Below are 115343 nucleotides of genomic sequence, written 5' to 3' on the forward strand. Positions count from 1 at the left end.
TTTTTCAGTGTTGGAATATAAGGTATCGCCCAGTGACACACTGTGACCCGTTGGGGCTTTGGTATCCACCGTAATAGGTAACTGCGTAGCTGCGGTGTTGTTATTGCCTGCTGCATCGCTAAAGGTATCTGCCGCGATGTCTAACGTGGCATTGGCCTCCGAATCCGCCGTTGGCGTAAAGAGCACACTATATTGCGTACTTGAAGTCGCACTGAAGTTACTCAGTGACCCACCTGATACGGTGATGTCTGATGAAGTGAAGGTCGTACTGGCTTCACTCAACACAATAGAAATCGTCGCCGTTTCACCGGCTTTGAGGTTGGTGTCTGAGGCACTAAAAGTGGTTACCGTTGGCTTGGTTTTATCAAGACTTGCCGTATCAGTTACAGCAGTCGCTGCGTTGCCCGCCGCATCAGAGACAGTCACTGACAGCGTGAGTGTGCCATCATTTAACCCGCTGATATCTGCAATGTTCACCGTTTGTGAGGCGCTGGTGATATTGCCATTGCCTGTCACTTCTGTGCCGCCATTGCTGCTATTTAATGTATAGGTGTAACTCGCACCCACTTCTGCGCTGCTAAAACTAAAGCTCGCACTGCCCGTTTCTGTGCTGTTATAGCTGGTATCACTGAGTGCCACACTGTGACCACTTGGCGCGCTAGTATCCAGAGTACTCGTCGCAGTCACTGCTGTGGCCGCGTTTCCTGCGGTATCTGTCAGTGTCACTGACAGCGTGAGTGTACCGTCATTCAGTGCACTTAAATCTATATTAGAAATGGTTTGGCTTGCAGAGGTTACCGTGCCATTGCCCGTTGCTGACGTGCCACCATTACTACTCGAAATAGTATAGCTGTAAGTTACCCCTACTTCGGCACTGCTAAAGCTAAACGAGGCAGCTGTTTTTTCGGTATTGGAATATAAAGTATCACCAAAGGCTACACTTTGCCCACTGGGTGCTTGCGTGTCTAAGGTGAGCGATAAATTACTCGCTGAGTTCGCCGTATTACCTGCATTATCAACAGACTGCGCTGAAATAGTGTGACTGCCCGCTTGTAACGTAGACGATGTGATGCTCCAAGTACCACCAGAGACAGTAGTACTACCGATATTACCGTCCAAATTGGATGACAAGTTGATGGTGTCACCTGTGGTGCCTGTGCCCGTAATTGTGGGCGTTGTGTCATTTGTAATATTGTCTGTGTTGGAGGTACCTGAATCACTACTGGCAGACAGGTCTGGCGTGCTCGGTGCATTAGGTGCGGTTGTATCTATGGTCACACTCAAACCGCTAGAGGCGCTACTTTCATTATTGCTAGCATCTGTTGCCTTCGCTGTAATCGCATGGGTCGTTGCTGATAATGTACTAGTGGTTATCTGCCAATTACCACCGGTTGCAGTGCCACTACCAATCACAGTGCTACCTGACTGATCGCTATACAAACGAACTGTACTGCCAGACTCCGCTGTACCACTGAATGTTGGCGTAGTATCTGATGTGACATTATCGGTATTTGAGCCACCGGTGTCCGAACCCGCATCAAGGTCTGGCGTAGAGGGGGCGTTTGGCGCGACATTATCTACAACGGTAATAGTAAATGATTCTTGGAAAGTGGTTGTGCCATCATTTGTCTGAACACAGACAATATAATTTCCTGCACTTAATGCCGACTGAGTTTGTAAACTCGAACCGCTAATTTGGAAGCTGCTGTTTCCGGCATTACTTGTACAAGTACCGCTGGCACTGCTGCCACTATTTACTAGGCTATATGCATGCACATTGGCGCTATCGAGATCCGTGGTCGACAGCGTGCCCACATTTACACTTGTCCCCGTTGCCGATTGATTGATACTCGTTGCAGATAATGCGATATCTGTTGGCGCATCGTTTTGTGCTGTAATATTCACAACCGCCTGGTTTGTGCCTGTACTATTCGCCGTGCCATCGTTAAATGTGTAGTCAAGCGTTACACTTGAAGGCGGATCGTCAGATGTATTGCCATAGGAAATAGATTGGATCACTCCATCGACAATAGCTGATGTTGCACTGGTATTAAATGTCAGAACAAGCGTACCAGCCGAGTTTGTCGTCACAGTACCAACACTGGTGCCATTGTAAGTAAAGGTATTCCCCTGTGTTAACGTGCCAAGCAAACTTAAGTTTGCAAACACATCTTGTGCATTGGCGCCGCCATTTCGCGTGATGGTTAAAGACGCACCATTGTAATTACCCGCTCCCCCATTTAAGGCATCCAATTCTGTATCAGCTACAGTCGCATCACTATCAATGGCAACCGCCGAGCCATTTTCTGTAAACGTAGACAATCCATTCAGTGAGCTAAACACAGGCACATCGTTGGCAGCAATAAAAGTGATCACTGTATTCGCACCGCTATCCGCGACTGTAAAATCTAAACTTGCGCCTGGTGAATTTGTTAGTGTCAGCGCAATCTCTACTGCCGCAAAGTCTGTCGCATCGGTATCCACTTGTAAGGTACTATTACCGTTAAATCTGACGTTGCTTGTGGTTAATCCAGTGACCCCCGTCACCGTGATCATATCCCCCACAGCAAGGTCCGCGATGGTATCACCATTCAAATCGCTGGCACTACCGACAAAGTTATCATTACCACCATTACCCGTTATTGAATCTGTACCCGAGCCAGGTCTTATCGTATCGGCGCTGTCACCCCCTGTTAAAGTGTCATTACCTGTTAAATCGGTTGCGGAAATCACCAAGCTATCGCCTACTAATGCAGATGCGTTGATGGTAACCCCAGCATTAATGGCTGAACCTGATGAGTTACTGACGGTGACGGTCCCGCCATTTGCAGAAAAGTTATCTGAAATAGTCACTGAAGTGACACTGTTAGAACCTAGCGAAATATTTTCAATACTTGAGACACTGGTCGAGCTGAAGTCGAACGTGCCACCACTGACCAAATTCAATGTTTCAGTACCCGCAGCACCATTTATTGCTGTTGAAAAGTCACTGACATTTTGAGCATCAATCGTTACTGTTGCACCACTTACCAATGACAGTGTGCCCACATTACTAAAACTTGCTCCAGTTGTATTTGCACCATCACTGGCAGACACAACATCTGCAGCAGTAGCTTGACCTGTTAACGTACCCGAAAAGCTTTGCCCTGCAATATTAAAGGTAATTACATCAGTCACCGATGTTGCCGTAACACTTGTCGTTGCGCCCACATTGATTGTGCGCGTATTACTAGAGTCATCGCCTATTGTATAATTTTCTATGCCTGAGCGCGTTGTTATATCGCCATCACCTGAGATCACGATGGTTTCTGTACCACCAGCGGTGACTGAGCCACTAAAGCTCTCATTTTGCGCCGCGGTCATCGTCACTGACGCACCAGTAGCTAGAGCAAGATTGGTAATATTTGAAATGGTCGCGCCGCTAATATCTGCGCCATTGGATAAGCTCAATGTATCAGCGGACGTATTCTCCCCTGTAAGCGTACCTGTATATGTTAATGTCCCCACGTCAAAAGTCACTGCATCAGTCGCACTGGTCGCGGTTACTGAGTGACCAGCAGCAGCGACCGTTATCGTACGAGTATTTGTACTGTCATCGCCAATGGTATAGTTTTCGATGCCAGCAACCGTCGACACACTCCCATCACCAGACACTGAAATTGTTTCTGTGCCAGCAGCCGTGACTGTGCCTGAAAACTGAGACAGTTGTGCAGCACTAAACGTCGCCGATGCGCCGCTTGATAAAGTGAGATTTTCAAAGCCAGAAACTGTTGCGCCTGCTATGCTGCCGCCATTTCCGACACTAAGCGTATCTGTACCAATACCGCCCGCTAATGTGCCTGTCGCGGTCAGAGCCCCCACATTGACAGTATCGTTGTTACCACTCCCTGTTAAGTTTTGCCCAGCGCTGCCCAGTGTAAATGTATTGCCGACGGATAGAACGTATGACTCTATTGCAGCATTGCCTGTTAATCCATCTGTGGCTGCTGAAATGGTAATCGTATCTGTACCGGTTGCCGTCATGGAGCTAAAGCTATCATGCTGTGCTTCAGTCATGGTCACCGAAGCCCCCGAGTTTAATTCCAGTATTTCTGTATTTGAGACAGTTGCACCCGCGATATTCGCGCCATTTGATAGACGCAATGTATCGCCTGTCCCGCCACTAGCATCAAGCGTGCCTGTTGGTGTAAGCGCTGCGACATTAATGACATCATTTGAGCTACTACCCGAGACATTTTGCGACGCACCGCCCAAAGTGAATGTCATGGCAGCACCTAACACATAGGTTTCAATGTCTGCATCCCCCGTCACAGCCGCATCACCATTAGCGCTTGAGATAGTAAACTGATTCGTACCCACACCATTTATGGTGCTGAATGACTCATGCTGAGTCTCGCTTAAGGTCAAGTTACCGTTGTTTGCCGCCTCTAATGTCTCAAAGTTTGTTAGTGATGTTAGTCCACTGATATCAACACCATCTGATACATTCAAGGTATCCGTACCACCACCACCATCTGCTGTAGACCCTGTAGCATGTGATGTTTGCGCTATGGTTAGGGATTCATTTTCACTGGTAAATAAAATCGCGGGGTTTAAATTAGCACCCGTTGTGGTATTAAACGATGCCCCCGATGAGGTGGTTGAAGTGACATTCGCGACACTGACCGTTGAGGTGCGTGACACACTGTCATCAGTACCATCATTGACGACAACCGTTACCGTTCTTGCCGTTGTATTAGGCGTAGACGACGTATTGTTATAGGTTATGGCATCTAAAAACGTCTGCACTTGGGCGAGTGTTGCCGTCGCCCCAGTAATCGAAATGGTATCTTGCAGGGTGATATCTGAGCTGCCCGATACCCCATTTAAAGCATTTTGCGCCGCGCCTGTGACATTTAGCCCTTCCGAGGCCCCGTCTTGATCATTCGTCAGAGACACCGTAATCGTTTTAATGGTATCTGACTCAGCATCTGTGACGCTGGCACTGTTAGTAATGGCAACCCCACCACTGCCCTCACTGAAAGAGGACGACCTGTTATTACCACCGGCAGCCGTATCTAAATCTACCACAGGTGCGGTATTGGCCGCAGTGACTGTGGCACCGACTTTAAAAGTATAAGTGCCTTCATTGGGATCATTACTGGTTATGGTCACCGTCGCATTTGGTGAGCCAACCGTGGTCGGGTCTAGCTGAACAACAAATGTCGTGCTGGTTACGCCATTTAAAGAACTAGCGCCAGGTTGGCTGGATATTGAAAAGTCACTGGAAGCTGAAATGCTCACCAATGGAGAGCCACTCAAATTAAGCGTAGACGCTGCGATTACATTTTCTATGGTAAACGTACGAGTAAAATTGCTGCCACCTGTTTGGTGAGAACCAAAATCGGTATGGTTACTCGCACTTAATGTCGTCGTGCCAGATGTAATTGATTGACCATTACCTTTTAAGTTGATGTCCGGATCAGGGGCTGCCGCGGTACAATCATCAGTATCAGGGTACCAAACACCGGGTCCTGGGCCTGCTTCACAACTGGCTTGGCTACCATAGGCGGTAGTACAACCAAAAGTTACTTGGCATGACGCTGCAAGCTCTTTGGCAATACTCACTTCACCATTAACTTGGGTCGTTCCCACCCCTTGGCTGTCAAGTAAGCCTTGCGCTGCCAAAAAAGCCAGCGTGGCTGATGTGGCATTATCTTGATTGCTGGACTGCTCCTTTGAATCCTCAGCAATACCAAACACCTCATTCTGTTGATGGCTTTGCTGGTTGTTAAAATGAATACTGTCTGCAACTTGTATAGAGCTAAGCGACGGCACGTCATGATTGGGCAAGAAGTAACTGTCCGCAATATGTGAAGAAGAATTTGCAGCAACCAGTGATGGGATCATCACCCCTAATATCGAGGTCGTCATATCAAGCTTTTTCATTTCAATTCCTCCTTGGTAAACTCATATAAATGCGCAGAAATAGCGTCATCACCGCTGATCATTTCTGGGAACGTAGAGTTGGGAATAATGCAAAGATCGTAAAGTTGGCTGACATCGCCTTTAAACTGCAATTTGGATAGGATCTCACCGTTGTGCTTATTGATAATCCAAATGCCACAGACAGTATCTCCTTGGGTATGCGCTTTGGTTAAAGGTATATCATTAACCACGGTAGACGAACGCACATGACTAGTCGCAACCAACATCAAATCACCATAAAATGTCAGTCCACGTGTAAAGCCAGGTAATGTGCATAAAACTGATTTTTCGCAAGTTTTCGGGTCGTAACACAGTATTTCACCTTCACCTGAGTTACATAAGTAGACTTTCCCATCATGGCATCTTGGTGAATGCGGCATCGATAGCCCACTGATGAGTATTTCATTTTTTTCTACATCCATTAACGTCCCATTTAGCTCGGTTCGCCATGAATCTTGATAATCTTGAGTATTAAACGTAGTAACATATTTAGGTTGCCCATCTAACATGGCCATACCATTTAAATGACAACGGTCTTGCGGTTTTAACTCGCTGATAAAATGCGGCTTCCAACGAGGTGTAAAACCGGATTCTGAAGAAAGGGTCGCAAGGCATGAAAAGCTAGAGTTAACAACCCATAATCCATCATCGCCCCAGGCGATATCGTGCGTATTGAGCGTCCCCGTCGTTAACGAAGAACGCTCAGTAAATAAGACATCACATTGTTTTATTGCACTGATCTGCTCAGTTCTAAGCGCTTTAAATACATCGGTATCGCGTTGCTCGTCTCGTAATTTACTAGCCAAAGTGTCAATATTGTCCACTTCACCGCTAAGTACACTTTTTCGAGACAAACTACTTGCTTTAAAGTTCACAATTCGATTCACGGTACTGACTAAAAGTCTATCTTCACTGACACAGACGCCCATTGGCCTGACAAACTTTTTTACACTGCAATTCAGTGCCGTTCCTCGGCTTCTAAGTAACATCACAGCATGTGATTGATAGCTAGAAACAACCAGTGAAACCCCTAATGCTTGCAAAATCTTAGGAAAGTTCTCACTATATTCACTCGCAAAGTCAATGTTGACGAGATCAGCCTCATCACCCGTACTTCCGTAACCCTGTTCACGATACCCTTGCATGCCTTTACTCCTTAGTTAACAGCGCGCAGTCTCTGTTTAAAAATCAAACGAGCTTAATAATTGTTATTGAGTTTAATTTCATTGTTTGTCAGGCCACACCCCAACAGGTGCGACACTTCTCCGGTGACCCAAGCTGCAGCCGAAGACGTCCCATGTATAGTGAAATTTGAACCTTGTTCTTTTTTGGAAAATACGCCAGGCGCATACACATCTACACACCTACCATAATTTGAAAACGGTGCAATTGTTCCATCAAAAGACAATGCACCAACTGTTGTTACGCCTTTTATCAACGACAGCTTATTGCTCACACAAGCATCCTGTGCATGGTTGCCTGCCGATACAATAATGTAAGAGATACCGCCCTCCGTTAAGCCATCACGGATAACATTAGCCAGTAGTTCTGAAACAAAAGGCAGTGTCCAACTACTATTAATGACGTCTACCTGCATTTTTTGAGACACACTGAATGCCAAAATCATGGCCGAATTTAAGGTGCTTGCTTGTTGAATAGTCACTAGCTCTGCTGCGGGGACACCCTGCTCAATTGTGTGAGACTGTAAGTTGCTCGCGATGACATTGGCAACCATGCTGCCATGACCTCGTGTGACCTCTGTTTTTGATAATAGTTGTTGACGGTCTGCATCATATTCCAGCAATACATTAAACGTTGAAAGCGCAGGCTCAGATAAACTCATACCATGATCAATAATTGCTATGCGCTTTGGGCGATAAGACGAAATACATTGAGGGCTGTGAAGCAGCGCAACCTTTTGCGCTTTCAATATATTTTTAGATGTGTGTTCCGTCTGTACATACTGGTGAACAATGGCAAAGTCAGGCTGTACATTTACCACTGAGCTCAATTGCTTAAGCTGTTCATAAACAGATAAAAAATGTGTCTTTTCAGGTGATACTAGGACTGTTGTGCTGTGTGCATTCTCTGCCAGTATTTGGCTTGCAGCAATCGGCTCGACGTTATGTGCTTTACGTTTATCAATTTGGGCAATTAGTTTGTAATTGAGATAAAAATCTAATTCAAGATTGCTGCTATAAATATCCGTTTGAGTTGATGGGTATAACTTAATTTCTTGTAGATTATTTTTAAAAGTAATAAAGGGTTTATTGGGGGTGCCAGCGACAACCCCAAATGCGAATAGAATTAAAAAACAGCCTAAAACTTTCACTGCTAACTGCTCACTTAGCTCCTAGGAGGAAATATACCATCAATACAAATACAAAATTGTATTGCCAGATATGGTTGCCTGTTTTCATGTGCTTGATTCTGCCCATTACTTAATACCGCTTGTGGGTTAAGGTAAATGTTTGCCCCCCCCAAATCATCAGATGAATAAACACGAGCAACACCACCCGTTGTACCCCTAGCTGCGGAGAGTAAACCGATGCCATTTGATCTATCAACCAAACCATCTTTAATCGTTTTACCTGCGTATAACTCGTGAGTATGCGAAGGTAACTGGCTCTCCATCAGAACCACATCAGGTAAGCCAACACGGTCTCCTAAATCTCCCGGAGACAAACCCGGTCCAGTGCCAAACATGGTTGGGCTTCTGCCTTGTAGATCCGGCATTTGCATGTTGGTTTGACCATTGCCACCATAAGTAGTACCTATAACCGCAAACAATGCCTGATTTTGTGATATATCAATAAACTGCCCATCACAGAACGTATAACCCACTGGCGCGAAGGTATAAGGCAACATATCGACCTGACCAATAAATGGATCCATTTTATTACTCCTTTAGTTACGAGATGGGTATAGACCGTTCATGCAAATGATAAAACCGAGATACAACATCGGCATTCTATTTTCGTGCGGTTCATCACCACCCGTTGTGCCTATGGCTCGACTGGTGAATGGGTTCGTCTCTAACCCCGCGGTAGAGTCAGGTAAAAAGTGTAATTCACTGCCAATATAAGACTGCCCCTCTGCTGGTGCCTGTAACTCTGACGTCGCAGTGGTGACTTGAACTGTATGGCTGTGCACTGGTAATTGTTCCGTTGACAATACAACTTGCTCAACGCCAAAACGCTGCCCTAAAACACGATTTGTCAGGCCTGGTCCTTGACCGTCGCCTACGGGGATCCGCCCACGCATGTCAGGCAATCCATAGGTGCTTCGGCCATCACCACCGTAATTAGTACCCAATAGACTAAACAAAGATTGATTATCAGTTATCGCTTGTAACTGGCCAGCACAGTATGACCAGTGGTACGGTGAATACACGCCTGCAAACATGCGAATTTCACCCAAATATGCATCACTCATATTATGCTCCTTTGCTTAGTTTCTAGGCGGGTATGCACCATTAAGTGCAATAATAAAACCAATTACCGTTGTCGGCTGCATATTCGTGTGTGGCGCATTCCCCCCTACAGTGCCCATGCTTTGAGAGGATAAGGTATCTAATCCACCTGAATTGTCCGCGTAAAACTGCTTAACCCCAGTTGGAAACTGAGTATTGGCTGTCGATATCGTATATCGAGCAGTTGGATTTGAATTGCTAAAAGGCAAAAAGCTATCACCTTCTAGCGAATCGACTTGAAAATCGTGATTGTGACCTGTTTGTGCATTAGTCAGCGTAACGTCTTCAAAACCGCTTCTCTGTCCTTGCTGGACGATGCCATACTTGCCTTGATAGACAGGTGCGCGCCCGCGCATGTCTGGCAACCCAAAATTGGTACGAGCATCACCGCCGAATGTATCGCCGAGCAATGAGAATAGCGCTGGGTTGTCGTTGACAGCAATCAATGCGCCATTACACGCAGCCCAGTGTACAGGTGGAAAGTTAAAGGCAATCATCTGCATCATGCCTAAATACGGATTAACCATAAAAACCACTCCTTACTTTTGACTTGGGTTTCCCCACTTCTTAATTGCGTTTGCGAGAAATAACAATCTGATATTTATCAATATCGTGAATACTCATAAACATTGGATATTCACCAAACGCGTTGTGTTTAAACAAGTAATTATCTTGAGGTAGTTGGTTTTTAGGATCGCCTAGCAATGAGATACTAAAAGAAGAAAACTCTTCAGTGTCGATTCGACCTTGCTCAACTTTACTGATTGCTAACTTACCTACTTGTTGTTCATCTTGTAACGAAAATACATCGATCTCTTGACCAACCAACGAGTTCATCAGCTCTTGTGTGACTTTTTCCATTTATTGCTACTCTTTATGCATTGATTAACAGAGGCATTGCCTTCAAGACAAAACCAAATTAAACGCCGACGATGCGCTTCATCGCAGGGGGATACCAAATCATCAATTCATAGGGAGACTGAACCTCAGATGCTTGAAACCCGAGCTCCAAATACAAACGTTTAACGCTCACATTGTGACTCAAAACAGATAAGGTAAGTGGCACAGCTGATTGTGCAGCGCAGTGTTGAAAAGACTGAATAATGGCCCGCCCAAAACCATGACCTCGCGCAGCGATTAAAAAACCGATATCAATCAAGCGAATTTCGTTGTGACCAAAATCAAGCGTGGCCTTACCAATGGGTTCACCGTGTTTTTCAATAATGAAGTACATTGCATTGGGGTACTGAGCACCATACCCTTGAGTTTGCGCTTTTAGCTGCATCTCAACGATGGACTCAATAAAGTCTTGCTCACCATCAATACACTGCAAATCCTGTCTTACTTCTCTGTGCAGCTTTTCGATAAATGGCTTATCACTTGCTGTTGAGGGACGAATATGAAGTCCCTCTGGTATGGTAAATTGCACCATAATCCTTATCCTCTTATGTGCATTTATTGAGTATATGCAGCTTTAAAATTTTTGCTCGGAACATTCAATGATATTTTTCAACCAATCATTTACCGTGCAGTCAATCACTAAATTTATCCTTGCTTTGAAGCCTCTGTTCAAAACGCTGTGCTCTAAATCTGCATTGACATACCAGGCTTCCCCATTGCGCATAGGCACTTTTTGTCCACCAACAACAAACTCAATTTCCTCAGAGCCTGTAATGGGAATATGGATCCGTGCCTCACCGTACTCCAAAGACAAGTGATGATCTTTATGCGGATAGATCTGACTGCCCGCCCCCAAACGCATTAGCCTCACTGACTTCAAAGGACATTTGAACTGACTCAGAAACTCTTGAATTGCAGGTAGGTTGTCCATGATAGGTAAAGGCGAAAATTGTCCGTCACATTCTTCTATTGAAAAGCACTGTAAAATCGGATGAGCATCCAAATGCACTTGATCAGCATAAAGCGCAAGCACATCCCACTTCCCAGCAAAGCAAGCTGTATTTACATGCCTACACCAGTGTGAATTATTTACAGAAATAACATCATCAAGTAACGCAGAGTCTCGGCATGGTAAATCGAGCTTTGCGCTTGTTATCACCACTGTTGGTTCTGCACAGCTGATAGTCATAAAACTACCCTAAAGGTCGCCCTGAAATATCAAATTTATAGACCGTATCAGCAAACTTGCCACCGAGAACCGTGATAGAGTGATAACCGTCTATGATAGATAAACGGGTTTTTGTATATAAATTTCTAGGCCCATAGCTTTTCACATATACGCCTTGGCTGTCGTATAATTTGATATTATTTGAGTCAGAATTTAAAACATGGACATATCCGGATGCATCACAAGTAATCGATTTAACTCCATTTAACTGATGTTCTAGTTCAGTACCAAATTCGCCAAAAGAGCCTAGAACCTCACCTTTAAAGTTTAAAGCATAAATAGAATAGCTCGTTTCTCCTGTGACAAATAAACGCTGACGCTTTTCATCAATCGCAAAATCTTTAACATGCATATTCAATGGAACAGCGCCTACTTCTTGCCCCTTATCATCATATATTGCGATTTGGTTTGTGGACTCAAACAAAATATATACTTTGCTACCATAACGTCTAGCCACTCTCGATTTGAGGCTTATTTCAACGATAGTTTGTTGTGGGTTTTCAATTAAAAGTGCAGGAGAATTTATGTTACTAGACAGAAGATCAGAGTCATTTAATCTGTGTGTATATGAAGTTGTAAGCTTGGGTTGATTCGCCCAAATAGGCAACGAGATCCCTGCACCACCCAGTGCACTCATTATTAATGTTGATTTAACGAAACCCCGGCGCTTCATAAACTATTCCTTCTGTAAGCAATTGAATTCATTATTACAGCAAAGGAAACAATAAAATATTACACCTTATTACATCAACAAGTAAAAAACTACTAAAAGGAAAGGATAAGCCAACACTTAATGGTTAGACTGAGTTTTGAATGCCTTGATTATGTAATATTCTGCTCGCACAGACGTTTAAGTTAAAGAATAACTATTTCTATTTAACCATGTCTAAGCATTAGAATACCAAAATCAAAAAGCAGGAAAACACAACAGTCATAAGGTAAAACCATTGATAAACCTATATTCGAGACAAAGCGCGGGGCAATTAATCCTTATATTTGGAATAATAAAAATAAAACAAGCGTTTCTTACTAGGTAAAAAATCGTATGTATTATATATGTGAAATTAATTATAACTTGTAATCGTCAACCACTAAAAAACGATGTACTATCTACATTCGATTGCATCAAATGTTTCTTGGCAACAATAATTAACTCGTAGAATAAGCATAATGTCATTAACTCATTTTTCTGATCCATATATAGAGAATAACTTTAATTCTTCCCAATATGAGCTTCTTCATAAGATTGGTGAGGGTGGTTTCGGTAAAGTATATAAAGCACGTAATAAAAACACAGAGCAAACTGTTGCTATCAAGTTTCTAGCACTAGAGCCACATTTAGAAGAATCTAAAAAGAAACGATATGTTGAGCGATTCAAACGAGAAACCGCATTAAGTGGGCAATTAGAGCACCCGCATATCGTTCGATTATTAGACAAAGGGCAAGTTAATGAGCACCTGTTATATGGTGTTTTTGAGTACATCGAAGGCCAGTCATTGCGTGAATACCTTATGCAAGAAGGTGCCCTGGACGCAGTGGAAGCCACGGACATTATGCTGCAGGTGCTCGATGCACTGATCCACGCCCATAAAAAAGGCATTATTCACCGAGATATTAAGCCCGCAAATATTATGCTTAGCCAAGCGGGGGCGAAAACACATGCAAAAATCCTTGATTTTGGTATCGGTACTCTCACGCAAGAAAGCCGCCACCAAGACTTCGCAACCATAACGCTGACGCAAGAAACGATCGGTACTCCGTCTTATAGTGCCCCGGAGCAATTGAGAGGTGAGCCTGCGTCAGAAAAAACTGACTTATACGTATGGGGCTTAGTATTACTGGAATGCTTAACAGGTATGCCCGCAGTCACAGGGTCAAGTATTGCCTCAATATATCACAAGCAACTCAGTGATGTGCATATCCCGATCCCCAGCGCCCTGCTCGGTCACCCGCTTTCAGGACTGCTGCGTCGAGTATTGCAAAAAAATGCTGCCGAGCGAGTCATTTCAGGTAAAGAAGCATTTTCTGAATTAAATACCATGAATGTTTCAAACCTCGTAGGTATTTTAGCTGACGTGCAAGCTCAACACGGGTTTGATGACAATACAGTTGTCCTTCGTAATGACGACCCAAACAACATTGCAGTTCAAGATTATACGACCCTCACTGAGCGTAAACAAATCACCGTACTGGCACTACGTTTAAGTGCCAAGAGGCTCACAGAAAGTGCCAAAGACTTTGACATCATAGATACGCTTTTTAAATCGCAACGCAATCACTGTATTGATATTGCGACCCGATTTGGCGCTTATCACGTCGGCAACTTAGCCGATACCATGTTATTTTATTTTGGCTATCCCGTTGCCAGTGACAATGACACGCGTTTGAGCGCTCGCACGGCTTTAGATGTCATCAGTGAACTCTCTAAACGCAATGCTTTAATGCAAGAAGCCCATAGTATTCAACTCAATGCCCATATTGGGATCCACTCAGGTATTTTTGTCACGTATGCCAACTCAGTACCTGAGGGCAACATCGCCAATACCGCCATGGAGCTGGCAAGACTCGCTGGCGAGCGTCAAATTCTGTGCTCTGCTGAGTCCCGTGCAATTTTAGAGCCCTATAGTGACTTTGATTACTTTGACAATATTCAAATCGGATTGTCATTTGAACAGTTATCCATCTATAACCTCAAAGGCGAAAAACGTGTTGAAGCATTTGGCTTCATGCGCGGCACTAAAAGTCACCATAAACTCATCGGTAGGCAGACTGAATTAGATAAAACCCTTTCTGTGATAAACGGCGAAAATAGCACCCGCATTGCACATATTTATGGTGAAGCTGGTATCGGAAAGTCAAGACTGTTACAGGAGGTCAGAGACAACGCCAGTCAATATCAGCACTTAGTGGCTCAATGTCTACCAGAGCATCAGAATAACGCTCTATATCCAATCTTAAATTTAGTTAGGTACCTCCTGAATATAGACGCGCTAGAAAACGAGGAGGCTGCTCAAGTTATTACAAGGCTTTTAGAGTCACAAGTGAGCTCTGCAGAAACCGAGACAATATTACCAATCATCCTCGTTTGGTTAAATTTGGGACTGCCAAAAGGCGTAGAGCCTTCCTCTTTATCTCCTGATGTCCAGAAACAATTTCTATTTCACGGTTTATCAGCCTTGTTGATGACAAGGTTAAATTGTATTTTTGTTAATAAGTTATATATATTCGAAGATATTCACTGGGCGGATCTTACCACGCTTGAGTTTATTCACTTTTTTGCCAGTCAGTTAAAAGACGGCAGTGTCATGATCAATACATCTCGACAAAAAGTACCTGTTACACTAGCTCCACTCTCTTTACTTGAAATTGAGCTCAATAAATTAACAGCACAAGCTACAGCAGATTTCATAGAGCAACTGTTCGACTGTCAAAAAGTTTCTAGTCGAGTCAGTGATGTGCTTGTCAATCGTACTGACGGTATACCTTTATTCATTGAAGAGCTCGTTGCCATGCTGAAGGAGAAGAATCTCGTTCAGGATTTTCAAGGAGCCATTAACTTTGTAAGCCCTGATAAGATAGACCAAATACCCAATAGCTTGAGAGAGTCATTACAACACAAGCTAGACAACCTCTTGCATGCTAAGGAGTCTGCCCAACTTGCAGCTACCATAGGTAGAGAGTTTGATTACGATTTACTTAGAGCCGTTTCACCACTTAGCGATGATCAACTTCAAAGCGATTTGCAGGAATTGCTTCAAAAAGGGCTAATCATTCATCAGAGAAGGGTAATAACAGACAGCTACATCTTTAAACATGCACTGGTACAAAATGCTGTTTTAGACTCTCTACAGCCAGAATCTAAAGTTCATTTATTTACATCATTGGTGACAGTACTAGAGGAAAAAGCGTACGCAGATATTGCTAACAAAGTACCAAATGTAATAAAAGCTAAGTATTATATCGGCGCCAACCAATTTGAAACTGGTCTAACTCTGATGACCGCAAGTGGTATAGAGCATAATCAACGAGGTGCTCATTTAGAGGCACTGAATATCTTTTCACAAGCTCAAAATATTTTGAACCACACTGAGCTGAGCGATGTTAATTTACACGCTCAAGTTATCTTGGGATTAGCAAACTCGCTGTCTTCCACGAAGGGCTTTTCTGATCCAGATGTCGCTCATCACTACAATCAACTTTCGAAACTCAATTTAGAAGAAGCAAATACTGAGCTGCAAGTTGCATCTTATTTCGTCAGTGTGGTTTTTGGCATTGTAACCTGCCAACACCAGCTAGCCGCTGCCCCCTTAGAAAACCTCACAAAAATTGCCTTTTCAGAGCCTGACAAAGCGTATTTACAAGCGCCAGCTTTGTTTATGCAAGGTCAAATGGCTACAGTCAAAGGAGATCCAAAACAGGGCTTAATAAAACTGAAGCAAAGTTTAGAGTGTTTGGATATCGAGTATAAAACTTACTATCAATCTCTCATTTCGTATAACTTAGAAACAGCAATTTTAATCTATGGTGCGTTAAACGCGTTACAAACTGGAGAAACAGCACTGTGCGATGAATGGCTTCAAAGGTCTTTAGAATTAGCGATAGAGAGTAAGCATCCTCACTCTCTTGCTCACAGCTTGACAAGAGCAGCTCAAGTAGCTGTTTTGCGGGGTTGTCCCAATGAAGCTTTAAACTATTCAGAGCGAGCATTAGCTATCTCTGAACAACATGGTTATCAACTTTGGATTGCATTCGCTAAATGCTTTAAAGGTTGGGCGGTTGCCAAAGTTCAACAATGCCTTGATAGTGTGGAGTTATTTAATCAGGGCATTAGTTTTTTAAATGCTGCTGGCCTCAAATCTCATCAAGCTTGGTTATCAGCTTTATTGGCGGATATTCATCACACATGTGGCCATTCAGACCTTGCACAAAGAAATCTACATCAAGCTGAAGCTCAATTTAAAATGCTCGACGAGACGCTTTACTTTGAAGAGTTTACGAAACTACATAGTCAAATATTTAAGTAGAGATTACATGAACAACTTAATAAGAAGCGCCTTTGTTGCGTGTGCCTTTTTGTCTTTAAATGTTGTGGCTTTTGTCCAAAACAATACCGTTACTGAGTTGAAAAATGAAATATCCAGCTTAAAACATAGCAGCCAAAGTAGATTTACTCACTATGAAAATACCAACGCACTTTCTGTATTCCCAGAAGATGTAAGCCGACAATTTATTTGCTCTTACAACGATGGGCAAAAGCTATATGACCTAATCAATACTTATAATCAAAAGCTAAATGATGCCTCAGATCTAGCTACACAAACTCAAATTATTAACGAATTACGTCAATTTGAGCGCGAAATCATGGAAATTTCCGCTTGGGACTTATTTCTTGCTGCAAATAGAAATATCAATGCTTCAACGGCTAACCTAGCTGGTGTTTTAAAACACGATAAAAACTATGTGCCGCAATGGGGTGCTTGGCTACATGATCACAGCAATAATGAACAACTAATTGATAAAACTACGCTACAGCTTACAAAGCAAGCAATCACTGATAGCAAATGGATATGTGAAGGTGATTGTCTTTCTAATGAGCTGGACCTTGAGTTGTTCTCAAAAGAGTCAAAAATACTGGGCGGAGGCGTCTTGGTAGATCAGGCAGGTAACCCCGTATTTTATGAAAGCCGCGCAAATGGATTATTATACCAAAATCTACAAGAGGGCGACCAATACAGCGTACCTATGTTCTTTCCTTTAGGTCAATGCACAGAGTTTATTGATATTGGCTTACAAGTAGATGGTGTAGTTGGAAAAAAGCAAAACATTGATCCCGTATTAACCGTCAAACTCGCTTGGAAAATATTGACAAATGAAGATGATGAAGACAGATATTTCACCATCAGTAATGTGTCTGTCAATATGGCGAACAAAACGCAAAAAGTGACACTGGGCATGGTGGGAATGCATGTGGCAATTAAAGAGCAACGACAAGTACAGTGGCGCTGGACGACTTTCGAACATATAGATAATCTCTACGAGCCAGAGCAAGGTAGTACCGAAACACCTAGTTTCTACAATCCCAAATGTGCTGACTGCTGTGAAAATATGCTGCCAGCCGACTCAACAAAACCGGCCCAATTAACACGAATCGAGCCGCTGCAGCCTTCGACCATATCTCTAAATGAACGAGTGCAAAAATTACTTAGAAAATATGACTCTAAATTACAATATTACAAGCTGGTCGAGACTCAATATACCAGCTTAGTCGCACCATCAATTACTAAGTTTTATTTAGAGCGCACTCCAGATGACGCAAGAAACGCGGTGTTGGAACCATTTGTTTTGCCTTCCAAGCCTTCATGTAAAAACATGAACAAATATATCGTCCCTATTCATTATCCAACAACAGGCTGTATGGGATGTCATAAATATGCGGAATATAAATCTAAAAGTGGGAAGCTGTTAAACGCTGATTTCACTTTCATTCAACCATTAAACCTAACAAAGGAAACAAAAAATGAGCAACAATAATGTCGACTTCGCTTATGCGGTTATTCACAATATTGATAATGCAACCGAAGATTTCAAAGCTAAGCCTGAAATTTTGATGGCTAAGTTTGAGCTAGAAGACGATGCTAAAGCTAAACTACGTGAAATCGGTCTAGCTTGGAGCAACGGACAGACTGAAGCTGTTGCACAGGGTTGGCAAGAGTTTGCTTCTGAGTTCATTGGCCCAGAATTAACGGCTTCTATGCGTTGGTAACAATTAGGTGGTAAGTAAAGTGTCAAATATCTCGAACAGTATCACTCTTGTTTTAGAAAGCTTAGGGTACTCATCTTCTGCAATATCCAGCGTGCTGAAAACTACTAAGAGCAGTAGACCGGAGCCAACAAGTGTATATTTAGAAACAAGACTAGATGGTTCTGAAGTTATTGACGTGACTACCTGCCACCATTTTAGCCAAAACTGGTCAGAGTCGAATCTAGACTCTGATCTTCTTGATAGCTTAAGTACACTGCCAAAGGAGTACCGCCCGACCCATATATGGCGTGAATACGATAACGCACACATGCAAATACAATGCCCTGGAATTCATTTAACACCTTACAATGACACATTGGATGCTCTATTAGCTCTGTATAAACTGCTATTCAATAACCATGAATCGCCACCATTATGTGATCTAGAACTTATTAACTCAACAGCCAAAGTAAGACATCTATCAAAGTTAGTTAGATCTGAAAAAGCACACCTTAAAATGCATGTAAAAACGACTACCGCACAACTTAATCAGATCTTATTTTCTCTTGGTTGGCCTGGTGATTATGCCCAGTTAGAAAGTGTATTAAGTAGATTAGAAGACCTAGAGCCGGCTATCTTACAGCACTGTGTATATGTTGATCTTGCATTTTTAGGAGATGAATTGAGCCCAAGATTAGGGTTATACTTATCAAACAAAGAGTACCCACAATTAAGTAATCGACAAATGTACGCGGCATTCATTGAACTTGCAGCCAAGTTCCCTCACGACGAAAATTCACATACCACATTTGTGAATTTGCTCAAAGACAAGAAAAATACTAAATTTGTTTGTGATTATAAAATAATGCTGGACAACAACCTTGAACAAAAAGCCTATTTTTGTTTTCAAAAAGACAAACAGGCAGAGGTCGCAGCGTTTGCTGATTTATTAAAGAGTGCGCTTTAATTTAACATTATTACTTGCTGGTGATTGGGAGGCGTTCGCCAAAACTACGGCTCACTCCCTTGACTAGAGTTTCTAGCACTCCACTATATAGATTAAGCTCTATGTTTGTCCAACTTATACTTAGCCCTTGTTTAAAGTTACATAAGCTTGTTCGCTTTTTATCAATTGAGTTAATTTTTACATAATAGTCAATACATATTAAGACAACTATCACATCATTTAAAATAATAATGGTCTGTCCATTAAGGGACTGTATTATTAGTCTGTATATTTTTCCTCTAAACTTAACGCTAAATTACTATCTATTAAAATTTTCTACCCTCAGACACTTAAATCAGTTCAATCTTGCTAGCTTTTGATAGGTAAGCACCTAATAAATATAAAATATTTAATACTAGTACATGGTATCATAAAAAAGAATGTACACTATTTGCTAGGAGCAACAACATGGATAAAAGAAGATTCTTAAAGGTATCAGCAGCATCTTTGGTAGCCACTACGGCTTTGCCTATTATGGCGAGTACTGATCGCGCAAAAATGCCTACTGGCTTACTTTCATTTACCTACCACGTTACTTACAACGAAGAGTTTAAAGCACTCGCGCAAGCAGACTTAGATAACGTAATGAAAATGTTTGAACTAACACCTGCACAACAACAAGTTGTCCTATCGGCAGCGAGAGAATCAAACTTGACAGACAAACTTTGGGAAGACTTTTCTGCAGAGTTAAGACCTGAAATTGATCAAGACTTAAGTTCTGTTTGGTAATAGGAGGGGGAAATATCTCCCCAATCACAATGCGCTTATCTTCATCTCAATTACACGAACGCCTAAGCAGTACACATAGCTCTTTAACCAATAGACGCTCTACAGCAATTGTCGACGAGCTATTATCTACAGCACCACAAAATACCAAAGGAATATGCTACGAATTCCGTCCCATGGAAAACTATCGCCCATGTGATGTATTACTAGCCTATGAATGCACAAATTACAGTTTGAGCGAAATAGAGTCATTTTTAGAGCTCATACCAAACAGTATTAGCCAAGGAAAAATTCTTAATTTTATATCTGAGCGCAAAAGTAACCCCTTATTCCAAAATTTGAACTTAGTTTGGTTTAGCTTTGATTGGAATTCAGACCATTTTCCAAGTATCCCTACATTTTATATCAGCACACAACATTACAAATATGATAACGATGACTTATTACACCAAGTGAGTTTAGAGCTCGTTAATAACATGGCCGAAAGTCATGTGACTCAGGCACAAAGTGTATTGGATGCTTTGAAAAGTTGTAGATTAAACCATATAGGTTTTACCTATGCTAGAGAGGCAATTAAGACTAAATTTGTTCTATCGGTGCACGTAAATGCAATTAACTCACTACTTGACACGCTCAATTGGCAAGGCGACTACACAAAGCTAAGCGCAATCTTACATATAGCTAAATCACTATCAGAAGACATTCAAATAAGTTTATCCTTTGATACCGTGCTTTCAAAAAAGATAGAAATAGAACTCCCTTGGGTTGCCAATGCTCAACAAAATTATTTAAAGAGTGAATTTATTCAGCAAGTTGCTGAAGTATGTGACACTCCAGATGGGTATCAGAACTTAACTGAGATAACCTCTTGGCTTCACCATACAAACTTAGATTGCGCCTTTTATACTAAATTTTCTCTTTTTGAGGACAGTTCGGTGAACTTTAAAGCCTATTTGCACTGCGCTCCAATTCAAATCAATAGGTTTGTATCATGATGAAGTACCTACAGGTTATATTATTAACCTGCTTTACAGCCTCAGTGCATGCAAAATATATTGAATATGATGACGCTGCTTATTACCCCTCATGGCTAATAAGCGAAGAGTGTAATATATTCAATGAATACCATTACCCTAAAAACATCACCAAGTTATTAAATTACCCATTAGACGCTTACAATAAAAATGTCTGTACACATTTAAAGCCGTTGGCAGACAATGACCCACATAAAACACAAAAAATTGACTATCTCACACATCGGTATAATCTTTTTTCATGGCTAAAGTTCATCGCTTTAAACAGGGAAATAACCGAAACTTACGAGGTCACGCAGAATAACCTTAAAACCTGTCAAAAAGAAGATTGCCCGACACCAGTGTGGTTGCATTGGCGTGATAGCGAGAGTGTGTTTTTACAAAATGGAGAGAAACCGCAGGCTTGGGACTTTACCAAAAATTTTGATATGTTAGTCCCATTGTCAAAAGTTGAGCAGGTATCTCCTCGCAATGGCAACAATGAAAAAGCAATTTTAATAGATCAGGCTAATAACCCAATATATTACCAATCAATTATCAGCCCCTATTTATTTCACTTTATTGTTAACAAAAACCTTTACAACCTTGATGGGCAAATCGATTTTGCACAGGGTAAAAAGTGGGCTTGCCACAACAACAACATCGACTGTTTGAATACCAATACAATCGGTTATTTGAGGTGCGGTACAGGTCAGTTCAAAAACTGTAATAAACAACAAGATTTAACACAGTATACGCCATTGAAGTCTCCTGGTTTAGCTGTTGAAATTAAAGTCGCATGGAAAATCCTAACATCCGACGATGACAAATCGCGTTATATCCACACTCAATTACCGGTAGCAAAAATGCCTATTGGGTCTAAGAGAAATGTTGAAACCACTGAGCTACTCAATGTGGGTGTAGTGGGTTTTCATATCAACCAAAAAACTGCAAGCTCAGGTAATTGGGTTTACTCTACATTCTCACATAAAGATAACGTATGGGGACAAACACCGTCGTTTTATGATAGGTACTGTCCGACTTGCCCCATTAATACTGCAACAAGTGGCGCAACAAAAACCCAAGTTGTCCGCTTGGAAAAAATAGATCCAATTACAGAGGCCGTTAACCAGTTTGTACAACACCAATTGGCACAAGAAAACTCTGTCTTACAAAACTATAAGCTCATTGGCACCCAATTTACCACAGACAGCAGCGAACCATTGACGGATAAAAACCAAAATTACCAGCAAACCTCTCGTGCGAAGCTAACCAACTTTGCTGGAGGCTCGCCACACCCTCTGTTTTTAACAAATGAAACCATAGAGACGTTTTTACAGCAGGGTAACACCTTCAACACTTCGACCAAAAAGCTCACCTACAAGAGTTCTTCTTGCATGAACTGTCATGCCAACGCGGGGATTGCAATTGAATGCAACCAAAAAACTGGGAAACCGAAATTCGCAAAATATACCGGGGACTTTATGTTTATCTTTAGCGAAGCTAAATGGCAAAATAAAGATAAATATTGTGAGCCTGACACCCAAACGGATTAGTCCCTCTTTGTAGATATTGGAGGTTTTGACTTGTAGTTATGTAAACTTAAGTCAAACCTCGTCGCAACTTGACCAGATGCTATAGCCCCTGAGTATTCCTAATAACGAAACACAATTAGAAAGTGCCTCATATACAATGGAAGACTTAAAAAACCGTTGTGAGTAGTTATTAACTAATTCATTAAGCCAATTGATACCATCGCAAAATAGCTAAAACCAATAATTTCAACCTGTTATATATAGAAACACCATCCTACGGAAAATATAAAGTTGAGGATATAAACATGAAATTCAAACACATAGCGTTTTGCCTTTCTACTCTGCTGGCCAGCCATATGGCTATTTCACACGAAGAAGCAACCATCTCTGAAAGTAACAAGCTGGGCCTTATGCAGTTGCTTTACAACCAGTCAGCGATTCCAGAATTAAGAAAGTCTACAAATGAGTTGTACAGTAAGCTAAGTACTGATGAAGACGTGGCAAATCACTTGCTTGTTGACTATTACATGCCTTACTCACAGTATTCAATACATAATCAAACGGTAGGATTCGATGAAAACTACGGAAAATTTCTAGTAAAAATCAGTGGCGATAAAGACGCTGAGCATTACGTAGGTGAACACCTAGGTAAGATGGCTTATTCTGTAGCATTGTCGTCAAAAACAACTTCAAGTGCGATAAACAATATGGAAATTGTTGATTATGGACCTGATCTAGATAACGAACAAAGGAAAGCTCTCGTATTTACACTGTGGGAATTATCATTTAACGAAAAGTTGCGTACTGAGTTGCAAGAAGCTGAAGGCACCTCAAATAAAGCCTCTTTGCTATCGGCGATAAAAGTGAATGGTTACTCTTTAGATCCAGACTCTTCATCTTGGATAGCACAACAATTACATACAGGCTCTCAGAGCCAACTAGAAAACTTTCTAGGTTATAATCTCTATGCTGCGACTTGGTAGTTTCATACTGTTATTAACAATAGGTATTAGCTGCTCAGCAGCTAATACCTTACCAAACCATCAGTTGCCCACTATTGATTGCAAAGGTTATGCTACGATCACTAAGGAACCTAGCCCTTGCTTTCCTGCTGCCATAGGCGGAGGTCAAGTAGGCAATGATCAAGGTTTCCTAACATATTCACTAAAGCAATTTTATGCTATCAATTGGCCAACTAAAGAAAGTAAAATAGTTACCGCGCCTAATTACTCTAGCAAAAACTATCAACCTTTTTGGTTCAATTGGCCGAGCTATGACGCAAACAATGGTAATTTTTACCTGCCGTCCAATAAGAAACAAATTCAAAAGATTATCAATGAGCGATGCATTCGCGCTGACCTACCATCTCAATTTCATAAGCTAGACGACAAAGCGCCACTGCTAATTGTATCACCTGCTAAAAACCCTCAAGGTGAAGCCCTCTATGATAGTCAAAACAAACCCGTTTATTATAAGACTCATTTAAATTCAGCTGCGAACCACTCTTTTTCGCAGTCATCAATAAATACTCCTCTGAAGCTGCCAGCAGGCTCAGATAATGGTTCTTTACAAAAACGCGGAGCCATCATACTAAAGTCAGCGTGGAAATTGGTAGATGAAAAAGACCCTCATAATTACATAACTACACCTGCTTTAATTATTTCTGAACAATCAGAACACAAGTGTAATGTGGAAGAGTTAGCACTTATTGGCCTTCACGTCGCGAGCAAAATGGCTCCATTAAGGTATAGCGAACACTTTTATCAATATACAACCCCTAACAAGCGCTCATTTTTAAACGCATCATCTTGGTCTTGGGCAACGTATGAACACAAGTTTAATGCACCAACAATAAATAACTTAGCAGACTTGGACTCAAGTAAACGTAACTATTGGTCGCTCTTTAATGCAAAAAACGTGAACTTCAGCACGGCAGAAAAAACGTGCTTTGGTAGTGATGGAAACTTCGACCTGAGCTTAAAAGCGCAAGCTAAATGCATATTAAATAAGCCTTTATCATCTGGCACCGCGATAACCAGACTAAAGCAGCAAAATCGCGCAATAAAAATGGAAGACGTGTCATTAGAGTCTTGTAAAAAATGTGTTGAGCTAGACCAGAATGGTAATTATGTTAAGCAATGTGATTACCTAGACAATACGGCGTGTAAGCCAGTATTTGACGCTAAAAATAGTTCGTATAAACACCTTAAGATACTAAGCAACTACATTTTAGGCGACGTACAATGGGTCGACTCTAGAGGCGTGCCAAGACCTATTGTCACCAAACAGGGGGAAGCATTATTGAGAAACACAGCGTTGGAGCCATTCACACTAGATTCTAATTGTGTTTCATGCCACGTGAATGCACAAATCGGTGACTTTATGTTTACTTTAATGGTCCGTTAAATCCTTTACAGCACGTTTGTGACGTTTTACAACTGGTTTTTCTCATTTTCAAAGATATACAGTGGTTAAATTGCCAAACATGTCAATAAATCCAGTAGGGCTATTTTTAATAGTCCTACAAAACACCTCCGGATATAACGGTGAATATTTAATAGTACAATTTTTCTAAACCAATTATGGTGCCACTACCACGATAGGCTTTATTCTTTTTATACCTGAAGCTAATCAGCAATCATGTGCGAAGGTAAACGCCAAAGCAGTTTTTACTCCTATATTTTATCTTACGCTCACATCCATCAAACCACAAGTGCTTATCACCCTTACAGACATATGCAGTAACTAAGCGTTTCGATGTAGACAATTTAAAATTACACTATAAAATATAAATTAGCATACCAACTTAATTTATATTGACTTTTAAACAACAAAAACCCTAACATTCACACAGAAAGAAAACCCCAGATTAAATGTTAACTTTTAACTCACCATTAAATTAAAAAACCATCAATAAAAAAATCAAAATTAATAATTTCATACCTTTTATTGATAAAATAAAACTATTATTGCAATTTACACCACAACCATAATGCAACACATCATTACCATTGAAAATAAACAAACAATGAAAAGCAAACTAACACACCATAAATACATAAAAAATATATCTACTGCATTTTCAATGCATAAAGATTAAAAGCTAAGCTAAAAAACATTAAATAAAAATTATCTATAGTGAGGAATTAATGATTTATAGCATGCTTATATATTTTGCATCGGCGGTAAGTTCATCACAGAATGTTGATTATAACTATCTAAACCAGCTTCCATCACAATGTGACACCTATGCTCAACTAGCTAACCAAGGGTATAACATGCTCCCTTGTTTTTCTGCAACCCTTGGTAGAAATAGGACAAACCAGTCTGTCATTCGCGATGCTTACAGGCAATTTCATGCTTTAAACTGGGATGTACTCAGCAATCAAGCTGGTGTTGTTGATTACAGTTCAAATTATCTATTGAAAAGAGACACCTTTCCCGTGTGGCAATCATGGCCAAATTTGAACTCGTTCTCTAAGATAACTGATGATTCTTGGCAAGGCTCTAAGACAGCGATACCTAAAAAGTGCCTCGATTTTATATCAGAAAGAGAACTAACCCTATTTGAAAAAAACAACCAAAGCATAACAAATATAAATAACCCTTTATTACTGGAAACAACTTTTAATCCACAAGGGCAAATTTTAATAGACAACAATAATAATCCAGTTTACTACTCTATCCATTTAAATAAAGTTGCATTTGACTACTTAAAGAACAACGAAAAAACATCGCCAAAAATTTTTCCTGTCGCTGATGATTACACTAATAAAAGAGGCGCAATTTTTATTAAAGCAGCATGGTTAATTGATGACTATTCCAGTACTCAAAACTACCATCAAGCGGCGGCTTTTATCGTTGAGAAAAAACATCAAACAGTCACGAATTGTAAGCTAGAGATTGTCGGTTTGTCAGCTTTACACATTGTTAATAAAAACAACCCAACACCACTTGCTTTTATGCCAGAAGATACGAGCCATACATTAAATATGTGGAGCTGGGCTACATATATTCACTCTGATGTAGTTCCGACTATACCACAAGACTCGAATTCAGATATTAAACTCAACTCGAATTACCCGCTTTTTAATGCAAGCTATAAAGCAATTAAAGAAAACTGTTATGACAAACAAGGGAATTTAAATACCAACCTACCGAGTTGTAAAATTAATAAACCAACTTGCTATACAAATACGACAAGTTGTGAACCTAGTACCATTTTAGGCCTACTTTCAAACGAAGATAAAGATATCTTAGCAATTTACAACTCAAAAACGGCCGAATTATTGAGCAACTCAGTATGGGGAAACTACCGTATTTTAAATAGTCAATGGTCAGATATGGGGGTTATAAAACCAAAGTACTTAGCCAACCCTATTTTAGAGCCATTCGAAGGGCTAAATTCAAGCTGCAGCGGATGTCATTCCGATGCAAATACAGTGAAATTTAATGATTTTATATTTTCAACAAACCTAAAACTCAACTAGGACAAGGAACTTAACATGAATAAAACTTTATTGATTTCCAGTTTATTACTGGCATCTTCTACAGCCTCTTTTGAAGCATTTAGCTCCCCCTCTTACCAACAGGGTGACAAAGGTGCAATTTCACAGTTAACGAGTCAGCAACTGTATAAATACAAAGACAGTCTATGTGCACTTCAAATCGTCAACACTATGGTACTTGATGGTGACTTACAATCCGTAACAAGTACTATGTATCCGCTTCTCAACAGTACAGCCGAACATTCTCAGTTACAAAAAGAAAAGCTGAAAAACTTATACTACGTCCCTTACTCTGAAGTAAGTGCTCAGAAAGGTACATCAATTCACTATTTGATCGAAAAAGCTTACGGGCCCATTACTAAACTTACGAACGTTTACCTAAGCAACTCTATGGCAGATCAGCTTGTCGCTCAAACAGCCAGCTATGATGCTCAAGCTAAACTCACTTTAACGCTAGGTAACGCAGCTGTCAGAACAGCCCTTACACCTGATCACGGAATTGCATATGAGGATGAAACCAAACTTCACAATTTTTCAGGTGACAACAGCTTTATATTAAACTCCCAAGAGCAAAAGAACCTAGCATTACTGATGTTCTCTATCGCAAACAATAAAACGCATTATGATAGGTTTCAAGCGCTTCTGAAAGACAAAGATATCGAAGAAATTAGTAATAACTTAACCGCGATTACGCTTCCAAATCAGCAATCAATCTCTAAATCAGCAGCTGACAAATTAGCATCTTTAACTGTGAAACAAGACCATACAGAGCTAGTGTCATTTATAGGCACAAATATTTATAAACCTTCTTGGTAAAGCCATAGTTTAACAACCAGAAAGAAATTCTATAGACAAATAAGAGCCTGCGCGACACATTTGCAGCTAAGGCTCTTTCATTTTTGAGAGAAAACGCAGCAAAAGCGTATTTTTTCTCAGCTTGTTACCCAACAAAAAACAAAACCTAACCTATATAAACTACGAAATTGACGAGTATTGCTAATAAAGCAAATTTTTAGTTTATTCTTTAACACCTTCCATTTGTATAAATTTCTATGCCAAAATAGCCCTAACAAAGCATAAAAGGATTATGTATGAACAAAATATTTGGCCTCGTGACCACGGTTTGCTTATTAAGCTCAACGCAATTTGTACAAGCTCAGGAGCAAGACTACTCTGTGTCTGCATTCGGTGGATACTCAACTAACCACGATTTGACAACGAGTAAAGAATATAAGATTGATTTAGAGGACAACAGTCATTTCGGTGTGTCTGTCGACAAATTGGTAAACAACACACGGTATGGACTCTTCTATAGCTTTAATGAAACCGAATTGGCAGGTAATGACATCGCGAAAGTAGACATGGAGTACCTACTCTTTCAAAGTGCTATTGAGATTCCTATCAATGATGACATTTCCAGTTATGTAGGTGCTCAAATAGGTGTTAACCGTATAACACCTAACTTTGCAGAAGCCGATGACTTTTTTGCTTCTGGTTTATTCACGGGGTTAGATTATCACATTGGCGCAGGGTTCCACGCATTCACCGAATTACGTTGGATGGCCACCATCGTGAAAAACTCGTCATCTGTTGTATGCGATGATGACCCTCAAACGACTGACAACTGTATCTGGCATTTTGATGGTGACGTACTAAATCAATTCCAGCTAAGCGCAGGGTTAAACTATCGCTTTTAACCCGCTTAGGCTGCGTTTTAGCTCATCAATGAAAAGCTTGGTTTTATATGGCGTGAAGCGCGTATTGGGATAATAAGCCCAAAGCTGCTTCACTTCAGACTTTAGATTCGGTAATACAGGAATTAACACTCCCTGCTTGAGTTCTCGGGCAACATACTGAGGTGAAATAAAAATCAATCCCATACCTTGAATAGCGGCTTTCATCAAAGCATCCAAATGGTCAGAAACAAAATTATAATGGCTAAAGTCAAACAAGGTGCCATCCTCTAAGATGATCCCCCCTTTCTTTTGATAATAATTACTCAATAGCATTTTATGAGAGGCGAGATCTTCAATAGAGTTAATTTGCGCACATTGAGACAGGTAACTCGGCGCGCCAAATAACGTCATTTGATAGTCGGCGAGGCGAATGCCTTTGTGTGCCATTGAGTCAAACTCCTCATAGTAACTCGTGATCACAAGGTCATGTTCGAGATCTGGCGGTGCGCCTGGCGTCAATATATTTAAATGAATGGTTAAATCTTTATACTTGTGTAAAAACGACTCAATGATTGGCATCAACAAACTACTACCAATCGCTTGAGTGGCCGCTATTTTTAAAGTGCCCTGAGGCTCAAGTTCACTCCCTTGCGCTTGTTCAAGCATGTCATCAAACTGACCAACCCAATTTCTTGCGTATGATAAAAAGCGTACTCCATTTTCATTTAAGCTCACTCTTCGAGTTGTACGCACGAATAAAGTTTGACCTAACTGCTTTTCTAGCCAGTCAATGCGCTTACTCATCGCAGACGCTGATACCCCAATGACATCTGCCGCTTTAGTAAAACTGCCCATGTCAGACAGCACAACAAAACTTCGCACAGCACTCAGCCAATCCATATTAATTCCTACTAAGAAAAAGTCTTTTAATTATTACCTTATTTTTAGGACATTAAAAGCAGGATATAGTGCACATGATTGCCTTACCCGGAAGAACTCTTATTGTGAATCGATATATCGCATTGGCCGCTTTTTTATTATCTTGCTCTCAGCTTGCCAGCCAGATATTTATGCCTGTTTTACCGGATATCACTCAATACTTATCCCTGACAGAGGGGGCCAGCCAAGCGATTATTATTAGCTTTTTCCTTTCGTTGGGCGCTGCACAATTAGTCGCTGGACCGCTATGTGATAAGTTTGGTAGCAGACCTATTTTTATCGGTGGGCAAATTATTTTGATCATCGGTACATTGCTCTGTGCGTTAGCCCCAGATGCTGAAGTATTTTTAATCGGCCGTATACTACAAGGCATAGGCAGTGCATCGCCAGTATTAGTTAGCCGCGCGATTCTCTACGCAACTTTCAATGGCAATAAACTCAATAGCTCGATGGGCAACTTAGCGATTTCAGCAAGTGTGGTGGCGCTCATTACGCCATTGTTTGCCGGTACGCTGGCTGAGATGTTTTCATGGCAAGGCATGTCTTATGCGCTGATTGCATACTATGGCTTCGTGATGATGTTTGGGCTGGTCGTATTCCCATCGCAACAATCGACCAATATGTCATTGCGCCCTTCAGCGCTCGTTAAACAGTATCAAGATATTTTGACAAGTCGCTATTTTGTTTCGATGGCAATCATAAAGTGGGCTCCAACATTCCTATATTTAACGATTCAGCTCTATTTTCCTTTTTTGTTACGCAATCAATTTAGTTTTACCACCGAGCAAATCGGTCAAGCAATGACTGTTTGCATGGGGGGGTTACTGATTGGCTCTTCCCTCGCAAAGTTGATGCAAAAACACGTTAGCCACCTCAAGGTGGTCGCTTATCTTTGGCCAGCCCTGCCATTGAGTGCGCTGACTTTCTTATTACTTCACGATTCTGTATATGCCGTGATATTGGCCTACTGCGCGATATTGTTTATTTTTGGTGGATACTTCCCAAGCTATATGTATTACGTTGGCCATTTTCACAAATCGCGTTCCAGTACAGCTAATGCGCTCGTTGGTGCGACGGAGTTATTGATATTTTCTGTCGTCGCTTGGCTTGCAAATCAATTTTTGATCAGTGGACCAGATTCAATATCGCTCATAATTTTATTCACTTCTATCATTATACTATTCGCAGTGAAGAACCTGTCTCATGTCCATAAAAACCATGACCATATTCAAGGAAAACAGAATGCAATTCGAGACCCAAAGACTCATAATCAGGCCACTAAATAAGCGAGATTTAAAGGCGGTTTACCATTCCCGTAAAGACGTAGAAACCTCAAAATTTATAGGCCGGCCCGCCACGTTGGCCGATGTAAAAAAACGCATTGAAGAGGCCGAGCTGCCCTGGAGAAAAGTTGAGGGTCAAAAAATGCTAATGGCCATAGAACATAGAGTGTCTGGTGAATTTATTGGTGAGATGCTCTTCAAATTTACCCATGTAGATCATCACATCGGTGAAATTGGCTATCGACTCAGCCCAAACCAGCAAAAGAAGGGATATGCTTTTGAGGCCACTCATGCTTTTGTCTCTCACCTTTTTAAGCATTTTAACTTAAATAAAATAACGGCGATATGTGCCACTGAAAATAAACCATCTTGGCAGTTAATGGAAAAGCTGGGGATGCAAAAAGAGGGGCACTTACGTGAGCATATGCAGCTCGATTCAGGCTATTGTGACAGTTATCTGTATTCAATTTTAAAAAGAGAGCATGTAACAACTTAGCCCCCAATACAAGTGCCGCTCATACCACCGAGATATTATTTCCATAAATAAGATAATCAACTCCTGAATTTATTAATTTAGCTAACTAACGAAGATTAAATTCAACAACTATACTCATTCAAAGCATTGATGTAGGAGTGAGTTATGAGAATGCGCCAAAAACTCATCGTAAGCTTTGTACTTACTGTGATTATACCGATACTAGCAATATCAATTATGAGTATTACGCGCACCAAACAAGAGTCCCTAACTCGATTTACCGCTTCATCTGACAGTGAAATACGGCAAGTTGAAAATACCTTTGTGTTGTTTTTCGAACAAATGAAAAACAATGCGCGTTTTTTAGCTCAGAGCCAATCAGTAACAAACGTCGGTGACGATACAACCACCTATTTTGGCGCAGAAAAAATGATGACGCCAGAATCTTCTGGCAGAAACGAAGCCGCGATTTTTGAGCTTTTTAAGAGTTTTGGCGTGACACACCCTGAGTTACTGTTTGTTTATTTAGGCACAGCGCAAGGTGGCTTTATACAATATCCCGCAGAGCCACTCGGCGGCTACGACCCACGCAAACGACCTTGGTATCAAGAAGTCACTAAATCCTCTGATGACGTCATCATCACGGATCCTTATCAGGGCGTCACAGGCCAAGCTATGGTGTCCATTGCCACGGCAATTAAACGTAATGGCACGTTAGTCGGCGTGCAATCTCTTGACGTCACACTCGCCACCTTGACCGACATAGTCAGCAGCATTCAATTGGGAGAAACAGGTTATTTGATGCTGTTAGATGGCAATGGCACCATTTTAGCCGACCCCAAAAACCCAGATAGCAACTTTAAAAATATCGCAGAGTTAACTTCTGCAAAATACCAAGCAATTAAAAGTGGTCCTAAAGATGCGCTCATCGAAATCAATGATAATAACTCAAAATTAATGGCAAAACTGTATCACTCGCAAACCTTAAATTGGACCTTTATTGCTTTAATGAATGAGGAAGAAATTTTAACTTCCGCCTATGCCATGTCGTATAACATCAGTGTTATTGCTGTCATCATGCTAGTGCTATTTATCGTGATTGCCATTGTACTAGCCAATAAAATTGTCTATCCCATCGAAATGGTATCCGAGGGCTTAAAAGAAATCGCGCAGGGAGAAGGCAACTTGTCAAAACGGTTACAGATCATTGGTAACGATGAGATCAGTGAACTGGCTTCTTGGTTTAATCAATTTTTAAACTCTATCAATGCACTAGTTATCGATATTAAAAGCAATGCCAGCAATTTGAACGAGCAAGCTCAGCAATCTCATGGCAGTATCGATGAAATTCGCGGTCAATGTCATCACCAAGCAAGCACATCACAACAAACCGCAGAACACACCCATGCCATGGAAAATATGGCGATGACGGTCAACGACAATTGCACCCAAGCATTGAGCGAAATATCAAATACCGACTCACATGCACAACAAGGTAATGCGCTTATCCAAAGTACTGTGCAACAAGTGGCCACACTAAACGACTCACTGGATAGTTCTGCAAAGGCCATGAGCGAACTCGAAGCTCAAAGTAATAATATTACCAATATACTTGAGGTGATCAGAACCATCGCGGAACAAACAAATTTGCTGGCACTCAATGCGGCTATTGAAGCTGCCCGAGCAGGTGAACAAGGTCGAGGCTTTGCTGTTGTGGCTGACGAAGTACGGACACTCGCGCAGCGCTCACATGATGCAACTAAAGACATCGAAAAAGTACTCACAAAACTCACCGACCAAACTCGCTCAGTATCTAAGCACATGACGTTAAGTGTCGAGGAGTCTAAATCAGCCATTGAACAATCAGAACAAGCTCATCAAGCATTTGAAGAAATTGCCGATTCGATTTCACGGGTAAAGCCCATTATCGCAAATATTTCCGAGCAAGCAGAGCAGCAAGGTGCCTATGCAAGTGACAGTCGCACACAAATTGAAGGCGTGAACCAATCAATCAAGCACGTTAGTCAATCTGCCGACACCTTATATGATGGTGCAAAACAGTTAGTGATATTTGCCAACAATCTCAATGAACTTGTTGGCAGATTTAACACTGACTAGCTGGTATTGATAAGCTCTAGCGGGCACTTTGTTGCTCAGCCATACCTTGCAAAAACTCTAAACTTGCACGCTCTTTCGCATTTGGCGAGTAAGGGTCCCTAGATAACTCCGAAAGGTCTATATCTACGAGAGGGAGCTCAGAGAGCGTACTTTCTCCAAATCGAGTTCGTTCTCCTGGGATTGAAGACATGCGTTCAACAATGAAGGTCATCAGTCTTAAATCTGAACTCGAGGTAGGTAGCACCGTTTGGTGGGCTTTTAGTGTTATTTCTTGTTGGCCGAAAGACAACTTGGCCTTAGCGATTAAATGCGCCAAAGGCTGCGCACCATCATATAGGTTTGCTCTCACCCGATATACCCCAGCATCTTTAACGTCCAAAGCTAAAGTGATTTGTAAATCACTGCCATTGACCTCGGCATGCTTTAAGCCGGTGAGTTTTGCACTGGGCTGTTCATACTTAGCTTGTGCCACAATGGTAATAGGATCGCCTGCGACATCCGCCTCAACTTTTAATTGCAGGTCGCCATAAAACTCTTCTCTACCTGACACTTCGATATACGCGCTGGAATCTGCCACACGCAAAGGTTTTTCGAGTATCACTTTGCTATCATCTACCAAACTAATCACAACTTTTGCTCGCGAAATCTGCTCGCCTGATAAAGTGAGTTGGATCGGCTCTGGATGAATGAAACGGTACTTATTCAACGCTAATGAAATGGTGCCGCTCATATCTGAAGTCGGTACAGTCACAGGCACAAACCGATTGGGCTCTAACCGGTCAGTATCATTGCGAGTTAAAGGCTGAGAATATGGTGCATAACGTAAAGTTTCACGGTAATTATTGGCAATGACTTTAGCTGCTTTTTGCGTGCTAGTGAGCTGAAATGGTGACATATCCACTGCACGTGGTGCTGGTTTTGATTGAGGTTCACTAGAAACTTCAGCATCTTTTTGTTCAATAACCTGCGGAGTCTCTTTTTCTGTTGCTACCACAGGTTGTTGTTGGGGTTCACTGGACGACAATAATCGCCAAATAATAAGTGCCGTTAAGGCACTTATTATGATTATAACCACTTTTTTCATCGTAGTTACTCAGGCATAGCAGCATATAAAAGTGCTGACATACTGGTATTGTCCGATTGTCTTACGTATCTATATTTTTTCTTCCAAATCCAAAAGCCCTTCTCTTCTTCATAAGTAGAGAATGCAACACGCTTATTTGGCGCAAGTTGAGCTGACGCATTGGCGGTTGTTACTTTACCTTTTGACTGGTTAACAATGACTGAGAAGTGATCATAATTATCACTCATCAACATGGGATAGTGATATGGCCAAAAGTTTCTTACACCATCTTGGCTTGTTAGTTTTCCATCCATGCCAACACTGACACTACAACTATCGAACGCACCTGCTTGGTTTGCACCACATGCTGAGTGTGCTGCCACCACGCTATCATCGATACCCGGTAAAAATAGTTTAGTTGCGTTGATGAACAGATCACCATCAGCTACAAATCTTAATCTCGGTGTGCGCTCGCTCGGAAAGCTTGCCAATTGACGCGCATTATTCACTTTTAGGTCGTGCAATACACCAAGAGTCTGACCCACTGAGCGACCTAGCCATGCTCTCACAGCCGCTTCTACTACCGGGTTTGCCAAACCATTTGCCGCATTCACAGCCAAATCAGCCAGCTCACTACCACCTCCAGCACCTGCTACATCAAAAGTCGCAACAATGTTAAGCGGCTCAAGCCCTGCATTTTCTAACCAGTTTGCTTGATTATCAATGATATAACGCGTGACCAAATCACCCGTAGAGTGTGTCAAAAAAATACAACCTGGCTGACATACTCCTTGCTCAGACATTGTACGCAATTTTGGCCACAGATAATCGCTTGCGATTTTACCTTCTATACGCTCATAAGATGGCCAGTCTATGCGTTCATCCGCCAGTGCTCCCCAATAATCAGCCCAATAAGCCTGACCATCACTATCTATTTTCCTTGGATCAATTTCAGATAGTTGCTGTGATTGAAATCCATGAACTAAAACGGTTTTATATGCTTTAGCGCTGACATTGGCACTCACACCCATCAACGTTAACACAAAACTACTAACCAACATTTTCTTGATTAATTTCACTGACGTACACTCCATTTTTATTATATTAATGACGTAAACACACCAACGACTTCGTGTTTAGCTACAAAATAATTGCAAGTAAAAACTCAAAAATCAAATTTATGACGCAAATTTGTTTCAATTATTTAACTTTAAAGATCAAAAAAGGGACTATTTGTCGATCTTTAAGCCACAAATAATAGGGGCTAAAATTGAAACAAACGTGATATTTAAGTTAAAAATGGATTAAATTGTCGATTTGTAAACTTATATAGACGCAGGCTCGCAGCCTGTCGATTTGAAGCACTTGATTAGATAAAGAGGAAAGGAAGTAACTTATCCAGCTACTTCAACACGATTTCGTCCATGTGATTTAGCAAGATATAGGGCTTTATCAGCACACTCCACTAAGCTGTGCCAAGTCATTGTTTTACCATATAGAGCAATGCCAAAACTGGCACTGATGTGCTTTAAAACTTCGCCAGTTTCTTTGTCTTTAATAGACAGTTTTGCAATGTCTTCACGGATGCGATTAGAAAAACCGACTGCTTCACTGATGCTCGAAAAAGAGATCAAAATACAAAACTCTTCACCACCATAACGATACGCTTGACCTTGTGCATTACTGTGAAGCTGAAGCTTTTGTGCAACTTTACGCAGAACATCATCACCACGCTGGTGGCCAAACTCGTCATTAAACTGCTTAAAGTGATCTATATCTACGAAAATAAGCACTTTTTGAAGTGTGCTTGGCTCGTCACAAAATTTAATAATATCGTCATCAAACTTGCCGCGATTGAGAAGACCCGTGAGCTTATCAGTACTTGCTTTGGTTTGTGCGTCGGTCAACGTTTCCTGAAGCTGTTTAATCTCACTGTATGCAACTTCTAACTTCTTTTGAAAACACAGGGCGTTATGTTGCATAACAATAGACTCTTGTGTCAATTTCGACACATAATTGAGTACATCGTTATATATCTCAGGGCCTGATCCTAAATCTTGTTTCTTCAGTTGATGCAAGCCTACGTGGCATTCAGATAGCACAGCTGAAAACTCTTCAGAGCAGTTGAGCGTATTATTTATCTCTTGCTCAACACTAGAGAGCGTACCTTTGACCAGATCAGACATTTCGTGAAAAAGCGCTAAGTCTTGCTCGCTGAGAAACTCATCAAAGAGTGACTTAGCACTGTCAGGTGGACAGGTACCATGTTCAACCAAAATCTCGTCGAGTTTTCGGTTGAGATCAGGTTCTTTACCCAAGACATAACAGTACCAAATCGCATAGTTCATAGGCGATAATGGGATCTGGTATTTAACCATAAAAGGGACTGCTTGCTTTAAACAACTTGCAGACTGCGCAAAAGAGCTATTTTGTTCCATGTAAGACCCATCAAACCACGGCTAAGGCGGTATAATTATTAATTTTTGTTCTGCTTTGAGAGCCAAGAAATACAATACTAAATAATTAGAAAAAATTAATCAATCATGAATTTAACACTCTAATAACAACGGACTCCTGTACAAAAAACGCATACGAATTAAGTATAAATAATCACGCACGAATAATTTATGTAGCCAAACCATTAAACAGTACCTTTACAAGGTATTTGGTAATTGCATTTTAATCAACTCAATCTCGCTCAATCGTTTCTTTTTTGGGGTCAGCATCATCTCTTAGCATACTTTTAAATTGCCCTAACTGCCAAGGCCGCATCGCAAGTAATAAGCCTACCCCCTTACGCTTACTTAAAGGTAATTTAATATCTTGCTCATTAAGCTGCGCAATTTCTTTGGTTAGTTGCTGCAAGCGACGCTTTATCGTCGCTATCGTTGCATCGCTATAACTACCTCTTAAATAGAAACGATAGCTATCTTCTTGATTAAATTCCCCCTGTAAAAACTTACCTAACACCTGCTGCTCGATATATGACTCCAACGGCCCCCCTGGGATCCAGCTAAAGTCTTGTGCAATAAGTAATTTATATCGATTATTGGGTAACAGCTGAATCATTTTCAATCTATCTAGCTGTGCAAGGAGCCGTACACACTCAAGCGCTTCAATCTGATACCTCGCAACGATGTCTTCAAACCCCCAGCCGTCTCTCACACAGACCGCAACTAAAAAAAGCTTTGGATTATCCATCAGCTCTTGCTCTTGTTGGACGCTTAATTGGCTGATCTGTGATTGCTGTGACTGAGTCAATGAAAACAGGTCACACAAAGTTATCTCTAACAGTTCGCACATACTCTCAAGTTTTTGTAACGAAAATAAGTCATTAGAGAACATTCGCTTTATTGTTGCCTCACTTTGTTCAAGGTGTTCAGCGACATCCATGTAAGTGAGCTTTTTTTGCTTAAGTAGAGTCTTAATTGTATTGGAAACCAGTGGGATCTGACTCATGGTATTAAAATATGATACTAAAAGTATCTAATATTAATACATGGTATTAAATAATGTACAACTCCGTCCAGTTTGTTAGTTTAAGAAGTGACACAACGAAATATGGAGTTTTCACATGATTATTCAACATCTCAAACACGCTGCTTTACTGAGTGCTGCACTCTTTATCACACTGCCCAGTTTTGCATCTGACAACGCGTCAAATGCCAGCGCACACAGCAGTCATGCAATCAAATATAGTGCACTGGCAGCAACAGATAGTCTGGCAACCAGCGCGACAATTTCTACTGCGGTTGTAGCCGTACCCGCTGTGATATCTGGTGCGGTCTTACTTAGCGGCGGCGCTGCGAGTATAGCGATTGCAGGCAAAGCATTTGAATCAAAAAAGGCACAACCGCTCCCTATCAGTGATGATGTCATTATTGCAGGTCCACCTCCCTCTAATACACTATAAGGAGAAAGACATGGGTATATTAAAGCGCGTCGCATATTTGATGTTTGCCATGCAAAGCATGCATGCTACCGCGGGCAGTGAGCAATCAATTGAGCACCACTATTCGCCAAAAGACATAGCGCAGTTCGCTAAAAAGGTAGAGCGATATAGCGCAGCACATCATGCCCATGTGTTTATCATTGCAAGAGTCGGGCAACCGAGTAATACACTCCCTAAAGACGTCGAGTTTACGCATGTCGCTTTAGCCGTGTATTCGCAGATAACAATGCAAAATGGCGAGACAAAACTGGGGTATGCAATACATAACCTGTATCAAAAAGCAGATAACCCTGAAGTGAGTGAATTGCTCATTGACTATCCAACTGACTTTTTTTGGTCTGTACAAGACCTTAAAGCTGGGATTGCGATACCCACAGTGAACGTTCAAAAAAAGCTACTTGAAGCAATCAAAAATGATGTGGCGAAGCAGGTTCATAACCCTAAATACTCACTGATTGCTAACCCTTACAATAACAAAAGACAAAACTGTACAGAGCATACGCTCAATGTCATTAATGCCGCTCTTTACAAAACAACAGACATGAAACAGATAAAAGCAAATACGACAGAATATTTTCAGGCACAGCCGTTATCAATTAGTCGATTTAAATTGTTCTTCGGCTCGGTATTTAAAGATGACATTTATAGAAAAGATCACAGTGGTGATGTGCGCATAGCAACCTTTACCAGCATTCGAGATTACCTTAAACAATATGGTTTGCTAGCACATTCGGCGGTAGTAACGCCTGATACACCCATCAACACCCTAAAGGAAAAATAACGATGGAAAAACAGACTTCAACACAACTGTCTAACAAAGCATTTAACTTGGCATCGATGCTGGTTTTAGTAATTGGCGTAGCAACCTACTGCATAGGTTTATTTAACGCCTCTATGCAACTGAATGAAAAAGGGTATTATTTAGTGATCCTTTTATATGGACTGTTTTCAGCCGTTTCATTGCAAAAAAGCATACGAGATAAACAAGAGAATTTAAGTACATCTGCGATTTATCATATGCTGAGTTTAGTGTCGACAGGCAGCGCTATCGTATTCCTACTCATTGGTTTATATAACGCGGATTTGCTACTAAGTGAAAAAGGGTTTTATGGTATCGCCTACATTATGAGCTTGTATGCAGCGGTTGCGGTCCAAAAGAATATTAGAGATCAAGCATGTCACGCAGATGCAGAACACAATACTGAGCGCTTACAAGATGCACAACAAGCGTAGAATTAAAGCAAGCTAAAAATCAGCTGTTAATTTGCAAGACATCAGAAATCTATCATTGTGGGCCTCGACAACCTTAAAGTTATACTTTTGATATAAAGCCATGAGGTGAGGCTCACATTTCAAATTTAAAGATGACCAACCAAGTTCTGTTGCACGCCCCTTGGCAAAATTAACCAGTACTTCAGCCAAGCCTTTGCCACGAAAGCTATCATCCACATAGACGCCATCTAACCAACAACGTCCATTAATGAATTTAATTTCAGCAGCACCTGCAAGCTGCTCATTAAAGTGCACAACGAAACCAACTCGCTGCTCAGTACTGGAAAGCTTTGCAATGACGTCTGACAGGCTGCTATTTGGTCGCTGACTATCCCATTGCTTATAGTACCAATTTGCAACTTGTTGCAGCTCTTTAGAGTCTGCGAGCAATAACGTTACCCTTGTACACATTGCTTAATCTTAATTTAATGAGTTGAGAAGATGTATGTTTATACAAGATTTTATATCAGCAACACAACAACGAAGTGTCAAATTATGACTATATTAATTGCATTGTTTAGAAAAGACTAACGCGCACCGAAGTGCGCGTTATCATGACATGGTGAAGGGGCGACTCCAAGGATGTGTTACACATCAGAAACCCTTCACATGTATAAACGCAGCAGCCATTAAGTTGGATCAAAAAAATTTAATAATTTCTTTAACCGCTTAAATAACAAACAAAACCAAGGCATGTCATGTATTTATTGAGCTAATCTATGTTTTATAAGCCTTAGGTGTACGCCCAAACTTTAATTTAACGTTTTTCGCAAAGTGACCTGCGTGCATGTAACAAACCTCTTGAGCAACTTGCATAACAGGTAACTCAGTCAGCGCCTATAAACTTGCGGCACGATTGAGACGAAACGCTGTCAAACACGCAAACGGCGCGCTGCCAAACACCATTTTAAATTGCTGCTTCAGATCCTCAAAATCATCTCAATACCAAAAAGAAGCAACTATTACTTTTTTTGCGTCAGTGAATGCAGTGTTTGATTTAGAAATAGAATAAACAGCTGAGATGTTCGTTATCGTACACAGGCTACTTGCTCAGCCCATGTGTGATAGGCACTTTCTTTCTGCTTTTCAAGTTCATCCGTTAAGAATGAAAGAAAGACTTGCACTTTAGCAGGTAAATAGGTGCGCTTGGGATAAATTGCAAATACTCCATTCTCTATTTGAGGTGGCCTAAAGTGCGGGTACACAGAGACAAGATTACCTGATTCTAAGCCTGCTTTTGCCAAAAAATGCGGTAATTGTGCAAACCCTAACCCATCCTCACACATAGCAACCATCATTTCACCATCATCCGTAATATGGCTTGGTTCAAGGTCATACAGCGTATAGTCACCATGTTCATCAGGCAAATAAACTGGTTGTAATTGCTGCGTTTCCTTTATGCGAAACCCTATCCAATGATGTGCTTTAAAGTCACCTCGCAGCACAGGCGTGCCATTTTTGGCTAAATAGTCTGGTGAGGCACAGACAAAAAAGTCCATGGGGCTGAGCCTTTTCGCAACTAACCGGCTGTCTTTGACAAAACCTGTTCGAATGGCAATGTCCACCCCTTCGTCAATAACATCAGTATGCAAGTCATTGATTTGTAGTTGAAGTTGAATATCAGGGTAACGCGCACAAAATTCGGCCAATATTGGCCGTAAATACAAGTGTCCATAACATACTGCCGAATTTATTTTTAACACCCCGCTTGGCGAGTCATTCAAGTGCTTAAGTTCTCCTTCACACGCAGAGAGCTCTTGTAACAATTTACGAGCTGTAGACAAGTATTGCTTACCTGCATCAGTTACACTCAATTGCCTCGTTGAACGCTGGATCAACGTGACTTGAAGCTGAGTTTCCAAACGGCTAATTGCTTTACTCACTGCGGATGGATCCGTATTACACGATGCAGAAGCAGCAGCAAAACTCCCCGCTTCACAGGTCGCTACAAATAACTCCAATGCTCTTAACTTATCCATCTGACACTTTCCTTATTTTTTACCCTAATATACCAACTTGACTCGTGAATTATATTCATGGCTGATAAGTATTTTCTGCTATTTTTCCATCTATGACGCCTTCGTACACTAAGCCAACCATTTTAAAGTACTATTTTGGAGGCTAAGTTTTGCGACAATTCAACAAGGATACACCAGACAAACAACCGTTGTGGCTATATTTTGCGGTTGCTTTCATTGCTATGTCAGGGCTCTCTTATATCAATTTTTTACCGGGTTTAATGAATGCCCTGGCAATTGGCTTAGGGTATACAGAAAGCCAAGCTGGTCAAGTAGTTGCACTCAATGGTTATGGCGCTTTACTTGGCACTGCGCTGGCTATTTTAAGTGTGAAATATATACATTGGAAACCGACGATTATCAGTGCCATGTCTGTATTACTGCTTTTGGAGTTGACCACGCCCGCGATTATTAGCTTTGACACCTTGTTGGTGTTGAGGTTTGCCACAGGTTTTGCAGGTGGGCTGGCCGTTGGCGTGTCATTTTCTGTGCTTGCAAAAATGTACAACACAAATCGGGCTTTTGGCTTTTTATTATTTATTCAATTTATCATTGGTGCATTGGTGATGTTCACACTACCACGACTTGAACTTAACTTTGGTGCATATTCTGTATTTTATATCATGGCGACAATTGCGGCCTTAAGTATTTTAATGGCAATAAGTATTCCTGCGGGGCGTTTTACAACTCACATTAAATTACAAGAAAGTCATACAAGAGCAAGAGCACTTGGCCTTTCAATAACGATCATGCTGGTCATTTTTATTTATTTAACCGCAGCCAGCGCACTTTATGCTTATGTCGGTTTAATTGGCATAAAAGCGAGCTTAAATGAAACACAAGTGAGTAGTTATATTGCTTTTACAGGGTTATTAGGTCTGTTGGGCGCGATGATCCCCATGATACAAGCGCCATGTATAAAAAGACGGCCACTGAGCATAATCAGCGTTTTATTATGTCTAATTGCAGTACTTTTGTTACTTCAGCCAACCATCTCCATAACGGCCTATGTTGTCGCACTGGCTCTATTCTTCTTTTCTTGGCCTGCGGTGCAATCCTTTTTGTTTGCGGCGATTGCTGACATCAGCCCCAGTGGGCGCTTATCGACAATAAGTTCACTCGTGTCTTCTATCGCGATGGCATCAGGGCCCATGCTAGCCGCTTTTTTAATAAAACCAAGTGACTATAGCCTGATGCTCATAGTGTGTGCATCGCTATTTGCGCTTTGTGCAGTCATTTTATATATGCCGCTCAAAACAGCGCCTCCCACAAAGGCGCAATCGACCTCCACCCTTACCACACAAGCTAAGTGATAAAAGGAAGTATCATGATCAGGTTTTTGCTTAATAAACAGATACAAGATATGAAATCAAGATACGATTATGATGTGCAATATATGGAAGATATTTTGCAATCTAATTTGGCCGCTTTTATCAAATATTGGGGTTTTACCAACATGTCATCCCATAACATGCAGGTACCTATTGCCCCGTTATTTGCAGCACGCATACGCACACTCGTCAATGAAGACTGCGGGCCTTGCATACAGCTTGCTGTCAATCTGGCATTGGAAGCTGGATTAGACGCGGCGCTTATTGAACAGATTATAAAAAACCAACAAGATAAAGTGCCTAAAGAGGTAGCGCTTACCATGCGTTTTACCGAGTTGGTACTGGCCCATGACCCAGATGCTGATGACCTCAAAACACAAATTGTTTCACTTTGGGGTCAACCTGGGCTAATCACATTAAGCTTTAGCATCAGCACCTACCGCGTATTTCCAACGCTCAAATATGCGCTCGGCTATGGCAAAACCTGCCACAAAATTGAGATAAATAAGGCGGTACATAAACCGAGTTAACTTTAAAAAATACGTCTGTTCTTGCCCACTTTAGCCATTAACAGTGGGCTCAAAAACCCCGTTTGAACCAAGATTAAAATACCCCATTTGCATTGTTAATTTTGCCGCCCATAAACAAGTTATACAGTCGCATAGACATATCTAATGGCTGTATCGCATCCCAATGCTCTACCAACCTACCCTCTCTCACAGTCCACGTATCTATGATGTTCATGCCTTTTGTGTCATCACCACGATGCTTTGCTTTTAATGTCGCATGAGAATGAATGATCACTTGTTCACCATCCACAAACATGCGTTTGACGTCATAGCTAAACTCAGGTGCTAATTTCACAAAGTCTTTCAGTGTTTTTACCACACCACCGATACCATCAGCCATTGTACGGTTGTGCTGCTTGTATTGATCTGCGCCAAAACGCGCGATGACTTCGTCAAAGTTGTGATCGTTCATCAGTAACTGCACAAATTCGGCCACAGCTTGGGCATTACCAAGCTCCTCTGCTTGCCAGTGAGATTGAGTTAGCGCTTGTAAATTGATCTGTGGAGTACTCATTGTTCGCCCTTAAAACTTGATTTAAGCAAGGCTTTAATCGCCTTGCACTTAACTTTTAAAATGCAAGTTAAATTATTTGATTGCAAAATGCAAGTGATTTATTATGTATGGACATCGAACAAAGAGACCTATTATGACCAAACGTTCTGACTGCCCTATCTCTAATGTGCTTGATATAGTTGGAGATAAATGGAGTTTACTGATCATCAGAGATCTGATGTTTTTTGGTAAACATTCTTACTCTGAATTACAAAATTCAGAGGAGAAAATGGCCACCAATATTCTTTCAAGCAGATTGGAAAAACTAGAAACACATGGACTTATTAATAAGCAGCCAGATAAAAAGGACAAACGAAAAAAAGTTTATCAACTGACTGCGTCAGGCATTGATTTGCTGCCTATTCTTTTAGAAATGATTTTATGGAGTGCTAAGCACGCCCCTGAGCTAACTATACCAACCCAGTTAGTCGAGCGTGCCCAAAGCGATAAAGCAGGTTTAATCGATGAGCTCATTGCCAATATTAATCAATAATATACAGCCTTATGTCGCCTTTTATTGCAAAGATAAACGTTCGACGATGGCAGTAGTCCCTGTCGCCCCTGCCTGTGTTGCGCCACCAAGCAGATAAATATGATTGTTTAAGCTTACCGCACCAAGCCCATGGCGTGTTGAAGTCATAGGTACCGATTCTGTACGCCACTGGTCAGTCATCAGGTTGTATCGCCAAACACCATCGAAAGTACGTGTTCTCATTTCACGCTTACCACTGCTATTCGTGATATAGGTATATTCTTCACCACCGAATACATAGATATGACCATTAATGACAGCACTGGCAAGCCCAGCACTTGCTTGTGGCATGGACGCAAGATTGTGCCACTGGTCATGCTCAGGGTCATATCGCCACAAAGTATCTAAATTCTTAAAATCATTCGCGTTAATGCGACCACCCATTACATACCACTGATTATTAATCACCACGGATGTTGCTGAATTACTGGCGATTGGTAAGGGTGCAGCTTGCTGCCATGTATCACCCTTTAACACCCAATGCGCATTGGTATCACTCAACTGACCATCGATCAAAGTTCGACCACCAGCAACATGCACTTGACCATTTATCACGCCGTACACTGACTCACCCATGGGTATCGGCAATTCGGGACCGATTTGCCATGTATTATATATATTGTCTAGTTTAAAGACTGTGCGCTTTACTTGCCACGCATCACCCTTTGTTGCGTCAAATCCGCCAATAGCAAATAACACATCGTCATTCGCTATCAGTCCTAAGTGATGACGAGGTGCAGGCAGTGACGCGCCGAATTCCCACATTTTCTTATTTACATCATACACATAAGTATTTTTAGAGGCCGATAGGTGTGCTAGGACAGCTAAATTTGGAGCAGTTTGCTCAAATGCCCCCGCCACATATACTTTGCCATCAAATACAGCTGGATACACCTCCTGTAAAGGTGTTGGTAAAGTTGCTATCAATTGCCACTTGATGCTGTTAGGAGCTGTAATAGTTCTCTCAATTGAACTTAACGTGCATGCCTGTAGTACGATGACGCAAATAGAAACGATAAGAATCGCATAAGCTGTGTTGTTCATAAATCAATTTAGTCGAGGCTTTGTTCACTGAAGTAAATCATAGTTGACTTTTTATGACTGTGATTTTTTTCTTAAATCCCAGTTTATCTATATAAATTAGTAATATAGAACCTAGACACTCTCTTGCAAGTAAGCAATAATTTGCTGTCTTTGAGCAGATGAAAAAGCATAATAGCCAAAGTGAATTGTATTTTTTGACTTACCAATAACGCTGACTTGCTTACCCAAAAAGCCGTATGTGATTTTAAAGTGCTGAATATCTGAGCGACGCACTGTGCGAGTTTCTTCCAACCTGATCAGCTCAAGATGAGACTGACTGAACTTCATCCCAAGCTCAATTGCTTTATTCTCACCCGTATTTAACATCGTCTACCAAGTAGGATAAATGATAGCAGCTAGTAGGATAATAACGAGCGCCACATACACTTGCGCTAGGTTGATTGACAAATCAAACACGAAATACGCCGTGCTTATGATACAAATCTGAATCATGCAAACCAGTTAATCTTATATATTCTGTCAACCAAGTTTTGCAGATGCGACTGCACTAGCAGTTCGTCCATACGACTCCTTGTCAAAACTAGTTCACCGGCGGCACACACCACTTTCACAACGTGATTTACCCGTCAATAAATAAGAGATCCGATATCGATTTTTGGCAAACATCAAATACAATTTATCTGCCACAGGTTTAATCAGGGGCCAGCGCAAAGGCGCATATAGCCAACCCATACCAACCAACTGCCAAGCTCGATGCGTCACGTCCAAGCCCAGCAATAAAAGACCTTTATCATCCAATGCATGCAGGACCAAATTGGCTTGAGCTGGGTCTATATCTGGATAATTTACAAAGTCATCACTGTAAATGTCCACTGTTTTGATATGACCTGATTTGTCACGCTTTATCAATGCAGACATTTCCTTTACACACAGAGGGCAGGTACCATCGTAAAAAATCGTTAGTTTGTTCATATTTTTCACTCTTGTTTACTACCCGATACGTACTTACACAACAATCAGATCATCATGCTCATTTTGAATAAAAGCTAATTTAGAGAAAGTTATTCTTAGGTCATATGACAATATATTTCCTCTAAGTATTGTATTAAAATACACAGTGCTTGTGCATCAAAAAGAGCCTCTATTTAGTGGCTCTATTACATTCGACTTGGCGTGATGACACTGACTTACGTGTTATCACTATCTGCCACCAAAAACATCTGGTGAGCCACCCTCATTAATACAACGAAAATATGCACTGTTAATAGAACCATCACTATACGCCTCTTCATACCACAAGAAGACGCCATTTTTGTAACATACAACATAAGTGGCTTCTTGTGCAGTTGAGATAGTAGGTAGAGACATAGCCACAATCGCAGCCAATGCTGTAAGTGTCGTTTTAATCATTATGTATCTTTTCTTATGCCAATGACATAAAAGGTAAAAACCACACAAAAAGAACAATAAAACAAAAAGAAATAAAATGTAAAATGTTATTTTTTGTTGGGCATTAAAACTATTTTCGTCTTTTTTAGAACTCTCCCGTCTTATAAGTGTTAACCATTTTGGAGATGTATATGCACTATCTAAAAGCCCATTCATTCGATTTACTATATCCAACCAGCGTACTCAATACACAAAAGCCAAAAGTATTGATTTTATATGGCTCACTCAGACCTAACTCTATCAGTAAAAAAGCAGCCATCGAAGCGGGAAACATACTGACTTATATGGGTGCTAAAGTGAAATATTTTGACCCTCAAGACTTGCCTTTATTTGACCATGGAGCAAACTCAGAACATCCTAAAGTCAAAGAACTTCGAGACTTAGTTACTTGGTCAGAAGCACAAGTTTGGAGCTCTCCAGAGTTACATGGCAACATGTCTGCGGTGCTCAAAAACCAAATAGATTGGATCCCACTTTCCATTGGTGCTGTTAGACCGACGCAAGGTAAAGTACTCGCCGTAATGCAAATAAGCGGAGGCTCTCAAAGTTTTAATGCCGTTAATAATATGCGTATTTTGGGGCGCTGGATGCGTATGCTCACCATTCCTAACCAATCATCAGTGGCAAAAGCGTATAACGAATTTAATGACGATGGCACCATGAAACCTAGCAGTTACAGAGATAGAATTGTCGATGTGATGGAAGAGTTGATGCGATTTACTTATTTGACTCGAGACCATAAAAACTTTCTAGTAGATAGATATAGCGAGCGTAAAGCACCCGTTAAGCAGCAAGCGAAATTAAGCTCTGCAATGGCGGATATCGTCGAATCAAAAACACCAAATGAAAACAAGCAGGTTTCATGCTGCTAAAATATATGAGCAATAGTAGCCACTATTGCTCTTTTGAGAATTAAACATGACCATTGATGAAATCTGGCAAGAATATAGAAGCGGTTTAAAAGCCTTTTTACATAGTAAAGTCTCTAACCCAGATGATGTACAAGACTTACTGCAAGATGTTTTACTTAAAACACACATCGCCATGCACACTATTAACGAAAAAAGCAGTATCAAAGCATGGCTCTTTCAAGTTGCACACCATACTGTGATCGATCATTACCGCAAAAATGGACAAGAAAAACACCTTCAATCTCTTCAGTTATGGTACGAACCTGATGAGAGAAACATCAAAATGGAGCTTGCACAGTGTATCCGACCATTTATTCAAGCGCTGCCAGAGAAAAGCGCATCTTTGCTGGAAGAAGTTGAACTTGAGGGTAAAACTCAAAAACAACTCGCTCAAGAGTTATCTATCAGCTACTCAACGGTTAAATCTCAAGTGCAAAAAGCGAGAACTGAGCTGAATGACGTATTTCATGCCTGTTGTGAATATGAATTGGATAAACATGGTAACCTTATTGAATATCACCCAAAAGCGGACTTTAATATACGCAATTTAAAGTCGGCAAATAAATAAGGGGAATATAAATACGTACCAGGATTTAATTTACTTTTTGAAGTTTTGAATAAGCACCTGCTGATAAAATGCGCTAAATTACAGACTTATCATTTTGGGATCGTCAACTTTTGTCCAACATGGATAATGTTAGATTTCAGTCCATTCTCTTTTTTAAGAGCTGATAAAGAGACATTATACCGCTGTGCAATCAGCGATAACGACTCTCCATTTGCTACCTTGTGCACTGGCACGTTTTTACTCGCTAATAAGGAGCCTTTAGGTGGGTATTGATTAAAATAATTTAAAATTGCATTAGTTATAGCCACCGCCAACTTTTTTTGATGAGTTGGGTTATTTAAGTTTTTTTCATCTTTAGGGTTGGAAATAAAACCCGTTTCAATAAGGACTGATGGAATATCCTGCGCTGTTAATACAGCTAAACTCAACCCTACTGGCTTTTTCTTATGTAACTTAGTGACCTTTTTTAACTCTTTTAAAGCTTTTGTGGCGAAAACATAACTGCTTTGCGTCGTAAACTCTTTGGTCATATCAGCAAGGATCACTGCCAAATTATCATCTTGTGTATTTTTGATTATTTCTCCCGCGCCCCCGAGCAACTGCGATTCCTTTTCACGATTGGCAATAACCTTTGTAAACTCCGAATTCGCTCTTCGTGCAGATTGTACTAATACAGAGGCGCCATTCGGTTGAGAGGAAGTAAAAGCATCTGCATGGATTGAAATCAATAAATCCGCTTTGTGCTTTCTTGCCATTCGAGGTTTTCTTTCATGTCTGACAAAATAATCACCGGTCCTGATCAGCACGGCTTTCATACCTGAATGCGCATTAAGTTGAGCAGCTAACTTTTTAGCAATCGCTAGTGTTACATGCTTTTCATAGCTTCCGTTATATCCGATGGAGCCTGGGTCATCACCGCCGTGTCCAGCGACAATTGCAACGACAACATCTCTATTTTCCTCAACGGTCTTGCTTTTTACCGTTTGTTTCGCTGTGACGGTATCGTGTAACTCAACCACTAATCTATGACCATATTGACCGGTTGGAGCCAAAGGAAAAACAACTAATTTATACGTACTTTCTAACTCCAGAACAATACGTTTGGATGCTTTATTTTTGGGTGTACTTGCACGCACTTTTTTGACCCGATGATCGCGTTGAGTCAAGTTTTTAAAGTTAATTTCAGAGCTACTATTATTAAAATCAATCACTAATCGATTGGGAGACCGTAGACTAAAGAATGAGTAATCTGGCTTGTCTTTTAAATCAAAAACCACCCGAGTGCTTGAAGGGGCAGACCAGAGCCGTACCGATTCTATCCCATTTTGAGCATATACTTGTGTACTATTGATGGCCACTAAAACTAAAGCGAGCGCTATAACTGAACTTGCTAACCATTTTTTGAATTCTAAACTGATTTTCAAAGCGTGCCCTTTATAGCAAACATACTGCATTAATATAGATTATATTAGTAAAATAAATAATGTAAGTGAACTTAATTCGGTGAAGTGCACAAGTCATCATGCTTAGGGCTGAATTTTATCAGAAGCGCTTCTTTAAATGCTAAAATAGATGTACACCTTTCTTAATCATCACTGTGTAAATTTCAACATCTCAGGTAAGTTACTCAGTACTTAGCTTCAGTTTCAGATAAAGGTTATTTCAGGTGACCTAATTGGATACTAAATAAAAATGCAAAGCTTGAAAAGGCCTTGCATAAACTCAGATCAACTTCATTTGATAATTATAATGGAGCGCAATTTTCAACTGGTTTAGAAAGGTCTGTGGAGAATCCTAATTCCAATGTCGTTCTGACTGGTTGGGCGAATTTATTGCTCTCAACGGGCTGCCATTTAAACTGTCTGAGTGCTTTTTTAGCTGCGGAAATGAATCTAGTTCCAGGAATTGACTTAATTGTCTCAATATCTGTTGCTTTTCCTTCACTTGAAATCACAAACTCAAACTCTACACAACCACTTATCTCTTTCATTGCGGCACTAGACGGATAAACGGGCGCTACTTTCCTAGTATTATACCAATATAGCTCGACATCCTTTTTAGAAGAAGTTAAATCAAGAATAGGCTTTTCTTTTGTGCCATCAATCCCCTGCTGTGATGCACAACCAGTTAAAAATGCCGCCATCAACGCGATTGTAATTACCTTCATATGATTTCCTTATATTTAAGTGAATATTTTTTTAAAGCTATTTTTTAAATAAATAAAAGCCATAGCCTAATGTATCTCTTCCCGACTCAAGGTAAGTATCAATCCATGAGTCTAACTGCTGAGCCTTTGATCTCAGTGCTTCATTATTTGGGGATTCCTCTAACAATGTTTGTGTGTGCATCACACGACCCCACTCAAAGTTATCCCAGTCCTCATCACTGCTCGTCGTCGCATATAAAGCCGTAAAACCGACTTTTCGCGCTTCCTTTATATTATCGTGATGCGAGTGATATATATCCTCTGTGACACCAAGTATATCTAAATACCCTTTCTTCGGCGGCTGCTTCCAGTAGCACTCCCCCAGTAGAAGCTTGCCATTGGGTTTTAATAAGTGATACGTCTCAGATAATGCACAAAATAACGCATTCGAACCTTTTCCATACGCATGAGTAGCGCCATTGCAAATTATTAAATCAAAGTGATTTAAAGGTAGTTCTAGCGCTTTAATCTCTTTATTAATAAACTCAAAGCGACTTGACTCAAAGTGTGTCAATGCATAATTATATGCTTGTTCAATAAGCACATTATCAACATCCACTCCTACCACATGGACATCATAGGCTGCCAAAACCCGATGTAAAAACTTACCATTTCCACACCCAACCTCTAACACATTTGATGCTGGGGGTAACTGCAACCTTGCAATTAAACCCTGTGCTTTCGCTTTCCCTAAAGGACTATTATATTCCATTTATTAATTACCCCATACAGATACAGCGAAAAGGTAACACAAATATCTATAAAATGTAAAATCAAGGTGTATTTACAGAATGAAACGACTAATACGCTGACGTACTAGTCATACTGTTATGCAATCGGCATAGATACGCTTCGCCATTGATGGTAATCAAATTATTGCAGTACAGGGGTAGGTAAAATCGATTTACGAGGTGAGATCGGAGAGTTAAATGGCTCAATCTATCCAACAAAAATTAAATAAAATGACACTTTGGCGAAAGATCATATTCGCTTTAATTTTAGGCTTAATGATTGGATTAATACTCTCTCCTAAAGGGCTAGGTGCTCTCAATGAGCAAAACGCACAACAGGTTGCTTTATGGGTTGCTTTGCCAGGGAAATTATTTTTAGCCTTGATCCAAATGGTCGTCATTCCACTGGTCATGTCATCTATTATTTTAGGCATTGCGGGAAATCAAGATACTGAGTTTTTAAAAAAGGTTGGCCTGCGGATCTTTCCTTACTTTGTAATAACAACCATCATCTCGGTCAGTATCGGTGTAGCAATTGCGGCAGTCATCACACCAGGTTACTTTGTCGATGGTAAATTATTAAAAGATCTCGGAGTAAATGCCGTTGCAATATCTACCGAGATTAGCGCCTCGAGCATACCAGAAAGAGTCGCAGCCATGATCCCCGCAAACTTCACTCAGTCTGCGCTCGACAAAGATATGTTTGCTGTTGTCTTATATTCCGGCTTTATTGGCGTAGCCATGACTTCTCTCGTTATAAAGCAAAAAAGTTTACTGCTCGATATTACAGAGTCGGTACAGACACTCTCTCTCAAAGTTGTTAATTGGGCAATGAAACTAGCGCCTTTGGCAGTATTTGGCTTATTGTGTGATATCACAATACGAATTGGCGTTGAAGCATTGATTGGCGTTTCCGCATATGTCATGACCGTTTTATTAGGTTTAGTGGTGCTACTATGTGTTTATTTGCTGCTGGTTTTTATGGTTGGGAAAATTCCACCCTGGCAATTCTTAAGTACAATTAAAGATGCTCAACTTCTTGCTTTTTCTACGTCAAGCTCAGCTGCTGTGATGCCACTATCTATGAAAATTGCAGAACACAAGTTACACGTAAAAAAGCCGATTGCGCAATTTATCATCCCGCTTGGCGCGACCATCAATATGGATGGAACGGCACTATACCAAGTCATTGCAGCCCTATTTTTAGCACAAGTGTTTGGTATAGAATTGTCACACAGTCAAATCATACTGTTAATGCTGACTACGGTTGGTGCATCAATTGGCTCTCCAAGTACACCTGGAGTGGGCATTGTGATACTCGCTTCGGTATTGACCAGCTTTGGTATTCCCCCCTCTGGCATTGCACTGATTTTGGGTGTAGACAGAATTTTAGATATGTGTAGAACAACGCTGAATGTCACAGGAGATCTCACCGCATGCCTATTAATGAATCGATGGCTAAGTAAAGCCGTGTAAAGCACATCTACACTTATTAATTGGTATTAGCAGCCATTGTTTGTTTTCATCTAACAACGCCACCAGCATTGTGCATCTTTGCGCCATGCTATATAACCTGTTGTACTAAATTAAGATATTATCTTTCTTTAATCATCATTTTGTAAAAATCTACACCAGCACCATCGCCTCAACTCAAATGTTAATCACTTAAACCATGTAAATTTATGCAAGTACTTGTATAAATTTACACACATGCTAATGTACAAGTACCTGTATAATTTTAAGATGTATCATGAGTTCATATTTAGAGAGCTTAGACCAAGCATTTTTGGCGCACTTTTGTCGACGTTTATCAGACTTAATCAGCGAGCAAGGCACCGCCGCTATTCAAAGTTATGGCATCACCGTACCTAGCACTGCGATATCCAGCATGTATTTCCTAGAGAAAAACAGCGGCGTGACTGTCGCTGAATTAGCCGAAGCGCTTTGTGTTACCCATCAGATGGCGACACAAAGAATACATACTCTGGTCAAGCTTGATTTAGTTTGTCGACAACCTAACCCAAAAGACAAGCGCGCAAAAACACTGCATTTAACCGAACTTGGTCAGCAAGAAGTGATGCAATTAAAGCCTTTGACGTCAAAAATGACTGAAGTATTCACTGAGCTCACTAAACAAATCGAATGTGACTTATTACAAAAAGTGCGAGAAGCTGAAAAAGCACTCATCGAGACGACGCTTATGCAACGCCTCGAAGCGTTGGATAAATCACAGTATTAAAACAAACATCAAATTATATAAAGGATGGCGATATGAAAGCGTATATTTCTTTATTACTTTTACTCTTAAGTGGCTGTTCAATTCACACAGAGCGCACCCTAAACACGGACTCCACGAACAGCGAGACATCATTGCCAAACACCGTGCTCACTAAACTCAAATGGCACCACGGAGCTCAACATTGTGACGCATCACAAGAGGCTGCCCATGATATTTATCAGCATGATGCAAGCACTTATATTATTAGACAAAGCAAGTGCTTAACATATGAAGCGCCTTTTATTTATGTATTGGTTGGCCAGCAAGCTATTTTGGTTTTAGACACAGGCGCTTTGGGAGAGGACACTTCGTATAACTTGTATCAAACACTAGAGAAACTGTTAGGTAAAAAGCAACTCTCAGACAAAGAACTGCTCGTTATACACTCGCATGGACACAGTGATCACCACCAAGGTGACTGGGCTTTCGACAACCAACCGAATACAACACTTATCCGACCTTCAAAGACTGCGTTACACGCCTACTTTAAATTTCAAAGATGGCCTGATGAACAGGCGCTCATCGACCTTGGCGGTAGAGCCTTAACAATTCTGCCCACACCAGGCCACCAAGAGGAAAGTCTGAGTATTTATGATCCGAAAAATAAATGGCTATTAACAGGCGACACACTTTACCCCGGATATATCTATATAAAAGACTGGAACGCATACAAATACAGTATCAATAAGCTGAGTCAATTCGCAAAAGATAACGCAGTGAGCGCAATATTAGGCGCCCATATAGAAATGAAAAATATACCAAAACAGTATTACCCAATTGGTTCAACGTATCAGCCTCATGAATCATACTTAGATTTAGACGTGACACAACTTCATATGCTCAATGACGCGTTGCATACAAACCAAGCTCCAACCGAGTTAGTATTTGACCGATTCATTATCAAGCCGATGAGCTTATTTCAAAAAACCATAAGTAATCTGGCTAGACGGTTTAAAGACTAGGCATTCATCAATTAAAGTAAACGATACAAATCAACATAGCTTAAAAAGCCAGGTCGTATGGGCTTACCAGCCAGCGTTGTATTGACATCACCCATAGATAGTGAGTGTTAGGTAACTGCCCATATACAGGTATGGCAATGTAAAATCATAATCCCTTCATAGCTATGCGGTTCCAATGTATTTATCTGCTCTGATATAAGTAAATTTGCAACAGCAACCGACTTTTCTTTTCATTTTAAATTCGTTAGACTTTGTTCCGGTACAGGGAATAATCAACCAAATTGGACGGCTTAAAGCAAACACTGTATTACCCATACTCGTTTCATACGTTATCACACACAAGTAATAGATTTTCCCATCTTTCACATCCATAACTAAGAAGAAACAATCAATGGACAAAAATCTGCTACATAGCCTTGAGATAGCGCTATCCCAAAGCCCTGAAAACTTGCACTTAAGGTTTACAATTGTTCAAGCATATTTTGAAAACAACGAACTTGAGCGCGCATATGAACTACTTAAGGATATTGAGCTAGGCACACTAGATCAAATTCAACAGCCCATAGCTGCGAAAGTATTCTTAGCAATGGAGCAACCCGAAACCGCACTACAGACACTTACACTCACGACGCCAGATATCAATATAATCCGATCACAGGCATATAATGCTTTAAACGACTTGGTAAGTGCGAAGGCATATTATGAACAAGCGATTAGTGACAACCCGGCTTTAGAAGATCTTGAATATGCAAAAATATTGCGTTCAGACATCATTCCTTCACCCGCTGACAAAAAAGTGAAATTACGTGTTATTTCAAATGACGATACTGATACGATTGAAGTAACACGTGTCATTCACCCACCAAAAGACACCATTACATTTGATGACGTCGGCGGATTAGACCAAGTTAAAAAACAGATACGCAAGAAAATCATTACACCATTTCAAAAACCTTCTCTGTTTAGCAAGTTCAGGAAAAAAATAGGTGGCGGTATTCTCTTATATGGTCCCCCAGGTTGCGGTAAAACTTTACTCGCTCGAGCAACAGCCGGAGAGTGCAATGCAACGTTTTATAACGTGGTCATTTCAGACATATTAGATATGTATATTGGGGAGTCTGAGCGCAAACTTCATGCTATTTTTGAGCAAGCCCGAGCCAACACGCCAGCAGTCATTTTCTTCGATGAAATAGAAGCCTTAGCAGCCAAGCGTCAGCACACTAGAGAAGCAACGTCATCAAAATTAGTAAGTCAATTTTTATCTGAGTTAGATGGTTTCGCGCAAGATAACCAAGGCGTATTGGTACTTGGGGCAACCAATGTCCCGTGGGCAATTGATCCCGCATTTCGACGTCCAGGTCGATTTGATCGCGTTGTGTTTATTGCACCACCGGATCAAGCAGCACGCGTCGAGATAATAAAAGGGCTATTGAAAGATAGGCCAGGCGGCGAGTCAATCAACGTAGAAAAAATTGCCAATCAAACAAGCGGCTTTTCTGGTGCAGATTTAATGAATTTAATCGAGTCAGCAGTCGATGAAGCTATTGATGACTCTATTGCAAACGGGCTAGAAGTCCCTCTGAATCAAAACCATGTGAATGGCGCAATGAACATTAGCAAACCAACCACATTAGAATGGCTCACTATGGCCAGAAATTATGCTAAATATGCAAATGATGCTGGGCAATATGACGAAGTAATGGCTTTTTTGAAAAAGTATGGAAAATAGCACGATGCATGGATATCAAATAATCGATGAACCTAGGAGCAACAAGCTCTCTCATACAACCGTAGATCCAATGTGGCCTTTACTTGGCTTTATGCTCGGTGGTCCTTTGTTTAGCTGGGCATGGTCAGCGCTCAACAGCTTCGCTTTAAATAGCCCCTCTCGTAATAAAGAGCTAGTTATCATTGGCAGCGCTTTTATCTCTTTTTTTGCTTTGTACACAGGCGTAAGCGTATTGCAAAGTAACGGTGCGGTTAGCGGCATCAATCCGCAGTATATTAACCTGTTCATCATCAGTATAGAGCTTGTCTTTTGTTACAAGATTTTTTTAATGCAAAAAGAAAGTTTTGATATCTATGAGTATTTTGATGGCAAAGTTGCAACGCCAGTGTTCGGCCTATTCTTGGCCCTATTTTTTGGTAAGAAACTTGAAGTATTTGCCATAACTCATCTACTAACGGGTGCACAATAATGGATTACGACGACAACTCAATAGACAACTTAATTGAGCAAGCCTCACAACGATACCGTTATGGTGACTATAACGGTGGTATAGAAGCACTCAAAGCCGCTTTGTCCATCGCACCTAACAATGGGGTCCTACATAGCTATTTGTCGTTTGGCTTAATAAAGCAAAAGCGGATTTTTGCCGCTGAGTATGAGGCAAAATTAGGGTTAGAGCTCGACCCAAACTCGGCGTATGCCCACTACGTATTGGGCTGCTTGTTGCACGTTAAAAAAGATTATCAAGCTGCATTAACTCATCTTGAGCAAGCCATTGCCCTCGAACCAGAAAACCCGAGTTTTTTAGAAGCGCTCAGTGCAGTGCTGTTAGATAAAGGACGTCTTGAGGAAGCAAAATCTACGCTAACGCGCGCACTAGAGATTGCCCCTGATGACCCAGATGTTTTGGCGAAATTTGGGGACTTGTGGCTTAACTTAAACGACTTGAATCAAGCACAAGCCTATTATAATGAAGCGCTGATGATCGAACCTCAACACAGCGGCTCATTGATAGGTAAAGGGCATTGTTTATTGCGTCAAGGTGAGATCACAGAATCCAAAGAACACGCAATATGGGCTTTGCAACAAGATCCAAATGACCATAATGCCCTGACATTGTTAACAAATATAAAAGCTCGACAAAATGCCGCGATGGGCGTTTGGTGGCGATTAAATACTTGGCTTATCAGCGGGAGTAATACCAGAACAATATTATTGCTCATTACCGCCTATATTGTCTTTCGCGTGTTCGCCATCGGTCTAGACGATGCCGGATTTGAAACCATAAGCTCCGTAGTATCAATGCTTTGGTTAGGCATTGTTGCTTACATGTGGGTAGGCCCTGTCTGGTTTGATAAAAAACTAAAAGCGGAATTAGAAACCGTTACACTTGATAAAACTTTCTGATAGACAGTTTTACGTTATTATTTTTAATCAAAAAGGTCTGTCGTGAGATTCAAGCTTTATTATGGAGTATCGGTTTTTAATGTCTTACTCATTGTTTTGGCTGCAATATATGGAATACTGACCAAGTCTCACTTCGTCAGTTTTATTGATTTGAATATGGCTCGACATATGCTCATAGCCGGTGCCGTTGTAGCGCCCATGTTATGGTTAGGCTTGGCGTACTCAACCCGATGCCCTCACTGTAATGGCAAAGCGCTGCCATTTTTCAATCAGATATCTAAAAAGCCACAGCTAAGTGAGCCAATACCCAAATTATTGAGGCCTTTTTCTTTCATGGTGGAGGCCGAGTTTTTTGCAAACTATTGCTATTGTATTGAATGTAATGAAAAAATCATTTTCAAAAAAGGGTCACACCTCTCTAATAGTGAACAGTCTAACGTAGATAGCTAAAATCTGCGTTAGACTATGCTCTAATCGATGATTCATTAATAGGCCGATACAAGAAGTACCGGCTTTTCAATCCACTGCAAAACCAAATACATCTCAGCGCCATCAGCATGATTGCCTTAAAAATACTCACATCGCTTACACATGCAAAAAGGTTAATTTAAAAAGGTGTAATACTGTCGCTATCTGGGACTTAAATTTAAATTAGAGATTAATGACAAAGCACTTGATTGAATATAACTGGTGACTACCTAAAAAACATATCAAAAGGCATGCTTGGTAAACGCCCAGCGATCGAGATATAAGAAAACCCAAGCGCGACACCAAAACTACCAATGCAATGAAACCAATTAAGTAATTCTTCAGACTCTGTACCAATTAACCCCAATAATTGAAAAAACGAAGCCCCCCAAAACAGCAGTGCAGCGAAACCTGCAAGTAGTCTAAAGAAAGGACGTATAGTTGCCATGCTGGTCATGCTCCACGGTACATTTATCGGTGAATGATATGTTTTCAAATCCAGAGGTAAAAAAGCCGGTGGCATACGCTATCGGCTTTTCCATTGTTCATATGCTACAGCATATAAGGGTTATCGCTATTTTGATTTGAGTTTTGACTCGGCGCAGGCAGTCGCTCAATACGTGCGAGACGCTCTAGAATCACATCCACTTTGCGACCAAACTCCGGATCTAGGGTGCTTGATTGCTCAGCCTGTTGCATCAGCGAAGGTAAAACCGTGTTGACCAACTCACTCAGCGCAAGTGCCACTTCCTCACTCGGTTTAGACTGCTGTGAGCTGATAACTTGCTCTCGTAGTTGGACAACTAACTGCTCTAAAACTGAACTTTGAACTTGTGTTTGTGAAGTCAGTTCATCTTGGTGTTGTTGCAGGCTCCCTGACACACTTGAAAGTTGCTTTGCCGTTTGATGCTGGCTTGACTCAAGCGCTTCTTTGAATTTAAGCCCTAACGCATCTTGGCTATGCATTAACTCTCGACTAAGCCCAGATAAAGCGGTCGTCAAATCAGACTTATCAGCAATCGTCTTTAACGCGTCATTTTGTTGCGCTAACAGCTCGGACTGACGTGTGTGGTGTGCAACTGGGTTTTGTGCTTCCAACACCTTAGCCATATGATCCAACTTGCTGGAAACCCCCTCGACTAACGCTTGCTGATGTTCAACTGATTGCTCTGCATACGACTGCTTAAGCGTGTTTTGTGTACTTAACTCACTGCATACCTTCACCAATTCATCAGCTAACTTTGTTAGCTCTGCACCTTGTTTTGCCATTACTTCACTGTGTTTTAAAGCACTATGCTCTGCACTGCTAATCTGACTGTCATGTTGGTGCTCAATTGCGTTGGTAAGCAGCTGTAACCGCTCAGACAGAGCCTCTGTTAAAGCATGTTGTGAAGCAAGTCTATTGACCGCCCTTTGCTCATCACGCTGTGTTTGCTCTGAATAACGTTCTGACTGGGTATTTAAAGCATCAGTGAGCTGTGCCAAAGCATCATTCACCTTACTCACCAGTGTCTCAGTCGCATTCATACCTTGATGCGCTATTTGATCACTGTGCGCTTGGCTTTGCTGATGCTGTTCCGCCAAAAGCCCCGTTAGCTGCTCAAAGGATGCTGTCAGTGGTGACTGTTGCGCACTGCGTTCAATCACATTGGCCACCGACTGTATGCTGTGGTTGGCGTCTTGTGCACTGATCGCATGATTAAGCGATTCAAATAAAGCAGAGTAATTATGACTTAACTGCTCTTTGTCCAGCTTTGTTGCAATGCTATTGAGTGACTGATTTAGCTCGCCTAATTGCTCGACAGCAAGTAATACAGGGCTACCTGCATCATTGGCTCGGTTAAGCAGCGCGTAATCATCTAAGATCTGTTGCCAGCGTGCACTTGCCTGATCGTCCAACGTCCCCCGTAGCTCAGCGAGTTTAAGGAGGTTTTCCTCACTGCCTTTACTGAGCGTTTGCGCCTCACCACGGTAATGGTCTTGAATGAGATTCTCTAATTCTTCATCATTCATTGCCGCCACCACTTTTTCAGCCATCTTATTCATGTTTCGATAACTGCCTTGTAGCTTAAACGGCGGCTCAATACGATAATCATCGTCTTGCGCAGCAGAGGCAATATACTGGGCATTCACTTTTAAAACCGTATTTCTTATCTGGATCAGCTTTTGTAGTACAGATACTATTTCGTTTGCTTGCGCCTGCGAATAGTTATGCTCCAACTCGTTCAAAGAGATATCTTCACCTTGCGCAATACGCACCAATTTATACAAATCCTGCATGTTTCGATTGGCAAGTGGCGCAAGTACCGCATTTGAGGTGAGTGCATTTTCGATAAAGCTCATCGCAAACTCTTGCTCACACCCCGATAAGGTATCACCTAAGTTGTAAATATCGGCACGGTTGGCCAACATATCTGGAATTTTAAAGCTCTCGCCAGATTCTGTGTAAGGGTTGCCCGCCATCACAACGGCAAACTTTTTACCACGTAGGTCATAAGTTTTACTGCGACCATTCCATACCCCATCGATACGCCTAGAGCCATCACAGAGTGAAATGAATTTTTGTAAAAATTCCGGATTGGTATGCTGAATATCATCCAAATAAAGCATGACGTTATTGCCCATTTCAAAGCTCTGATTGATTTTTTCAATCTCTTTTGCGGCCGTTGCATTGATCGCTTGGCCTGGGTCGAGTGACACCTGATCATGACCAATTGAAGGACAATTCACTTTGACAAATGTTAAGCCAAGTCGATTCGCAACATATTCGATCAGCGTCGTTTTACCATAACCCGGCGGAGAAATAAGCAATAACATCCCCATTAAATCGGTACGCTTGTTATTACCTGACGCACCAATTTGCTTCGCAAGGTTATCACCAATAATTGGAAAGTAAACTTTATCAATCAGCTGGTTACGAACAAAAGAGCTCAATGGTCTGGGCTTGAATTCATCAAGCTGCAAGCGCTCCTTTTGCTCAACCAAAATATCAGACTTAATTTCATGGTAGTGACTAAAACCACGAACATGTTCAGCCAAATATAGCTCTGTACGCGCAAAAAATTCCGAGTATTCAAGCGTTAATGTTTGCTCATCAATACGAATATGTTGACCTAACAGCCCATTAACTTGATTAGAGATGGTCACATCTTGCGCGGTAAATTTAGCCGTTTTTAAATGCTGTAATAGCACCATATTGGCCGCCTCAATCAATTGATCGGGACTGACCTCAGTATCATGCTGTTGCCCATAGGCATTAAGCCAGCTGGTTGACATAATGGCTTGATCTTGCAAATGCTCCAGTGCCTGCAGCGTATCTTGTAGTGAGCCTGCAAACCCTTTACTTCTGGCGACACTGTTAAATTGCTCTGCTAGCTTTTTGACCGTATTAGAGGTCGAAAAAGTGAGCTCTTTTTTACTCTGCGCCAATTCTTTAATTAAATATTCAGCACTTAACTGCCCGGATAAGGCTGACGTATAACCCAGATAACGGTTTAACTCGGTTTGTGCAAACTGAGTGATCACCTCACCAAGTTCAGTGGCTAGCTGTACTTTAAATCGCGCATCACCTAACAAGGTCTCCATCAATTCAGCCTGTTTAGATTGCTCCCGCCACTTGATTAATTGCTTGTCATCACATTGGCTTGCATACAACTGTGCGACAATTCGCGCTGAAGTAGGATATATCAATAATCCTAATGCCTGCTTTTGTGCCAGCAAGTTTTGTAATATCAGGGTTGCATCATGGTCATGTATGCCTTTTTCATAACCTTCTTGGTATCTAGGCTCTGCAAATTTTTGCACTAATGTGAGCAGTGTACCCTCACCTATCGCCGCATTTAACTCATCAAGCGTCAGTGCGTGAGTAGGGTCTGTAGCCGCAGTCAGTACTTGCGCGGCTAAAAACTCACCACGATATATGTCGTTATTTTCAGAGACTAAATTCTGCTGCCAGTATGGACGATAAGCCAGCAAAGTCTCACGAATACTTTTATCCCCAATCGGCTCAAAATACTCCGTACCAGTCAGATGAAACATTAAGTCTTCGTCACGAGGTAATAAAGTCAGATCAAGTTGCTGCTTGTTAACACCAAAATTGTGCTTACCAATTTTGACTGAGTTGCCACCATCGCTATATATATCCTGCTTATCACGCAGTGAGCGGACCCCCTGATCTTTGGCGGCTTTTAACTTGGCTTGAATATCATCTGCTTTGATCTCATCACCGAGCTCTTTCAGCTCTTGCGTCAAACTACGTAATTTGCTGATCATCGGATCAGAAGCAAAGTAACTGTTGATTTCATCAATATCAGTGAAGTTTTGTGAGCGTCTAGTTACCCCTTGCAAAATACGCTCAGCGGCATTGGCCAAATTCAGAGCTCGGCGCTGCCTCTCATCTATCAGCTGCTGTTTATGTGCTTCAAAACTTTCATAAACATCATCACGCTTGGCCATGATCTCCGCAAGGTACTCGTCATACTCACTGAATTGAGATTCCAGCTCTTCTAATTGAATTAGCAAACGAGAGAGCTGCTCATCACATTGCTCTGGCGTACGTGCATTGTTCAAACTACTGGTAATACTTTGACTGAACAGCTTAAAGCGCGCTGCAAATTCCGCTTTTGCCTCAACGCTGCCAAGACTTTTTCGACGAATTTCAATACTGGCTTTTGCACGATTAACTAAACCATAAACGCCACTGACATCTTCGAGGATCTGGGTTCTAACACGGCTATCATCGATTTCTAAATCAAGCATGGTGTGATTGAGTAAATCAAGCTCATCACCCAGCGCATCTAACTCACTTAAAAACCCATTTAGCTCGGTGACACTCTCACTTTTCTCACTTAAACCGGTCAGTTCATCCAGTTTGTCATGATATGGCGCTAAAGCCGCTTCCTTTCGTAAAAATTGCGCGGTTGCTTTACTCAAATCTAAAGTTAGCGTATCAAGACGTGTTTGCAGCGCTTGTAATGCTGCTACGTCTATATATTTCACCTCTTCCAAGCTAATAATTTTACCTTTAAGCAATTTCAGCGCTTCAAGGCCTGTGACAAATTCAGTTGCGAGCTTAAAACTATCAGGGCGAATATCCTTGGTAATCGCTTTATACTCTTGCTCAATATCTGCCAACGCTTTTTTGGCGGTTTCTTGTATTTGGCTGACCTTCTCAAATTCATCCAAAACCTGCTCAGAGGTTTCAAATATCTCATGCAATTGGGTATTGAGCGGAGCAAAGTCTGGCTCTGTCAGCCAATGGTATCTATCTAAGATACTACGTGTTAAGGAGATCAAACTTTCATAGTGAGAAACATTAGGGTTTTGCTCACTGATGGCCTTGCAGACACTATATAGATCTGAAATACCACGGACCAAATCTGGATTACCAATTTTACCCAACATACTGCTTGGTGTCGGGGCATTGGCAGCAAATTCAACAGAGCAAAATGGACTGTCCCAGATCTGAATCGGGTGAACACGCTCTGCCTCTTCTTTTTCGGCTTTGAAGGTGATGGTTAAACCATCTTCATAAACACCATAACCATGACAGTAGATTGGGTTTTGAAGGCTTTTCTCGATCAGGTTATAAGCAAATAATGCGTAGCGCCCTTCGCTCGGCTCATAAAAAACATATAATACATCTTCGCCATTGGGCGATTTAATTTGCTTATGAAATTCTAAGTTTTCAATGTGATCTTCAAACGAACGCGTCTGCCCTGATTGTAAATAGTAGCCCCCTGGGAAAATAATACCGTGGTCATCAGGGAGTTGTACGCACGCATCGGAAATGGCATCTTGGCGGATGACATTTTCGGTCACACAGTTAAAAATATAATAACGCCAAACCTTTTCTCGATAAGGGAGCACTTTAAGTAAGATGATTTCGCCAAGCTTCGCATACTCCACATCACAGTCAGCGAGAGATTGGTTTTTATCTTCGACTGGCTCCGCATAGATCCCTTCGCCACTTTCAGTGTTATTCTCGATTTTAATGGTTAGATCACCGCCAACCGTCTCAACAAATACGGTATCAAGAATATTAATATGCCCATGACGACCTTCTACATGGTTACTTCTATCCGTTTTTATCCACTCAAAATCATAATCTTGGCCGTTACTTAAATCACGTTCACCACGATTATCTATGTAATCTAGGGTATTATCTGCCGCAATCTCCCAGCGAAAAACACGCACATCAGTGAGCTTATCACCGATTTGAAATAACGCGTAAAGCTTGCCATTTTGCTGAAATAAATGCTGTAAGCGGGTTTCTTTGTAATAGGTATATAACTCGTCAAAATCTCTCAAAAATCGATTGTCTGTGAGAAACTTTGTTTCACTTGGGTACGCTTCTACCTCATAGTGCTCATCTTGTTGAACCAATTTTTGAACACTGAACACATCGCCTACTTGGGTATTCTTTTTCAACCCTAAAAATACGTTGTAAGCAAAGATGAGTTTATCACCAATGAGCACGATATCTCGCGGTATACAATTGTGCTCGGTTCTTACTCTCGCACGCCCTTTCACTTTGATTTCAGTGCTGCCAAAGGTATCAATACGGTTTTGGTTGAGTAAATCAATGTCTGTGCGCAATTGAGCACCCGAATTACTCAAACGACGTTTGATTAAATCATAAGAGCCCTGTTCTAGTGCGGCATTATTTGCAGAGTCCGTCATAGTCTACTGTCCTGTTATACAAGGAGGGTAATTAGAAAGGTAAGAGCATGCTAGAACGCATGCTCTGTTAGTCATTTCAATCGACGCTTAACTCTGCTCGTTTGACTCAACTTGCTTTGAGCTACCGTTTAACGTACTACCAAGTAACGCCAAAAGTTGCTGCTTCTCAGCATCGCTACTATTTCCTAACTGACTAAAAAACTTACTCATTGCGACATTTTTCATCGTTTCTGATGACGCATTCGCACCACTTAAAACACCTTTTAGGTCATCCATGATATTTCTTTCCCCATTTAAATGATCTTTAAATAAGGTTTGAACTGTATCACTCTCACCCACTAAGCCATCAATTGACTTACCGAGTGTGATAGCCTTCATAAACTGATTAAAGAACTGACCATCGCCACCCATGATGTTGATATCTGCGCTACCCAGTGTTTTACTCAGTACTTCAGATTGATGCGCTGCAATGTCTTTTTCAGCCTCTAATTTAGCAAGCATTAACTCTTTTTGCTGGTTAAGCTGCAACGTAAAGCTTTCATAATCTCGCGCCGACTGATCCATCGCATTTAACGCTTGTAGCTTCTCTTCAAGGCCTTTTGCTTCTGCTGACATACGACGTTCAAGTGTCTGCGCTTCCGCTTCACCTTGTTTCTCAATTGCCTCAGCCATTGCTGACTGAACTTCAGCATCTGCAAAACCGATGTCACGTTTACCTTGTGCTTCTGCCGCCAGTTTTTGTTGCAATACTTGTGCTTCCGTTTCACCTTGCAGCGCGTTTGCTTCTGCTTTTGCTTTGGTGACTTCGGCTTCAGCTAAACCAGCTGCCGCTTTTTCTGCACGTTCCGCTTCCGCCAACACTTTTTTCGACTCAGCCGTTTGATTTGCGATACGCAGCTCCGCTTCAGCCATTTTTTCAAGCTCTCTCGCCTTGAACTCGGACGCTTGCTCTTGCGCTTTGGCCGCTTCAATATCTTTGACAAGTGCTTCTTCAGCCTCTGCTTTGGCTTTAATCACAATCGCTTCTTTCTCTCGCTCTGCGGCTGCCAATGTTTGCACATCTTTAATACGCTCTTGTTCTTCTGCAACCGTTTTCTCAACCGCTACTCTGTCACGTAATACCTCAGCAATTTCTTTACGTTCTACTTCAAGCGCTTTTTCTTTATTAATGCGCATGACTTCTGTTTCTTTCTCACGCTCAATCACTTCAATTTCGCGAGAGCGCGCCACTTTTTCTTCTTCAATGGCCAGTACACGAAGACGGTTTTGCTCAGCGATGTCAATTTCACGCTGCTTATTTTGTTCAGCAATTTCAATTGCTTCATCCGCTTTTAAGCGCGCATCTTCCGACTTCAAACGCTCTTCTTGCTTCACCCGCTCAGCTTCAGCAGTCTCTCTTGCACGTACCGTCTCAATCTCACGCTGCTGCTTTGCTTTCGCATCTTCTTTTTGACGCTCAATTTCCAATGACTTCTCTAACGCAGCTTGGTTTTGGATCTCTATTTGCGCTTGCTCATCACACTTCAGTTGGTTGGTTTGAACGTTTTGCTCTGCTGTTTTTTCAGTAATACGACGGATCCCTTCGGCATCCAGAATGTTGTTCTCATCTAGCTTATGAATAGACGTTTGCTCTAGGTAATCAATCGCAACGTCTTCTAGTGTATAACCAGATAAATCCTGACCAATGACTTCTTTAATTGCATCTCTAAACTGATTGCGGTGTGTAAACAGTTCCTCAAAATTCATTTGCTTACCCACTGTTTTCAACGCCTCTGAGAACTTAGCTTCAAATAACTCTTGCAATGTCTCAGGCTGAGAAGCGCGGGCACAGCCAACTTGCTTCGCTACACGCAAGATATCCTGTTTATTTTCATTGACGCGAATATAAAAAGTAATTGCAATGTCGGCGCGAATATTGTCTTTACAAATAAGGCCACTGTTTTCTCGACGCTCAAGCACCATGCGCTTAGTTGAGATGTCCATCACTTCCATTTTATGAATAACAGGATAAACAATCCCTCCTGTTGTCGTGACATCGGGTTCGTTTTTCATTTTATTGATAATGAGCGCATGCCCTTGATCCACTTTTCGATAAAACTTCCCCACGATTAAAATAATCGAAAAAATAACGGCGATAACTACGCCCACGATTGTTAAAATTGGTCCTAGATTATCTAAAAATTCCATGTGTGTTCCTAAATTTTATAATTATTCCAAACCACGGCTATGTTTGTTTTCACGTAGAGCTGCCATGGTATATTTTCCCCAATTACCATGCTGGAAATGTGAGAAGTTGATTAAATTTTTTTAACGACTTTATTCGTGATGATTACCAAGGTTTTTCAACAACCAAGTAACTGTTTCTATTTGTATCGTGTTCAATGAGTAGCGCAACATCTCCAAGTGCGAACACCCCCTCCTCATCTGACCTCACCTCTATCAGTTGCTCAGTGCCTTGAAACTGAACTTTTGCTTGACCAAATTGGTCAGTGACCTTACTCGTCGCAATCACACATTCAAGACCAATAAAGTCATTTTTAGATGCCGCCTCTTTACTGTCAAAAAAGCGTCTTAAAGGTTTAACCAATAAAGCGGTTAAAGGAATAGACGCGACTAAACAAGCAAGCATCATCGCGCCGCCAAGCAGGTAAAACATCACGCCATCACCTAATGCATAAGCAAATAGCTGATGTGCATAGAAGCTTGCAACCCAACTAATAAGCACCACTAAACTAATTGAAATAGTCAGCGGTACACCACCAAATCCCATTTGAAAAAAGGAGTCGCCTCCGCCTTCAACGTCAAGCTCAACGTCACCTTCAAGCATATCGATATCAGCAAAACCCAACAGCGCAATTAGCCAAAAAATAATGACAATGAGTAATAAAGTGGTAAACACCACGGTGGGAAAAGTAAAAATAGTATTGAGAAAGTCCATAATCTATTGTGTTCCTATGAGTTAAGGGCTATTCAAACCACGTGTACTCTTTAAAATGTGCTACTTGCTATCTTTCACATGTTGGATAAGCAAATCAGCAACCTTTTGCTTTACCATACGTTTATCACCGTCAGGAATGTCAAAACGCTGTGCCAGCAACCCTATTTCCTCATCGCTTAGATTAAAACTAAGCCTTTGGCGCGTTTTTTTTGATTTGATTTCCAACCCAAGGATCCGGCGGATCATATCCGATGGCGTGAGCTCCTCATCAATTGCATTTTTCTTAATAAACTTTTGCACTTCGGAGCTTAAGTCAAAAGCAAGTTGCGTGGCTCTCACCGCCTTTTCTTGCTTTTGCCAAGTTTTTTTATTTTCACTCATCCGTGTTACTTATTTTGTTTTGCTCGGATCCGAGCCAGTACGTCGGCACCCTTTGTTGCTTCTTCACCAATTCCAGCAGCGCGCATTTTATCATTAAGTGATTTGTCATTGCTTTCATCAACTAATTGCTGTGCCGCATCGAGTTGATCTTGTCTGTCCATTTGTCGCTGTTTGATGCGCTCCAATGACTGCTTTGCTGATGTCATTGCAGAGTCACCTGAAGCCATTGTATCGTTCACTGCCATGGTTGCTTTTTGCACGCTTTCTGTGGTTTTAACCATGCTCAGTTGGCGTTGATTTTCAACAATGGTTTTTTCCGCTTGCTTAATTTGTTCTTTAAGTTTGCTCACATTCGTCGAAAATGTATTCAGCACTTGTTGCTGCTCTGATTTTTCTTGTTCAAACTCAGCTATTTTTCCTGCAATTTCAAGTGCTAAGGTTTCTTCATCTTTGTCTAGTGCTTGTGCAGCATACGTCTCGTGCTTACCAATCTCTTCATCAAGGCTTTTAATAGCACGTGAAGTTTGTATCTCTTTTGCCATCACTTCTGTCAAGCTTCGTTTTGCCTCGTTTAAAGCAGCTTGAGCATCTCTGATCTCTTGCTCAAAAATACGGATTGCATTGGCATCAACAATGCCTTCGCCTACTTCGTTTACACCACCCTTAACCGCAGTAAATAACTTTTTTAAAATACTCATGCTTAATACTCCTTATTATTCGGTCAAATAATCACTAATTGCATCTAACGCATCTATCGAATTGGCAGATAAAGTAACGATTTCATGGCCAAGTTGCTCAAGTGTTGAATTTGTAGAAAGCGCACCAAAAATTGCGTATTTGTTATCAATTTTTGCAAATGCGCTTAATGGCATAGGTACATTTAGGCGCAGTAGCGTATCGTTTAATTCAGCTTGCTTTTGTGCAGTTATTTCTTGCTCTGAAAACAAATAACATATACACAGAATTTGCTCTTCTGTTCGAGTAACAAAAATTGGAAGTTCGTCATTTCCATCAACAATGACTTGTAGAACGTCTTGTCCAACATTGTTGATAAAAAAGGATTCAAAACTGGCACCTTCAGTTTCATACTGAGAAAGTTTGAGGGAAAGCTCATTTAATTCCATATAACAGATTCCTTATATCTAATTGGCTTTTTCCGTAAGTAAAAGCCGAACTGTTTTTATGAGTTAACAACTTTAGATTTGCACGTCATGACATAATATGTCAATAGCATTTTTGAAAAAAACGCAAGTTTACTTGCCTACGCTGTAAAAGAGATGCCCAAGAGTAAAAACTACATGGCCGCTATTTATAACAGCTATTTTATACGAGGTAAAATTAAGATATTCATATAAATAACAACACCTTATAAAAATCATTTATGGTTGTAAAAAAGCGATGTGGTTTTAAAGTTGGTGAGTATTAACGAAAGGTACAAATCTTTATGGAGCAACGAACAAGCCTCGTCACTCCTAAAAATATTAATTGCTTCGTAATCTGGCAATTAAATTATTTTTCACCGCAGGCCATTCATGAGACAAAATCGAATAGATAGCAGTGTCCCTGATTGAACCATCAGGCATAACTTGATGGCTTCGTAACACACCATCTAACTTTGCACCTAGTTTTTCTATTGCGGATCGAGAAGTTTGATTGAAGAAGTGTGTTTTAAACTCTAATGAGAACGCGCCTTTGGTGTCAAAAAGATGAGACATAAGTAAGTATTTGCTTTCAGTATTAACGCCTGTTCTTTTTACAGAATCTGAGTACCAAGTATAGCCAATGGATGCTCGACGATGCTTTTCTTTTACGTCATAAAAACGGGTTGTCCCAACCACCTTTCCGTCATGTTTAGTTTTCACAACATATGCCATTTCCCCGTGTTCCATTGCTGCTATCGCTTTATGAACATACGCTTGCATGTCCTCTGGCGCTGGCACTGCTGCGTACCAAAGTTGCCAACTTTGGCCATCCTTTACAGCTTCTTTTAACTCATCACAATGGCTAGCTAACAATGGTTCCAAAACAACGAGCTCACCGACAAGCGCCTCACTTGTTAACCACATATTTAAACTCCTTTCATTGAACACTTTATTCAATTATAAAGGATATAAAAATGAGAAACAGCACCTTAAAAAGGAACAACCTGAATTAATCTATGCGGATAACCTTTCTGATAATATGCTTATGTTGCTTGGGTGTACAAGATTGATAATCAAATTCATGATAAGCAAGGCCATTATTATTATCTAATTCATAACATAGGTACTGCATGCCAGTATTTAGATAAGACGTTTCATTGTGCACCGCTTCCCAAGCATCAGCCAGCAGCGCTGCGAAATCGCCCTCGAGCTGCTCTCCAACGATCTTTTTCATTTCTAACGACGAAAATCTACAACCAGCTTGTCCTTGCTCACTTTTAACTAACCTTGCTCTGTTTTTAGTTTGCTCAACCAACTGATTATCGTGGATATCACGCTTGACCTCTTCTAACTCATTTAAAACGATGATAGAAATATCTCGAATGATGTGAGTTTGTATTAATTGGAAAACATCTTGTGAAGTGTAATTACCGAGAGAAACAACATGGTTTATAATTTCTAACAAACGCTTGTCTGGCAAACTTTCTTGAGATAAATACATGCCATAATCAGGATCATTAAAAACAATAAACTCAAAAATCCCCTCCGTTACTTCAGGAGAGAACGCAATATGCTTTTCAGGATAAACAAAGGTCGCCAAAAAACTATCAAACCCTTGCATAAATGTGACAGTCAGATTGCCGGATTCAGTAGACTCAACACCAATAATATAACCACACTCCACGGAAGTGGCACAATCATTTTGAGAAGTGGCTACCTGACTCTTAAAATAAATACGATATTGACCATTATGCATTACAACCAACTTCCCTCTCTATCCCGGCTTTTTGTCTTTACCTATAATACAACGCATCACTTTATGTTCGCCAATAAAGCAAAAACGTATTGACTTAATCACAGTGATATCAAATTCAGCGCAGGCAAAATTTATGCTTCTTGTTCAGATATTAATCTAAAGCCTAATACCTATAATGTAAACATTAAATTTACATGACAGGTAAGAATTCATTTGAATTGGCAATATGGAGGAGGTATGGCGTGATCGTTTAATCACTCAATGCAGACAAAGTTATTAATTTAATAAGGCAAACCGCATATTAAATACACCATCAGCCACCTCTTCTATCTCGATAGATGCAGAATGACGGTACAAGTTTAGCTGCGTCAGGAGTTTTGTTCGATCTTCATCCGATGCACTATTTTCGTCCAAAAGTAATGTCGCATTAATATAGTGCTTGTTTGACCCAGCATATTCACACGATTGAGAATCACGCTCTTCATACTTAATTTGTTCAATAAATTTCTGATCCATAGCACATCTTTATTCTGAGTTATTCAACACTCATAACTATATAAAAGTCCTTGTAACCCAACTATTACAAACTATTACACGAGTAGCAAGTTTAATCTGCGCAACTCCCTTCATCAAAGTAAAAGCAAGCCACTAAAACACGTGACCGAACTTGATAAACGTAAAGAGGTTACTGAGTATTTAAATACAATGGTTGTAAAGGCCCTGAAGTAACCCACTCAACCATCACTTGGCGTTGGCTTATTGAAAACATACGTTGACCGTTATCATCCACTTCAGAATTCATAAAGCTCATAGACAAATCACTATTTTTGCAGCTCGTTGAATGCTTACCATCACAAGTCAAATGACTATGTGTATTCTTATCGGTTGGCATACCGTGCGTGTGTCCAATTAACCCCAATAAGTGCCCTAATTCGTGTGTAAATGTTTTACCCTCATCAAACCTTGGCTCTCTTGGCTGAATAACCCCAAATGCCGTGTGCGCTACCACCACACCCATTACCCTATCTTCCACCAAACCAGGTATATTTGCTCTGCCCACCAACCCGAGCGTCCCATTGAAATCTCGCGCATAGCCAACCCAAACATTGAGATATTGATCGGTTGGCCACACGTCAATTCCACCTTTTTCTGACTTAGCATAGGCATGTTCAGCACTAATAACACTTAGATTCGCAACTTTACGGTTTATGCCGGAATGGGGGTTACCGTTTGGATCATGAGACGCCAAGTAAAGCTGGATCCCGGTATCTGCTATATATGGCTTAAATTGCTCATCGATTGATTCAAGCTCATTATAATTCATCCCCCGAAAGTGCTTATTTGTCACCTCAATTTGCGACATAATTTGCTCGTCACTGATCTCCACATATTCATTTTCTAACACGTGTACAACAACAGGTAACCGGATCCGTTCAATGCCCTCTGAAGGTAGCGGAAAGTGACTTTTAAAAGCAACAGTCACAGTGCAATCGGCAACTACAGCGTCAATTGTGTACTTTAAATCAACAAGGTAACCACCACATCCTGTTGTAGACTCAATATAATGATCACTATTTGGATTAACAGTAAAGTCGATCTTTCCTCCGTGAACGACCTGATAGCTTGGCTGTGCGGCCCACCCCCCTGATGATGTCTGTACTTTAACAGTATATTGAATCGGCTTAAATGTCGCTTCGATGGTGCAATTTTTATCTATACCCCCGACGCTAAAATTATAACCGTCTAACAGACCTCCACATCCAGAGATACTGGCCAGTTCATATCCTTGCTCTAACTCAATCTTAAATACTTTTGACCCATCGCCACTGATTCTCAAAGAAAGTGGAGTAATTGCACCGCCATCATTAAATGATGTCGAGACTAAATAGCGCTCAGGTGTTGGAATTGATGATCCTGGGGAATCAGATGAACTACTCCCTCCACATGCTGATAAAAGAGAAGATGATAGGATGAAAAGTATAGATTTGATATTGCACATTAAACTTATCCTTAAATTAAAAATGCGGCTAATTAACAACAATAACCAAGTTTATAGAAACAACCAAATTAAAATTTGTTATTTGTTGTAACGCACCTGGTTACTTATTACGTATTTAAATTTTAATCAAAACAGCTTTGTTGAATCATCACATTTATAATTCAAATCAATTCCCAAACCTAAAAGTAGAAAAAGCAATTATTACCCATCAAGATCAGCGACTTATTAAATTTAATTTCATTAAGACCTCAATATTTTCATATAAATTCATTAGGCCCATATTGCTGACATTCGCGCAAAACATGAAGGAATAAAAACACTTGCCATTTATTATTTTGAGAATAAAATACCCCACCTGTAGAGTTATAGCTCTACATGGTTAATTATTAAGGATGAACAATGAAAAAATTAATTACCTGTCTTTTAGCACTTTGCGCTTTTAATGCGTCTGCAACTCCTGAACAATTAAACGCACAATTGCTATCTAATAAAATAAAAATCGTCGCTTTTGGCAAAAGTGGTTGGGATGCTCGCTGGAGAGAACCAACATGTAGCGTGACAAAATCAGACAAAGACGAAAATGGCAGACCATACCTGACCAGTCATTACGATATGTGTACATGCCAAAATAGTATCCAAGCTAAATATTTAGTAGAAGATACACAAGATAACCCTAAAGATGAGCTTGTTATTTGCTACATTAATAATTAAGTTTACTGACACTAGGCCAGATAAGCGTCTGGCCTTATTTGAACATACCAAAGTCACTATAGATAAACAAAAAATTAAAAAACGAGAAAAATAGTCACGGCAACTTTAAGAATTTAATATTCCAACCACTTAATAACCCAGAGCAATAAAATTACCATAGACTCAGTTAAAATGTTACACTATAACAGTAATAACCATGAAGATAGAATAAGCTTCATAACCTATAGGTATTTAAATGTCACCACATCACTTAGAAACTTACATCAAATATAGTAAATTTGTCGCTGTTGCAGCCATTATTATCAGCATTGCCGCATGGGCTGTTGAGCTCGCTGGCGTCGTATACGTTTGCCCATACTGCAGGACGCAACGTACGGTAATTGGATTGCTGGGTATTCTTTTGCTACTTCCAAGCGCATCGCATTGGATTTCTAAATATATAGCACTGGTTATCGGTTTCTTTGGCGCAGTTGTCGCGGCTAACCAACACTTCATGGGATGGAAATCCATATCAGCTGGTAAATTTAAGTTTCATGAACACATCGCAATGGATCCGTTTTTATTGTCAGGCTTAGCCATGACAGGGATCATTGGTCTGGTTTTCTTAAACATAAAACAAACCAAAGCCAATCTAGAAAGTGATTTGCAATCCAAGTAAAGGAATGCACACGATTAGCACCGACCTATTCGTCTATGTCGGTGCTGAGCTCAATACAGCAAGATAAAAGCGCTATAATCCATAAACACTTGGGTTTCTTCCGTCTTTCAATATCAACCCTTCTAGCTCCTCTTTATACGCGATATCAGCAGCATCATTGTGCCAATACCACCTGCCAAATAGTTCAACCGCACACTTCATAATAGTGGCTGTCGAATGCCGCACGCCAGACTGACACAACATGATGTAAAACAGGTGATCTGCGACCGCCCTATCTAGCTCATGTGTATGGTATAACCAATCATGTACAAGCGCAGCTTGCATATACCTTGGGTTAAACGGCGTACCGACGAGGTAATATGCAACTTTAGGGATGCTCGCACCATCATATTGGAAAAACTTAGGCACCCAATGCACTTTGCAATCATGTTCATATGCAAAGTCTTCGACCAATTCATAGGCATTATTTAATTTATTTGAATGTGAAATACGTGCAGGCTTTAAATTCAGTGCGTCCATAACTACGGCCAATAAAGTGAGTTCTGAAGCTATTAATGCACGTTTAAGTGTCAGTTTTATGAGATGACTATCAATTTGAAATGTATTCAACGTGTGAGAAAAACGATGGCAACTCCAAATTGGAGTTGCCATACTGAGCAAGTAATACCATCCCTTGTTGTTATTATTTGATGGGATACCACACCTTCTTTGTGCAAAAGACAGTATGGTCAGTAGGGGTTTTAATTGTTGTTATGGTGCCCCTAATATGGCTGCAACTTGCGCCTCAACGAGGACCTATATTAGGGATACTCAGTGTGTTATGTCAACGTTAAAACAACATTAAATTTAATAATACAAGATTTTATTAATTTTTTTATTTACATACCAAATTTTGTCACTTTTAGAATTGCCTTTACGGCTTCTCCCCTTATTTAACCGGACACTCCCTGCCCTCCGCTTTCAACTTAAAAGCGTTACAATCTTAAAAAAGTGGAGAAATTACAGATATATGAGTGACATTCGAAGTTCAATATACCGTTGTGTACACCCCGTTATTAACACATCGGACAGTGTAACACTGTGGCAGGATAAAACTGCATTTTTGCAATATCGTGAGCTGATTAAACCCGATGACAAATATTGGTTAGTCAAGCTAGACCCATGCAGCCATGACAAGGCGTTTTTACACAGCTTACAGGTTTATCCAAATATTTCTTTTGAAGACAGAACACCCAATGCAAGTACAGTCTTGACACTAGAGTTAGAGATGCAAGACCCGATCTGGGAATTTGCGGATATCATATTTGTGCCACACTATATGGTAAACCTAGAAACAATCAACGCAGGGCAATCAACAGAACCCCGCATTTTGGCCAATGTAAATTTAACAAATAAGCGCAAAGCTATTATTCAATATCATATTGAAGCTGGCCACCCATTGACGGATTTATCTTTGCGTTCTGCTCTTTTCGAGTTCTTTATTCGTGGAAAAAATCTGCAAACAGGTCATTACCACACCACAGATGGGCCAAACACCTTTGCATTGGACTTTCTGAACCACAGCTAGGGGCTCAGCGCCCTATAAATGAGTTACACAGCGACCTACCTGAGTAAAAATAAAACACACCCGCCGTTATTTTTACAAAAAATATACATTTATATATAGGACGAGTTTATTAAATCGTACTCGTCCTATTACAAAATACAAAAAAGGATTCTCATGTATAAGGTCAAAACTGCATTACTCGGTATGTCGTTGTTTGGATGTGCTACTCAAGCATATGCAGACGCAAATAGCTCTGAGTTTAATCGCTACGTAAATTTTAATTGGGGTGAGTGCCCTTCGACTTTTAAAACGCCAGATAATAGAAATCTATGTTCATTCGCAAAAGTCCCCGTTAACTGGGATAAACCAAATGACCAACTCATCGATATATTGGTTTCAAAATACCCAGCTAAAAACCCACATCCTAAAGGCCAAATATGGTTTTTACAAGGTGGTCCTGGTTATTCCGCCAGCTTTTACGCAACGCACTACGACACGACCCTCGCCCAGTACAAGCAAGATTATGATCTGTATATTCTTGAGCATAGAGGTGTTGGGTGGTCGACACATTTAGCTTGCCCAAATCAATTTGAAGGCGACTACGCAGCGTATCAACAAGCATGTTACGACGCACTGCATCAAACATGGCAAGACAACCTGTTTCACTTTAATACCACAGGCGCAGCCAAAGATTTAGCCTACTCAATAGATAAGAGTAAAACAACGAATTGGCTTCCTACCTATGTGTATGGGGCCTCATATGGCACGCTATGGGCGCAAAGGTTTACACAAGTTGCTCCCCAAGGCGCACAAGCACTCATCCTTGATTCCATTGTGCCATCCAAAGGATTTAGCCTTGATTTGTGGGACGAGAACTTTAATTTTATCTTTGATGAATTAGCGCAATACTGCAACCAAGATCCGCTATGCCAAAGTAAACTTGGCAATAACTCAGCAAAAGCCATCAAAGAACTGTTAAACAAGGTCTACTCACAATCACATTGTAGCGCCACCAAGTTTAACCAAGGTGCTTTGCAAACACTGTCGACTTTACTTTTAATGCGTTCTGTAGAGGGCGTATTGATGCCAACGTATTATCGGCTAGCTCGTTGTAATGAAGATGATGTGATTGCCTTGAATAACTTACACCAATTTCTCTTTGAAGGCGTCGGTCGTGAACTACTTGAAATCAAAGCAAAACATCCACTTAACTATTCTCAAGTCCTATCGAGCCTGATTGTACATAACGAGATCAGCCACGAGCAACGATCACTTACAGAGCGCATCGAGTTCTGTAAAGATGCAGTGTCATGTATTCCTTCCGACTTGCTGTACGCGCGTTATATTCAAAAAGGAGTTTGGGGTAATAAATATAACAACCAATTTGTATATCAAAGCGTCCATCATTACATGCCTACTTTGGTTCTGAACGGAGACTTAGATCCGCAAACACCACATAGCTATGCATATGATTTTATGCGTACATTTACCAATGTTAATCAACGCTATGTCGAGTTTCCTCAAACAGCTCATGCGGTTATTTTCGAGTCACCCGCAGATACTGATACAGGCAACAACTGTGGGGTCGATGTGATGCAGAGTTTTTTAAACAATATATGGGAACAACCCAATACAGACTGCATTGAGCACCTCAATGGACTAAGTTTCAACTTATCTGCATTTGAAAGTAAGGTGTTATTTGGTGCTAATGATGCCTATGAAGGTCGTGCACAAGCAATAACTCTTGAATCACTGAAGCAATTAAAGCGCGAAAACCCAGCGCTATTTAAAGCCCATAGTGATACCTTCATGCGCTTAGCTGATTTTTAAGATAACACGTTACGCTTGAGATAATACTCAATCAAGGCGTCAGTTAGGCGCCTTTGTCATCACTTGCCGCCTTGTTGTTCACTTGTTTGCATTGCTGACAACAAGTGGTCATGTTTACGACCCCAAGAATATGTTTTTTCGAGTCACAACTACCAGCGCTCTAGAGCGTGTTTGATTCGTTTACATGGTTACCTTTTGGCATATCAGAATGTTTAGGCGCTTATTTTCAGTGGCTGCCTTCTCTTCATTCGATTGCACAAGTGAGAGATAAAATAACCCTATATTTTCAGCGATGGGATAGCATAATGTTACTTTGCGTTACAAAATACCGGCTCACTCATCGTATAAACCGTTCTATATTTTTCCTTAGCATTTATACTCTGGGTGATGTGAGTAAAATATGTGCGTATAACAATGAAAACGATGAACTATTTAGCGAGTATCTTCATCGCAGCTAATGCGATGATTACTGCCGTATCAGCAAATGAAAAAGTAGAGCAAGTCTTTAAAAACAATTGCGCCTCATGCCATGGTGCGCAGTTGCAAGGAGCGATGGCAAGCTCATTATTAGATAACCAATGGATAAGTGATGGCTCAGATGACGCGCTAACCAAAGCGATAACACATGGTATTCTTGACCGTGGTATGCCAGCATTTGGACACGCACTATCTGAAGAAACTATCCGTACTTTAGTAGTTTATATAAGAGAGACAAGTTACAACGTCGACACAGCAAAAATACAGACACCAACCTTAAGTAAACAATTTAAGACAAACCTTCATAACGTCAATACCCGAGAAGTCCTTTCAACGAGCGGTATAATTTGGGCGATGGATTTTCTGCCCGATGGAAGCTTATTATACACGCTTAGAGAAGGAGAACTGTGGCTCCAATCTCCTGAAGGAAAGCGTATAAAAATTGCCAATACTCCAGATGTTTGGCATCGCGGACAGGGCGGTTTACTGGACGTTTTGCCAGATCCTAATTATGAAAAAAATGGCTGGATTTATTTGTCATACAGCAAAAAAACAGGCCAAAATGCCTCAGGCAAAGACATTGGTATCACGGCTGTGGTGAGAGGCAAAATTAAAGATGGTAAGTGGGCAGAACAACAAACATTGTTTGAAGCACCAAATCATACCCACAAAAATAGGGGCTGGCACTTTGGTTCTCGGTTTGCGATTGACGGACCCTATCTTTTCTTTACCAATGGCGATGAGGGCCATCAAGATGATGCGCAAAGTTTAAAAACGCAAAATGGCAAAGTGCATCGCATTTACAAAGATGGACGCATTCCCAAAGATAACCCCTTTTACAATCAAAAAGACAGTATCAAGACTATCTGGACTTATGGTAACCGTAATCCACAAGGTCTTGTGATCCATCCTCAGACACGTCAATTGTGGTCCACAGAACATGGACCACGGGGCGGCGATGAACTAAACCTCATTACCAAAGGGGTGAATTACGGCTGGCCAACAGTAACATATGGTATGAATTACGATGGTTCTCCAATCACGCAACATACTGACTTACCAGGAATGCAGCTCCCTGTACACCAATGGACCCCTTCTATTGCCGTTGCGGGTATGAATTTTTATACCGGTGAGCAATTTAAAAATTGGCAAGGCGATTTATTCGTCGGTAGCCTAGCGAAAAAACAACTACATCGTCTTAGAATTAAAAATAACCGTGTGATTGAAGACGAGATCATATTAAAAGGACTGGGGCGGATCAGAGACGTCGTTACTGCACCATCAGGGGAGTTATTTATTACTATCAACGACCGTAAAAGTAACCAAAGCAAGGTCGTTGCGCTCAGTGCAGTAAAATAACTCACTAATGCAGCGGTATCGTTGTTACCGCTGCATCACCCAACTGATAAAATAAAGGTAAGCTCAAGGTGCGTTTGAGAATATTATGGGCATGGCACCAATACTAGTCGTGTCTTGAAGACAATTTAAAAAAGGACGCTGAGGCACGCAACCTGTTAGACAGTGCAACCACACTTTTTACTGAGTTTGATAAATCATTACTCGCTTCAGTTGAGCGTTTTGAAGCAGTATCAACAGCCTCGACAGTTTGATTAATTTGATTCAGACCCACTTCCTGTTGCTTTGAAATCTCCATTATATTTTGTACTAGATTTGACGTTTTATTGGCTGCTGGGATAATCGTTTCTAATTGAGCCCCTGCATTTTCGGCCAAATTAACACTATCTGACGCGCTGGTGCCAATGCGCTCCGATGCATTTTGACAACGCTCAGCGAGCTTGCGAACTTCACTCGCCACAACTGCGAACCCCTTGCCATGTTCACCTGCACGGGACGCTTCAATGGTTGCATTTAACGCTAGTAAGTTAGTTTGATAGGCAATTTCATCGATGATTTTGACTTGTTCTGCTATCGTCTTCATCGCCTCTATGGTTGTTTTCACTTTTTGCCCACCATCATTGGCTTCTTTCGCTGTATTGATGGCCACTTGCTCGGTAGCCAACGCATATTCACTATTAGATTTTATCGAGTCACTGATAGTTATCACCGCATGTTTTGTATCAGCAACGCTGCGCTCTTGAGACGCGGCGGTCGCTTCCATCTCTTTTGCAGTGCGAATGACTAATGAAGAGAACTGTTCAAGCGCGGCTGCACTTTGTTTAACCTCATAAATAACTGCTTTAAACTGTTCCGCCATATCTGTTAAAGCCTTCATTAATTTGGCCGTTTCGCTATGACCTGCTACTTTTTTCTTCAGATGAAGGTGACCTTTAGCTAAGGCATTTGCGATTGAAACAGCTTCATTAATAGGCGCTGTGATTGAACGTGAAATCAGCAGTGCAAGTGCAATGGCAATCACTAAACTCAATACACTCACAGATATCACAAACTGTTGTGATACCTTATTATCTTTTTGTAGTACTGGACCCATCAAGTCTTGCTTATCTTTGATAGATAACTTCAGTGACTCAATTTTATTTGCCGCTTGTTGACCAATAACATCTAGTTTTTCCCGCTTCAATCTGTTTCGAGAATTTATCACGCTCACTAACTCTGTAAACTGGTTCATATACCTGGGAGCTAATCGACGAACATTGGTAAAGTGGCGTCTTCTGGTATCATCTTGCAGTTGGTCATCTAACGCTTTTATATTCACGATAAATGCCCCATATTCTTGATTGACCTTTTCTACATCTTCACTGTCATTACTGTCTAAAAATTTAATCACATGGAGTCTGACCAATAACAGGTTTCGCAGTGCCAATGAAGCATAAAAGGCCGCCTCCATATCGTTATCTTGGCGTGCGCTGAGCAAAATACTCGACAAGTCTTGCTCCATAAGGGGGCCCATTTTATTGAGCTGTTCATGCACAATCGCATTGCGCTGGGCTATTTTTTCTTCAACTTTTTGAAAGGTATTTGCATATTGGTTGGCAAGTTTTTCAACGTCAATGAAAGTCTGTATCTGTTCGTTGCTGATTGCGTCTTGATGGGCTTTTTCTAGCAACTCATTGAGGGTTTCCATTCTTGTTCGCTCTTCTTGCAATGCGATATGGCTACCCGTATTGATATAATGTAGCGCAGCTATTCTTAGGGTCAGCAAATTGGCTTGTATACGCCCTGCATTATTGGTATTTCTCGCCAGTGAACGATAATCACTGAACCCGTCAGCCGCGGTATTAAGCGCTTGAATTGAAACTAAAGTAGCACAACTAAACACAAGTAATAATACACAAAACCCTACACCTAATCGACTCGATATTTTTAGCTGCGCAAACATATCAACCTTCTGGTACTATCCATACCCTCGATACACGATTCTAAAAATATAATACAACTGCTAAGTATTGCTGCCTTTTGTTGTCAAAAACTCATCAAATATCATTTCAAGCTTTTATACTAGAAAAGAATATTGCCTAACATAGGCCATCTACCAACCTAACTTCTGGCGTTTCTATATCAATAACAAGCCTTTCGGTTGGTGCTAATATGGTTGCGATACCAAACACCACTTCTTCATTTTTTTGGTTCGTACATTGGCAATCAATCGTTAAAAAGCCATGGTTGTAATCTTTATCAACCACAGTGACTTTGGTGGTGATCACATCACCCACTTTGACTGGTGCAACGAATTTGAGATCTTGAGAAAGATATACCGAACCGGGGCCCGGCAGCTTTGTGCCTATGACAGCTGATATTTGCGCCGCACTCCACATACCATGCGCAACAATACCGTGAAATGGAGTCTGAACCGCATAGTCTTGGTTTAAATGAACTGGGTTACAGTCTCCAGTTAATGCCGCGAAGCCTGCAATATCGCTCATTTTAACGTGGCGGGTAAGCGCTGCGCTTTGGCCTATTTCAATATCTTCAAAGACTGTATTTTTTAATTTCATCGTTTAACCCGTCACATGATAGCCATTATCAACATATATCGTGCTCCCCGTCACAGCTTGCGACAGATCACTCACTAAATACATTGCTGTTTTTGCCACATCCTCGCTGGATAAATCCCTTTGTAAGGGTGAACCTGCATGGCTTTTTTCAATTAATTGCTCAAAGTTTTTGAGCCCTGATGCAGCTCTGGTTTTAATAGGACCAGCTGAAATCGCGTTTACCCTGCACCCTATTCCACCTAGTTCCATTGCTAAATATCGAACACTTGAATCTAGCGCAGATTTAACAGGCCCCATCACGTTATAATTTTGAATCGCTCTTTGTGAGCCCAAATAAGACATTGTCACAACGCTTGCCTGCGCATTCAGTATGTTTTCAAATTTACTGACTAAGCGCACCAAAGAGAAGCACGACACCTCAATTGCCTCTTGAAAGCCCGTCTGGCTGCAATCGATTAAACGGCCATGCAAATCGGCCATCGGCGCAAATGCGATTGAATGGACAATGAAATCAATTGGGCCCAAATGAGACTCTGCGATCGCCAATAAACGACTGATTGAGGACTCATCAGACAGATCACAACACACCAATGACACACCTTCTAAGGTACTTTGCAGCGGCAAAACAAATCTCGCCGCAGACTCATTTGCATATGTTGCGATGACTTTCGCCCCCGAATCATTGAATAGTTTGGCACATGCATAGGCCAAACTATGCTCATTCGCAATTCCGACAACCACCCCTTGTTTACCGGATAAGTCCATCATACTGTGCATTGCTTAATATCCTTCTTCACTAAACACTCAGTCCACATCTGCATCATAAAAGTCAGACTTTTCATAAATAAGACAACGTGCAAAATAAGTTAATTAAATTGAGTATTTAAAACTGCCAGGAGTTAGGACCCGTTGTAACACCTATTTAGTTGAATAAACGGGCGATAACCATCTCATTAAATGTTAATTAAAGACATTGCTACGCGCTATAAAAACTAAATTTGTGCATGCAAATCAACCACATCAATCCCAACAAACACAACAATCACTCTTCTACAAATAGAGAATAACGCAATAAAAACACCAAAAAAGAACTAAAAAATAAACTTAAACTTACTTACTAGCATAGTTATTCGGCAAACCTCTCAAAACCCAGCCAAACATTGTCCCAAATAGAAAAACAAATATTAACCTCGACTTTATTCTTTACATTAAGGAAACAATAGGTATGATGCCCCACTGAATTTAGTACCTAAATCAAGTAAGGAAATCATGAAACTTATCCCTCTTGCGCTTTCTGCCGCGTTTTTATCTACAACTGTCCATGCAAATGATAACTTTAACTTTGATTACATCGGCGCAGGCCATGCAAAGTTTAAAATGGAAGTGCTAGATACAGATGTAAGCCTAAAAGGCTATGCTATTGAAGGCAGCAACCAAGTTAATGAAAACTGGGTCATTTCTGCTCAATATCTAAAAACATCTGATGAGCAGAGCTTCAATACTGTCAATGAAGCTGCAAACACGGTTGCACTGCATACTTTCGATCAAGACGTTAATGCGACTCAGTGGAATGTCAATGCTGCATACCTTGTTGACCTAGAAGAAAATGCGCTGCTAGAGTTCAAAAGCTCTATCGGCAGAATTGATTACAATGAAAAAATGCTCAGCTATGAGCGTGTTGTAGATACTCACGCTGATCACACGTATGGCGACTTACTTCAGTATTCAGCTGAAGCACACACCAGTGTGTTTGGTTTTGACGCCAACTATCATATTAATCTGCACGGTAACTTTACTGCGATTTTAGGGCTTGGCTACCAACACTTAAAAGATGCTCAAGAAAAAAATGAGTTGGCTATTAAGTTCGAATTACAATATGAAATCACTGACAGTTTGTCACTAAGCGCTCGCTATCAAAATGCGGATGTTTACGAAAATCACTTCGTAACGCTAAGATATAACTTCTAATGCTGATGTCGGTGGGGCCTATCACCCCACCCTTTTTTAAAATCGATTATTCAGCTTTCTTATCGATAATATGAACATCTCTTTGTGGGTAAGGAATAGAAACATTTGCGCCGTCCAGCGCAGGCTTGATAGCGCGATTTGTTGCAAAATAAACATCCCAATAAACATCTGTTTTACACCAAACCCAAACAGCTAAATCAATCGAGTTATCACCGTAACCAACCACGCCAACAAACGGGGCTGGATCCTGTAAGATGCGCTCATCATTTTTAGCCATCTCTAATAAAGCGCGCTCTGCATCATCAACACTGTTGTTATAGCTAATGCCCACAGACAGATCGACGCGCCGAATAGGTTCGTGCGTGACGTTATTAATTTGCTCACCAGCCAATGGGCCATTTGGTAATATAATTCTGCGGTTGTCTAACGTGGTTAAAAAAGTACAAAAAACATCAATGGCTTCAACAACCCCCTCCTCACCTTGTGCAACAATATAGTCTCCCACTTTAAACGGCTTAAAGATAAGGATCAAAACCCCCCCAGCAAAGTTAGAAAGACTGCCCTGTAGCGCAAGCCCGACTGCAAGGCCTGCTGCACCTAATATGGCAATAAAGGATGTCGTTTTAACACCCAACATTGAAATAACCGATATAAACAAACAAGCTTTGAGTAAAACGGTCGCTACACTGCTCAACCACTTTCGTAACGAGATGTTGAAATCTCGCTTTTCAAGCAAGTAGTCAATCGCTTTGCCAACGAGTGAAATCAGCCATAAACCGACAATCAGAGTAATAATGGCAAGTGCTAACTTTGGCGCAAAGTTAATCACGTGCTCAACCACTAAATCCATCACCTTTTGTGGATCAATCGAAGATGTGTCCATAAAAAACCTCATTAATTAAACCTTAAGGACTAAGCTTAGTTAAAAAAATGAGTGTCAATATGAATATTTATTAAATTTACGTAGAAAAAGCATGATCATTCTCTGAACACCAGCCATACGCTCAGGTTAATGGGCGCGCTCTGACCCGCTAACGAGATAAAAGTCGTTACTTCAACACGGTTTGTTTAGCTCATTTTAAATAATATTTATAGCAATAAGAGCACAATGACTGTGAGTTTGAAGGCCTATATTGAACAGTTTTTTTTATCACACTTATCAATCATACCCGTCTAGGTGTAATCGACTGTAATTTTTCACGTTACAGATACGTGCAAAAATATTAACAATAATTAATTACCGTCTGAGAATATTATGTCCAATAATTATCCAATTGTACTTGGCTGGTTACGAAGAAAGTGGCCTTGAATTGTATCTATACTGATCGTAGTTGCTGCTACGGCACTGGTGATCCGTACTACATCAGCTCTGAATGAGCTAAAATTTGCACTAACTCCGCCTCAGCTGCCTGAATATCAACATTTAGACACTAAGTTTATTAACCAGACTGGATGGTCAGACACACAATACCATGATCAGCAATGGCCTTATCATGCCTCTCAAGGCACAGCAACTCTGCCTATACCATATGAATGGTTAATAGCATTAGAGGCACCTAAAGACACGCCTTGGTTCATTTTATTTGGAAAAGAAAAAGCCTTTCTCAGTGAGTACATTTATCGTTTAGGTTTCATCAACTTAAATCAAGAAAAAGAAACAAGCGAGGTACAATTGCCTTTAGGCCTAGCAAAAACCGCCAGTATTCCCATGCCAGGCCTCAACCGAAAAGCGACTGCGGTTGGGTTTACCTGCACAGCCTGCCATACGGGGCAATTTACCTACCAGAATACTCGCTATGTCATTGATGGGGGACCTGCAATGACTGACTTGGGATTGCTCACTAAGTCTTTAGGCGCAGCCATTGGACAAACGGTGCTATCGAGTAAACTTACGCCGTTTGATGGCCGCTTCGAGCGCTTTGCCCAAAAAGTATTGGGCAGTAATTACAACGTTGTCACCAAAGCTCAACTCAAAAATGCACTCACTACGACCGTCGCAAAGCTTGCTAAAGGCCAAGATACCATCAATGTTACTGAAGGATTTACACGACTCGATGCACTTAACCGGATAGGCAACAAAGTATTTGCTGACAATATGGACAGACCAGAAAACTATAACCCCATTGAAGCGCCTGTGAATTATCCGCACATCTGGACCACATCTTGGTTTGACTGGGTTCAATATGACGGCTCAATTATGCAGCCACTTATTCGTAATGCAGGCGAAGCGCTTGGTGTGGCCGCTTATGTCGATATGCAAATTCCAACTAGCCCATTACAACAACCTGCAACTTTTGCAAGTTCTATCCCGATCAAATCATTGTATGACATTGAACAATGGTTAGCAGGTGAATACCCACTTCGAGATTACAAGCCAGGGGAACTCGGAAACATCAATGGTCTAAGAGCTCCTAAGTGGCCAAACAGTTTACCTAAAATCGACGAAAAATTAGCAGCCATAGGCAAAAAATTGTATGCAAAAAACTGTCAAAGTTGTCACCTACCGCCCATGGATAGCCCTCAATTTTGGCAGAAACACTGGGAAAAAATCAGCTATGAAGAACAGGGGGAAGTGAAACAGACTGATTGGAAATATATCAAACTCCAACTGATCGACTTAGCATCCATAGGGACAGATCCTGCACAAGCACAAGTCCTCCCTAATCGTACCGTCAACACCAAAGAGCTGGGCCTTAATACAGATGTATGTGTGTACGTTGACAAAGAGCAGAGAACCAAAACAATGAAAAAAGACCTGCAATTTATCAACGTACAAGACAGCGCGACAAACAACTTTGCGCTTGCATTAGGCGCGGTAGTTGAGGAAACAAACCAACAATGGTTTAGACAAAACTACACTTCCGATGAGTGGCAACAAAAGCTCGAAGGCGGTAGACCAAATTGCCTGAAGCACAGCTTCGCGTATAAAGCACGTCCGTTAAATGGTATTTGGGCCACTGCACCATACTTACATAATGGGTCAGTACCAAGCTTATATAGCCTGCTATCTGAGCCCCATGAGAGACCTACCTTTGTCGAACTGGGTCGACTTGAATTTGACCCAATCAACGTCGGTGTATCACAGGGAAAGTATGTAAATGCGCTTAACCAACGTTCGAATTTACGACCTGCGAATCAAACAGATGATTACCAAAATGGATACTTTATTTTAGATACTCGCCAAGCGGGGAATCTCAATACTGGTCACGCGTTTACAAACGATCACTCCGTACCAGGGAAAATAGGTAGAAAGCTAAATCATGAAGAAAAAATGGCCTTGATAGAATATTTAAAAACCCTTTAAAGGCCTGCAAGTGCATATTCTGTGGAATATGCACTCATTCTCATTTTTTCACACCCATAACTCGCTTTCGCCAAGCAAACTGTTTGCGAAAGCGACTTGGCGTCATATTTTCATGTTTCTTATAAAACTGATTGAAATACGCACTACTGTTAAACCCACACTGCTGTGCGACCACACCGATAGGCAATGCCGTCGTCGCAAGTAAATGCCGAGCTCGCTTTAACCGCAATTGTTCACAATATTGCGAATAGCTCATGCCCAAGTTGTCTTTAAACACCCTTTTCAGTGTAGAGGTGCTTAAGTTGGCCTGTACCGCCAAATCTGAAAGGCTAGGAAAACAGGTTAAATCCTTGTTTAAAGCTTCCAAAATCGTTGTCACTCTCGCCCTGTGCCTGCTTGATACATTGATGGGCATCTCTTTTTCAATTTGCGCTCGCATTAAAAACGACAAAACCTCGCTGAGCAAAGTCAGTTTTTTAAGTGCAGGAGCACCCGCCATTTCTAGGAGTAAATTCTTAACTTTTAATGCACTTTCTAGAGAAAACACACAGCCATATTCGAGCCCATTTAACCATGTTTGGAGCGCTTCAAACTCATTAATATTCACTGCAAACAAATCTTTCGGCCAGAGCACAACCACAACATCACCAACCAATGCTTGTTGATCTTGATTATCCCATGTATGAGGCTCACCAGGCAGGATCAGTGCGAGATCAACCGCTTCAAAGACGTGAACATCATCTGCAATAAACCGCTTACCTGTGGCCCCCAGAGTGAGGATCAGTTCATAGCAATCATGCTGATGCCATTCGAATAATAACGGACTTTGTTTGATATGCTTCACACTCACAGACTCATTAACACTGAAACGGATCGGAGCTGGTTTTATTTTATTTATGACCTTAAACCTAAAAAATTTGAGCTTATAGATAAAATTTAAGTGTGCATTTTTGGCAAAGTAAACGCAACTTAAATATTGGGATGTAAAGTAATGAATGTTGTATTCGACCTGGATGGTACGTTAATTTTTCAAGGCCAACCTATGCAAAAAGCAGTAACAGAAGCAATCCAAGCGATCGAACATCAAGGCGCAACGATTTACTTCGCTACAGCGCGACCTCTGAGGGATACGCTCCCTGTCCTTGATGAACACTTTTGGGAACACAACATCATTGGGTGCAATGGAGCAATGATCAGTAAAAACAAAGAAGTGACTCATGCTTTGCACTTTAGTAAGACGCAAATTATTCAGGTGCTAGAATGGCTAGACAGGGAGAAAATAGCCTACCTTTATGATGGCGTTGAAGAATATGCTATTTCAGACACCCCTCATCACTTTCATCAAGAAGTCAAAAAACTGGGCCGTGAGCCAGGTTGTAACCAAGCTCTCAGGCAACAGCCAATTGTAAAACTGCTCGTGCTCGAAGAGCATCGGCATGAAGAAGTCAAAGCGTACCTTAAAACCGTATTGGATGATTTCGATGTTTACCATCATAACGGCTATCATAGCTTTGATGTTGTTCCAAAGAATAGTAATAAGCTCAACGCGCTATTACGAATGGGCTTAGATATGAGCGAGACTATTTGTATGGGGAACGACCAAAATGATATCGCGATGCTAGAAGCGGCTAAAGCGGCCTACGTTGTCGGTGATTTAATCACCCTAAAGCGGACAAGTACACGAGTCAGCCAAGATACGTTGCTATCGCAGCTCAATGACATTGCCACATTAGTGAAGCAGTCTATTTAACTCGTAATGACTAGAGAGTGATATTAAGCACTCTCAACTAAATACACAGTGGGGATGGCTATACAGAGATGGTTCACTAATTGATTTATAAAGTGCTACTTATGACGTTTCTTTTAGCCCACTTGCTTTATTAAAAATGAAAACTGTACCCAAAGACACAAGCAGACATTCAATAATGTTCAAAAAGTAAACTTATCTAGCAATACACACGTATCACCAAGAAACCTAGATAGGAGGTTGTATGAGCCACTATGTCATTAAAGGTCACGACTACGAAGCGTTTCGTGATACACAAGACGAGCTAGAGTCCTTGCATGTTGATAACGAAGATGTGAGTGCAATTTGCGACGACAAGCCCCACCCTTTACATGATTGCTTAACAAACCATGTAGTACACCTTATGAAATCGGAGTTAATGGTACTGATCACTATCATGGTAGCAGCATATTGTGCTGTCTCATGGGTGCTGATCCCACCGGCAGCTGCGATAATAGGAACGATTATCTTAGGGATGTTCAGTCTTTGGGTGAGCGGTATGATTGGCACTGATTTAATCAGATATTACATGATGTGTAAGGATTCAACACATGGCGAACATCACCCACTGGTTTTGCATGTTGAAATTGATGACAGTCAGCAAGAGACCTTGAATAAAGTGATGCAAAAGCATCCTCAAATGAACTTGGAAAAACTTCAGTAAAGTCTGTGGCCTACATTCGTAGGCCACCCCACTGACTAACCTTGTACGTTCGCCGATAGTTCGTCTTCAGTGAACACAATGTCTTTACAGATGGATGGTAAATCTGTAGGTTTTAATCCGCCGGGCAAGTGCTTCAACTTTTCCACACTAATACCTGAGTTTATGGATAGTGTTGGCTGTGCGATGATGCTCGTTATCCAAGGTAAAAAGTATGACACTCTTGAATACACCTCTAAGCTCTCATATTTTTCAGAAGGTCCCCCCCCATAACGAGAGCTCAAGCCAACAACATAGTAACTATTTCCTTGTTTGAAATATGCAGGACCACCGCTGTCACCACCACCAGAGATCCCCTCCAAAGGTAATGCCTTGTTTCCTTTATCAAATTTAAATTTCAAAATGGGTCCTACGGCTTGTTCAACTCGGTTTTGGGCTTTTCTCAATACCCCTTTGTTTTCATAGTTATCAACAGTGATCCCAGTTATACCGTTGCCTGTTCCACCAATGCCGATAAACCAGATTAACTTCCCTGTTTCATCCTGTTCTTTATATAACTTTGCAGGTTGTACATATTTAACAGGCTCAGCGAGCTCAATCAACGCGATATCGTGGCTAACACCAGGGGTATGCTGAGGGTGCACATGTAAACGCTTAACAGTCGCACTCCCTTGGGTGGTTTTTATTTTGGTGCCTGGCTGCAAACAAAATGTGGTGTGCGCCGCAGTAATAATCCAATTTGGCTTAATGAACGAGCCATGTGCACCATCAATATAAAATGTTGCCAGTGCAGGAAAGTCGGCTGGCGCAGCTAGATAGTGTTTATCTTCAACATCATGGCGAGTAATGATGGCGTTTGCATGATAAGCAACAAGCATCAGCAAGAATAAAATATACTTCATACAGTCCCTTTATTATTTTTATAATATAGCTCAAGGTATCCTTAGACATGGTTAAACAGAATACACATTCTGAGACGTTACCGTATCAAGTGAATAGCCTATATCGCAACCATGGATATAAAATTAGGTTAACTGTTCACTTAAGTTGGCCAAGGAATTACCCTGTTAGAACAATAAAATTGACCGGGTATAAAACGGTAATGACGGCCTCCTTTGACCATGAAATCCGGCACATGGCCTTTAGAATTATAAATAAAGAGGACACTTAACTTACCATCGCTGTTTAATTCGGCAACGGGATTGAGTTGACCAGCATGCAAATAACTGCCGTTTTTCTACCCATCCACTTGCTGTGCATAAGTAGCGAACAAATATTGGTTTTATTAATGGGCCTGTGGGAATTGAAAAAGCCTCAAAGGGCTTCAGGATAATCAATAAATAGAGCTTATATTTGGTAACTCTTCCTCAAACTTATTCAAAAATAAATTTACAGCATCTATAAATTCATTGAGCTTAAAAATTGACGGAGAACTTATGCCCTCTACCCACCAAGGGGAAGACAAAGTAATATCATTATCAACTACGTCAGCCATAATGACAAAAGGCTCCTCATAATCCATCGACTCATGTATAAATGGCTTACATGGAAAATCTTTATTTAACCAATTGGACAGTTGTGCTGCAAACTCAGCTAAGCAGATATCGTCTTCACTAAAAATTAATCTCCCTTCATTTAATATCTGCAAACGACCATCAACTTGTGATAGAGCCATTTTCGTCAAAGGTTCTTCCGGCCTGTCGACTATTTGGAAATTTATTTCACAGGGCATGCTGTTCATATTTTACCATTCTCTCCTGCGGCAATCCGTAACGAAGTTTCATCTTTAAGTCCGACCTGCCGACCTAGGTCAGTAACGACTCGAAACTCTCCATCTGAATTAGACATAAATCTACCATTAGGAAACCTTAATACCTCTTGCAGTAGAATAAATTTTTGCTTATCCATTTTATTCTGACTAAAAAAAGAACTAACTCCTTTTAATAAAAACCTCTCAATTATATATACAAGTCTTCTTCCGTATAAATTGGACAATCACTTGATAAATAATCTTCTAGAAATCGATAATATAGCTTTTTACTTCTAATACAGCGACCTGATTTTTCACAGAGTTCAAGCTCTATCTCATTGTGCCTTAATGATATTTTTGGAAAGATATCCATCAATGTAAAAATACATATTTCTTCAACTTCGTCAAACCTCAATTCTATTACTTTTGCACCGTTTTCAGGTAAACAAATTGCTAACTTAAGTGTTGGCTTTGAATCAGCCGCCACTATGCCCGATGGCAAAATATAACTCGGAGAGTAAAGGTGAGATTCCTTTATAAACGCTTCTTCCCAGTTGACGCTTTGTAATAAAGCGTCAACTTCCGAACTTGCACTGAGTTCTATATAATTAGATTTATTCATTTATTTTTGCGTGTTCCTTAGATCTTTGCCCTTTTGGTCTTGGGTATATAGAGTAGTCAAAATTATGCTGATGAGCTTCCCTACCTCTACTATCTTTTAAATCATACTGTCTATGACGATCACCATATTGATCATAGGTTGTAACTTGTTTTATATCACCATTGTCATGGTATCGAGTATGTGTATTATAAGGTGTCGACTCAACTGGAGCCCGCTTGTTGTATCGTGCGTTATATCGAGCGGCATCTTCTTGAGACATTCCATCTGCAAAGCTTTTTAACCCCTTAGTTCCCTTACTCTTCTTCCACATTTTATAGGCTTTAGCCGCAGCAGCTCCGCCAAATACCAAGCCACCAGCACCAGCAACGGCAACCGCTTTGTAATCAATACACCCAAACGACTTGCCCTCTACAACTAACTGCCACAGCATCTCCGTGCCAGCTTCTTTTGCGGCATTGATTAAGTTTGCCAAGAAGTGCCCTGTTGGGTCAATAAAGTTGACCGGATCGCTTGCTACATAGGCATATAAGTTGGTATCGCCACCACCAAACCCGATTGGATCTTTAGCGGTCCAGCGTGCAGTATAGGCGTCATAATCTCTTGCGCCAAAACGCACAAGCTGTGTGTCCGCATCGTAAAGGCCACCCGCAAAGCCAAATGGCTGGAACCCTGGATTTGTATCTTGAGTGACTTGGCCAAAGGTGCCGTAACTAAGTTGCTGTGCGATTTCGCCGCTGGCGGCATCAACAATGAGTCTTGGAGAGCCAAGTTGATCGGTTATGAAACGGTACTGACGGCCTCCTTTGACCATGTAATCCGGTACATGACCTTTAGAACCATAGATAAAGAGAGCACTTAACTTACCTTCACTGTCTAGTTCAGCAACGGGATTGAGCTGGCCAGCGTACAAATAACTGGTGGTTTTCTGCCCATCAACCCACTTTGCAACTCGGCGATTTTGTGGATCAACATGGTACGCAATCTGTTTACTGATCGCGCCGTCATTGTATACCTCAACACCAAGCAGGTTGCCAAAAATATCATAGCTAAAACGCTGCTCTTGCTGCGCGCACACTTTGCTCGCTAAGTGCCCATTTGTGGTATAGCTAAACGTACAATTGCCGTATGTCAGTAAACGATCTTGCTCGTCATAGGTCGCAGCAACTCGCACCGTTGATGTACCTTGTGTAATTTCTTCAATAAGGCGATTGCCATTACTGTCATACTGATACTTCGTAACCTTTTCACCATCATCTACCTCTGACAAGCGACCAAGATCGTCGTACACATAGTCTTGCAACTCGGTGTTACCAGTCAGGTATTCCGTTTTTCTAACGATACGACCATTGTCATCATGGGCATACTCAGAGCGATAGAGAGCTTGTTGATTGAACTCAAAATCATCTCCTGTTAACTCACCATATTGGTTATAGCTAATTTCATGAGTGATATTCTCAATAGAGGTACCTGTGATGATCCCCATACGATCAGCCGCACGCACCAATGACAGGTTTCCAATCCGAGTCACTAAACCATCCAGATCATAGCCATAATCGGCACAGTGACTTTGATTGACACAAAACTGCTCTAGCTCACCTTTTTGTGTGTAATGCAGACGGTAGTCTCCGACGACTTCACCACGCCAATCAACACCCGTAAACAGTAAGCCATCAAAATGATAGGACAAACTATCTCCATTTGGCGCCGTATATTGTGTCACATTACCCACCTCGTTATAGTCGATAGCATAGCGACCATAAGGTGTTTCAACCGCATCAATTCGATCTAACCCATTAGCATAAATGGCTTTTATCTGGTCACCAGACGGTAATGTGACCGATTTTATACGTCTGTCGGTGTCGTACACATAGCTGGTAGTCGTGTCTACTAACTGTGCGGTATCAGGCGCTTGGTACGACGTTGGATAATTATTCGCATCGTAGCTAAAGTGGTGCTTAGTTCGACCATCAGGGGTTAACGCAATGACATTACCATTGTTGTCGTATTCAAACTCAGTCGCTTGTGTTTGCACTCCACCGGATGAAATAACACTACTGAGTACCTGACCCACTTCGTCATACTGATAACTGACTTGTTGAGTGCCATTGGTTACGACTTTCTCTAGCAGTCCCGGGCGTAAGCCATAGCTATCATCATAGTAATACATAGTATTTCTTGTGCCTTGCGACACTCGAGTGATTCTTCCATGGCTGTCATAAGCGTAATGAACTGGTGCAAAACCCTCCACTTCTGAGCGTTCTGTCAGCAATTTTCTGGGGTTGAAAACTAATGTCGATTCACGTCCCATGCCAGAGCGTGTTGTCACCGTATTGTGATAACTATTGTAGATAGTGTCGGTTTTTTGCACTCCATTTTGAGTAACCGTCAGGATTGTGTTGTCATCTACCTTGGATTTGCGGAATTGGGTTTTTGACTCAATGCCACTAGGCGTTTTGGTAACCACCAAATTCGGTGCAGCACCTAGCTGGTTAAGCAGCGGCTCTGTCTGCACTCGATATAGCATATCCCCAATTTGCTGCTCATACACATTGCTCGAGGTTTGCTTTGACCACTCTACACTGCCATCAAGGTAGGTCGTTTTGGCCTGACGATAACCAGAGACAAAACTTTCTTCTACTTCAAAACGGTTATTTTGCGCCGTGGTATAACCATATACTGTGGAGTTACTCTGTGGATCAAACTGGCTATAGAATTGCCACTGCCCGCCTTCCGGGTCAACGCTGCGCTCAATGCGACCTCGAGCATCAAAGAAACGTTCAAATACATTGCCATTCGGATCGGTTTGATGGTGTAGTAGCTGGCCTAAGTAATTGAACTTATGTCCCGTATTATCTGCATAACTCACCGATCTTAGGTTATTGTCATCATCAATCTGTAAATAAGTTTCCAAACCAGATGGCGAAACAATACGCGTTACTTTGTCTTGCTCGTCACGATGCAACTCTATTCGGTTGCCAAATCGATCTGTCACGCTTGTAAGCAGGCCAGATGACTCGTCATAATCAAACTTGACTAACTTGACACCTGTCGCAGGGTCTATGGTTTGAACGTGTTGGCCCTGCCTGCCAAACCCGTATGGATTGGCATTATGGTCAATATCATCACGCACACAGCGTACATTGTACTGCTCTTGCTCTTGAGAATAAGCATGATAGCCAGTACCAGCTAAGTCGATTGCCCACGCTTCTTGCTGAGGCGCGCCAACGTTTGGCGTTGCTGTCCAATAAGGTTGTCGCCACTCAACATAGGGGGTCCAAAGTTTTTCACTGTCGCTGGCACCATCTGGCGCCTGTGCCAATGTTCGGTGCTCAAAGGCTGGGCTGCGAACGACATACAGGTATTCATTCACATTAGGCATACGCCAGTCGGTATAACCTGCATGATCTAAGTTTTCGCAGTAATTTATTGCATCTTTCCAGTTGAATAACAAAGACACATTGTCTGTGGTGTCCTGCCACATCAGCTGATTACCGGAATAATGCTCTTTGAGCACGCGTCGATTGTCGTCTCTGACAAGAGGGAAATCTGCTGTTGAGTACTTTACCGCCCAACCACGAACACAAAGTGCTGGTTTCTTCTGGCCTAAATCCTCATAGCTTTCGCTCCAAATACCTGTCGAGGCATTGATGGTATAAATATAGGTATCACGCTCTTTACCACTTTTATCTATGGTGTATAAAATCTCTCTAATGGAGGGTAAACGCCAGCGAATTCGCTCACCATCACCATAATCTAACGCCGCACAATAAGCCTGAGCTTCAGACTTTGACATCAAAGTCTCTGTTGGCGTTCGCTGCCAATCTAGCTTGGTTTGTAAATCAATGATGTAGTCGTAGTTAGATACCCGATAATTAAGCTTTTTACCACGCGCTCGGTAATAGCCATCATCACCGTCAACCACACTAAATTGAATACCTGTGCTAACTACATTGGTCTTTGTTTTGGAAGTTTCAACCTCACCATCACCTTTGTAAATATTGCCAGCACGATCACTGGTGTGATGATTCGACAAGCTCCAGCCGTTGGCGATGTGAGATTTAGGTGCGCTATACAAGGTCACTGTAGAATTCGACCAGCGGATCTCAGTTTGGCGGCCTTCGACGCCCAGAGGATCAGTTCCCCACACCGCCCAAGTTGGTGACGTCTGAGCAGGACGCAAACCCGACTCCGCGATATTACCTGCACTCAGGTACTGTGTTTGAAATTCATACCCAATGCTCAGTGTGCCGCGTATTTCGCCTTCAACCGATTGACCATTAACATCTTTACCATCCCAAACAAACTCAACATTTTGCCAATCTAACGGAGTAAGCTGTTGCTCGAAACGGTGTCCAGCCACTTCAAATACAGCGTGCATAACAGTAGCATTGGCAGGCACCGTCTCTTCACTGATATTTGCTCTGACTACGTGGTGGTAATCAGCAGTACGGGCACTGTTATAGTGAAGCGTAATACCTGACCCCAAAATGCTGATATCTTCATGCAGCTCTTGAGTTTTAGGCTTGATATAGGAGCTGACCGCCGCACACTCATCGTTATTTTCATCAACAACTAACGAATCACCCGATACCACTTCGACATCAGCTGGAGGCTGTCCATCGGCATTTGCAGACCAATTGAAGTCGTAAGGAGTGAAGTGACGCATCTCACCACGCCAATAAGTTTTGCCAGCTTGGTAGTGCTCAATTCCAGTCACTTCGTCTTCTGTCGCACCATCGCCGTCAATGTCGTCAGCAATATCGTCCCCAGTGTAATCAGCACCATCTACAAGGCCATCATTGTTCGCATCTAGCAGTTTAACAACAACGCCATTTTCAGAGGCCTTCCACTTCGCATCATGTCGGTCGTAGTACCCAATCGGTACCAATTCACCCACAGCAAAATCAAGGAAGTTATCGACATACATAGTCACAGGTTGATCAAATTCAACGGTCTCGTGATCAGCTACACCACCTATGTCTAACTCTGAACAGTAAGTAAATGCCGTTTCTGCGGGTAAAATACCTGGCATGGATTGAGGTGTTTCAAACTCTGTTGCACGTACCGACAGCGTATCCAATTCTCGTACTTCACCGTTACGACTTGTCACGATTGCTTTGGTCACTTGATCAAATACCAAGGTGGTACTGCGTTCTCCAGACACATCGCTTATCAGCGCAGAGCGGTGCGTTTTATTGCCGCTGCCTAACAGAGAAATTGTACTCACTTTACTATCTAGCTTTTGCAGCTTGACCTGTTCAACTGAATTCCATGCTTGGTTATCGCCAACCAAACTACGCTGGACACGCAAATAACCTGGTTTTGCAATATCAATGGTGACGCTGCCTGCCCAACCTGCAATGGTGTAAGCACCGTTTTGATCTGTTTTTATATCACCCAATTCAGGTTTGCCATTAAATGACACCTTTGCATCAGCTAAAGGTCCACCATGTTGATCCAACACCCTGCCTGTGTACAAAGCAAACATCGAGGTTGGGAACTGAGTAACTGTGGCATTATCCGCAATATATTGACTGTGTTTTTTAACGAATTCGTCAAGCTCAGCATCATTAAGAATAACTCTATCTGCAACCGAAACTTTCACAGTATTTGAGACAATGCCGCCTGCGTGAACGACTAAGTTTGCTTCTCCCGGTTGTCCGCCTGTTACCGTTGTGCCAGAGAAACTAAACACATTTTGTGACGTATTTTGCAGCTGTACCTGAGTGGATAAATTTTGACTTGAACCATCACTGTAAAGGGCCTGTACAGTAATTTCTTCACTGCTCCCCGGTGTTAAGTGCAAAATTTCTGGATAGAGATTAATTGCAACCATATCGTCATCTGCGGGCAATTGTAGCTGCGGATTGCTACACAAGGTAGCTCGACTGTGATCAACATAGCTCAATGTATCACGCTGCGGCCAGTCGCCATCAAAGTGAATGGGGTTAACCAACGACATGATAGTATCGCGCTCTGGGTTGCTATCAAGTTGATGCATACCTTGTGCACTGCCAACCCCCAAAAGACCTGCGCTTGCACTGTGAGATTGCGCGTCGAAAGGACTTGAAGAAAACAACCCATGACGATGTCCCCACGGAATCCCAGAGTAGGTCACTTTGTCGAAATAGAACCATACATAGATTGCATGCACCATAGCAGATGACTTGCTACTCTCATGCTGCTCGGCACCACTGGCCATAAGTACTTCAGATGCGCCGTAAGATGATGAAAACTGAGTTAAATCAGGTAAATGCTCTGTCAAACGCGCCGTCGGATCAGCGCCATCTGTCACACGGAAATGACCATATGCATTGTAATGGATCAAATGCTGCGCAAAGTTATCTGCAACTTCGTTGGCCAACTTAGAAACACCGCTGTAAGGCACTAAGCCTCGAGCGATGCGCTCAGCATTAATTAAATATAACGCCTGCTGCGCAACTGACATCGCATCCCAATTTGCTTGACTAGGCATAGCCAATTTCGCGTCCGTAGTTTGATCTATACTTCTCGCGTGATTAAACCCTTTGGCTATCTCCTCTACCGAGACATAATCAGCCCCAGTCCACGGGATATTCTCATCTGGATTAAGTGCATTCAGTTGCTCCTCAGTAAACTGCTGAACAGGTCTGCACACTGCAAGCTTACCTTTTACACTGATTTGGCTGCGATAGACTTTAACTCTGTTAAAGCTATCAGTAAGTGATAATGACAACGCATACGTGCCATAACCTAAAACGGTGTCAAGCCGGGCATTATTGCTTACTAGCTCACCATCAATATGCCACTGATAGTCTTTGAAAACAGCATTATCAGCAAGGTCGTGTGCCAACAATTGCAAACGCTCATTTTCATGCAAATTAATGTGTGCAGGTAATGGCTTAGAGGGTATTACAGTAATGCTAGTTGTTGCTTCTTCCCCATCAAATCGACGTACGGTGAAATGGTAGGTTTCCAAAGTCGTGACATTATTCAATGTCACAGTCGGTGAAAGCCATAACTCCCCATCGCTTTCACGGCGCACAGAATAGCTATAGTGCTCAGTACTCAGCGCCTGCCCAGACAGTTGCAAGGTATGATCGCTACCAGAAATAAGCGCGATTTTCTCCGGTTGAGGTAAAACCATTTCGCTAGGAAGTACAGTGACTTGGGTCGAATAGGTCTTATATTCTGAGTTGCCAAACAACCGCATTGACAAGGTTGCCTCGTATTGCCCTTCAGGATACCTAAATGGTGTTCTCCCATCTTCAATCGATAGGTACCTGCCATCTATCACCCATAATTGCCCAAGATGTTCAAACTCTTCAAAATGTGGCATCACATTATTTTGACCAGCCACAAAGGTAATGTTTTCCAATACAAAATCTGCAGGCCAATCTGCGACTTTCACCGCTGATGTATACTCAGCCGTTTGCCCTAGTACATCTTCTAATTTGGCTGTAATTTGGTATTCACCAGGATTAAAGTTAATCCGTTTCCATGATGTATACCTATCTTGATCACCCCATGGTTCCCCATTCAAATGCCATGTCAATTGCGTAAAGAGCGGCTCTTCAAAGCCACTTAGCGCTGTATGCACGCGCACAACTCCAGACTCTCCTGGCTTGAGAAGTATCTGCTCAGGCAAAGGTTTAGCGACGACTAAGTGAACCGAGTTTGAAGCAGACTGACCTTGTGGATCTGTGATTGTGAGTTTCCAAACTGCATCATTTTGAGCGTTCTTAATCTCTATGCTAGGTGATGTAAAAGACACATTGGAATTTTCTAATTCCCATAGATAAGATAAATCACGCTCGTACTCAACGCCTTGAGCCGCCAATTTGGGTTCCAAAATGTAATCACTACCAGGCAACAACCCAATATCAGCACCTAAATTTGCCAATTGGTTCAACGAATAGCGACTTAGCTTAAACTTAATAGTGGCGACTCTTGAATAATCTTGACCATCAAAAACGCGAATTTTCATCTGATCGATAACTTCATCGCTTGTTGGCGTCACTTTAAAATTAAACGCCTGAGGCAAAAAGTCACCCGCTTGATAAGGTACAAACACATTATCTTGTTCTAGCCATTCTCCAAGCCGAATAATTTGGGGCATTTCTACCACTTCTATTCTTAATCGTTGCTGCAAACCACAATGCGTACTCAGAAGGTTGCAGCCATCACCTGATACGTCCGCGTCAAAGATCTCCAAATGCACCGGATAGCCACTACCAGAGGTGCCGGTATATCCATCAAGACGCCTCACAATTTCTAAATCTTGAACAGTTGGAATGTTATTGTCAGAGCTGCGTAATACTGTTAACGGTAAACGAGCTGAATGTTCAAAACCAAACTTGCGTAATTGAACATTAATTTCCCATTCGCCGACATCAGGGGCCTGGTCATTATGTGTATTGGCCACCTGACATTGCTGTGGATCGCCTTTACAGGCCAATTGCCAACTAATATCTGGTATTTCACCAAAGAAAGAAGTACCACTGAAGTCTATTTCTATCAACTCACCAAACTGAATTGTCGACTGGTAATCATAGTGGATCTGTGGCGGCGCCCAATCACGCACACACCTAACGAGACCGTGCTGTTCAAAGACTTGTTCTTTACGGGTATGTGCAGATAGGCTTGATGTATGTATCGCTTCATGACCATCTTTTCTGAGCATGAGAACTTGGTCATCACCTTGTCCTTTTGTCGCGCTCCAAAAAGAGTAATATCGCCATTGCCCATAACGTTCACGGCGGAAATAATTCTGATAAGCCTGTTCATCAATACCGAGACTATACAACTCATTGATATTTGGTAAACGCCAATCGCTGAACCCAGCATGCTCTAGTGCTTCGCAATACTGCACGGCTTCATGGAAGCCAAATGCACGGCCAATTATGTCCTCATGGGCCATATCATGAGGCTGCCAAACTAATTGGTTCTGAACATCATATACACCATAAGTATATGAGTTAAGATTTGCTTTATAAGCAATCTCTCCTGACACACACATTGCACCCGCTTCATCATACTCTAAGCTATTTCTGCCATAAGAGTGCCCTGTAGATACATCAATTTGTGTCGCAGAGGTCAAGTCAACACCGCTGGTGGTCGTCAGGAAAAACTTTTCCCGAGTCCACATTCTACCTGTTCTTCTTACTGTAAACTCTGCTGGCAATAAACTATCCTGCTGAGCACCTTTTTGAACCAAGAAGAAAAGTTCTTCAGCATTAGGTAAACGCCAGTTACTAATACCACCATGTGACAAAGTATCACAGTAATCATGGGCCTGTTGCCAGGTCAATGCTTGAGCCGAAGACTCAGGGAGATCTGCCCATATCTGTAAAGTATTTTGATTTTCGACTAAACCATCATTGAGCACATTGAATTGTGCAGATTTACCATGTTGATAAAATCCATCATCAAATGGCATTAAACTATTTTTTTGGCCTGTCTTAGGGACCTGTGACTCAGAATAGATATCATGGCGATCTTTATCATCTGCTGTACAACCGTAGGTATCAACCTGCGCATTTTCAATGGTATTACTACACAGATCTACAATGTCTGGAACGCCATCTAAGTCCTGATCAGCACCTTGCTCAACACGGATCGTAAAGGCCTGTTCAGTTGACACTATGCCATCAAAAGCGGTCAGCTCTACGTGATGTTCACCCAATTGAGCAGAGGTGGGTGTCCATCTAATCACCTTAAAGTGATCTAAAGTCATGCCATCAGGAGCGTCTGACATGCCAACTCTAAACGCGCCGTCTTTGTCAAATGCTTTGACATGGTATTGGTATTCGTAGCCAACCACCGCTTTTATTGGTGCAGTGCTTGTAAACTCCGGCGCGATATTGGTGTCTTGTACAGACAATAAGTACTTTTGTACCACTACTTCCCCACTGCGTGTCGTCGCGACCACTTCAACCACATGATTGATGCCCGTGGTCACCGCTTCCCATTGCACGACGCCAGCGTCCGAAATAGTCATACCAGGAGGTGCTTGTAGCAATGCGTAGCTGAGTGGCTCGGCAGTATTTGTAGTCAGTTCATATGAATAACTTTGCCCTCTCAACACTGCCACTTTTGGAATGCTGGTAAACTCAGTCAGCGTGGTTCCGGCAGGGAATACTTTTAATTGAGTAAATGCAGTATGTGTTTGGCCATGTGAATCAATAACCGACAACGCAATGTGATAGTCGCCGGCTGACAATCCGGAAATACCAACTTGAGCCTGCGAAGAAACAACTTCTCCGTTGATCCGCCACATGTATTGAAGCGGCTGGTATGAGCTTGGATTTAAACTATCAAAACCTGTTAGATTGAATGGCTGGCCCGCAACTATGCTTGGTAACGTAGCAATAATGGCTTTTGGTGGAATAGTAGAGCCATAAGATTTTTCCATTCGCCCAAGCTTGCCATCAAACCAGAATATATAGTGGCTATCATCATAAAGGTCGACGATCGGCCAACGTGTTCCTCTCCCAGCAAAGCCAAGGCGATCAACAGCAAATGTGCCATTAAACTCTCTAACTTCAGCCTGACTATTGGATATTTCGCTGCAATGTGCAGAAGTTGAAAGATGAACATCTGATTTTTCTACCCATCGAGGCTGTTCATCAAAATAAATCTCAAAACGCGCTTGAGAACTGGATTTCACTGCATAAGACTGGTTGCCTGCAATACGCTGCATCGCAGACATTGATGTACTTGACGCGTAAACAGCCGTGTCGGGAGAGGTCAAAATGATTTCACAGCGTGCTGCCGCATTGCTTAAATTAATAGAGAAAGAAACATCATCAAAATGAACGCCGTCAGACACCCTCACATCCACTTGGTGCAGATGGTTGTCGCTATTTGTAGGTAACCAACTCACAAGCCCGGTTACAGCGTCAATAGTCATCCCCTGTGGTGCATTTACTAATGTAAACTTGGCTTCTAGACTCTGATTTTTGACCTCTAAAGGTAAGTAAAATAGCTCGTTAACATATGCATTATAAGTATCGGAGGTACCTGAAAACTGCATCGGCAATTGCGTGCCTTGTGCTTCTACATATTCCTCTTCAATCCACGTATAAAACCCATTACCCCACTCGTCAACATAGTAAACTTTATACCAACCTTCGGTTTGACCATGAATAAAATAACGGGACTCTGTATACAAAGACCATAAATTGGGATCTGTGCTATCCGGTGACGGATACCCTCTGCCGCCAGACTTTATCACAGTCAAACAAGCTGCTTGTCCATATTTGGTTAGATCACGGCTTGCTACCCACCCGTAAATTGTTGGGTGTGCAATATCAATATATCCGCTTTGTTCATCACCCAATAAAACTTGCTCTGCTGAGCCTAACGTACCAACCACTCGACCCCAACGACTCGGCGAAGAGCGCACATAAACACTGCGTGCTGTCTCAGCCATTGGGCATCCTTCAACGGCAGGTGCCGCAGATACTGACAGCTCAAACGACTGCTCAACCGTATTGCCATTTTGCTCGACTTCGACTGTCACGCTGATAGGAGATGATAACGGCACTGCTGGATACCACTGAATGAGCCCGTCACGATTAACTGACATACCTTGTGGCGCGGCTATTAATTGATAACTCGTAGATGAAGCCGCTCTTTTGAGTTCTATTTGATATGAGTAGACTTGCTTTGCTTGAATACTTAAAACAGGGTTGCTGATAATTTCAGGCGCAAAACTGTTGAGCGGTGAGGTCTGCTTCTTTACATAGCTAGACTGACCAGCAAACCAGATATTAGCCCAAAACTCATTTTCAGAAATAATAGACCACTGCGAATCAGAGTTGACAGCCCCTATGATTGGCGCTTGCTCATTTGCAAAATCATATACTTGCGTTTGAGCTGACAAAGAAATTGTATTACATGCCTCTGTGACAGGGATAAGGTAGCCATTCCCATAGGACCAACGCAACTGACCATCAAACCAAATTTGGTACCAGTTGCCTACTTTCTGTTGTGCCCTGTAGCGCTGCCCCTGACTTATATAGCCAACTTTTTGCGAGCTACTACTATTCTCAGAACGAACATTAACGCCTTTGATACTTTCGACAAACTGACATGCACTCGCGTCCGGTTCAATATTCAATGAAAATGATTGCGTGGTCTGCTGTTGTTGCGTGGTTGCAGTCACAGTAATCAAATGTGTCCCAACCGATTCAGGTGAAAGCGCCCATTCTATGGTGTCATTTTCAATGACCATGCCTGTAGGTGCAGAGATTAATTGATATGTAGTTTCTGCATCTGTATTGACTCTCAGGGGATACTGATAAAGTTGGCCAATTGTAGCCTGTGTAATAGGCTCACTAACAAAGGCCAGCGATGTTTGACTTGCCTCTGTATCTACTTTGTTTAAACGGGCCAATTCACCAGCAAAAAATATGGTGACCTGCTCAGCACTTTGCTGCTGTATTACCCACTGAGAACCGAGCTCAGCAATACCCATAAGCTCATCACTGTCGATAGATTTGATATCAGCAAGTGCCTGTGTTGTTGCGCAAGTGCCAGCGCTTTTTTGCAAGTAACCACTTGCATAAGCCCAGCGAGCTTGGCCATCAAACCAGATATTTGCCCAATGACCATCTTGAGCGATCAACGCATATTGTTCACCGAGATGCAAATACCCTACTTTTTCACTTGAGCTAGATTTATCCGCTCTGACATTAACACCTTTGGTTACTTCCACAATTTGGCACTGTGCCGAAGCTGCCTCTTCAACCGTCACAGTAAACTGTTGAGTAAGTTCACTCCCTCCAATATCAGAAGCGGTTATGGTAACGCTATGAACACCTAGGTCTTGAATTTGGCTACGCCACTTTAATTGGCCATCGATTAACTCCATGCCTTCAGGCCCAGAAGTGAGTGTAAAGTTAGCAGGGTTTTGAGGCGCTATCATTGGCTGATAACTAAACGTGCTATTTGGATAAGTTTTGTTATTCGCGATACTAATATATTGCCAATCATTAAATCGGGGGATTAATCTCGAATCGGCTTTGAGTAGATAAGCACTTGCGCCTTTAAATTGCACTTCATACCAGTCAGGTTGTTCCTGTAAAACCACCCAGACAGAATCAAGATTTGCTTGTTTAAGTTGTTCACTTGATGTATCAGGTTGCGCATATAAATTGGTGGTATTATTAATACTCAAACAGCGCCCACCCGCTGTTGTTAAATACCCTTTTGCATACGCCCAGTGTGCTTGACCTTCAAACCACACATGATGCCAATTACCCTCAGTTCGAGCCCTTGGATATTGTTCGCCTTTATTTATATATCCGACTTTGGCACTACTGCTACTGTTGCTCTCACGGACATTAACCCCCTTTACCGCTTCAGAAATAACACAGCTAGCAACGTCTGAGGAGTGAACATCTAACATGTAGGTTTGCGTTAACACCTCCCCAGTTTCTAGCTGGGCTGATAGACTAATTTGATGCTGCCCAACATCAGTGATGTCAGGCAGCCAAACTAACTCTCCTGAATTGACTGTCATGTTTTGGGGCGCTTCGACAAGCGAAACTTGGGCTTGCCCGCTAGAGTTTAAACGTGGACTGTAACGATAACTTGAGCCTGTAAATGCAGTAAGGTTAGGTTTGGAGATGATCTGTGTTTGCGCACTGTGCAAAGTTTGAGTTGATAGAAAAGCCAACTTGCCTTGATGCCAAACTTGCTTCCAACCCGATAGAGTATCTGACGTGACTACCCATTGAGATCCAGCAGAGACCGTACCATTGGCTGTAGACTGCTCATTGGCACTCGCTCTTACGATACTTTCTTCAACAGGTGACACGCATTGGCCAGTAGACTCTGACAGATATCCATTTGCATATGACCAGCGTATTTCTCCATCGTACCAGAAGCTCGCCCAGTTCCCTTCTTTGGCAACTAACGCATATTGCTCTCCAACATTCATATAACCAATTTTGCTCGCACTCGAATTGGCCAGTGAACGAATATTAACTCCCTTTATACTTTCAATAATCTGACAATTAGCTAACACCAGCTCAGGCAATAAAATTGTGAGCATTAAAAAAAAGCGAAGCATTACCATGAAAGGTCCCTTACAAGAATAATTTATACCAAAATTCGGAGGGGGATAATATATTCCAACCCAAAACATATCAACCTAAAAATCACATAACAAAACAAATAATTAATACAAATACATACTAAAACACTGGAAAATAGAAAGTAAAAACCCAAAAACAAAAAAAAGAACAAAATAGCAACAAATAAAAAACAAAAAATTATCCAACAAGAACTTTATACTGATTAAATTACAGTCGCTTTACATATTTTAGGCATTGAACTTTTTTAAGGTAGAAAAGTTAAAAATCAGAATGTATGAAAAAATTTATATCTCACCCACGATGGAAAGCTGAGGTGTATAGATCTAGATGAGTATATCGGTAATAAACTAAGTGCTTCGTTTATAAATAGCGAATGAGCCCTATTTCCCCAACGCAATTTTGCTAATATAAGGCACCATCGTCATGACAAGTTGTTGTAAATTTAAATACTCTGGTAAGTCTTAATTTATCGACAGTGCTATTAGAGCAAGTTAAATAATCACAGCCGGGTCCATTCCTACCATCGCCCATAACAAAATCAGCAATGACAATGATGAACCCTCAGAAGTCAAGTGTATTGAGGTCAATTTGGCAGGTTTGAGTCAGCGAGCTTTTCGGCTTTATGTTCTTCTTCAGTGCAATCTAATTTCCAGTAGCTACTGACATACATCTGCTCTTTTTCGAGCCCTTTTTCCTTTTTAAACCAACGGCGAAGCACCTTCATGGTGTCAAACTCACATGCACACCATACAAATACATCACCTTGCTGCCAGTCAATGCCTTTGACAGCGTCAAGCAACGGACTATTTTTACCCGGTGTGGTGTTCACTCGCCAGATAACCTCAATACCACTGGGCTTATTTAAATCTTGAATATCTTCTGGGCTGGTCACTTCAATTACTGCACGCCCATGAGCACACGCAGGCAAGCTTTCTAAATAACAACTGATGGCTGGCAGTGCGGTCATATCTCCTACTAATAAAAACCAATCAGCACGGTGATCAACCCCTATTGTTTTACCCGGTCCGCCAACAATGATTTCATCACCAAGTTGAGCGGTTTTAGCCCAGTCAGAGGCGGGGGCTATTGCGCCTTCTTTTTCATGCAGTGCAAAGTCAATCGTCAATTGCTGAGCCTGCTTATCAAATGCGCGTACTGTATAGGTTCGCATCATAATATTATGGTTTGCCAACTGCGCAAAGGCTTCATCTTCGCGCAATACTCTACCTTGCTTAGTAAAAAGTAGTTTCACATATCCAGCTTCAAACCCCTCCGGAAAACTGGCTAAGTCTGTTCCAGCGAGAACAATACGCTTCATATTAGGTGTTAAAAATTCGCTTTTTAATACCTGTGCTTTTCGATAATTACCTACAGCCATAGCTAAACTCTTTTGCTCTTTGTTATTAATACGATTGGCGACGATAAATATTTAATAAAGTATCATCAAAATAACAGACCAAAAGTCATGAATTTAAAGCCTTGTGGATTAAAAGCGTTTTATAGTAATAGGGTAAGAACAGTTTAGAGGGTGCCGCACACCTAGTAATTAGGTACCAAATAGATACTCGCACTTAATTCAATAGCGCCCTCATTTTTTGTAGGCGCATATTGCTAAAGTGACTATGATTAATAAATTCGAATGTGTGAAGAGCTTTTAACTAACAACTTTAGTCTATATTCATTTGCAAGACACAAAACAAGATATCTAGCCGACTAAATATTAGCAATATGTCTTCTTTATCATCACCTAAAGAGACTGTATCCAATCTATTGCATCACTCAGCTGTGCCTTAAAGTCTGCTGGATAAGCATGCCCTATATTGGGGTTTATATGACTACGACAAAGAACCTGTTCACTTTGCAAACAACCAACAATCTCCATTTCAACACTGTCAGGTCCATCTTTCTCACCGGCAAAAATTACAAATTTCTTGTTATTTTCTTTACAATTTTTAAGCGAACTCGAAGTTAATGACGGTGGTTTGATGCTTGGGCATAACCCAATAACACCGCTAACATTGACCGAATTTGACATTGCCACCTCTATAGCAGCTATTGCCCCACCAGAAAAACCACCGATAACCACATTACTTTCATCAATTAAATATTCGCTTATTACAGCCGACACTGCTTTAGATATTTCACTATTGGTTATTGCAAAATCAGGCACCCAACCATAACCATTAGTACAAATTACCTGTGAAGACTGAATATACAAAGTAATATAGCCCAAATCTGTAGTATATTTTGCTGGCCACTTAACCTTAAACGCCTCTAAATCATTGGTATCACCATGCAATGCGATAAATAATGGATATGCTTTATGCGTTTCATAATTTTCAGGAAAATATAACTCTACTTCCTGACTAGCATTATGCTGTAAGCTCTGCCTTATCTTATCACTTTTCTCAAGCACATCTTTAAAGCGACTATTATCACGTATAGGGTCAAATAGCTCCCAATTAACCACTGTGCACATACCGTCATTTACAATGCGCTCATGTATATCAAGCGCATTTTCATGATTTTCATCTAACATAGAATTAATCAGTTGATTGAATAAAATCTCGTATTTCTTGTCTGGAAACACACTTTCATGTTCAATTAACAACTCAATTCCACTTTGGTATTCATTTTGAGAACGTAATTTTTCATTAGCTTGCATCAATTGCGAGTATTCACTAAACATATCCATTTCAAACCTCACGCTTACTTATAGCTATTACTATATAGTAATAAGAGTAATGAGTTAAGCTTGCTCAGGCACATCCTTTAACAAATTAAACATATTTATAACCTCTTCAGGTATTAAATATCCTTCCTCATCATATTCCAGTTGAGTACGCATCCAGCTTTCAACAAATGCCATTTGCTCTTCTTTCGTTTTGAGTTTAATGACTTCTAAACCCAGCTCATGCACTTGGTTAAACTGATAAATAAGACCGTCAATTAATCTATCTAGATCCATATGATATAAATTACCAGAGCGAGTGATCACGCCTTGATCGAGTAAAGATTTGATCATATAGACGCCACCCCAACTATCATTATCAAGGTTAACCATAGCTCGCGTAGGGCTATCGCAAAACCCTTTACGGGCATAGAAGAACATTTTGCCGACTAAGTTCATCAGGCTAATATCACTATATGAAGGATTACAACGCGCAATCATTAAGTCGGCGGCTAACTCCCCCATAATTGCGTGATAAAATGGCTTAACTAGTAAATCCTCTCTGCGATTCGGTGTTGCCTGCCATGGGCCTATCAAGTGCCCTATCTCATGAAATAAAGAAAATAAATAAGTGAGATTCTTAATGTTATTAACTAGCTTATTATTAATTTCATCTGCATTAATAAAAGTTTTATATAAGCATGGACGGACAACATTAGAATATATTTCTTGAGAACTCTCTACAAACTCCAAACTGAAGTGGTTATCCGGATTAGAGTCCATCTCACCCATACAGTAAGGGAAGTACATAAATACATTCCTATTGCCACCCAATACACCTTCCCTTTCAGTCATTGAAACTGGATAGTGTTTTGGCAATACAACTTTTTTCCCATCCATCGAAAATGCTTGATAGTTGCGAAGTACTTCTTCTTTACAACTTATTTTGTCAAACATTCTTAGCGATGTATCCAATACATTTCGTTCAATTTTAAACCTTGCTGCACCGAAAGACATTTTACTTTTGGTAAGTCTAAAATTTCCTTTTAATAAAAAGCCCTCGCTGCGCTGTACCCTTCGAAGAATTTCTTGGTTTATGTTTTCTTCTTCTCTGGTGTCAATTATATTTCCCATAAAATCCTTTCCTAAATTATTATTAAAGTGTTCCACTTCTGCGATTAAAGCTTTTACAGATCAAATTTATGACCTGCCCCCTTTAAAAGCTCAATCGCCTGTTCTAATGTATTTTCTTCAATTAAAATAAAGTCTCTATCATGAGTGCATACTGCAAATAAACTAACTCCACCATTTGCCACTGCACTACATAAGCTAGCTGTTACTCCTACGGCATCAAATGGGAGCTCACCATCAACTTTAATGCACTTCCAGTTTCGACTGACTGATTCATATTCAGAGTCTATTTCAACACTTGATATCAATGAATATTCATCATCAGTCACTGTTAACGAAAAAAACTCTCGTGTTTTGGGTAATTCAATATTAGATAAATCCTTCAACTTATATATTGAATATAACTCAGGCAAAACTCTTAAATTAAAATTCACTTATTACCTCCTTAAAAATTAATTTGGCAGATTATTAATTAAAAAATCTTTCATATTCTCACCAAAAATAAGTTCAATATCTCTCTTATCCATACCTAACTCTAATAAAGCATCTACTAACGTTACTAAACCTCTTACTTCGAAAAGCGCTTTAATCGCGCCATCAAAGTCTGACCCCAAAGCAACATGTTCAACCCCAATTAAATCAGCGGTGTACTTAATGGCAGCAGCAGCATCCTGCACCGAATTCCCGCATAAAGCCGTTTCAAAAAATGCGATACTCACCAAACCACCACTTTCAGCAACTTGCTTTAATTGATTGTCAGAAAGGTTGCGGTTGTTGTCACAAGTGCCTTTGACCCCTGTATGTGAGACAACAACGGGTTTGGATGCATATTTAATAACATCAGCAAAAAGCGCTGGAGAGGCATGCGATAAATCAATAAACATGCCTTTATCTTCCATTTTTTTCAGTGCGCTTATACCAAACTCTGTCAAACCATACTTTTCCAAGCCGTGAGCAGAGCCGCCAACTTCGTTATCAAAAAAGTGGGCTAAGCCAACCATGCGAATACCTGCATCATATAAAACATCAATGTTACCTAACTGGCCGGCAAGGACATGAGCTCCCTCAACTCCCAATAAACCAGCGGTTTGCGCTCTATTATTGTTGCGTTCTGAGATATAGCGTTTTAATTGCGTTCGATTTGTTATCACTGAAAACTGACCATTAGACTGTTTGGCAGTTAAATGTAACTGGTCGGCTTGTACCTTGGCTCGCTCAGTCAAGTCAAACCAACTTTCAAAAGGCCGACCAAACAAAATGAAGGGTAATGTCAGTGAATCTGTATCACTTGGATTTCGGTCAAAATTTTTATTTTTAGGTACTTTACTGACTATGGTAAACACCTGCAGCGCTTGATTGGCTTCGATCATCCTTGGAATGTCTTGATGACCATGCTGATGCAACTGCAATAAATCCCTTTGCCATAACAAGCTATCACTGTGCATATCTGCTATAAAGGAGAGATCTTGATAGATTTTTTCTGCTTTTAGTGATGCCTTGTAAGGCGCCTGTACAAGCGTAGAGTTGAAGCGTTTATCAATTACAGGTGGCACAAAATGAATAATTGCCATACGTAATAATGCAACACCTAGCACAGCTAACACGACATACTTTAACGCCTTCATGCTCGACCCTTACTGAGTGCCAACGGCACTTCTAAACTCACGTAATGTCGAACCAGGCCATGAGCTGCCTTAGGCTCAATCCATGTTGAATGAGGAGATAAAACACCACCAGCATCAGCTAATTGCATTATTTGTTCAACGCAAACTGGTTGAAATATAAACCCAACACTATAGTTCTGCTGTCTGAGGTAATCTTCGAAAGCTCTGCCTTGATAATTGCCAGGTACAAACGCCACATCAGTACTTTTTACGACATCATTGACACCCAAAACCTTATCAAAAACAAACTTCTCAAGCATATCAACCGAATATGGCGGTCTTGCGCCTGTAACTTTGCGCCAAGTGGGTTTTAACGACAGTAAATACCATACTTTACCTATTACCATAACAAACTGTTGGCTGTCGTTTGGCATTTGACATGAATCAATTGGAAGTACGTCAAAATAGCGCTCGAGTTTATCCATAAACTCATGTTCATCAAGCGTATAAGAGGCTTTAACCGCGCGATTATAAGCTGCGACTTTCATACTGCTATCAGGGAATAGCGCTGACAAAACACTCACCCCCGCATCAGCTGATGATGCACCGCATAACAATGATTCTGTAGCAGCCAAACGATGATGCCCATCAGCGACATAAAGCCCTTCTATTTGCCCTAATAGGGTACTTAATTGCCACTCCAAATCTTCACAAGTTATCTGCCAAAGCCTATGCTCGGTGGCGTTATGCGTTAAGGTAATATCTGGGTTTTGAACCTGCGTCACGCTCTTAAGTAACTGACAAATTTGATTATTCTCTTTGTAAAAAAGAGTGATTGGCGCATCTTGTAATCCATTATTCAGTAACCGCTCTGCATAGGCATTTAATTTGTCTGAAAAAATTTGCTCATGCTTTTTAACGTCTCCGTTGACATGTACACCGGCTAAAAGCCCCAACCATACGCCTGATGGAGACTCAATTTTATAAGCATAATAGCTACCACCTGCCCCTTCAAAAGATACAGCTTCCCTAACTGGGTTGATGTTATAATTCATGCAAATTCCCCTTTCATTCCTTTACTCATTACACAAGCGCCCTGCTTGTCTTTTTTATTATTGGATAACCAAGCTTGCTCTTGAGTTTGAAACTCAAACTCAACAACGCTGGTGTTAAAAAGAAGGTAAAAAATGTGGCCACAAATAAACCGCCAACAACGACAGAACCAATTCCTCGATAAAGTTCAGACCCTGCACCAGGAATTAACACCAGAGGCATCATGCCGCCTATTGAAGTCAAAACACTCATTAAAATCGGACGAACACGGCTATGTAATCCCGCTAAAATCGCCATATTAAAATCTTGTGTGCCAGTTTCTTTCAACTGATTAGTTGTTTGGTTAACGATCAAAATAGCATTATTCACAACCACACCCGCTAAAATGACGAACCCGATTATGCTCAACATATCTAGATTTTGTACCGCTTGGTATCGGTCAGAAATGCTACTTGCATGCACTAAAGAGATCCCCATAAAACCGCCCAATGTTGCCAGTGGTACGGTTACCATAATAAGTAATGGACTCCCCCAACTTTGAAAGAAAACAACTAAAATCAAATATACAAATAACAGTGCCAAAAACAGTGAACTTGTAACTAAAGAAGGCAAAGTGCCATCCCCTAATAGAGACTCTTTGATTTCAGCCAACTTTCCTGCTGAGCCTGACAATACAACCTCTACACGATTATCAAGCAGTCCTTTTTCTCGATGGTCAGCGATCAGCTCATGTACCTGCTCTATAGCTTGATCTAGTGATAACGAACTTGGTGGTGTGAATTGAAGTGTGACAGCCCTTAATCTGTCTACATGGCGGATCTCTTCTGGTGTTTGCACCTTCCTTACTTCAGTGACACCTGTTACATCTGTGATACCACCATCAGGAGTCGCAATCGGCGCGGCCAATAATGCTTGCAAACTCTCTTTTTCGACAACCTGTTTAGCTTGTATTTTGAGATCTTTGAGCTCTCCTGCTAGCTCAAAGACTCGCAACATCACAATCCCATCACCATTCGCTGCTGTCGCTAGTCCCAGTTCCTCTCTTGTCAAACCATAAGCTTGCAAGCGCTCGTCATCTGGTACCAGCTCAATGCCTTGTGTCGGAGACGAAAAATTAGCCGGTTCAGGGGCAACGCTGTATGGACCAAACTTTGATACTAAACTTCCCATTAAGGTCGCAGCATTACTATTTACCAATTCAAGTTGATCCGCTTTAAGGTGAATTGAAATTGCAGAGCCCGTTGCGCCACCATTTGGGAAAAGTGGCAGTTGAAAAGCAAAATTAATCACATCAGGTATCTGTGCGCCGCGGATCGATTGATCTAGTAAAGTCACCAAATCTACAGTTTTTTGATCATCTACAGGCATTGCAGCTTGGAACATCTTGCCGTCAAACGCCCCCATAAAGAAGTGTTCAATCGCTGGCGCCGCTATGGTCCCCTCTGCAACAGTGATCTTTGGTACCTCTTCACTACTGAGTCCACTGTAACGCTCTTCAGCCGCAAATTTTAGCCCCCCTTGCTGCCAAGCTGGTCTCAAGTTATCTTCAACTTTACGACCAATGTCATTCATTTTGTCTAATGAATAACCTGGAGGGGGGATAAGAAGGCCGATCGCTGCATTGAAATTACCGGCTGGTAAATAGTCAACTGGTGGCATCAGATATTTGATACCCGATACAGTTAACACAGCCAATACGACAACTGTGCCCAATGCACGTTTCCAATGGACTATTAATAAACCAGCAATATTCGTGACTTTATCTGGCAGTGATGCAATTAATCGCAGCCCATAATTTGAAGGCTGAGATAGATGTGCTTTATTTTGTTTAAAAAGTTTTGCAGCTAATGTTGGAATTACGACAATGGAGACAACGAAGCTGACGCCCACAGCCCCCATTATCGCTAGCGCTAAATCACGAAATAACTGTCCAGCACTGTCCTCGATAAGTAATATGGGAATAAAAACTGTCACAGTCGTTAACGTAGAAGCAAATATCGCAGGCGCGACTTCTTTCGTACCATCAAGTGCTGCTTCCACTGCA

At 41.3% G+C, this 115343-nt stretch carries 93 protein-coding genes (1 of these 93 running past the window's edge); 39 read left to right on the forward strand and 54 right to left on the reverse strand.

Translation table 11 applies throughout. The features are described from left to right. The 10 genes from N473_RS19930 to N473_RS19975 all read right to left on the reverse strand — a co-directional run. Positions 1-5928 (reverse strand): beta strand repeat-containing protein (locus tag N473_RS19930; protein WP_231099609.1); only part of this gene is annotated, 5928 nt, incomplete at its 3' end. After that, positions 5925-7112: a TIGR03032 family protein gene (locus N473_RS19935; RefSeq protein ID WP_081221305.1), complete on the reverse strand. Its 1188-nt coding sequence runs from the start codon at positions 7110-7112 to the stop codon at positions 5925-5927. The genes N473_RS19935 and N473_RS19930, both read right to left, overlap by 4 nt. 53 nt (positions 7113-7165) lie before the next feature. Next, the gene (locus tag N473_RS19940; RefSeq protein ID WP_063369444.1) at positions 7166-8299 is read right to left on the reverse strand and encodes a S8 family peptidase; all 1134 of its coding nucleotides are present in this window, start codon (positions 8297-8299) and stop codon (positions 7166-7168) included. Between the two features lie 14 nt (positions 8300-8313). Next, positions 8314-8862, reverse strand: coding sequence for a phage tail protein (locus tag N473_RS19945; protein WP_063369445.1), 549 nt, complete (start codon positions 8860-8862; stop codon positions 8314-8316). A gap of 12 nt (positions 8863-8874) precedes the next feature. Further along, the gene (locus tag N473_RS19950) at positions 8875-9402 is read right to left on the reverse strand and encodes a phage tail protein (RefSeq protein ID WP_063369446.1); all 528 of its coding nucleotides are present in this window, start codon (positions 9400-9402) and stop codon (positions 8875-8877) included. Positions 9403-9417: 15 nt separating this feature from the next. Then, on the reverse strand, positions 9418-9966 hold the full coding sequence (locus N473_RS19955) for a phage tail protein (RefSeq protein WP_063369447.1): 549 nt from the start codon (positions 9964-9966) through the stop codon (positions 9418-9420). A 40-nt stretch (positions 9967-10006) separates the two neighbouring features. Continuing rightward, on the reverse strand, positions 10007-10300 hold the full coding sequence (locus N473_RS19960) for a DUF6916 family protein (protein WP_039610816.1): 294 nt from the start codon (positions 10298-10300) through the stop codon (positions 10007-10009). Positions 10301-10358: 58 nt separating this feature from the next. Further along, positions 10359-10871: a GNAT family N-acetyltransferase gene (locus tag N473_RS19965; protein WP_196766442.1), complete on the reverse strand. Its 513-nt coding sequence runs from the start codon at positions 10869-10871 to the stop codon at positions 10359-10361. 42 nt (positions 10872-10913) lie between these two features. After that, positions 10914-11528, reverse strand: a complete 615-nt coding sequence (locus N473_RS19970; RefSeq protein WP_063369448.1) for an aspartyl/asparaginyl beta-hydroxylase domain-containing protein — start codon at positions 11526-11528, stop codon at positions 10914-10916. 4 nt (positions 11529-11532) lie between these two features. Further along, positions 11533-12240, reverse strand: coding sequence for a hypothetical protein (locus N473_RS19975; protein ID WP_063369449.1), 708 nt, complete (start codon positions 12238-12240; stop codon positions 11533-11535). A 497-nt stretch (positions 12241-12737) separates the two neighbouring features. Here N473_RS19975 and N473_RS19980 point away from each other — a divergent pair, with 497 nt between their 5' ends. The 12 genes from N473_RS19980 (at position 12738) to N473_RS20035 (ending at position 28795) form a co-directional block, all read left to right on the forward strand. Further along, complete coding sequence (locus N473_RS19980; protein ID WP_081221306.1) at positions 12738-16592, forward strand: TOMM system kinase/cyclase fusion protein; 3855 nt, start codon at positions 12738-12740, stop codon at positions 16590-16592. A gap of 7 nt (positions 16593-16599) precedes the next feature. Further along, entirely contained in the window at positions 16600-18099 is a 1500-nt protein-coding gene (locus N473_RS19985) for a hypothetical protein (protein ID WP_063369450.1), read from the forward strand. Continuing rightward, the gene (locus N473_RS19990) at positions 18086-18331 is read left to right on the forward strand and encodes a hypothetical protein (protein WP_063369451.1); all 246 of its coding nucleotides are present in this window, start codon (positions 18086-18088) and stop codon (positions 18329-18331) included. The genes N473_RS19985 and N473_RS19990 overlap by 14 nt, the downstream gene beginning before the upstream one ends. 19 nt (positions 18332-18350) lie before the next feature. Beyond that, positions 18351-19277: a hypothetical protein gene (locus tag N473_RS19995; protein WP_063369452.1), complete on the forward strand. Its 927-nt coding sequence runs from the start codon at positions 18351-18353 to the stop codon at positions 19275-19277. 447 nt (positions 19278-19724) lie between these two features. After that, a complete protein-coding gene (locus N473_RS20000) occupies positions 19725-20045 on the forward strand; it encodes a hypothetical protein (protein ID WP_039610811.1) in 321 nt (106 codons plus the stop codon). A 29-nt stretch (positions 20046-20074) separates the two neighbouring features. Then, complete coding sequence (locus N473_RS20005; RefSeq protein WP_063369453.1) at positions 20075-21037, forward strand: hypothetical protein; 963 nt, start codon at positions 20075-20077, stop codon at positions 21035-21037. Beyond that, positions 21034-22611, forward strand: a complete 1578-nt coding sequence (locus N473_RS20010; protein ID WP_063369454.1) for a hypothetical protein — start codon at positions 21034-21036, stop codon at positions 22609-22611. Before N473_RS20005 ends, N473_RS20010 begins: the two co-directional genes overlap by 4 nt. 284 nt (positions 22612-22895) lie before the next feature. Continuing rightward, entirely contained in the window at positions 22896-23573 is a 678-nt protein-coding gene (locus tag N473_RS20015) for a hypothetical protein (RefSeq protein WP_063369455.1), read from the forward strand. Further along, on the forward strand, positions 23557-24996 hold the full coding sequence (locus N473_RS20020; RefSeq protein ID WP_063369456.1) for a hypothetical protein: 1440 nt from the start codon (positions 23557-23559) through the stop codon (positions 24994-24996). Before N473_RS20015 ends, N473_RS20020 begins: the two co-directional genes overlap by 17 nt. A 1037-nt stretch (positions 24997-26033) precedes the next feature. After that, positions 26034-27080: a hypothetical protein gene (locus N473_RS20025; protein ID WP_155735678.1), complete on the forward strand. Its 1047-nt coding sequence runs from the start codon at positions 26034-26036 to the stop codon at positions 27078-27080. Between the two features lie 15 nt (positions 27081-27095). Next, on the forward strand, positions 27096-27914 hold the full coding sequence (locus N473_RS20030; RefSeq protein ID WP_063369458.1) for a hypothetical protein: 819 nt from the start codon (positions 27096-27098) through the stop codon (positions 27912-27914). Positions 27915-28189: 275 nt separating this feature from the next. After that, positions 28190-28795, forward strand: a complete 606-nt coding sequence (locus N473_RS20035) for an outer membrane beta-barrel protein (protein WP_063369459.1) — start codon at positions 28190-28192, stop codon at positions 28793-28795. Here the strand turns inward: N473_RS20035 and N473_RS20040 are convergent. Beyond that, positions 28778-29674: a LysR family transcriptional regulator gene (locus N473_RS20040; protein WP_039610803.1), complete on the reverse strand. Its 897-nt coding sequence runs from the start codon at positions 29672-29674 to the stop codon at positions 28778-28780. The genes N473_RS20035 and N473_RS20040 overlap by 18 nt on opposite strands. 74 nt (positions 29675-29748) lie before the next feature. Between N473_RS20040 and N473_RS20045 the strand changes: the two genes are divergently transcribed. The 3 genes from N473_RS20045 (at position 29749) to N473_RS20055 (ending at position 33589) form a co-directional block, all read left to right on the forward strand. Next, positions 29749-30999 carry an MFS transporter gene (locus N473_RS20045; RefSeq protein ID WP_063369460.1) on the forward strand — a complete coding sequence of 417 codons (1251 nt, stop codon included), beginning with the start codon at positions 29749-29751 and terminating at the stop codon, positions 30997-30999. Further along, positions 30956-31492, forward strand: coding sequence for a GNAT family N-acetyltransferase (locus tag N473_RS20050; RefSeq protein ID WP_063369461.1), 537 nt, complete (start codon positions 30956-30958; stop codon positions 31490-31492). Before N473_RS20045 ends, N473_RS20050 begins: the two co-directional genes overlap by 44 nt. A gap of 144 nt (positions 31493-31636) precedes the next feature. Then, positions 31637-33589: a methyl-accepting chemotaxis protein gene (locus N473_RS20055; RefSeq protein WP_063369462.1), complete on the forward strand. Its 1953-nt coding sequence runs from the start codon at positions 31637-31639 to the stop codon at positions 33587-33589. A 16-nt stretch (positions 33590-33605) separates the two neighbouring features. Here the strand turns inward: N473_RS20055 and N473_RS20060 are convergent, their stop codons facing one another. From N473_RS20060 to N473_RS20075, 4 genes are all read right to left on the reverse strand, one after another. Next, positions 33606-34673, reverse strand: coding sequence for a hypothetical protein (locus N473_RS20060; protein ID WP_063369463.1), 1068 nt, complete (start codon positions 34671-34673; stop codon positions 33606-33608). 5 nt (positions 34674-34678) lie between these two features. Further along, positions 34679-35713, reverse strand: a complete 1035-nt coding sequence (locus tag N473_RS20065; RefSeq protein ID WP_419555165.1) for a hypothetical protein — start codon at positions 35711-35713, stop codon at positions 34679-34681. 333 nt (positions 35714-36046) lie between these two features. Next, positions 36047-37090 (reverse strand): GGDEF domain-containing protein, encoded by a 1044-nt coding sequence (locus N473_RS20070; protein WP_039610799.1) that lies wholly within the window; start codon positions 37088-37090, stop codon positions 36047-36049. 250 nt (positions 37091-37340) lie between these two features. Continuing rightward, positions 37341-38111, reverse strand: coding sequence for a helix-turn-helix domain-containing protein (locus tag N473_RS20075; RefSeq protein ID WP_063369465.1), 771 nt, complete (start codon positions 38109-38111; stop codon positions 37341-37343). A gap of 115 nt (positions 38112-38226) precedes the next feature. Between N473_RS20075 and N473_RS20080 the strand changes: the two genes are divergently transcribed. Genes N473_RS20080 through yiaA form a run of 3 tightly spaced genes read left to right on the forward strand, consistent with a single transcriptional unit; the run spans position 38227 to position 39837 of the window. After that, positions 38227-38565, forward strand: a complete 339-nt coding sequence (locus tag N473_RS20080; protein ID WP_063369466.1) for a hypothetical protein — start codon at positions 38227-38229, stop codon at positions 38563-38565. A gap of 10 nt (positions 38566-38575) precedes the next feature. Further along, complete coding sequence (locus tag N473_RS20085; protein WP_063369467.1) at positions 38576-39385, forward strand: DUF2145 domain-containing protein; 810 nt, start codon at positions 38576-38578, stop codon at positions 39383-39385. Between the two features lie 2 nt (positions 39386-39387). Continuing rightward, entirely contained in the window at positions 39388-39837 is a 450-nt protein-coding gene (gene yiaA / locus N473_RS20090) for an inner membrane protein YiaA (protein WP_063369468.1), read from the forward strand. Between the two features lie 12 nt (positions 39838-39849). Here yiaA and N473_RS20095 read toward each other — a convergent pair whose 3' ends face one another. The 3 genes from N473_RS20095 to N473_RS20100 form a co-directional block, all read right to left on the reverse strand. Next, positions 39850-40287 carry a GNAT family N-acetyltransferase gene (locus N473_RS20095; protein WP_063369469.1) on the reverse strand — a complete coding sequence of 146 codons (438 nt, stop codon included), beginning with the start codon at positions 40285-40287 and terminating at the stop codon, positions 39850-39852. Between the two features lie 306 nt (positions 40288-40593). After that, entirely contained in the window at positions 40594-40710 is a 117-nt protein-coding gene (locus N473_RS27010; RefSeq protein ID WP_419555167.1) for an AraC family transcriptional regulator, read from the reverse strand. A 194-nt stretch (positions 40711-40904) separates the two neighbouring features. Next, entirely contained in the window at positions 40905-41855 is a 951-nt protein-coding gene (locus N473_RS20100) for a LysR family transcriptional regulator (protein WP_063369470.1), read from the reverse strand. A gap of 149 nt (positions 41856-42004) precedes the next feature. On the opposite strand from N473_RS20100, the gene N473_RS20105 reads away from it, so the two are divergent. Next, a complete protein-coding gene (locus tag N473_RS20105) occupies positions 42005-43207 on the forward strand; it encodes an MFS transporter (protein ID WP_063369471.1) in 1203 nt (400 codons plus the stop codon). A gap of 14 nt (positions 43208-43221) precedes the next feature. Then, a complete protein-coding gene (locus tag N473_RS20110) occupies positions 43222-43755 on the forward strand; it encodes a hypothetical protein (protein WP_063369472.1) in 534 nt (177 codons plus the stop codon). Positions 43756-43828: 73 nt separating this feature from the next. Here N473_RS20110 and N473_RS20115 read toward each other — a convergent pair whose 3' ends face one another. Further along, on the reverse strand, positions 43829-44308 hold the full coding sequence (locus N473_RS20115) for a nuclear transport factor 2 family protein (RefSeq protein ID WP_063369473.1): 480 nt from the start codon (positions 44306-44308) through the stop codon (positions 43829-43831). 133 nt (positions 44309-44441) lie between these two features. Here N473_RS20115 and N473_RS20120 point away from each other — a divergent pair, with 133 nt between their 5' ends. Continuing rightward, positions 44442-44840, forward strand: a complete 399-nt coding sequence (locus N473_RS20120; RefSeq protein ID WP_081221308.1) for a winged helix-turn-helix transcriptional regulator — start codon at positions 44442-44444, stop codon at positions 44838-44840. A gap of 21 nt (positions 44841-44861) precedes the next feature. Here N473_RS20120 and N473_RS20125 read toward each other — a convergent pair whose 3' ends face one another. The 4 genes from N473_RS20125 to N473_RS20140 all read right to left on the reverse strand — a co-directional run bounded on the left by N473_RS20125 (position 44862) and on the right by N473_RS20140 (position 47333). Then, a complete protein-coding gene (locus N473_RS20125; RefSeq protein ID WP_063369474.1) occupies positions 44862-45923 on the reverse strand; it encodes a Kelch repeat-containing protein in 1062 nt (353 codons plus the stop codon). Positions 45924-46034: 111 nt separating this feature from the next. After that, positions 46035-46289, reverse strand: coding sequence for a hypothetical protein (locus N473_RS20130; RefSeq protein WP_063369475.1), 255 nt, complete (start codon positions 46287-46289; stop codon positions 46035-46037). 219 nt (positions 46290-46508) lie between these two features. Further along, on the reverse strand, positions 46509-46895 hold the full coding sequence (locus N473_RS20135) for a thiol-disulfide oxidoreductase DCC family protein (protein ID WP_063369476.1): 387 nt from the start codon (positions 46893-46895) through the stop codon (positions 46509-46511). Between the two features lie 228 nt (positions 46896-47123). Beyond that, the gene (locus N473_RS20140; RefSeq protein ID WP_063369477.1) at positions 47124-47333 is read right to left on the reverse strand and encodes a hypothetical protein; all 210 of its coding nucleotides are present in this window, start codon (positions 47331-47333) and stop codon (positions 47124-47126) included. A 170-nt stretch (positions 47334-47503) separates the two neighbouring features. Between N473_RS20140 and arsH the strand changes: the two genes are divergently transcribed. Continuing rightward, complete coding sequence (gene arsH / locus N473_RS20145; protein WP_063369478.1) at positions 47504-48244, forward strand: arsenical resistance protein ArsH; 741 nt, start codon at positions 47504-47506, stop codon at positions 48242-48244. A 46-nt stretch (positions 48245-48290) separates the two neighbouring features. Beyond that, the gene (gene sigZ, locus N473_RS20150; RefSeq protein WP_063369479.1) at positions 48291-48851 is read left to right on the forward strand and encodes an RNA polymerase sigma factor SigZ; all 561 of its coding nucleotides are present in this window, start codon (positions 48291-48293) and stop codon (positions 48849-48851) included. A gap of 89 nt (positions 48852-48940) precedes the next feature. Here the strand turns inward: sigZ and N473_RS20155 are convergent, their stop codons facing one another. From N473_RS20155 to N473_RS20165, 3 genes are all read right to left on the reverse strand, one after another. Further along, positions 48941-50275: an N-acetylmuramoyl-L-alanine amidase gene (locus tag N473_RS20155; RefSeq protein ID WP_231099610.1), complete on the reverse strand. Its 1335-nt coding sequence runs from the start codon at positions 50273-50275 to the stop codon at positions 48941-48943. 320 nt (positions 50276-50595) lie between these two features. After that, positions 50596-51018 carry an energy transducer TonB gene (locus N473_RS20160; RefSeq protein ID WP_063369480.1) on the reverse strand — a complete coding sequence of 141 codons (423 nt, stop codon included), beginning with the start codon at positions 51016-51018 and terminating at the stop codon, positions 50596-50598. Between the two features lie 37 nt (positions 51019-51055). Beyond that, the gene (locus tag N473_RS20165; RefSeq protein WP_063369481.1) at positions 51056-51769 is read right to left on the reverse strand and encodes a class I SAM-dependent methyltransferase; all 714 of its coding nucleotides are present in this window, start codon (positions 51767-51769) and stop codon (positions 51056-51058) included. A 217-nt stretch (positions 51770-51986) separates the two neighbouring features. On the opposite strand from N473_RS20165, the gene N473_RS20170 reads away from it, so the two are divergent. From N473_RS20170 to N473_RS20200, 7 genes are all read left to right on the forward strand, one after another. Then, positions 51987-53264 carry a dicarboxylate/amino acid:cation symporter gene (locus N473_RS20170; protein WP_063369482.1) on the forward strand — a complete coding sequence of 426 codons (1278 nt, stop codon included), beginning with the start codon at positions 51987-51989 and terminating at the stop codon, positions 53262-53264. A gap of 274 nt (positions 53265-53538) precedes the next feature. After that, on the forward strand, positions 53539-54027 hold the full coding sequence (locus N473_RS20175) for a MarR family winged helix-turn-helix transcriptional regulator (RefSeq protein ID WP_063369483.1): 489 nt from the start codon (positions 53539-53541) through the stop codon (positions 54025-54027). 32 nt (positions 54028-54059) lie between these two features. Next, complete coding sequence (locus tag N473_RS20180; RefSeq protein WP_063369484.1) at positions 54060-55028, forward strand: MBL fold metallo-hydrolase; 969 nt, start codon at positions 54060-54062, stop codon at positions 55026-55028. 391 nt (positions 55029-55419) lie between these two features. Next, positions 55420-56757 (forward strand): ATP-binding protein, encoded by a 1338-nt coding sequence (locus N473_RS20185; RefSeq protein ID WP_063369485.1) that lies wholly within the window; start codon positions 55420-55422, stop codon positions 56755-56757. Then, positions 56747-57226 (forward strand): hypothetical protein, encoded by a 480-nt coding sequence (locus N473_RS20190; protein ID WP_063369486.1) that lies wholly within the window; start codon positions 56747-56749, stop codon positions 57224-57226. The genes N473_RS20185 and N473_RS20190 overlap by 11 nt, the downstream gene beginning before the upstream one ends. Beyond that, positions 57226-58164 (forward strand): tetratricopeptide repeat protein, encoded by a 939-nt coding sequence (locus N473_RS20195; RefSeq protein ID WP_063369487.1) that lies wholly within the window; start codon positions 57226-57228, stop codon positions 58162-58164. Before N473_RS20190 ends, N473_RS20195 begins: the two co-directional genes overlap by 1 nt. Before the next feature lie 42 nt (positions 58165-58206). Next, positions 58207-58614, forward strand: coding sequence for a hypothetical protein (locus N473_RS20200; RefSeq protein WP_155735679.1), 408 nt, complete (start codon positions 58207-58209; stop codon positions 58612-58614). 244 nt (positions 58615-58858) lie between these two features. Here N473_RS20200 and N473_RS20205 read toward each other — a convergent pair whose 3' ends face one another. The 11 genes from N473_RS20205 to N473_RS20255 all read right to left on the reverse strand — a co-directional run bounded on the left by N473_RS20205 (position 58859) and on the right by N473_RS20255 (position 73529). Then, a complete protein-coding gene (locus N473_RS20205; protein WP_155735680.1) occupies positions 58859-59080 on the reverse strand; it encodes a hypothetical protein in 222 nt (73 codons plus the stop codon). Positions 59081-59184: 104 nt separating this feature from the next. Beyond that, positions 59185-65313: a DNA repair ATPase gene (locus N473_RS20210; RefSeq protein ID WP_063369490.1), complete on the reverse strand. Its 6129-nt coding sequence runs from the start codon at positions 65311-65313 to the stop codon at positions 59185-59187. 87 nt (positions 65314-65400) lie between these two features. Next, a complete protein-coding gene (locus tag N473_RS20215; RefSeq protein WP_063369491.1) occupies positions 65401-67500 on the reverse strand; it encodes an SPFH domain-containing protein in 2100 nt (699 codons plus the stop codon). Positions 67501-67642: 142 nt separating this feature from the next. Next, positions 67643-68251, reverse strand: coding sequence for an OB-fold-containig protein (locus N473_RS20220; RefSeq protein WP_063369492.1), 609 nt, complete (start codon positions 68249-68251; stop codon positions 67643-67645). A 60-nt stretch (positions 68252-68311) separates the two neighbouring features. After that, positions 68312-68632 (reverse strand): hypothetical protein, encoded by a 321-nt coding sequence (locus tag N473_RS20225; protein ID WP_039610775.1) that lies wholly within the window; start codon positions 68630-68632, stop codon positions 68312-68314. A 5-nt stretch (positions 68633-68637) separates the two neighbouring features. Then, the gene (locus N473_RS20230) at positions 68638-69330 is read right to left on the reverse strand and encodes a PspA/IM30 family protein (RefSeq protein ID WP_063369493.1); all 693 of its coding nucleotides are present in this window, start codon (positions 69328-69330) and stop codon (positions 68638-68640) included. A gap of 15 nt (positions 69331-69345) precedes the next feature. Beyond that, positions 69346-69756 (reverse strand): YjfI family protein, encoded by a 411-nt coding sequence (locus N473_RS20235; RefSeq protein ID WP_039610773.1) that lies wholly within the window; start codon positions 69754-69756, stop codon positions 69346-69348. A 357-nt stretch (positions 69757-70113) separates the two neighbouring features. Continuing rightward, complete coding sequence (locus N473_RS20240) at positions 70114-70698, reverse strand: GNAT family N-acetyltransferase (RefSeq protein WP_063369494.1); 585 nt, start codon at positions 70696-70698, stop codon at positions 70114-70116. 85 nt (positions 70699-70783) lie between these two features. Beyond that, entirely contained in the window at positions 70784-71530 is a 747-nt protein-coding gene (locus N473_RS20245) for a hypothetical protein (protein ID WP_063369495.1), read from the reverse strand. 276 nt (positions 71531-71806) lie between these two features. Continuing rightward, the gene (locus N473_RS20250; RefSeq protein ID WP_063369496.1) at positions 71807-72046 is read right to left on the reverse strand and encodes a hypothetical protein; all 240 of its coding nucleotides are present in this window, start codon (positions 72044-72046) and stop codon (positions 71807-71809) included. Positions 72047-72215: 169 nt separating this feature from the next. After that, the gene (locus tag N473_RS20255) at positions 72216-73529 is read right to left on the reverse strand and encodes a M43 family zinc metalloprotease (protein WP_063369497.1); all 1314 of its coding nucleotides are present in this window, start codon (positions 73527-73529) and stop codon (positions 72216-72218) included. 399 nt (positions 73530-73928) lie between these two features. Between N473_RS20255 and N473_RS20260 the strand changes: the two genes are divergently transcribed. Continuing rightward, a complete protein-coding gene (locus N473_RS20260) occupies positions 73929-74240 on the forward strand; it encodes a hypothetical protein (protein WP_063369498.1) in 312 nt (103 codons plus the stop codon). Positions 74241-74475: 235 nt separating this feature from the next. Continuing rightward, a complete protein-coding gene (locus tag N473_RS20265) occupies positions 74476-74898 on the forward strand; it encodes a hypothetical protein (RefSeq protein ID WP_063369499.1) in 423 nt (140 codons plus the stop codon). Positions 74899-74970: 72 nt separating this feature from the next. On the opposite strand, the gene N473_RS20270 is transcribed toward N473_RS20265, so the two are convergent. Next, a complete protein-coding gene (locus tag N473_RS20270) occupies positions 74971-75549 on the reverse strand; it encodes a DUF1353 domain-containing protein (protein ID WP_063369500.1) in 579 nt (192 codons plus the stop codon). A gap of 358 nt (positions 75550-75907) precedes the next feature. Here N473_RS20270 and N473_RS20275 point away from each other — a divergent pair, with 358 nt between their 5' ends. The 3 genes from N473_RS20275 to N473_RS20285 all read left to right on the forward strand — a co-directional run bounded on the left by N473_RS20275 (position 75908) and on the right by N473_RS20285 (position 80110). Next, complete coding sequence (locus tag N473_RS20275; protein WP_063369501.1) at positions 75908-76465, forward strand: hypothetical protein; 558 nt, start codon at positions 75908-75910, stop codon at positions 76463-76465. 153 nt (positions 76466-76618) lie between these two features. Beyond that, positions 76619-78274, forward strand: coding sequence for an alpha/beta hydrolase (locus N473_RS20280; RefSeq protein WP_063369502.1), 1656 nt, complete (start codon positions 76619-76621; stop codon positions 78272-78274). Between the two features lie 414 nt (positions 78275-78688). Then, complete coding sequence (locus N473_RS20285) at positions 78689-80110, forward strand: PQQ-dependent sugar dehydrogenase (protein ID WP_063369503.1); 1422 nt, start codon at positions 78689-78691, stop codon at positions 80108-80110. A 103-nt stretch (positions 80111-80213) separates the two neighbouring features. Here N473_RS20285 and N473_RS20290 read toward each other — a convergent pair whose 3' ends face one another. The 3 genes from N473_RS20290 to N473_RS20300 all read right to left on the reverse strand — a co-directional run bounded on the left by N473_RS20290 (position 80214) and on the right by N473_RS20300 (position 83442). After that, positions 80214-82049, reverse strand: coding sequence for a methyl-accepting chemotaxis protein (locus N473_RS20290; protein ID WP_063369504.1), 1836 nt, complete (start codon positions 82047-82049; stop codon positions 80214-80216). 136 nt (positions 82050-82185) lie between these two features. Further along, positions 82186-82665, reverse strand: a complete 480-nt coding sequence (locus N473_RS20295; protein WP_063369505.1) for a MaoC/PaaZ C-terminal domain-containing protein — start codon at positions 82663-82665, stop codon at positions 82186-82188. A gap of 3 nt (positions 82666-82668) precedes the next feature. Further along, complete coding sequence (locus N473_RS20300; RefSeq protein ID WP_063369506.1) at positions 82669-83442, reverse strand: enoyl-ACP reductase FabI; 774 nt, start codon at positions 83440-83442, stop codon at positions 82669-82671. A 492-nt stretch (positions 83443-83934) separates the two neighbouring features. On the opposite strand from N473_RS20300, the gene N473_RS20305 reads away from it, so the two are divergent. Beyond that, positions 83935-84633: a hypothetical protein gene (locus tag N473_RS20305; RefSeq protein ID WP_063369507.1), complete on the forward strand. Its 699-nt coding sequence runs from the start codon at positions 83935-83937 to the stop codon at positions 84631-84633. A 46-nt stretch (positions 84634-84679) separates the two neighbouring features. On the opposite strand, the gene N473_RS20310 is transcribed toward N473_RS20305, so the two are convergent. Next, positions 84680-85516 (reverse strand): mechanosensitive ion channel family protein, encoded by an 837-nt coding sequence (locus N473_RS20310; RefSeq protein WP_063369508.1) that lies wholly within the window; start codon positions 85514-85516, stop codon positions 84680-84682. Positions 85517-85981: 465 nt separating this feature from the next. On the opposite strand from N473_RS20310, the gene N473_RS20315 reads away from it, so the two are divergent. Further along, positions 85982-87937 carry a c-type cytochrome gene (locus tag N473_RS20315; protein ID WP_155735681.1) on the forward strand — a complete coding sequence of 652 codons (1956 nt, stop codon included), beginning with the start codon at positions 85982-85984 and terminating at the stop codon, positions 87935-87937. A 40-nt stretch (positions 87938-87977) separates the two neighbouring features. Here the strand turns inward: N473_RS20315 and N473_RS20320 are convergent, their stop codons facing one another. Beyond that, the gene (locus N473_RS20320) at positions 87978-88781 is read right to left on the reverse strand and encodes a helix-turn-helix domain-containing protein (protein ID WP_063369509.1); all 804 of its coding nucleotides are present in this window, start codon (positions 88779-88781) and stop codon (positions 87978-87980) included. A 147-nt stretch (positions 88782-88928) separates the two neighbouring features. Here N473_RS20320 and N473_RS20325 point away from each other — a divergent pair, with 147 nt between their 5' ends. Next, a complete protein-coding gene (locus tag N473_RS20325; protein ID WP_063369510.1) occupies positions 88929-89687 on the forward strand; it encodes an HAD family hydrolase in 759 nt (252 codons plus the stop codon). Positions 89688-89928: 241 nt separating this feature from the next. Then, positions 89929-90387: a hypothetical protein gene (locus tag N473_RS20330; RefSeq protein ID WP_063369511.1), complete on the forward strand. Its 459-nt coding sequence runs from the start codon at positions 89929-89931 to the stop codon at positions 90385-90387. A 35-nt stretch (positions 90388-90422) separates the two neighbouring features. Here the strand turns inward: N473_RS20330 and N473_RS20335 are convergent, their stop codons facing one another. The 11 genes from N473_RS20335 to N473_RS20385 form a co-directional block, all read right to left on the reverse strand. After that, positions 90423-91286 carry a trypsin-like serine protease gene (locus tag N473_RS20335; protein ID WP_063369512.1) on the reverse strand — a complete coding sequence of 288 codons (864 nt, stop codon included), beginning with the start codon at positions 91284-91286 and terminating at the stop codon, positions 90423-90425. 431 nt (positions 91287-91717) lie between these two features. Beyond that, positions 91718-92125 (reverse strand): hypothetical protein, encoded by a 408-nt coding sequence (locus N473_RS20340; protein WP_063369513.1) that lies wholly within the window; start codon positions 92123-92125, stop codon positions 91718-91720. Positions 92126-92342: 217 nt separating this feature from the next. Continuing rightward, positions 92343-92756, reverse strand: a complete 414-nt coding sequence (locus tag N473_RS20345) for a hypothetical protein (protein ID WP_063369514.1) — start codon at positions 92754-92756, stop codon at positions 92343-92345. Next, a complete protein-coding gene (locus N473_RS20350; RefSeq protein ID WP_063369515.1) occupies positions 92749-106821 on the reverse strand; it encodes a DUF1566 domain-containing protein in 14073 nt (4690 codons plus the stop codon). The genes N473_RS20345 and N473_RS20350 overlap by 8 nt, the downstream gene beginning before the upstream one ends. Before the next feature lie 602 nt (positions 106822-107423). Further along, entirely contained in the window at positions 107424-108218 is a 795-nt protein-coding gene (locus N473_RS20355; protein WP_063369516.1) for a siderophore-interacting protein, read from the reverse strand. Positions 108219-108587: 369 nt separating this feature from the next. Next, positions 108588-109535 (reverse strand): alpha/beta hydrolase, encoded by a 948-nt coding sequence (locus N473_RS20360; RefSeq protein WP_063369517.1) that lies wholly within the window; start codon positions 109533-109535, stop codon positions 108588-108590. Between the two features lie 54 nt (positions 109536-109589). Continuing rightward, the gene (locus N473_RS20365; RefSeq protein WP_063369518.1) at positions 109590-110645 is read right to left on the reverse strand and encodes a hypothetical protein; all 1056 of its coding nucleotides are present in this window, start codon (positions 110643-110645) and stop codon (positions 109590-109592) included. A gap of 53 nt (positions 110646-110698) precedes the next feature. After that, a complete protein-coding gene (locus N473_RS20370; RefSeq protein ID WP_063369519.1) occupies positions 110699-111076 on the reverse strand; it encodes an ACT domain-containing protein in 378 nt (125 codons plus the stop codon). Positions 111077-111094: 18 nt separating this feature from the next. Beyond that, on the reverse strand, positions 111095-112267 hold the full coding sequence (locus tag N473_RS20375) for a dipeptidase (protein ID WP_063369520.1): 1173 nt from the start codon (positions 112265-112267) through the stop codon (positions 111095-111097). Further along, the gene (locus N473_RS20380) at positions 112264-113301 is read right to left on the reverse strand and encodes a DUF1015 family protein (RefSeq protein ID WP_063369521.1); all 1038 of its coding nucleotides are present in this window, start codon (positions 113299-113301) and stop codon (positions 112264-112266) included. The genes N473_RS20375 and N473_RS20380 overlap by 4 nt, the downstream gene beginning before the upstream one ends. A 28-nt stretch (positions 113302-113329) precedes the next feature. Beyond that, positions 113330-115343: the 3' portion of an efflux RND transporter permease subunit gene (locus tag N473_RS20385; RefSeq protein WP_063369522.1), read on the reverse strand. The gene runs 1295 nt beyond the window's last position; only the last 2014 of its 3309 coding nucleotides appear in the window; its start codon lies off the right edge, out of view; the stop codon is at positions 113330-113332.

The organism is Pseudoalteromonas luteoviolacea CPMOR-1 (genome assembly GCF_001625685.1).
Classification (GTDB): Bacteria; Pseudomonadota; Gammaproteobacteria; order Enterobacterales; family Alteromonadaceae; genus Pseudoalteromonas; species Pseudoalteromonas luteoviolacea_K.

Coding starts and splice junctions, on each gene's coding strand:
- N473_RS19935 (WP_081221305.1), bottom strand. CDS start 7,112: ATGCAAGGGTATCGTGAACAGGGTTACGGAAGTACGGGTGATGAGGCT.
- N473_RS19945 (WP_063369445.1), bottom strand. CDS start 8,862: ATGGATCCATTTATTGGTCAGGTCGATATGTTGCCTTATACCTTCGCG.
- N473_RS19950 (WP_063369446.1), bottom strand. CDS start 9,402: ATGAGTGATGCATATTTGGGTGAAATTCGCATGTTTGCAGGCGTGTAT.
- N473_RS19955 (WP_063369447.1), bottom strand. CDS start 9,966: ATGGTTAATCCGTATTTAGGCATGATGCAGATGATTGCCTTTAACTTT.
- N473_RS19960 (WP_039610816.1), bottom strand. CDS start 10,300: ATGGAAAAAGTCACACAAGAGCTGATGAACTCGTTGGTTGGTCAAGAG.
- N473_RS19965 (WP_196766442.1), bottom strand. CDS start 10,871: ATGGTGCAATTTACCATACCAGAGGGACTTCATATTCGTCCCTCAACA.
- N473_RS19970 (WP_063369448.1), bottom strand. CDS start 11,528: ATGACTATCAGCTGTGCAGAACCAACAGTGGTGATAACAAGCGCAAAG.
- N473_RS19975 (WP_063369449.1), bottom strand. CDS start 12,240: ATGAAGCGCCGGGGTTTCGTTAAATCAACATTAATAATGAGTGCACTG.
- N473_RS19980 (WP_081221306.1), top strand. CDS start 12,738: ATGTCATTAACTCATTTTTCTGATCCATATATAGAGAATAACTTTAAT.
- N473_RS19985 (WP_063369450.1), top strand. CDS start 16,600: ATGAACAACTTAATAAGAAGCGCCTTTGTTGCGTGTGCCTTTTTGTCT.
- N473_RS19990 (WP_063369451.1), top strand. CDS start 18,086: ATGAGCAACAATAATGTCGACTTCGCTTATGCGGTTATTCACAATATT.
- N473_RS20000 (WP_039610811.1), top strand. CDS start 19,725: ATGGATAAAAGAAGATTCTTAAAGGTATCAGCAGCATCTTTGGTAGCC.
- N473_RS20005 (WP_063369453.1), top strand. CDS start 20,075: ATGCGCTTATCTTCATCTCAATTACACGAACGCCTAAGCAGTACACAT.
- N473_RS20010 (WP_063369454.1), top strand. CDS start 21,034: ATGATGAAGTACCTACAGGTTATATTATTAACCTGCTTTACAGCCTCA.
- N473_RS20015 (WP_063369455.1), top strand. CDS start 22,896: ATGAAATTCAAACACATAGCGTTTTGCCTTTCTACTCTGCTGGCCAGC.
- N473_RS20020 (WP_063369456.1), top strand. CDS start 23,557: ATGCTGCGACTTGGTAGTTTCATACTGTTATTAACAATAGGTATTAGC.
- N473_RS20030 (WP_063369458.1), top strand. CDS start 27,096: ATGAATAAAACTTTATTGATTTCCAGTTTATTACTGGCATCTTCTACA.
- N473_RS20035 (WP_063369459.1), top strand. CDS start 28,190: ATGAACAAAATATTTGGCCTCGTGACCACGGTTTGCTTATTAAGCTCA.
- N473_RS20040 (WP_039610803.1), bottom strand. CDS start 29,674: ATGGATTGGCTGAGTGCTGTGCGAAGTTTTGTTGTGCTGTCTGACATG.
- N473_RS20045 (WP_063369460.1), top strand. CDS start 29,749: ATGATTGCCTTACCCGGAAGAACTCTTATTGTGAATCGATATATCGCA.
- N473_RS20050 (WP_063369461.1), top strand. CDS start 30,956: ATGCAATTCGAGACCCAAAGACTCATAATCAGGCCACTAAATAAGCGA.
- N473_RS20055 (WP_063369462.1), top strand. CDS start 31,637: ATGAGAATGCGCCAAAAACTCATCGTAAGCTTTGTACTTACTGTGATT.
- N473_RS20060 (WP_063369463.1), bottom strand. CDS start 34,673: ATGAAAAAAGTGGTTATAATCATAATAAGTGCCTTAACGGCACTTATT.
- N473_RS20065 (WP_419555165.1), bottom strand. CDS start 35,713: ATGTTGGTTAGTAGTTTTGTGTTAACGTTGATGGGTGTGAGTGCCAAT.
- N473_RS20070 (WP_039610799.1), bottom strand. CDS start 37,090: ATGGAACAAAATAGCTCTTTTGCGCAGTCTGCAAGTTGTTTAAAGCAA.
- N473_RS20075 (WP_063369465.1), bottom strand. CDS start 38,111: ATGAGTCAGATCCCACTGGTTTCCAATACAATTAAGACTCTACTTAAG.
- N473_RS20080 (WP_063369466.1), top strand. CDS start 38,227: ATGATTATTCAACATCTCAAACACGCTGCTTTACTGAGTGCTGCACTC.
- N473_RS20085 (WP_063369467.1), top strand. CDS start 38,576: ATGGGTATATTAAAGCGCGTCGCATATTTGATGTTTGCCATGCAAAGC.
- yiaA (WP_063369468.1), top strand. CDS start 39,388: ATGGAAAAACAGACTTCAACACAACTGTCTAACAAAGCATTTAACTTG.
- N473_RS20095 (WP_063369469.1), bottom strand. CDS start 40,287: ATGTGTACAAGGGTAACGTTATTGCTCGCAGACTCTAAAGAGCTGCAA.
- N473_RS20100 (WP_063369470.1), bottom strand. CDS start 41,855: ATGGATAAGTTAAGAGCATTGGAGTTATTTGTAGCGACCTGTGAAGCG.
- N473_RS20110 (WP_063369472.1), top strand. CDS start 43,222: ATGATCAGGTTTTTGCTTAATAAACAGATACAAGATATGAAATCAAGA.
- N473_RS20115 (WP_063369473.1), bottom strand. CDS start 44,308: ATGAGTACTCCACAGATCAATTTACAAGCGCTAACTCAATCTCACTGG.
- N473_RS20120 (WP_081221308.1), top strand. CDS start 44,442: ATGACCAAACGTTCTGACTGCCCTATCTCTAATGTGCTTGATATAGTT.
- N473_RS20125 (WP_063369474.1), bottom strand. CDS start 45,923: ATGAACAACACAGCTTATGCGATTCTTATCGTTTCTATTTGCGTCATC.
- N473_RS20130 (WP_063369475.1), bottom strand. CDS start 46,289: ATGTTAAATACGGGTGAGAATAAAGCAATTGAGCTTGGGATGAAGTTC.
- N473_RS20135 (WP_063369476.1), bottom strand. CDS start 46,895: ATGAACAAACTAACGATTTTTTACGATGGTACCTGCCCTCTGTGTGTA.
- N473_RS20140 (WP_063369477.1), bottom strand. CDS start 47,333: ATGATTAAAACGACACTTACAGCATTGGCTGCGATTGTGGCTATGTCT.
- arsH (WP_063369478.1), top strand. CDS start 47,504: ATGCACTATCTAAAAGCCCATTCATTCGATTTACTATATCCAACCAGC.
- sigZ (WP_063369479.1), top strand. CDS start 48,291: ATGACCATTGATGAAATCTGGCAAGAATATAGAAGCGGTTTAAAAGCC.
- N473_RS20160 (WP_063369480.1), bottom strand. CDS start 51,018: ATGAAGGTAATTACAATCGCGTTGATGGCGGCATTTTTAACTGGTTGT.
- N473_RS20165 (WP_063369481.1), bottom strand. CDS start 51,769: ATGGAATATAATAGTCCTTTAGGGAAAGCGAAAGCACAGGGTTTAATT.
- N473_RS20170 (WP_063369482.1), top strand. CDS start 51,987: ATGGCTCAATCTATCCAACAAAAATTAAATAAAATGACACTTTGGCGA.
- N473_RS20175 (WP_063369483.1), top strand. CDS start 53,539: ATGAGTTCATATTTAGAGAGCTTAGACCAAGCATTTTTGGCGCACTTT.
- N473_RS20180 (WP_063369484.1), top strand. CDS start 54,060: ATGAAAGCGTATATTTCTTTATTACTTTTACTCTTAAGTGGCTGTTCA.
- N473_RS20185 (WP_063369485.1), top strand. CDS start 55,420: ATGGACAAAAATCTGCTACATAGCCTTGAGATAGCGCTATCCCAAAGC.
- N473_RS20190 (WP_063369486.1), top strand. CDS start 56,747: ATGGAAAATAGCACGATGCATGGATATCAAATAATCGATGAACCTAGG.
- N473_RS20195 (WP_063369487.1), top strand. CDS start 57,226: ATGGATTACGACGACAACTCAATAGACAACTTAATTGAGCAAGCCTCA.
- N473_RS20205 (WP_155735680.1), bottom strand. CDS start 59,080: ATGGCAACTATACGTCCTTTCTTTAGACTACTTGCAGGTTTCGCTGCA.
- N473_RS20210 (WP_063369490.1), bottom strand. CDS start 65,313: ATGACGGACTCTGCAAATAATGCCGCACTAGAACAGGGCTCTTATGAT.
- N473_RS20215 (WP_063369491.1), bottom strand. CDS start 67,500: ATGGAATTTTTAGATAATCTAGGACCAATTTTAACAATCGTGGGCGTA.
- N473_RS20220 (WP_063369492.1), bottom strand. CDS start 68,251: ATGGACTTTCTCAATACTATTTTTACTTTTCCCACCGTGGTGTTTACC.
- N473_RS20225 (WP_039610775.1), bottom strand. CDS start 68,632: ATGAGTGAAAATAAAAAAACTTGGCAAAAGCAAGAAAAGGCGGTGAGA.
- N473_RS20230 (WP_063369493.1), bottom strand. CDS start 69,330: ATGAGTATTTTAAAAAAGTTATTTACTGCGGTTAAGGGTGGTGTAAAC.
- N473_RS20235 (WP_039610773.1), bottom strand. CDS start 69,756: ATGGAATTAAATGAGCTTTCCCTCAAACTTTCTCAGTATGAAACTGAA.
- N473_RS20240 (WP_063369494.1), bottom strand. CDS start 70,698: ATGTGGTTAACAAGTGAGGCGCTTGTCGGTGAGCTCGTTGTTTTGGAA.
- N473_RS20245 (WP_063369495.1), bottom strand. CDS start 71,530: ATGCATAATGGTCAATATCGTATTTATTTTAAGAGTCAGGTAGCCACT.
- N473_RS20250 (WP_063369496.1), bottom strand. CDS start 72,046: ATGGATCAGAAATTTATTGAACAAATTAAGTATGAAGAGCGTGATTCT.
- N473_RS20255 (WP_063369497.1), bottom strand. CDS start 73,529: ATGTGCAATATCAAATCTATACTTTTCATCCTATCATCTTCTCTTTTA.
- N473_RS20260 (WP_063369498.1), top strand. CDS start 73,929: ATGAAAAAATTAATTACCTGTCTTTTAGCACTTTGCGCTTTTAATGCG.
- N473_RS20265 (WP_063369499.1), top strand. CDS start 74,476: ATGTCACCACATCACTTAGAAACTTACATCAAATATAGTAAATTTGTC.
- N473_RS20270 (WP_063369500.1), bottom strand. CDS start 75,549: ATGGCAACTCCAATTTGGAGTTGCCATCGTTTTTCTCACACGTTGAAT.
- N473_RS20275 (WP_063369501.1), top strand. CDS start 75,908: ATGAGTGACATTCGAAGTTCAATATACCGTTGTGTACACCCCGTTATT.
- N473_RS20280 (WP_063369502.1), top strand. CDS start 76,619: ATGTATAAGGTCAAAACTGCATTACTCGGTATGTCGTTGTTTGGATGT.
- N473_RS20285 (WP_063369503.1), top strand. CDS start 78,689: ATGAAAACGATGAACTATTTAGCGAGTATCTTCATCGCAGCTAATGCG.
- N473_RS20290 (WP_063369504.1), bottom strand. CDS start 82,049: ATGTTTGCGCAGCTAAAAATATCGAGTCGATTAGGTGTAGGGTTTTGT.
- N473_RS20295 (WP_063369505.1), bottom strand. CDS start 82,665: ATGAAATTAAAAAATACAGTCTTTGAAGATATTGAAATAGGCCAAAGC.
- N473_RS20300 (WP_063369506.1), bottom strand. CDS start 83,442: ATGCACAGTATGATGGACTTATCCGGTAAACAAGGGGTGGTTGTCGGA.
- N473_RS20305 (WP_063369507.1), top strand. CDS start 83,935: ATGAAACTTATCCCTCTTGCGCTTTCTGCCGCGTTTTTATCTACAACT.
- N473_RS20310 (WP_063369508.1), bottom strand. CDS start 85,516: ATGGACACATCTTCGATTGATCCACAAAAGGTGATGGATTTAGTGGTT.
- N473_RS20325 (WP_063369510.1), top strand. CDS start 88,929: ATGAATGTTGTATTCGACCTGGATGGTACGTTAATTTTTCAAGGCCAA.
- N473_RS20330 (WP_063369511.1), top strand. CDS start 89,929: ATGAGCCACTATGTCATTAAAGGTCACGACTACGAAGCGTTTCGTGAT.
- N473_RS20335 (WP_063369512.1), bottom strand. CDS start 91,286: ATGAAGTATATTTTATTCTTGCTGATGCTTGTTGCTTATCATGCAAAC.
- N473_RS20340 (WP_063369513.1), bottom strand. CDS start 92,125: ATGAACAGCATGCCCTGTGAAATAAATTTCCAAATAGTCGACAGGCCG.
- N473_RS20345 (WP_063369514.1), bottom strand. CDS start 92,756: ATGAATAAATCTAATTATATAGAACTCAGTGCAAGTTCGGAAGTTGAC.
- N473_RS20350 (WP_063369515.1), bottom strand. CDS start 106,821: ATGGTAATGCTTCGCTTTTTTTTAATGCTCACAATTTTATTGCCTGAG.
- N473_RS20355 (WP_063369516.1), bottom strand. CDS start 108,218: ATGGCTGTAGGTAATTATCGAAAAGCACAGGTATTAAAAAGCGAATTT.
- N473_RS20360 (WP_063369517.1), bottom strand. CDS start 109,535: ATGGATATGTTTAGTGAATACTCGCAATTGATGCAAGCTAATGAAAAA.
- N473_RS20365 (WP_063369518.1), bottom strand. CDS start 110,645: ATGGGAAATATAATTGACACCAGAGAAGAAGAAAACATAAACCAAGAA.
- N473_RS20375 (WP_063369520.1), bottom strand. CDS start 112,267: ATGAAGGCGTTAAAGTATGTCGTGTTAGCTGTGCTAGGTGTTGCATTA.
- N473_RS20380 (WP_063369521.1), bottom strand. CDS start 113,301: ATGAATTATAACATCAACCCAGTTAGGGAAGCTGTATCTTTTGAAGGG.